Origin of the sequence: Blautia sp. AF19-1, assembly GCF_003479155.1 — a bacterium.
Lineage (GTDB): Bacteria > Bacillota > Clostridia > Lachnospirales > Lachnospiraceae > Fusicatenibacter > Fusicatenibacter saccharivorans.
Map to the genome: position 1 here is coordinate 113503 of NZ_QUGQ01000004.1, position 98558 is coordinate 212060.

The 98558-nt window shown below is 47.5% G+C and carries 82 protein-coding genes, 6 tRNA genes and 2 pseudogenes; 9 read left to right on the forward strand and 81 right to left on the reverse strand.

Annotation, left to right across the window (positions count from 1 at the left end; genetic code table 11):
• Positions 1 to 40 precede the first annotated feature (40 nt).
• Positions 41 to 880 (reverse strand): MerR family transcriptional regulator, encoded by an 840-nt coding sequence (locus DWX26_RS03730; protein ID WP_118600881.1) that lies wholly within the window; start codon positions 878 to 880, stop codon positions 41 to 43.
• A gap of 184 nt (positions 881 to 1064) precedes the next feature.
• Here DWX26_RS03730 and DWX26_RS03735 point away from each other — a divergent pair, with 184 nt between their 5' ends.
• Positions 1065 to 2417, forward strand: a complete 1353-nt coding sequence (locus tag DWX26_RS03735; protein ID WP_118600882.1) for an MATE family efflux transporter — start codon at positions 1065 to 1067, stop codon at positions 2415 to 2417.
• Between the two features lie 83 nt (positions 2418 to 2500).
• On the opposite strand, the gene DWX26_RS03740 is transcribed toward DWX26_RS03735, so the two are convergent.
• From DWX26_RS03740 to DWX26_RS03755, 4 genes are all read right to left on the reverse strand, one after another.
• Positions 2501 to 2755, reverse strand: coding sequence for a DUF6171 family protein (locus tag DWX26_RS03740; protein ID WP_118600883.1), 255 nt, complete (start codon positions 2753 to 2755; stop codon positions 2501 to 2503).
• A 61-nt stretch (positions 2756 to 2816) separates the two neighbouring features.
• Positions 2817 to 4319: an alpha-N-arabinofuranosidase gene (locus DWX26_RS03745; RefSeq protein WP_117760633.1), complete on the reverse strand. Its 1503-nt coding sequence runs from the start codon at positions 4317 to 4319 to the stop codon at positions 2817 to 2819.
• A gap of 200 nt (positions 4320 to 4519) precedes the next feature.
• Positions 4520 to 4593, reverse strand: a tRNA-Arg gene (locus DWX26_RS03750).
• A 153-nt stretch (positions 4594 to 4746) separates the two neighbouring features.
• Positions 4747 to 5262, reverse strand: coding sequence for a transcription repressor NadR (locus DWX26_RS03755; protein WP_055220692.1), 516 nt, complete (start codon positions 5260 to 5262; stop codon positions 4747 to 4749).
• 220 nt (positions 5263 to 5482) lie between these two features.
• Here DWX26_RS03755 and sigG point away from each other — a divergent pair, with 220 nt between their 5' ends.
• Entirely contained in the window at positions 5483 to 6268 is a 786-nt protein-coding gene (sigG, locus tag DWX26_RS03760; protein WP_055220491.1) for an RNA polymerase sporulation sigma factor SigG, read from the forward strand.
• Positions 6269 to 6278: 10 nt separating this feature from the next.
• On the opposite strand, the gene DWX26_RS03765 is transcribed toward sigG, so the two are convergent.
• Positions 6279 to 7082: an AraC family transcriptional regulator gene (locus tag DWX26_RS03765; protein WP_118600884.1), complete on the reverse strand. Its 804-nt coding sequence runs from the start codon at positions 7080 to 7082 to the stop codon at positions 6279 to 6281.
• 130 nt (positions 7083 to 7212) lie between these two features.
• Here DWX26_RS03765 and DWX26_RS03770 point away from each other — a divergent pair, with 130 nt between their 5' ends.
• Both DWX26_RS03770 and DWX26_RS03775 read left to right on the forward strand, forming a co-directional pair.
• Complete coding sequence (locus tag DWX26_RS03770) at positions 7213 to 8343, forward strand: glycoside hydrolase family 27 protein (RefSeq protein WP_118600885.1); 1131 nt, start codon at positions 7213 to 7215, stop codon at positions 8341 to 8343.
• Complete coding sequence (locus DWX26_RS03775) at positions 8343 to 8534, forward strand: hypothetical protein (protein WP_022461561.1); 192 nt, start codon at positions 8343 to 8345, stop codon at positions 8532 to 8534. Before DWX26_RS03770 ends, DWX26_RS03775 begins: the two co-directional genes overlap by 1 nt.
• Before the next feature lie 64 nt (positions 8535 to 8598).
• Here DWX26_RS03775 and DWX26_RS03780 read toward each other — a convergent pair whose 3' ends face one another.
• The 24 genes and pseudogenes from DWX26_RS03780 to DWX26_RS03895 form a co-directional block, all read right to left on the reverse strand.
• A complete protein-coding gene (locus DWX26_RS03780; RefSeq protein WP_118600886.1) occupies positions 8599 to 9516 on the reverse strand; it encodes a metallophosphoesterase in 918 nt (305 codons plus the stop codon).
• 1 nt (position 9517) lies between these two features.
• A complete protein-coding gene (locus DWX26_RS03785; protein WP_118600887.1) occupies positions 9518 to 10528 on the reverse strand; it encodes a glycosyltransferase family 2 protein in 1011 nt (336 codons plus the stop codon).
• On the reverse strand, positions 10515 to 11303 hold the full coding sequence (locus tag DWX26_RS03790) for a glycosyltransferase family 32 protein (protein WP_070103219.1): 789 nt from the start codon (positions 11301 to 11303) through the stop codon (positions 10515 to 10517). Before DWX26_RS03790 ends, DWX26_RS03785 begins: the two co-directional genes overlap by 14 nt.
• Positions 11293 to 12588 (reverse strand): ABC transporter ATP-binding protein, encoded by a 1296-nt coding sequence (locus DWX26_RS03795; RefSeq protein ID WP_117804738.1) that lies wholly within the window; start codon positions 12586 to 12588, stop codon positions 11293 to 11295. Before DWX26_RS03795 ends, DWX26_RS03790 begins: the two co-directional genes overlap by 11 nt.
• A gap of 10 nt (positions 12589 to 12598) precedes the next feature.
• Positions 12599 to 13468: an ABC transporter permease gene (locus tag DWX26_RS03800; RefSeq protein WP_118600888.1), complete on the reverse strand. Its 870-nt coding sequence runs from the start codon at positions 13466 to 13468 to the stop codon at positions 12599 to 12601.
• 16 nt (positions 13469 to 13484) lie between these two features.
• Positions 13485 to 14696 carry a Coenzyme F420 hydrogenase/dehydrogenase, beta subunit C-terminal domain gene (locus DWX26_RS03805; protein ID WP_118600889.1) on the reverse strand — a complete coding sequence of 404 codons (1212 nt, stop codon included), beginning with the start codon at positions 14694 to 14696 and terminating at the stop codon, positions 13485 to 13487.
• Between the two features lie 12 nt (positions 14697 to 14708).
• Entirely contained in the window at positions 14709 to 15860 is a 1152-nt protein-coding gene (locus DWX26_RS03810) for a glycosyltransferase WbsX family protein (protein ID WP_118600890.1), read from the reverse strand.
• The gene (locus DWX26_RS03815; RefSeq protein WP_118600891.1) at positions 15847 to 16839 is read right to left on the reverse strand and encodes a glycosyltransferase family 2 protein; all 993 of its coding nucleotides are present in this window, start codon (positions 16837 to 16839) and stop codon (positions 15847 to 15849) included. The genes DWX26_RS03810 and DWX26_RS03815 overlap by 14 nt, the downstream gene beginning before the upstream one ends.
• Positions 16840 to 16842: 3 nt before the next feature.
• On the reverse strand, positions 16843 to 17622 hold the full coding sequence (locus tag DWX26_RS03820; protein WP_118600892.1) for a glycosyltransferase family 32 protein: 780 nt from the start codon (positions 17620 to 17622) through the stop codon (positions 16843 to 16845).
• Positions 17619 to 18689, reverse strand: a complete 1071-nt coding sequence (locus DWX26_RS03825; RefSeq protein WP_118600893.1) for a glycosyltransferase family 2 protein — start codon at positions 18687 to 18689, stop codon at positions 17619 to 17621. The genes DWX26_RS03820 and DWX26_RS03825 overlap by 4 nt, the downstream gene beginning before the upstream one ends.
• A 13-nt stretch (positions 18690 to 18702) precedes the next feature.
• A complete protein-coding gene (locus DWX26_RS03830) occupies positions 18703 to 19719 on the reverse strand; it encodes a glycosyltransferase family 2 protein (RefSeq protein ID WP_055220466.1) in 1017 nt (338 codons plus the stop codon).
• On the reverse strand, positions 19712 to 20818 hold the full coding sequence (locus DWX26_RS03835; protein WP_118600894.1) for a polysaccharide pyruvyl transferase family protein: 1107 nt from the start codon (positions 20816 to 20818) through the stop codon (positions 19712 to 19714). Before DWX26_RS03835 ends, DWX26_RS03830 begins: the two co-directional genes overlap by 8 nt.
• Before the next feature lie 2 nt (positions 20819 to 20820).
• Positions 20821 to 22020: a glycosyltransferase gene (locus DWX26_RS03840; protein WP_118600895.1), complete on the reverse strand. Its 1200-nt coding sequence runs from the start codon at positions 22018 to 22020 to the stop codon at positions 20821 to 20823.
• Positions 22017 to 22715, reverse strand: coding sequence for a glycosyltransferase family 32 protein (locus DWX26_RS03845; RefSeq protein ID WP_199671268.1), 699 nt, complete (start codon positions 22713 to 22715; stop codon positions 22017 to 22019). The genes DWX26_RS03840 and DWX26_RS03845 overlap by 4 nt, the downstream gene beginning before the upstream one ends.
• A 26-nt stretch (positions 22716 to 22741) precedes the next feature.
• A complete protein-coding gene (locus tag DWX26_RS03850; protein ID WP_330422979.1) occupies positions 22742 to 23584 on the reverse strand; it encodes a glycosyltransferase family 2 protein in 843 nt (280 codons plus the stop codon).
• Positions 23569 to 24585 carry an EpsG family protein gene (locus tag DWX26_RS03855; RefSeq protein ID WP_158579550.1) on the reverse strand — a complete coding sequence of 339 codons (1017 nt, stop codon included), beginning with the start codon at positions 24583 to 24585 and terminating at the stop codon, positions 23569 to 23571. Before DWX26_RS03855 ends, DWX26_RS03850 begins: the two co-directional genes overlap by 16 nt.
• Positions 24586 to 24703: 118 nt before the next feature.
• Positions 24704 to 25804 (reverse strand): glycosyltransferase family 4 protein, encoded by a 1101-nt coding sequence (locus DWX26_RS03860; protein ID WP_117804750.1) that lies wholly within the window; start codon positions 25802 to 25804, stop codon positions 24704 to 24706.
• Between the two features lie 180 nt (positions 25805 to 25984).
• Positions 25985 to 26608: a sugar transferase gene (locus DWX26_RS03865; protein ID WP_118600899.1), complete on the reverse strand. Its 624-nt coding sequence runs from the start codon at positions 26606 to 26608 to the stop codon at positions 25985 to 25987.
• Positions 26605 to 28107, reverse strand: a complete 1503-nt coding sequence (locus DWX26_RS03870; protein WP_158580582.1) for a polysaccharide biosynthesis tyrosine autokinase — start codon at positions 28105 to 28107, stop codon at positions 26605 to 26607. The genes DWX26_RS03865 and DWX26_RS03870 overlap by 4 nt, the downstream gene beginning before the upstream one ends.
• A gap of 16 nt (positions 28108 to 28123) precedes the next feature.
• Positions 28124 to 29527 (reverse strand): polysaccharide biosynthesis tyrosine autokinase, encoded by a 1404-nt coding sequence (locus DWX26_RS03875; RefSeq protein WP_158580583.1) that lies wholly within the window; start codon positions 29525 to 29527, stop codon positions 28124 to 28126.
• A gap of 11 nt (positions 29528 to 29538) precedes the next feature.
• On the reverse strand, positions 29539 to 30414 hold the full coding sequence (locus tag DWX26_RS03880) for an immunoglobulin-like domain-containing protein (protein WP_118600902.1): 876 nt from the start codon (positions 30412 to 30414) through the stop codon (positions 29539 to 29541).
• A 26-nt stretch (positions 30415 to 30440) separates the two neighbouring features.
• On the reverse strand, positions 30441 to 31229 hold the full coding sequence (locus DWX26_RS03885) for a tyrosine-protein phosphatase (protein WP_118600903.1): 789 nt from the start codon (positions 31227 to 31229) through the stop codon (positions 30441 to 30443).
• Positions 31192 to 32304, reverse strand: a pseudogene (locus DWX26_RS03890) (UDP-N-acetylglucosamine 4,6-dehydratase family protein); the annotation flags it as partial. The gene DWX26_RS03885 and the pseudogene DWX26_RS03890, both read right to left, overlap by 38 nt.
• 63 nt (positions 32305 to 32367) lie before the next feature.
• Entirely contained in the window at positions 32368 to 32829 is a 462-nt protein-coding gene (locus DWX26_RS03895) for a hypothetical protein (RefSeq protein ID WP_147398104.1), read from the reverse strand.
• Between the two features lie 410 nt (positions 32830 to 33239).
• Here DWX26_RS03895 and DWX26_RS03900 point away from each other — a divergent pair, with 410 nt between their 5' ends.
• The gene (locus tag DWX26_RS03900; protein ID WP_158579744.1) at positions 33240 to 33638 is read left to right on the forward strand and encodes a LytTR family DNA-binding domain-containing protein; all 399 of its coding nucleotides are present in this window, start codon (positions 33240 to 33242) and stop codon (positions 33636 to 33638) included.
• Positions 33639 to 33748: 110 nt separating this feature from the next.
• Here DWX26_RS03900 and DWX26_RS03905 read toward each other — a convergent pair whose 3' ends face one another.
• From DWX26_RS03905 to DWX26_RS03925, 5 genes and pseudogenes are all read right to left on the reverse strand, one after another.
• A complete protein-coding gene (locus DWX26_RS03905) occupies positions 33749 to 34408 on the reverse strand; it encodes a YkgJ family cysteine cluster protein (protein ID WP_055220439.1) in 660 nt (219 codons plus the stop codon).
• Positions 34409 to 34428: 20 nt separating this feature from the next.
• Positions 34429 to 34569: pseudogene (locus DWX26_RS03910) on the reverse strand (glycoside hydrolase family 2 TIM barrel-domain containing protein); the annotation flags it as partial.
• Between the two features lie 115 nt (positions 34570 to 34684).
• The gene (gene tsaA / locus DWX26_RS03915; protein ID WP_118600906.1) at positions 34685 to 35380 is read right to left on the reverse strand and encodes a tRNA (N6-threonylcarbamoyladenosine(37)-N6)-methyltransferase TrmO; all 696 of its coding nucleotides are present in this window, start codon (positions 35378 to 35380) and stop codon (positions 34685 to 34687) included.
• 207 nt (positions 35381 to 35587) lie between these two features.
• A complete protein-coding gene (locus DWX26_RS03920) occupies positions 35588 to 36007 on the reverse strand; it encodes a hypothetical protein (RefSeq protein ID WP_055227913.1) in 420 nt (139 codons plus the stop codon).
• Between the two features lie 319 nt (positions 36008 to 36326).
• Positions 36327 to 36938 (reverse strand): DedA family protein, encoded by a 612-nt coding sequence (locus DWX26_RS03925; RefSeq protein WP_118600907.1) that lies wholly within the window; start codon positions 36936 to 36938, stop codon positions 36327 to 36329.
• A gap of 576 nt (positions 36939 to 37514) precedes the next feature.
• Here DWX26_RS03925 and DWX26_RS03930 point away from each other — a divergent pair.
• On the forward strand, positions 37515 to 38975 hold the full coding sequence (locus tag DWX26_RS03930) for a DUF1846 domain-containing protein (protein WP_118600908.1): 1461 nt from the start codon (positions 37515 to 37517) through the stop codon (positions 38973 to 38975).
• 89 nt (positions 38976 to 39064) lie between these two features.
• Here DWX26_RS03930 and DWX26_RS03935 read toward each other — a convergent pair whose 3' ends face one another.
• Together DWX26_RS03935 and udp are read right to left on the reverse strand one after the other, a co-directional pair.
• On the reverse strand, positions 39065 to 39496 hold the full coding sequence (locus DWX26_RS03935; RefSeq protein WP_118600924.1) for a cytidine deaminase: 432 nt from the start codon (positions 39494 to 39496) through the stop codon (positions 39065 to 39067).
• A gap of 41 nt (positions 39497 to 39537) precedes the next feature.
• Complete coding sequence (gene udp, locus DWX26_RS03940; protein ID WP_055220432.1) at positions 39538 to 40314, reverse strand: uridine phosphorylase; 777 nt, start codon at positions 40312 to 40314, stop codon at positions 39538 to 39540.
• A gap of 206 nt (positions 40315 to 40520) precedes the next feature.
• Between udp and DWX26_RS03945 the strand changes: the two genes are divergently transcribed.
• Positions 40521 to 41408 (forward strand): DegV family protein, encoded by an 888-nt coding sequence (locus DWX26_RS03945; RefSeq protein ID WP_118600909.1) that lies wholly within the window; start codon positions 40521 to 40523, stop codon positions 41406 to 41408.
• Between the two features lie 233 nt (positions 41409 to 41641).
• Here DWX26_RS03945 and DWX26_RS03950 read toward each other — a convergent pair whose 3' ends face one another.
• The 38 genes from DWX26_RS03950 to DWX26_RS04140 form a co-directional block, all read right to left on the reverse strand.
• Positions 41642 to 42214, reverse strand: coding sequence for a VanZ family protein (locus DWX26_RS03950; protein WP_118600910.1), 573 nt, complete (start codon positions 42212 to 42214; stop codon positions 41642 to 41644).
• A gap of 5 nt (positions 42215 to 42219) precedes the next feature.
• Positions 42220 to 42474, reverse strand: coding sequence for a helix-turn-helix domain-containing protein (locus DWX26_RS03955; protein WP_243030511.1), 255 nt, complete (start codon positions 42472 to 42474; stop codon positions 42220 to 42222).
• Positions 42474 to 43673 (reverse strand): ATP-binding protein, encoded by a 1200-nt coding sequence (locus DWX26_RS03960; RefSeq protein WP_117760621.1) that lies wholly within the window; start codon positions 43671 to 43673, stop codon positions 42474 to 42476. The genes DWX26_RS03955 and DWX26_RS03960 overlap by 1 nt, the downstream gene beginning before the upstream one ends.
• A 137-nt stretch (positions 43674 to 43810) precedes the next feature.
• Complete coding sequence (locus tag DWX26_RS03965) at positions 43811 to 45247, reverse strand: lipopolysaccharide biosynthesis protein (RefSeq protein WP_158580584.1); 1437 nt, start codon at positions 45245 to 45247, stop codon at positions 43811 to 43813.
• A 128-nt stretch (positions 45248 to 45375) separates the two neighbouring features.
• Entirely contained in the window at positions 45376 to 45723 is a 348-nt protein-coding gene (locus DWX26_RS03970) for a hypothetical protein (RefSeq protein ID WP_055227906.1), read from the reverse strand.
• Complete coding sequence (locus DWX26_RS03975; protein WP_055220419.1) at positions 45695 to 47263, reverse strand: BCCT family transporter; 1569 nt, start codon at positions 47261 to 47263, stop codon at positions 45695 to 45697. The genes DWX26_RS03970 and DWX26_RS03975 overlap by 29 nt, the downstream gene beginning before the upstream one ends.
• Complete coding sequence (locus tag DWX26_RS03980) at positions 47253 to 47984, reverse strand: NTP transferase domain-containing protein (protein WP_055227904.1); 732 nt, start codon at positions 47982 to 47984, stop codon at positions 47253 to 47255. The genes DWX26_RS03975 and DWX26_RS03980 overlap by 11 nt, the downstream gene beginning before the upstream one ends.
• Positions 47972 to 49750 carry a phosphotransferase gene (locus DWX26_RS03985; RefSeq protein WP_118600912.1) on the reverse strand — a complete coding sequence of 593 codons (1779 nt, stop codon included), beginning with the start codon at positions 49748 to 49750 and terminating at the stop codon, positions 47972 to 47974. The genes DWX26_RS03980 and DWX26_RS03985 overlap by 13 nt, the downstream gene beginning before the upstream one ends.
• A gap of 409 nt (positions 49751 to 50159) precedes the next feature.
• The gene (locus DWX26_RS03990) at positions 50160 to 51602 is read right to left on the reverse strand and encodes a sugar transferase (RefSeq protein ID WP_117509402.1); all 1443 of its coding nucleotides are present in this window, start codon (positions 51600 to 51602) and stop codon (positions 50160 to 50162) included.
• Between the two features lie 264 nt (positions 51603 to 51866).
• Positions 51867 to 52610 (reverse strand): DNA repair protein RecO, encoded by a 744-nt coding sequence (gene recO / locus DWX26_RS03995; protein WP_118595043.1) that lies wholly within the window; start codon positions 52608 to 52610, stop codon positions 51867 to 51869.
• A gap of 25 nt (positions 52611 to 52635) precedes the next feature.
• On the reverse strand, positions 52636 to 53553 hold the full coding sequence (gene era / locus DWX26_RS04000; protein ID WP_055227900.1) for a GTPase Era: 918 nt from the start codon (positions 53551 to 53553) through the stop codon (positions 52636 to 52638).
• A gap of 19 nt (positions 53554 to 53572) precedes the next feature.
• Positions 53573 to 56488, reverse strand: a complete 2916-nt coding sequence (locus DWX26_RS04005) for an insulinase family protein (protein WP_118600913.1) — start codon at positions 56486 to 56488, stop codon at positions 53573 to 53575.
• 108 nt (positions 56489 to 56596) lie between these two features.
• The gene (locus DWX26_RS04010) at positions 56597 to 57562 is read right to left on the reverse strand and encodes an SseB family protein (protein WP_158554973.1); all 966 of its coding nucleotides are present in this window, start codon (positions 57560 to 57562) and stop codon (positions 56597 to 56599) included.
• 226 nt (positions 57563 to 57788) lie between these two features.
• On the reverse strand, positions 57789 to 59096 hold the full coding sequence (locus DWX26_RS04015) for a putative ABC transporter permease (protein ID WP_118600914.1): 1308 nt from the start codon (positions 59094 to 59096) through the stop codon (positions 57789 to 57791).
• A 30-nt stretch (positions 59097 to 59126) separates the two neighbouring features.
• Positions 59127 to 60104 carry a hypothetical protein gene (locus DWX26_RS04020; protein ID WP_055227896.1) on the reverse strand — a complete coding sequence of 326 codons (978 nt, stop codon included), beginning with the start codon at positions 60102 to 60104 and terminating at the stop codon, positions 59127 to 59129.
• Between the two features lie 8 nt (positions 60105 to 60112).
• Entirely contained in the window at positions 60113 to 60553 is a 441-nt protein-coding gene (locus tag DWX26_RS04025) for a DUF4869 domain-containing protein (RefSeq protein WP_055227895.1), read from the reverse strand.
• Between the two features lie 238 nt (positions 60554 to 60791).
• Positions 60792 to 64343 carry a pyruvate:ferredoxin (flavodoxin) oxidoreductase gene (gene nifJ / locus DWX26_RS04030; protein ID WP_118595046.1) on the reverse strand — a complete coding sequence of 1184 codons (3552 nt, stop codon included), beginning with the start codon at positions 64341 to 64343 and terminating at the stop codon, positions 60792 to 60794.
• A gap of 304 nt (positions 64344 to 64647) precedes the next feature.
• On the reverse strand, positions 64648 to 66462 hold the full coding sequence (locus tag DWX26_RS04035; protein ID WP_055227893.1) for an ABC-F family ATP-binding cassette domain-containing protein: 1815 nt from the start codon (positions 66460 to 66462) through the stop codon (positions 64648 to 64650).
• A complete protein-coding gene (locus DWX26_RS04040; RefSeq protein WP_022461739.1) occupies positions 66459 to 66896 on the reverse strand; it encodes a GatB/YqeY domain-containing protein in 438 nt (145 codons plus the stop codon). The genes DWX26_RS04035 and DWX26_RS04040 overlap by 4 nt, the downstream gene beginning before the upstream one ends.
• An 89-nt stretch (positions 66897 to 66985) precedes the next feature.
• A complete protein-coding gene (locus tag DWX26_RS04045; protein WP_022461740.1) occupies positions 66986 to 68137 on the reverse strand; it encodes a DUF362 domain-containing protein in 1152 nt (383 codons plus the stop codon).
• 95 nt (positions 68138 to 68232) lie between these two features.
• Positions 68233 to 68589 carry a 50S ribosomal protein L20 gene (rplT, locus tag DWX26_RS04050; RefSeq protein WP_022461741.1) on the reverse strand — a complete coding sequence of 119 codons (357 nt, stop codon included), beginning with the start codon at positions 68587 to 68589 and terminating at the stop codon, positions 68233 to 68235.
• 49 nt (positions 68590 to 68638) lie between these two features.
• Positions 68639 to 68836 (reverse strand): 50S ribosomal protein L35, encoded by a 198-nt coding sequence (rpmI, locus tag DWX26_RS04055; RefSeq protein WP_022461742.1) that lies wholly within the window; start codon positions 68834 to 68836, stop codon positions 68639 to 68641.
• Positions 68837 to 68871: 35 nt separating this feature from the next.
• Positions 68872 to 69366, reverse strand: a complete 495-nt coding sequence (gene infC / locus DWX26_RS04060) for a translation initiation factor IF-3 (RefSeq protein ID WP_022461743.1) — start codon at positions 69364 to 69366, stop codon at positions 68872 to 68874.
• Between the two features lie 308 nt (positions 69367 to 69674).
• The gene (locus tag DWX26_RS04065) at positions 69675 to 69998 is read right to left on the reverse strand and encodes a DUF1540 domain-containing protein (RefSeq protein WP_022461744.1); all 324 of its coding nucleotides are present in this window, start codon (positions 69996 to 69998) and stop codon (positions 69675 to 69677) included.
• Between the two features lie 293 nt (positions 69999 to 70291).
• On the reverse strand, positions 70292 to 72229 hold the full coding sequence (gene thrS / locus DWX26_RS04070) for a threonine--tRNA ligase (protein WP_118600915.1): 1938 nt from the start codon (positions 72227 to 72229) through the stop codon (positions 70292 to 70294).
• 396 nt (positions 72230 to 72625) lie between these two features.
• A complete protein-coding gene (locus DWX26_RS04075; protein WP_242856702.1) occupies positions 72626 to 73039 on the reverse strand; it encodes a hypothetical protein in 414 nt (137 codons plus the stop codon).
• Between the two features lie 48 nt (positions 73040 to 73087).
• Complete coding sequence (locus DWX26_RS04080; protein ID WP_070103224.1) at positions 73088 to 73423, reverse strand: helix-turn-helix domain-containing protein; 336 nt, start codon at positions 73421 to 73423, stop codon at positions 73088 to 73090.
• A gap of 1 nt (position 73424) precedes the next feature.
• Positions 73425 to 74042, reverse strand: a complete 618-nt coding sequence (locus tag DWX26_RS04085; protein ID WP_055227890.1) for a GGDEF domain-containing protein — start codon at positions 74040 to 74042, stop codon at positions 73425 to 73427.
• A complete protein-coding gene (locus DWX26_RS04090) occupies positions 73996 to 74649 on the reverse strand; it encodes an HD domain-containing protein (RefSeq protein WP_055228005.1) in 654 nt (217 codons plus the stop codon). Before DWX26_RS04090 ends, DWX26_RS04085 begins: the two co-directional genes overlap by 47 nt.
• Positions 74650 to 74796: 147 nt before the next feature.
• A complete protein-coding gene (locus DWX26_RS04095) occupies positions 74797 to 75564 on the reverse strand; it encodes a nucleoside phosphorylase (RefSeq protein WP_055227889.1) in 768 nt (255 codons plus the stop codon).
• A gap of 684 nt (positions 75565 to 76248) precedes the next feature.
• On the reverse strand, positions 76249 to 77487 hold the full coding sequence (locus DWX26_RS17050; protein ID WP_243030513.1) for a transposase: 1239 nt from the start codon (positions 77485 to 77487) through the stop codon (positions 76249 to 76251).
• 72 nt (positions 77488 to 77559) lie between these two features.
• The gene (locus DWX26_RS04110; RefSeq protein ID WP_055226332.1) at positions 77560 to 80613 is read right to left on the reverse strand and encodes a glycoside hydrolase family 2 TIM barrel-domain containing protein; all 3054 of its coding nucleotides are present in this window, start codon (positions 80611 to 80613) and stop codon (positions 77560 to 77562) included.
• A 94-nt stretch (positions 80614 to 80707) separates the two neighbouring features.
• Positions 80708 to 82957: a glycoside hydrolase family 3 protein gene (locus tag DWX26_RS04115; RefSeq protein WP_118600918.1), complete on the reverse strand. Its 2250-nt coding sequence runs from the start codon at positions 82955 to 82957 to the stop codon at positions 80708 to 80710.
• 162 nt (positions 82958 to 83119) lie between these two features.
• Positions 83120 to 85369, reverse strand: a complete 2250-nt coding sequence (bglX, locus tag DWX26_RS04120; protein ID WP_117814450.1) for a beta-glucosidase BglX — start codon at positions 85367 to 85369, stop codon at positions 83120 to 83122.
• Positions 85370 to 85545: 176 nt separating this feature from the next.
• Positions 85546 to 87735 (reverse strand): DNA topoisomerase III, encoded by a 2190-nt coding sequence (locus DWX26_RS04125; RefSeq protein WP_022461978.1) that lies wholly within the window; start codon positions 87733 to 87735, stop codon positions 85546 to 85548.
• A 16-nt stretch (positions 87736 to 87751) separates the two neighbouring features.
• Entirely contained in the window at positions 87752 to 91087 is a 3336-nt protein-coding gene (locus tag DWX26_RS04130; RefSeq protein WP_118600919.1) for a 3'-5' exonuclease, read from the reverse strand.
• Between the two features lie 187 nt (positions 91088 to 91274).
• Entirely contained in the window at positions 91275 to 91502 is a 228-nt protein-coding gene (locus DWX26_RS04135; RefSeq protein WP_147326098.1) for an HPr family phosphocarrier protein, read from the reverse strand.
• Positions 91503 to 91834: 332 nt separating this feature from the next.
• On the reverse strand, positions 91835 to 93043 hold the full coding sequence (locus tag DWX26_RS04140) for a serine hydrolase domain-containing protein (RefSeq protein ID WP_243030515.1): 1209 nt from the start codon (positions 93041 to 93043) through the stop codon (positions 91835 to 91837).
• A gap of 221 nt (positions 93044 to 93264) precedes the next feature.
• On the opposite strand from DWX26_RS04140, the gene DWX26_RS04145 reads away from it, so the two are divergent.
• Entirely contained in the window at positions 93265 to 93639 is a 375-nt protein-coding gene (locus DWX26_RS04145; protein ID WP_055221737.1) for a metal-dependent transcriptional regulator, read from the forward strand.
• 104 nt (positions 93640 to 93743) lie between these two features.
• On the opposite strand, the gene DWX26_RS04150 is transcribed toward DWX26_RS04145, so the two are convergent.
• On the reverse strand, positions 93744 to 97076 hold the full coding sequence (locus DWX26_RS04150) for an alpha-L-rhamnosidase (RefSeq protein WP_158580585.1): 3333 nt from the start codon (positions 97074 to 97076) through the stop codon (positions 93744 to 93746).
• Positions 97077 to 97235: 159 nt separating this feature from the next.
• On the opposite strand from DWX26_RS04150, the gene DWX26_RS04155 reads away from it, so the two are divergent.
• Positions 97236 to 97853 (forward strand): flavodoxin family protein, encoded by a 618-nt coding sequence (locus DWX26_RS04155; protein WP_022461984.1) that lies wholly within the window; start codon positions 97236 to 97238, stop codon positions 97851 to 97853.
• 120 nt (positions 97854 to 97973) lie between these two features.
• Here DWX26_RS04155 and DWX26_RS04160 read toward each other — a convergent pair.
• The 5 genes from DWX26_RS04160 to DWX26_RS04180 all read right to left on the reverse strand — a co-directional run bounded on the left by DWX26_RS04160 (position 97974) and on the right by DWX26_RS04180 (position 98456).
• A tRNA-Asp gene (locus tag DWX26_RS04160) sits at positions 97974 to 98047 on the reverse strand.
• Between the two features lie 34 nt (positions 98048 to 98081).
• Positions 98082 to 98155 (reverse strand) — tRNA-Ile (locus DWX26_RS04165).
• A 4-nt stretch (positions 98156 to 98159) separates the two neighbouring features.
• Positions 98160 to 98232: transfer RNA gene (locus DWX26_RS04170), tRNA-Thr, on the reverse strand.
• 26 nt (positions 98233 to 98258) lie between these two features.
• Positions 98259 to 98330: transfer RNA gene (locus tag DWX26_RS04175), tRNA-Glu, on the reverse strand.
• 54 nt (positions 98331 to 98384) lie between these two features.
• Positions 98385 to 98456: transfer RNA gene (locus DWX26_RS04180), tRNA-Asn, on the reverse strand.
• Between the last annotated feature and the right edge of the window lie 102 nt (positions 98457 to 98558).

The window sequence follows — 98558 nt, forward strand, 5'->3', positions numbered from 1 at the left end:
AAAAGTTTGTGAAAATCTTGTTTTTTCCCCTCCTACCTGTCTATCTTAAAATTTTTACGGCGATTCTCGTAATATACTGTTCCATTTTCTGACTGGTCAGCGCGTCCACCATATATTCCTCATAAAAGCGGTCGTCCAGCAAAAGTCTCTGTTCCGTGGCATACCGGAACAGCTTCCGGTACGCCGCTTCAATTCCCTGCCACGGTCCTTTATAATAATAGCAAAGATACTCTCCCTCCGGCCGAACCGTGTATCGCACTTTCGCCGGCACACGATCAAAAATCAGATAAAAATCACGGTAATCCAGAAAATTCCCCGTTTCCAGTGTTTCCCGTTTCTGAACAAACCCAACATTATACGAACTTCGATTTCCGTATTGCCCACAGTAAGCATAGAGCTCTCCGATTTTCTGATTGACTGCCAGATTATCCGCTGACTCGCTGTGATTCGTGACAAGATACTGCAACGGCAGGGTATGAATTCCCACAGGACAGAAGGGATCTTTTTCAAACGCCTCACGGCATTCCGCCGATGCCTGTGCCAGAAACCGCTTCTTTTCCCCAATCCAGCGCTGCATCTCGCGGAGCCGCTGCATTTTTTCGCGCACCACCTTCTCCTCCTGTTCCAGCAGTACTCCGAATTTTTCAGGACTTCGCTGTTCCAGATAATTTCGAATCTCTGCCAGCGGCATGCCCAGCTCCCGCAGCATTCCGATCACATCAAATGTTTCCATCTGGTCCATCGCATAATACCGATAGCCGTTTGCCTCTCTTCTTTTTGGTACAAACAGACCAATCTCATCATAATGAAAAAGCGTTTCCTTTGTCGTGCCTACCAGCGCTGCAAATCGCCCCGCGCTTAAATACTCCTGTTTTCCCATTTCTGACTCCTTTTCCTGAACATTTGCTCTCGGAATTTTTCCTGTTTTTCACCTTTTTTGCACTTGACTATAGGGTTACCCTATCCTTTATAATAGCAAACGATTCAAATTTTCACAAGAAATCTTTCCCATCTAAAGCGTGTCTGAAAAAGGCTTTTCACACATAAAAAGGAGGTTTTCGATTATGAGTCAGTCACTCGCCAAAGATTTCAACTTCCGCTCTCTGCTGAAGTTTGCGTTTCCATCGATCATCATGATGATCTTTATGTCTCTCTACAGTATTGTGGATGGCTTTTTCATCGCACAGTACGTGGACAGCATGGCGCTTTCCGCCGCCAATATCGTCTATCCTGCCGTCAGCATTCTTCTTGCCGTCGGCATCATGTTCGGTACCGGAGGCAGCGCCGTTGTCGCCGCAAAGATCGGACAGGAAAAACAGGAGGAAGCCAACCGTAACTTTTCTGCCCTTACCCTTACCACACTGATCATCGGTATTCTGGGCGCAGTGCTCGGCAACCTGTTTTGCCGCCAGATCTGCAGTCTGCTCGGTGCAACGCCGGTGCTGATGGATTACGGTACCGCCTATCTGCGGACGATCCTTTCCTTTGCCCCTGTCTGTCTTCTCCAGGCGCTGTTCCAGTCCTTCTTTGTAACGGCAGGACGCCCGGGACTCGGACTTTCCCTTACGGTGTCCGCCGGCATTACCAACATGCTTCTGGACTATCTGTTTGTCGTTCCGCTCCATCTTGGTGTTGCTGGAGCTGCCCTTGCCACCGGCCTTGGCCAGTGCATTCCGGCCGTTGCCGGCATTTTATACTTTACCTTTGCCCGCAAAGGCCTTCGCTTCACCCGTCCGGAATTTTCCAAAGGCCTGCTCTCCACAAGCTGCTTCAACGGTTCCTCCGAGATGGTCAGCAATCTTTCTGCAGCCGTTGTCACTTACCTTTTCAACATGCTGATGCTGAAATTTGAGGGCGAAATCGGTGTTGCCGCCATCACGGCGATTCTGTACGGACAGTTTCTCTTTGTTGCGCTGTACCTCGGCTACAGTATCGGCGTTGCACCTGTGTTCAGCTTCAACTACGGCAGCCGGAACAAACAGCGGCTGATCCGGCTTTACCGCATCAGTATCCGCTTCGTTGTGGTAAGCTCTGTGATCATCGCACTTGTGGCCGCCTTCGGTTCTCCTGTTATTTCCGCCGTTTTCATGCAGAAAGGCACGTACGGCTTTGAACTGACACGCCACGGCGGATATCTGTTCTCCATCGCTTACCTGTTCTGCGGTACGAATATCGTCGCCTCCGGCATTTTTACGGCACTGTCAGACGGAAAGACCTCTGCTTTGATTTCTTTTTTGCGAACCTTCGTCTTTATCGTTCTCTCCGCGCTGCTTCTGCCGCTCGTGCTTGGCACCAACGGTGTGTGGCTGTCGATTCCGGTCGCCGAATTTCTGACGCTGTTCATCTCCGTGCCGAAGCTGTCCCGCTATTTCAAGGATCCGAAAGTCGCAACGGAGACGCAAACGAGTCCCAACTGATCTTACCGACTTCGCTGATTCTCAAAACCCCGCACAGGGATCCGTTGTTTTCACAGGATCCGCTGTGCGGGGTTTCTCTTTTGCTACCACTTTTTCCCCGGGCAGTCCCGCAGTGCAATCGCTGCCCGCATCTCCACGTAGCAGCCGCACATGCGGCACATGCCGGACAGCAGCTTTTCACACTCCTTACAGAGGGAAAGCCGCCGCTCGTATTCCTCCTCCGGCGTTTTATCGTCCGCCGGAATTCTTGCAATATAATCATACATATTCTGAAAAAAGCCTGCCTCGTCCATCTCACGAAGCAGGCATTTTTTACAGATCCTGGTATTTCCGTCCATCAAACTCCTCCGGAACCGAATCTTTTTTCATCCCAGATATCTTCTGGTTTTTATGGTTTCCCTATTTTACGGCGATATGAAGCACACTGCACGCCGGAATGGTAAAGGAAATTCCCTCTTTTGTTGCCTGCACACCGTCAAAGCCCTGAACGCCAACCGTCTCCGGCGCTTCAAAGGTGTTTTTATCCTGCATATGGCCGGTTACGATCTCGGCTTTGATCTCGCCGGCTTCTTTTCCAAGAAGTACCGCCTCTACCGGATATGCTTTCTCCAGATCCACATTCGTCATCGTGATATGAAGTACACCGTTGGCATCTACCGAAACAGATTCCGTCAGATTCGGAACCATGTATTCGTCTTCCAGACCAACCTGCTCCGTTTCCAGAGAGCTTGCCAGAAGATCATTTTCCTGATGTACCTGATACAGATCAAAAACATGATACGTCGGAGTTTTGACCATCTTCTCCCCCTCGGTCAGGATCATCGACTGCAGAACATTTACCATTTGTGCGATGTTTGCCATCTTGACGCGGTCGCTGTGTTTGTTGAAGAGATTCAGGTTGATCCCTGCGACCAGTGCGTCACGCATGGTATTCTGCTGATACAGAAATCCCGGATTTGTTCCAGGCTCTACATCATACCAGGTACCCCACTCATCCACGATCATGCCGACCTTTTTGTCCGGGTCGTACTGATCCATAATGGCGCTGTGGCGGCGGATCAGCTCTTCCATATACATCGTTTTTTTCATGGTCTTATACCAGTCTTTTTCCGCAAATTCCGTTGCACTTCCCTTGTGATCCCAGGTTTCCGGCACCGTATAGTAATGAAGCGACAGGCCATCCATCATGCCATGCTGCTGTGGGGAGGTTCTGCGGAAGCATGCTTTCATCACTTCCTGCGTCCACTCATAATCATCCGCATTGGCGCCGCAGGCAATCTTCCGGATCTTTTTGTTTCCATCGTAATCACGCACAAAGGTCTGATATCTGCGGTACATATTTCCGTAGAATTCCGGATTCATATTTCCGCCGCAGCCCCAGTTCTCATTGCCGACGCCGAAGAAATCGACGGTCCATGGCTTTTCGTGGCCATTTTCCGCACGAAGGTCTGCCATCGGAGATACACCGTCAAATGTCATATATTCAACCCACTCCGACATCTCCTGTACAGTACCGCTTCCCATATTTCCGTTGATATAGGTTTCACATCCGATCTGACGGCAGAGTTCAAAAAACTCGTGGGTACCGAAGCTGTTGTCCTCGACAACACCGCCCCAGTTGGTGTTGATCATTTTTTTGCGGCTTTCTTTCGGTCCGATACCGTCTTTCCAGTGATATTCATCTGCAAAACATCCGCCCGGCCAGCGCAGTACCGGAACTTTGATATTTTTCAGTGCTTCAACAACATCGGTACGCATTCCGTTCACGTTCGGAATATCGGAATTTTCTCCTACATAGAGTCCTTCATAAATACATCTTCCCAGATGCTCCGAAAACTGTCCCTGGATTTCCTTATTGATTTTTGAAAGCTTTCTGTTCGCATCAATTACTAACTTAGCCATAACTTGTCCCCTTTCGAGATCTTAAATTTGGCTTTATTATAGGAGATGTATCTCACTTGTGTCAATGAGCGTACAAGTTGTTTCCCCATGATTTTTTCAAAAAGTGCGGCCGTCTGGCTGCTGACCAAAAGGCCGCTTGTTTTATTTTTCATTCTGCATACGAAAAAACCGCCCTGGTTTTCACCAGGACGGTTACCGTCCGTGCGTTAGAGGATTCGAACCCCCGACCTTTTGGTCCGTAGCCAAACGCTCTATCCAGCTGAGCTAAACGCACATTTCTTTGTCGCTTTAGAACTCTTTGTTTATCACTCGTTCCCGCTGACATCATGTATATTACACTATCCTAAGAGAAAAGTCAACACCTTTTTGAAAAAAATTTAAAATTTTTTCGAATAACAGTTTTTTGTGAAAATAAGGGCTTTTTCCCCTATTTCACAGTCCGCACCAGGTAGTCTTTCTTTCGCAGTTCCTCTTCAATCAGATCCAGGGTCTGCGCAGAGTCTGCCGATACGGTATGAAAATGTTCCCCTGATGTGATATTCTTCAGCGGCCGTGATTTTCCCTGCCGGATTTCTTCCATAAACAGTGCCACCTTATTTCGTGAACTGATATTAAGTTCCGCCCGCAGTTCTCCGTAAACCTCGTGACGCACAATCACATCCAGCACAACGCCGCCGAAATCCACAATTGTATTCAGCTCGTCCTGCATCTGCTCATCCGTGTGATTCACCTCAAAGACCCGCGTCTCTCTCACCGGGCTGCTGCAGATGTAGCCGCGGTTTGTCGCAATCACATCGTATCCGGCAGCGCGGATCAGGGCAATGTCCTGGACAATCACCTGACGGCTGACTTCACAGCTCTTCGCCAGCGCTGCACCGGAGACCGGCGTCTTACTGTTTGTTATTCTTTGAAGAATCTCTTCTCTTCGTTCCTTTCCACTCATCATAAAACAAGACCTCGCATTTCGTACACTTCCCTTATCTTATCACACTTTCCGCCGTTTCTACAATAGCAGGAAATCATTTTCCAAAAGCTTTGTCAAGGACTAAAACTTTATGAAATTTTCCGGGCTCTCGTATATTCGTCCCGCCAACTGCCAATCATGAACGTATAACAGTAACGAACGGTAACCATACGTTCCATGTTTCAGGAGGATGCATACCATGGCGATCAATAAAGTTGAACTGTGCGGAGTCAATACATCACGCCTTCCCGTACTGAATGCCGAAGAAAAGGAGACTCTGCTGAAAAAGGCCCGCGAAGGAGATGCTGCCGCCCGCGAACGCTACATTCAGGGCAATCTGCGCCTTGTCTTAAGCGTGATCAAGCGCTTCTCCAACAGCAGTGAAAACGCCGACGATCTCTTTCAGATCGGCTGTATCGGCCTGATTAAGGCGATTGATAACTTCGACACGACCTTAAACGTCCGTTTTTCCACCTATGCCGTGCCGATGATCATCGGTGAAATCCGGCGGTATCTGCGTGACAACAATGCGATCCGCGTCAGCCGTTCCCTCAGGGATACTGCCTACCGCGCCATCTGCGCCCGCGAACTTTATCTCAAGCAGAACCAGAAAGAGCCTTCGATCGAGGAAATCGCCGCTGAAATCGGCATTGGAAAAGAGGATATCGTCTATGCCCTCGATGCAATCCAAAGCCCGATGAGTCTGTATGAGCCCGTCTACACGGAAGGCGGCGATACCCTGTATGTCATGGATCAGTTAAGTGATAAGAAAAATAAAGAAGAAAACTGGGTGCAGAACCTCGCCCTGCAGGACGCGGTCGCCCGTCTCAATGAGCGCGAACGCCAGATCATCCGCATGCGTTTCTATGAGGGGCAGACCCAGATGGAGGTTGCCCGGGAAATCGGCATCTCGCAGGCGCAGGTCAGCCGGCTGGAAAAGTCCGCCCTGCGCTCTATGCGGAATTATCTCTCCGACGAGCGGTAACGCCCGCCGTTCACTGAATTTCTGCAAACTGCAGCCGGTAATCCGACGGCGGCATTCCATAGTGTTTCCGGAACACACGGGAATAGTAAAAAGGATCTTCAAATCCGCACGACAGCGCCGTCTGTTTGACCGTCATCCCCATCTGCAGCAGCTTTTCTGACTGCTGCAGCCGATATTCCAGCAGATACTGTCCTGGTGACCAGCCGATTTTCTTCTGAAACAGACGGTTCAGCGTTGTGCGGCTGACCGCCATTTTCCGCGCAATTGTCTCCGCGCAGAACTCACTCCTGTGATACCCTGCGGCAATCAGAACCATCGCTTCCATGATCCGCGGATCTTCCTTCTTTCTCTCCTCCCGCTGCGGCTCCGCCAGATCCTGGTACACGCCCAGAAGCGCAAGCAGCACACCGACGGCCTCCTGGCTGTTCCGGCGATAGAGTTCCATCTGGCAGAGACGCTCAAAATACGGCAGAAGCCTTTCCTGACGGAGAGGCGGCGCCGCCGGCTGCTGTGGGTTCAGTACCGACCGTGCCAGAATCTGCCGGCATTGTTCCCCGACAAAATCAACCCACACATATTCCCACGGCTCGTTCTCATCCGGCGCGTACTGCACCACCTGCTCTGGACAGATTAAAAAGCTCTGTCCGGCGGTAAGTGTGTACGTCTTTTTCCCGCAGGTAAACGTTCCCTTTCCGCTTATAATATAATGTATAATATAGCACTGCCGTACACCCGGCCCCCAGGAATGCAGATCATGGCAGTCCTGCCACCCGGCATCGACAGGCCGGATCCCGTTCATTTCTGATACAAGCATATTCTTTCCTTTTCCCGTATTTTATTCTTTATGAAGCAAAAATCCATGCTTTTGTCTTAAAATTCCATGGTTTTGCTCTGGAAATCCATCTATACTCAAAGTACATCAAAACTTACGGGAGGTCAATACTATGATCAAACTTACACCGCCGATGGGCTGGAATTCCTGGAACACCTTCGGAGAAAATATCAATGAAAAAATGATTTTTGAAACTGCTGATGTCATGGCCGAGAGCGGCCTGCGCGATAAAGGATACGAATATCTTGTCATCGACGACTGCTGGTCCTTACGTGAACGCGATGAAAATGGCCGTCTTGTGCCGGATCCGGAAAAATTTCCGCATGGTATGAAAGCCGTTGCCGATTACGTTCATTCCAAAGGGCTGAAATTCGGTATGTATTCCTGCGCCGGAAACATGACGTGTGCCGGCTACCCTGGCAGCTATGAGCACGAATTTGTCGATGCGGAAACTTTCGCATCCTGGGATGTTGATTTCTTAAAATACGACTACTGCTACCACAGCCCGCTCCTGCACGGAAAATATCTGTACCGCCGCATGGGACTGGCACTCGAGAACTGCGGCCGCGACATTCTCTTCTCTGCCTGCTCCTGGGGTGCCGATGAAACGCATGAGTGGATCAAAGAAACCGGCGCTTCCATGTGGCGTTCCACCGGCGACATCTTTGATACCTGGGATTCTGTCAAAGATCTCGTGGCACAGCAGGAAAAACTGCATCCGTACAACGGCGTCGGCTGCTTCAACGATATGGACATGCTGATCGTCGGCATGCATGGAAAAGGAAATGTTGGACTGGCCGGCTGCAGCGATGTCCAGTATCAGACACACTATGCACTGTGGGCATTCCTTGGCTCCCCGCTGATGATCGGCTGCGACATCCGCCAGATGAGCGACGAAACCCGCCGCATTCTCATGAATGACGAAATGATCCGCATCAACCAGGATCCGCTCTGCCGTCAGCCGTATAAAGTGAAAAACCATGCATGGAATGACAAGGTTCTGATCTATGTGAAGGCACTCGCAGACGGAGATCTCGCCATCGGTATGTTCAATCTCAGTGATGAAAAATCACGTGCAGCCATGAATCTGGATGAGATCGGCCTTCCGTTCTCCACCGGCCGTACTCTGGAACTTACTGAGGTCTGGACCTGCGAGAACCTGTGTGCAAACAATGCATCCCTTGTCACAGAACTCGAGCCGTTTGCATCAAAAGTATACCGTGCAAAGGTCGTAAAACTCTGATGGCACGCTGTATGCAGTGCGGCAAAGAACTCACACATAACGAGATCGGCGCCCACCGTAAATTTATCAACCGCGGCGCAGAACAGTTTTTCTGCAAGCAGTGTCTTGCCGAGCATCTCGGTGTAACGCCGGAGCTCATTGACGAAAAGATCGAACAGTTCAAGCGACAGGGATGTACCCTGTTTGTATAAGGCCGCTGCATGTAACGCACAGAGTCAGATTTCCATGCATCAGGAATCCGGCTCTGTGTTATTTTTATGTTTTATGAAGGTTTCCGTCCGGCATCAGTTCCACGCAGGCAATCTCGGGAATGTTATTGAACCGCGGAACCAATTCCGTATTTCCAAGTCCGGACGACAGCACCAGATGCCGTTTTCCATCCTCCGAGTCAAAAATCCCCTTCAGCTGTCCCGGAAACCATCCCATGTCCGGCGCATAAACACCGCCAATGCCAGGCAGAATGACCTGGCCGCCGTGAAGATGGCCGGAAAATACGCAGTCAATGTCCCACTCCTCCAGCCCATCATTTTTCAGCCAGGCAATCGGAAGATGGCTGAGCAGGATTTTGTAACGGTCAGTGTTCTCAAAATCCCACAAGAACTTACACTCTCCTGGATCCGCTTCGCCAGTTTCCAGATATTTGTCCGGGAGACAGTAACCGTAAATGCCGCCGATACGGAGGGGCTGGCTGTTGATGGTGATGTCTTTATATTCATAGTTCAGGACGGTGGCGCCGGCAGATTCGTAGAGAGCGGTAATGTCTGTACCGTAGTTCTGCTCGTATTCCAGTTCATGGTTGCCGAGGGAGATGTATGTTGGGGCGATTGCAGATAATTCTGCCAGCAGCGTTACCGCAATATTATTATCTGGCTCATTTGCATTTAGAAGATCACCGGTGATCATAATCAAATCTGGTGACTTCATTGCTGCTTTAGAAATCAGATATTTATTATCTGAACCAAAGATGCTGTTATGGAGATCTGTTATTTGTATCAGACAAATTTCTTCCGAAATTTTCTTCGATTGCAGTATATATGTTATGCTGTTTAGATTATATTTCGATTTTATAACACTTTTTCCTGTTATGAACAGAGGCATAACAACCAATATGCCCACTACCCTGCGCAGCTTGTACCCGTTTTTACATCGTTTTCTCATTCTATTTCTAACCATCTTATATTTTAGATCGAATCATTCTCAGCAGATTCTGCCATTGTCTTCTCACTCTAAAAAAGTTGACTTTTTCAGGATATGCTAATACATAAAAATCATAATTATTTTTAAAGCGTACAATCCCCTCTTTTTCTGCCTGCTCCAGTGCTTCTCTATACTGCTGTTGAAATTTTTCTCCTCGTTCTTTATCAAAACCTTCTTTCCATTTTTGGCACTTTATCAAATCCCACTGCGCTGAATTCAGCAGTTTTAACAATGCCGCCTGATAAAGTTCTTTACACCTTTTTTTCTTAAAAAATTTTATTCTTTCTTCCTGTGCATCATATTCATCAAATCGTTTATTGAGCGTCAAATTTTTTGTTATTCCACACGGATTTGTAAAATAGAAATAAAATACAATATCTGTTACTGCTATTCTCTCACTTCTATAATACAATTGATACGTAATATATTCATCTTCAAATAACCTCCCTTGCGGAAAACGGATTCCATTAAATACTGTTTTCTTAAATAATTTTCCACAACAGGATATATATTTTTCCACGTTTTGACCACAAAAAAGTTTGCTTTCAATTTCCAATCCAGACTGGATTTCCACACAATTCTTGATTTGTAACTCAGCGCATGTATCTACTTCTTCTATCTCAGCAAAATGTTTTAATCCGCAGATAAAGATATCCGCATTTTCCTCTTTCAAAACTTTCAGCTCTGTTTCAAGCATTTTACTATGCACCACATCATCCGCATCAATAAACATTACGTATTCCCCTGATGCAATTTCTAAGCCCGCATTTCTAGCAGAAGAAAGCCCCCCGTTTTCTTTATGAATCCCCGTTATTGTCTTCTGTTTTTCAGCATATTCATCACATATCTCGGCCGAACCGTCTGTTGAACCATCATCCACTAAAATAATTTCATATTCCTGACAACTCTGTGCCAGCACACTGTCGATACACCGTTTTAAATAGCTTTTCCCTTGATAAACCGGAATTATAATACTAACCGTTATCATATCTGATCCATCCTTTTATTTTCAAGTAGATTTTTTCTCCCAAAAGCTTTTTAATCATACGATTCGGAAGATATTTCCAATCATTTTTCTTTTCCTCTAACAATGCCTGACGATGTTTTTTATGATACTCTTTTTCTGCTCTTTCCATCCAGCTTGCATGAAACCAATGAACCGAAATTGTTTTTTTTGATTTTCTTCTATATCCTGTTTCAAAATCAATGGGGCACATACAAATGGATGGTAAAATCATAATATTTCCCTCTAAAATCTGCTGCTTATCCTTTTGTTCCAGTCCGTGTTTCAAAAAGATTTCTGTATTAATAACCGGGCATGTCTTCTTATTTTCTGATCCGTCCTCTAAAATAAACGGGATCGTTTGATACATCTCCATCATTTCATACAACAAACCGCATCCCCGTTCAGCGCCAAATCCAAGTCCCGTAGAAATATATTTTTTATTTTCAAATCCAAAAAAAGCACTGTATTTTAGCAGAAAATCAATCTTTTTCACTAATTCTACATCTGTATCAAAATATATCCCTCCATATTCATACACAACCCGGAGTCTTACATAATCTGTAACAAATGCCCACTTTTTCCTATGATATGCGTCAATTACATACTGCGGGCATTCTTTTATATTAAAATTTTTTTCATTCCATTCTACAATAAGATAGTCTGGACAAAACTTCTGCCAGCTTTGCATGCATCGCCTGACCGAATCTGGAATTGGCTTTCCCCCAAACCAGCAATAATGTATTTTTTTAGGAATCATCTCTTTCACCCACGCATTTCAAATCGTCTAATCGAATTTTTCCCCAGGCATTTACGTTCCAGTTAATCTTTAAAGCATGTTTACTATCCTGAATTTCAAATGTAAATGCTGGAAACACTGCATCCAGGTCATCGTAAGTTCCCATTTCGTTTACATTATAAATCACCAGCAATACGAAATATTTTCCCGGTACAAGTCCACGCAGCAGCAATTCCATTTCCAATATTTTGCTTCTTCCTGCAAAAAAGGATGTAAATTCCTGCAAAATTCCCGCTGCAACAGATCCTCCATCTGCTGATCTTATTTCTGCCCTCACGGATAGATTTGAAATATTTGTTTTGGCCTCAACCGACAAATCAAATTTCAGCTTTTCCTCAAATTCATATACCGGTACCTGTTTGTCCACAAGATGCACATGTGTCATTTTCGCCTTAATAACTGGCGGCAGATGTGCCATTCTCTTATTTTTCAGATCAATATCTACACTTCCGTTTTTAACAGCTGTATCCATATACAAATCAATTGCTCTTTCTACCCCGCCGTCAAATATCAGTTCGCCGTGATCCAGTACAAGGCAGCGGGTGCAAAGCTGACGAATGGTATTCATATTATGACTCACATAAAGAATCGTTTTTTCTTCTGAATTTGCCGCTTTTCCCATCCGTCCAAGACACTTCTGCTGGAATTTCATATCTCCGACAGCCAAAACCTCATCCATAATCATAATTTCACTATCCAGATGAGCTGCCACAGAAAATGCAAGTTTAACATACATCCCACTGGAATATCGTTTTACAGGCGTATCGATAAACTCTCCACATTCGGAAAATGCAATAATCTGATCCAGTTTTTCTCCGATTTCTGCACGGCTCATCCCCAATATTGCCCCATTCATATAAATGTTTTCACGTCCCGTTAATTCCGGATGAAATCCCGTTCCTACTTCAAGCATAGATGCCACACGGCCATTCATTCCAATGCTTCCTTTTGTTGGTGCCGTTACTCTTGACAGCAGTTTCAGCAATGTCGATTTTCCTGCTCCGTTGTGTCCGATAATCCCTACTGCTTCTCCTTTTTCTACCTCAAATGAAATATCCTTCAGCGCCATAAAACGTTTTCCATACTCTGGTGTTTTCTGGCCTATTTTCAGTGTCGGATCTTCTTTTTTTCTTATTTTTGCATGGAATCGTTCCAGATCTTCCCGTAATGTTGTTCCCCCGATTGCACCCAGTCTATATTCTTTTGATACATGATCTATTTTGACCATAATCTGTTTTTCTGCCATCCTGTTCTCCTTAAATGGTATCCATAAATGTTCTTTCCACTTTATTGAATAACACAATTCCAAGTACAAATAAGATCATTGTGTTTCCCCACCCCACTCCATAGTATCCTGCATGAAAATATCCTGTTCCGAAAAAAATATAGCGGAATGAAGTGATGATCGGCGTCATTGGATTCAGCATATAAATCTTCATATATTTTTCAGGTACAAGCCGCAATCCATATGCAACTGGCGTTCCATACTGCCATAATTGTAATCCAAAGCCTATCAGCATCGCCAAATCACGATATTTTGTTGTAAGCGCTGAAACAATAATTCCAACTCCCATCGCCAGCATCATCATCTGAATGATCAATATTGGAAATAGAAAGAGATACCCGGACAATCGAATTTCCATTTTCCCTTTCCATATAAAATACAGCAAAAAAATCAAAAACATGGCAAATTGAATACCGAAGGAAATCAAATTAGATATGGTTGACGCTGCCGGAGATACCAGCCTTGGAAAATATACCTTTCCCATAATAGAACTGTTTGTTATAAATGTGTTTGCCGTACTGCTGACCGTCGATGAAAAATAGCTCCAGCAGATCGTACCTGCCATATAGAACAGAAATGCCGGAATTACGGTTTCTTCTGTCGCTTTCACATCCAGCGTAGTCAGGTTTGCCAGTGAACCAAAAATCACAGTGAACACTATGGTTGTTAACAGGGGCTGTATCACCGCCCACAAAGGCCCTAAAATTGTCTGTTTATATTTTGAAACAAAATCTCTTCTCACAAATAAAAAAATCAGGTCTCTATACTCATATGTTTCCTTTAAATGAAGATTGATCCATTTTGAATTTGCCGTAATAACTGTTTTAAATTGTTGTTCCATCTTTTTCTCTCTAACCTTAAACTTTGATTTTTCTTATAAATATTTTGATTCTTTTCGGTATCATGAAACGAAGTTTTCTCACAAACAGAATTCTGTTTCTTCGTTTCTGATACCACCGTTCCACACATGCATAGTTCTGTTTTTGCAGTTTCATTACTTTCTCCCGCTGCCGTTTCAGTACAGACGGCTGTACCAGCTGTGCATTATATTTTGCTGCCCGCTGATAAGATGACGGATATTTTATAATGTTACTTCCATATTTCGCAAGCATAGTCCTTCCCTGATCATTATTCACAATCAGACAGGAGACTCCTTTTTCTTTCTCTATTTCACCTCCATATTTTTTCAAATATTCCGGGTGCACCAGCTCTATCCCCCAATAATCTCCTATGGTAATATCACCCTGACGATATTCTGATGCAAACGGACAAAAATAGCAGCTTTTCCGGTATGTGTATCCATTTAAAAACATTTGATAATAGGAGCTTTCTTCCGGTTCAAAATATCTTTCTTTCTGACTTCCATCCCTGTTCTCCAATATCATTTTTCCGTATAACTTCCACCCGCTGCTTTTATCTCGAAAATAAAATCCTGCTATTTTTTTTCCTTCTTTCGATTCTATGTATCCTAAATAATTCTGGAATAATTTTGCGCTCGGTACACCATGACATATAATTTCTATTGTATATAAATTTGCATACGTTCTCTGAAGGTATCCTCTCAGTCCTGCTATCTGACAAGGCGTTCCACTAAACAACACAGTCTCGTTATGTTCCAGATGCCGCTTAATTTCAACATATACATTTTCCAAATTGCTTTGTACATATTTTGAATCCTTTAATTTACAAAGTTCCTCTATTTTATCTATCCCGATATGTTTTATTACTAAGTTTTGGTTTTCATAAAGCATAGCACATCCATAGACAATTCCTTTTCTTTTTAGCACTTCCTGCGCCAGCACGGTAAAGATTCCCCCCGAAGCATTTTCTTCCAGATCAGCGTCCTTTGCCTGTGCCGCATACGTTTCTTTTCGTGATTGCTCTTTTTTCTCAAAACTGCAGACTTTTAAACATTTTCCGCACTCCGTACACTTCGATTCATCTATTTTAGGATAATCAAAACCATTTTCATCCTCTTCCATGTAAATCGCATGTCTGGGGCAGCATTTACTGCAGGCTCCACATCCACAGCAATTTGTCTCATTCTTTTCGGAAATTATATTTCTCATTTACCCTTTTCCCTATTCTAATGCTTCTTTTATTGCTTCAAGCTTTCGATACTGATATCTTGTGTCCGGTTCCAGAAAAGCACCTTCTCCCCATTCATTCCATGCATTAATAAATATTACCGGCTTTTCCTCTTTCCGTGCTCTTTGTACCAGTATTTTCATATATTCAGCAAACTTTTCTACGGAAAATCCACTGACCATAACTCCATGTTTATTTCTTGGCGTATTATCCCAATCCACAAAACACCCCGGCCAAAAATTTTTCTTCCATTTCGCATTTAAAATCAAATCCCATATCTCATCGTAAAAATACATTCCCAGACTCTGCTCTTTCTTCCAATACATTCTTCCTTTCTTCTTTCGACATTTTCGATAAAACGACACCATTTCCTCTCCACAAAAGTTTCTGATCAAAGAAATTTTTCTGCTTGTTCCAGGCAGCTCCTGGCTTTCGATATTTCGTGAATATACAGGCTCAAATTCAATTTGATAATCAAAAATATCGTTTCTGTAATACATATCTGAATAATACGCCGGAAATTGAAATGCCAGACATAAATCCGGAAAGCCTTCTTCTTTTGCTCTTCTTCTAAAATACGATGCCATCTTATAAATATCGATCATTTGTTCCGGCTTATAAACAACGAGCAATGGGCACCCATCTACTGTTATATATCGTTCATCTTGAAAAAAATTCAGCAGATACTGAAAGTGCCGTTCCCACTCTTCTTTTCCGCCATAATCCTGCTCCATGATGATTTCCTGATCTCCACCATCCCAGTTCTTACTCCAGTTTTCATTGGCCCAGCAAAAGCAAAATGGGATCTCTATTTTTTTGTTTTTCAGCATTTGTTCCGCCGGTTTTTCCAACAACTTCTCACCATGTTTAAACCAATAATGATAATAGCAAAATCCGAAAATCCCATATTTTTTTGCCAGATTACTCTGCCAGATCTTTACCTGATCATCCATTAAATCATAATAGTTAAGGTCCAGTGGGATTTTGGGCTGATCATGCCCGGAAAATAATGCTTGTGCTTTTCGTACATTTGTCCATTCGGTAAACCCCTTGCCCCAGCATTGGTCGTTCAATGGTATTGCATGAAACTGAGGCAGGTAAAATGCAATCAGCTTAACTCCTTTCCCATCCTTAACTTCTGCCATTTTTCTTCCCCTCACCTTCTGTTTTTTCCATGATTTTTTCAAAACATTCCAAAAGACATCTCAAACGAGTTTCAAACTGAAAGCTCACACCGCTTTTCTTCTGAATCTCAGCAATTTTTTTGAGTCTCTGATATCTTAATGCACGAAATTTATAAAATTGATATATGCCTTCTCTCCCATATCGTTTCCAGAAATACGTCATCGTTCCATTTATTCGAAGGGTGAATTGTTTTTCATTAAAATCATGCTGTTTCTCTAAAGTCGCTCCCTCCAGATGAATAATCTTTGCCTGTGGTATATTATAAATTTTTTCACCTCTTTTTTTAATTCTCCAAGACAGCTCTTCCTCCTCTGCATACATAAAAAAATCCTCATCAAATCCTCCCAACTGCTCAAAGAGTTTTTTCTTCACCATCATGTCTGCCCCAAATATATAGGCAACTTCTATCTTTTGATTCGTATCGTTAAAATCTTTTCTTCGTATCTGCAATGCAAGATGTTTTCTGTATAATTTTTGTTCTGCTTTTGACAGCATCAAATACCGCCAGGATGCATATCTCTTTTCCGTTCCCAAATCATCAAACCTTAAACAAAAAGACGGACACGGCATTCTCTCCGGTGTATATAAATTTCCGCCTGTACATCCCATATCTGGATTGTTTTTCATCTCTTCCCATAAAATTTTTACTGCATTGTTCATCAAAACCGTATCGGGATTAAGAAAAAATACATAATCCCCCGCTGCGTATTTTGTTCCCAGATTGTTCGCTTTTCCAAATCCAAGATTTGTTTCTGCCTCTATCATCTTAACGCTGTTTTCAAATTCCGCCTGTAATCTTTCTGCTTCTTTGTTCTTTGATGCATTATCCACGATAATAATCTCAAATTTTACATCCGCAGTTTGTTGAAATATTGAATTGACACAATCGATTGTTAAGTCTATGGAATTGTAATTAACAATAATAATTGAAACATCCATACGCTATCCTTTCCATTTTATTTTTTCCTTTATGCTCTCATACCTCTCTTTTCCTAAAATACTTCTGCATATTCTGTTCGGCAGATGAATCATACAGTCCATATTTCTTAGATATTTTCTTTTTTTCTTTTCTTTTTCTGTAAGCCATGATGCTTTAAAATGATGAATCGAATATGTATTATCTGTCAATTCACACTTATGACTTTTCCAATTGATCGGGCAGAAATACTCTGCTGGATAAATATGAAACTTACAAATTTCCTGTTCCACATTTTCTTTCTTCATTCCCAGTTTTACCAGTGCCGCTGTGTTATAATAAGGACACGTTTTTAAATTTTCTTTTTCCTGCTCAACAAAATCAATCTCTTTATAAATATCCATCATCGCCTTCACGACCGGATGAAAAGCAGATGCGCCAAACCCCTGTCCCGTATTCACATAAACCTCATCACATTCTTCATCCACTTTCTTCTCAAATCCGATATAGCCATCTGTTTCTAACAAATCATCCAGTGATCGAATTAGTTCAACATCCGTATCAAGATAGATTCCTCCATACTGGTAAATAATATCCAGTCTGGCATAATCAGATACAAACCCCCAGCGTTTTGCCTGATACGCCTGCTCCATATATTTATTTTTATGAACATCATAATTCTTGCTGTTCCATTCCATAATTTCATAATCCGGACAATATTTCTGCCAGCTCTTAATACATTCAATTACCAGCAATGGTTTTTCGTTTTCCCCAAACCAACAATAATGAATTTTTTTCGGTATCATATAAACTCCTGGCAATAAATAGAATATTTTGCATAATCTTTATTTAAAATTGCTTTTGCAAGAAAATAATATCTGTCCTTTTTTTTCAAATACTCTTTAAAATTAGTACAGACAAATTCACATTCCCCTGCAAATACAGCCTTTTTTATTTTTTCCGGCAGCATAACAATCCTCCGGCAGGTAAATACAATCTGTCTCATTACCCTTTGATAATTCTCGTAGTCAAAAGGAATCTCCATTTTCTTTTGAATCTCAGCCATTAACAGCATAATCCAATAAGAATCTACTCTTTTTGGATTTTCATCATGCTTCTGTGTAATACTCTCTCCATGAATTCGATATGCATACACTACATCAGACAAACAATCCACTTTATTCGCCATTGGAAAAATCACAGCTCCGATAATTGCATCCTCATACCAATAGCCCTCCGGAAATTTCAATTCTTCCCACAGTTTTGCTTTCATCACCTTTAAACAGGGGCCTCCCCAATATTGATTTCTTTCTTTTGGCAAATGTTCTTTTTTTATCATTCCAAGAAAACCATTTTTATCAAAGCGATAGCCATTTCCCTCTACAATATCCGCATCTTCCAGATACGCTTTTGACAGCAAACACTCTATTGCATTCGGTAATAAAACATCATCCGAATCAACAAACATAATGTATTTGCTTTTTACTCTTTCAAGTCCTGCATTTCTTGCACCCGAATACCCTTTATTCTCCTGCCGAATAACTTCTACACATGGATTTTTTATGTATTGATTTAAAATTTGCCCGCTTCGATCCGTCGATCCATCGTCAATTGCAATTATCTGAAAGGAATATTTTGTTTTTTGCAGGACGATCGACTCCATACATTCCTTCAGCCAGTTTTCCGAGTTATATACAGGCACTATAATCGTGAGATCATATCGAATCTCTCTGCTCCTGTTTTCAGAAAATACATCCGGCGACACGGGCGGTGCAACATCCATCAGTATTCTCTTCGCATCCTGTGAAGAAAGTGTAATCTTTTCTTCCCGTATCTCATAAGCAATCCATGCCGCTATTCTTTTAAAAATCATTTTCAACCTCCCTTTAAATCAGGCTGAATATCCACCACCAGTTTTTCTTTATCATATACAACAATATTTTTTGTTTTTCGGGCACATCAAATTCCTGTATTTTTAATGGACATCTTCTCACTACAGGATCGTTCAGTAGTTTCCTACAATACACTTTTCTCTCACTCCTGTCTGTCATTTTACCTCTTTCCTTCAGTCCAACTAATATAACAAACCATGTCAGCCAGTTCAATTGCTGCTCAAAACAATACTCTTTTCTATTTTTGAATTCTATCTCTGCATGTTCTATTATTTTCTTACACGATTCCCATCTTCCCTCTCGAAATGATTTCGAAATAGAATCTGGATTATACCAGTAATGATAAATTCCGGCTTCTTCTTTATAGTAAAATTTTTGTGTACATAAAATCACTTTTGCACTGAAAAGGATGTCTTCACTAAACTTAATCTCTTCGAAAAAAAATATCTGATTTTTCTTCAAAAAATCCGTTCTATACAATGCTCCCCATGCCCCAACAACAGGTCCCAAAGTTAATTGCCTCGTAGCCAGCAGTCTTGGATATATTTCTTGTAAAATTCTCTTTCTATCATAAATTCCTCCCTGCATTTCTCTTACTGTTTCCACTCGACATGGAACATTTCTTTCCATCCCTGGCCATTCTGTCCGAAATGCTCTATATCTGACGAAATCTACCTGATATTTCTGCGCCAGCTCATAGAGCTGCTGCAGACCGTCTTTTTCCAGCCAGTCATCACTGTCCAAAAAGAAAATATATTTTCCAGTTGCCACTGTTATTCCCCTGTTTCTTGCAGACGCAAGTCCTCCATTTTTTTTATGAATCACTCGCACTCTTCTATCTTTTTCCGCATATTGATCACATAAAACCGGACTCTGATCCGGTGATCCATCATCAATCAATATGATTTCTATATTTTCTACCGTTTGATTCCGCACGCTGTTTACACAACGTTCTATGTAGGCTTCGACGTTATAAACGGGGATAACAACAGATATTATCGGCCTATTCATTTTTCTTTTCTCCTGTTATTTTCGCTAAATATTCTTCTGCTTCTTTCCTCTCTTTCTGCAGGATGAACTCGATCCTTTGCCAGTTTATCTTTTTTGCTGTCTGCAGTTTTTTCACATGATCCATCTTCCTGTCCTCCACTCCAAATACTTTCAATAAATCATTCACCCGCGTATTGATACGTTCTTTTCTTTCGATCACAAAAAATTCTTTATGGAAAATTATTGCAAACACTGTTGCATGAAATGAATTAGAAACTACAGCTTCCGCATTTAAAATTAAATTTACAAATTCCAACGGCCCAATATCTGCACATACTTTGTCACAGATTTCTGTTTTAAAAACCGACCAGATCTCTGTTTTTGTTTTTTTAGAAATTTTTTCCGCAATTTCCTCTGCCACGCAGTTTTTATCAAAATCATAAAGCAGCACATACTTTTTATTCGTCTCTGTTTCCGGCAATATTTTTTTCCACTGACACTGTTTCAGCAAAAAAACGGGATCACAATTTCTTTGAGACTGAAGTCCCATTTGCTTCACCAATGCAGCTCCTGTCTGCTCTCTGACCGAAACAGCATCAAAGGATTTAAGCCATTCCTTCATACGCTGTCGGTCTTCTTCTTTTAACGCATCAACTGCAAAACTCGCCGCATACGATGCCCTTCTTCCCTTTTCCGTAAATTGCAGAAAGAATGCAGGATCTTTTCCATTTGGAAAGATTGGATTCCATATCTGATCGCTCCCTGCCAGATACAGGTCTGCTTCTTCTATATTTTTTAGTTCTTCACACGTTCTATATGTTGTATCTGTCAGTTCTAACGCATTTTTCCGGAAAGCATCAAATCTATATTTTCTTTTACTGAATAATTTTTTTATTCTTCCTGGCATCTTCACCAGCAAATAAATCTCTCGAATTCCTGCCCTGTCATATTCTGGATTATTTACCGCTTTCAGACTATAATGCCTGCTTAGGTAGTCCGGCTTATAGTCAATAATTTTCACCTCATGACCGCAGTCTTTCAAATATTGCATTAATGCATATGCCTGTAAGCTTGCGCCTGCATTATATACATCATAGCAAGTGATAATTCGTATTCTCATTTCTATCCTCTGCAAATACACTCTATTTTGTTGATTTCCTGCCTGTTAGAATAATCCTTTTTCCTGCACTCCTGCACCAGCTTTTCAAGCCGCTTCGGTTCCCGTAATATTTCACTGATTTTTTCTCCACACGCTCTGTTTTCCAGCGGCACTATGATTCCATCTATTCCGTTTCTCAGCTGACTTTCTGCTGTTGGATATCCCGTAATAATCACCGGTTTTCCAAGCATTTGAGCTTCCCTTACAGCTACACAATTCCCCTCATATCTTGATGGCTGCACATAAACATCACACGCCCTGATATATGGATATGGATTCTCTTTTTTCCCCAGAATTTTTACATATTGTTTCATTCCTGTCTCACATATTCTTTTACGGATTTGCTTTTCATTTTTTCCAAAACCAATTAAATACCAGGTTACTTCCAATCCATTCTGCCTGATTTGCCGACAGATATCCGGCACATTATCAAAATTTTTAGCATAGCAGAACCTGCCAATTGACAATATTTTTATCCCCGATGCATTCATTTCTTTTTCCACCGAAAAACTTTCTGCCTGTCTTTTGATGAGCTGTTCCGGCAAAATATTTTTTATCAATATAATTCTATTTTTTAATGTAGGAAATTTCTTCAAAAATTCTTTTGTAACTGCCTCTGAGATAGATGCGATATAATCATATGCCTTCCACATTTTTGTTTCGGATAAAATATCAATCTGCACCTGGGAATAGTCCGTATGGATCCATGCGATCTTTTTCTTGGCATTTACTTTCTTCGTTACAATATAATGTGGTGTCAGAAAACTTACCGCCAGATCATACTCCTTTTGGGGTTGTATTCGCGGCATAAAAGGGCTGGTATATTTATAGCTATATTCTAAGTTCACATCACTGTCTCGGTAATTATGCTTATGATCATAAATCACCGCCGCTGTTTTTCCATATAGCCTTGCCATTGTTAATAAAACATGTCCCTCTTTTAAAGTTGCCTTCATTGGGTGCGCCAAAACTGTATACGCAGCTTTTTGCGGAAGCAGATGGACTTTATCCGGAATCGCATCCATTAATTCTCCTTCCTGACGAAGCAAAAAAAGATCTATTTCCCATTTGCTTTCATCCAGTGCTTCTAAAAATCCTATCAGACTTCTTTCCGCACCACCCAATTCCAATGCATGTGATACAATTAACATTGTTCTCTTCATATTCGAAACCTCTTAAATACATCTACTCCCCAAATCCTATGAATCGGTCTTGTTATCTTCCCTCGTAATTTTTGTGCTGTGTTCATCCAGGATGCCGCATACCAGTGAATAGAAACCGTATCTGCTGTTTTTTCCAGCTTTCCCGTTGCACTGTCATATGGATTCAAAACATTCACCGGATACACTGCCGCTTCCCATATTTTTTGTTTCTGCCCATTCTGTTTTAAGCCTAATGCGGTCAATGCTTTTGTATTCAGTTCCGGACACATTCTTACTCCATTCTTTCCATCCAGCAGCACATCATATTCCTTCAGCATCGCCCGAAGCACTGCTCCATGCGCAGCGGATCCAAATCCCAGTCCCGTATTTACATACCGCTTATTTTCAAATCCGAAATATGCATCTTCCTGCAATAGCTTTTCCAGTGGCCGAATCACTTCCACGTCTGTATCCAAATAGATCCCTCCATACTTTTCCACCGCCCAAAGTCTGACATAATCGCTTAAATATGCATATTTTTTTTCCGCATAGCACATTCGTGTATATCCATTCATGTCTATGTCAAAATTTTCTTCATTCCATTCGATCATTTCATAGTCCGGGCAATACTGATGCCAGCTTTCTATGCACTTTAAAGCCAATCGGGATTTCTTCCCTTTCCCAAACCAACAATAATGTATTTTCTTCGGTATCATGTATCCATCCCTTTCTATCACATCTTTTATTCACTGGCTATCATTCCTGCATTGCTTTCTAATTTTCTTTTATGAAAATAGTCATAGACTTTCTCTGGCAAAATTCCCACAAGAATTGGCCGCATCGTATATAGGTATCCGCTTATCGGCAGCCCCAGTTTTCGGACCGCTATTCCTTTTACGTAGGCCTCATTTATTCTGTATCGAAGCTTTCTTCTCTTATATGCTGCTCTGTCATCCCGCATGAGATAAAGCTGTTTTGGAATATTTTTACCTCTGTATCCCGCCTCATACATTTTTATCCATAAATGATAATCTTCTACCCGTAAAATACTTTTTTTCTCTGTGTATCCATCCACTGCATCGTATGCTTCTTTTCTTACCATACATGGTGCATGGCAAAACGGAGATCCATACAGAAAATCCTTTTTCTTTGGATATTCCGGATGACTTATCTTTCCCCATATTCCTGTTTGATCAAAATATCCCATATCTGTGCTTACGATTGAAATTGTTTTCTCTGTTTCCAATGTTTCATATTCAGCCGCAAATCGTTCCGGCAGACAGATATCATCCCCATCCATTCTTGCAATGTACTTTCCTTTGGCCGCTTTCAGACATCGGTTCAAGGTATAATTAAGTCCCCTGTTTTCTCTGTTTCTCAGTAAGATCATTTTTTCCGGATATCTTTTCCTATAAAGCTCTGCCACTTCGTACGTTGCATCGGATGATCCATCATCGCACATAATCAACTCCCATTCTTTCATTGTCTGGTTTAAAATCGATTCAATTGCTTCTGACAGCGTATCCGCACAGTTATACATTCCCATAATTACACTGATCTCTGGATTTTTCATATAAGCCCCCATATAAAATGCATCTGATAATAAAAGAATCCAATATATCCCAAAACAGCAGCACTTTTTATAATTTTCGCCGAATTCTCTGTAAAAATATTTTCCATTTCCCAGGGAAGCAAAATGGACGCAGAATACACAGATCCATAAGAAATCAGCCGTCCTATGAATATACCGGAAGTTTTCATCGATACAACTGCAATTCCACTTGTTAGGATTGAGAAGTTTGTCATAATGTTAACTACCGGGTTATCCGCTTCTTTGATCTGCCTGCGTCCAACCACAGAAAAAATCATAGGAATAGAATAGACGAATACTCTGATTGGATTGGTTCCATTATCCTCCCACTCTTTCCAGTCCGTTACCATATTAGAATACTGTGTATTTGACAGCGCATCGTTCATCCCATCTGTAAACCTGTTTACAAATATCAGTATTAAAATGCATCCTAAAATACACAGCACACTCTTTTTATTCCATGCTTTCCCCTGCACAATAAAGATAATCGGTACCATAAGAAGCGCTGACGCATGGAACGTTGCCCCTAACAGGATAATTACTGTCAGTGATACATATTTTCTTTTCAGAAGCAATGGAAATCCCGCCATAATAATTGCAATTGCCAAAAACTGGCGAATACCATTCTGACACCAGGACATGTAATCCGTTCCTGCAACAAAAATAAATATACTCATCCAATAGTTTTCACTATATTTCCGGTAGATAAATGCCATGCATAACATTTGTATTGCAGCTATGATCAGAAAAAAACAAACAGATGAATTTCCAATAAAGCTTTTTAAAACCACCATGAAAACGGAAAAACCTTTATCTTTTTTTATTCCCTGAAGATAGAATGGGAGCTCAGCTAGCCTATTCGGTGCTTCGCTGAAAACTCTCCGGTATGCATAGGTGTCTCCAAAATTATCAGATCGTAATGCTGCTGCTATTATGTACGGAATCACCAGCAGCACCGCCGGTGCCATCTGCCATCTTTCTTCGATCCTTCCCATAACGATCTCCTGCTTTTTCGGCAGAAATCTTGTCAGAATTATCCCTGCTGTCAAAATCCAAATTAATTGAAACCAATAGTTCGTTATGGACATCTTTCACATCTCTCCTTTTGTTTTACTAAAAGTCTCTTTTTTCATCCCCTCGCAGACTCTGCACTGTTTTCTCCACCACAACTTCTTTCCGAAACTCTCTCTCCATCTTCTCTCTCCCCGCCTGTCCCATCTGCTCTCGTTCTTCTCTGCTGCAATGCAGCATCTCTTTCATTGCGTCATACAGCATCTCTTTATTTTTTACCTCAACCAGCAGACCGCTTTTCCCATTTTCTACGCTCTCCCTGCACCCCGGAATATTGCTTGTGACGACTGGGCGGCCTGTGGCGGCGGCTTCTAAAAGGACATTACTCATTCCCTCATGGTAACTGGGGAGCACTACGCAGTCTGCTTCTATGTAAAACGGACGTGGATCCGACTGAAAGCCGTAGAAATGGGCGATGCTGTGTTTTTCCAGTTCTTTTACCTGCTCTTTGTATTCATCTTCAAAAAAACCAACCAGATCAAGGACAAAGTTTTCGTTTTCTTTTTTCAGATGCCGGACAGCATAAAACAGTTCGTCGATTCCTTTTTCTTTCATAATTCGTCCAAGATACAGGAAATGGATTCGTGTGTGCTTCGGATAAGGCTGCATTTTGTATCTTTCCAGATTAATTCCTGCCCCGGCCAGGACGATCTGGCGATCGGCGGATATGATTTTTCTTTTACAAAATTCACTGGCATTTTCTTTGTTTTCAAAAAAGACGTATTTCACTTTTTGGAACGCTTTTCGATATAAAATTGTAACAAGCCCAGTTAAGACTGGTTTTTGAAATGCTGTTCCCAACCCCTGTACATTGGCATAATACGGAATTTGCTTTTGACCGCTGAGCAGGCCTATGTAGATATTCGGTTTTATGGAATAGGTGAGTATAAGATCTGGTTTCACTTTTTTCAGCAGACGCTCATAATCCCATAGCAGCTTTGCTTCCGTAAATGGATTCACCCCACGGCGGTTCATGGATATTGGAATGCACTGGATTCCCATGTTCTGGAAATCTTCTTCATGCCCGACAAATGGCATCGCCAGAATCACTTCATACTCTTTCTGCAATGCTTCCGCCAGTTCTCTTCGAAACTGCCAGAACATATACGAATGGTTTGTTACAATCAGAAGTCGTTTTTTCATTGCTCTTTCCCGTTTCATGTAATATCCCGCATCATTTAATTACTTATTTCATTATTTATTTTGTAAATTATATCATCTTCCCATTAATATGCAATTACTTTTCTCATTATTTTCCAGTAATTTTCTTTCGTTTTCGACAGCATCCACTCTGCTTTTACTTTTTTCTTCTCTCTTCCCCATTTACTGCCATCTGTTTTCCATCATTCCCTCATGAATTCCATCCTGCCGCAGTACCGCGCCGGCTGTCTTACAGAGGCATTCGAGGTCCATTCCGAACGCAATGTGATGCACATAATATCCGTCCAATTCCGCTTTTTCCCGGATCGGAAGTTCATCCCGCCCATGGATCTGTGCCCAGCCGGTGAGGCCCGGACGGACACTGTTTGCGCCGTACCGCTCCCGCTCAGAGATCAGATCCTCCTGATTCCAGAGCGCCGGACGCGGACCGACGAGCGCCATGTCGCCTTTTAAAATATTGAAGAGCTGCGGCAGCTCATCGAGGGATGTTTTCCTGAGAAAGCGTCCGACTCTTGTGATAAAGAAATCGGGATGGTTCAGCAGATGTGTCGGCATATCATGCGGCGTGTCGATACGCATCGTGCGGAACTTGTATATGTAAAAATACTGCCCGTTCCGGCCCACCCGCTTCTGCCGGAACAGCACCGGTCCCGGAGAATCCAGGCGGACTGCAATGCCGACTCCCAGCAGCAGCCACGATAATGCTGCCGTTCCCACAAGCGCCAGCAGACGGTCCAACAGATTTTTCAGATACTTTTGATAAACTCCTTTTTTCTTCTCCCTCATGCTTTTTCTCCCTGCTCCCTTGCTGTCCGGTCACTGTTCCGGCGTTCCTTTTCTTTCCCATAGCCGTACTTTCCGTAACCGTAACCATATTTTCCATACCCGTAGCTGCCATAGCTGCTGTATCCGTAGCCCGTCGTGCCCTCCTGCACGCCGTTCAGCACATAGCCGCAGACCGGAATCTGCGAATCCTCGAAAAATTCCAGCGCGCGCCGGACTTCCCGGTCTTTCGTTGTTCCCTGATGTACCACGAGAACTGCTCCGTCGGCAATTCCGCCGAACAGTGCCGCATCCGAAAGCACTCCGCACGGCGGCGTGTCGATGATCAGAAGATCGGCCTCTTCTTTCAGGCTTTCGATCATGGTCTTCATCCGTACCGAGCGCAGCAGCCCTGCAGGATTCTGCGTGCTTCCCGCTCCCGGCAGGATTTTCAGCGTCAGATCCCGGCAGTCGGTAAGTGCCTCCTCCCAATCCATCTGTCCCTTCAGCACGGCAGCAATTCCACGCTCTTTCCGTCCGATCAGTCCCATACACTTCATCACCGAAGGATTCCGCAGATCTCCGTCCAGCAGTACTACGCGGTATTTCTTCTTCGCGAACGCCTCCGCCAGGTTCACGGCAACCGTTGTCTTTCCCTCCCCCGGCACGGCACTCGTCACAAGAAGGACCGGACAGTCACTTTTTCCAATTATTCTGTCCTCCGTCCTTGTCCGGATCAGCTGCACCGCCTCTTTGAAGGCATCCGGCACTTTTGGATTGCAGATGGTAATGGTCTGTTCCTTTACGCTGCTTCTTTTTTTGATCTTCGCCTGCGGCAGATTTCCAAGGAATGCCGCATTCGTCAGCTTCTTAATATCATCCGCCCAATGGATGGTTTTTCTTGTTCTCACATAGAGGAACAGCAGCAGGAAGGCCGCTGCAAGTCCTGCTGCTGCACCATACGTGCCGGCCCGCAACGCATCCTGGCTGTTAACCGGCACTGCCGGAACACCGCTTTCATCCACCACCGTCAGTGTCGTCGCACCAATGATATACTCTGCCACCTCCGGATAATTCGTGATAACGGATTTCATCACCCGATACGCCGTCTCCGGTGACGCGTCCCGCACACGGATAGTAAAAAGATTGGTATTTTCCATCACGCTCGCCTGAATTTCTGATGTCACCGCCCCGATTCCAAGATCCCGCGCTACAACATCCTTCAGTACGCCGCTTGTCACAAGATACGGAAAGGTCTTTCCAAGCTGCTCTGCCGTTACATTATCGTAATAAGAATAACCGACCGCACGGTTCGATCCGACCACGAACGATGTATATGCCTCATAAACCGGCTGATACCGCAGCTTTGCCGTCAGAAAGGAGCCGCCTCCTGCAAGGATTACAAGTGCCAGCACACCAAAGAAAAATTTCTGGAACGCCTGGAAATACTCCGCCAAAAAGGCGATCAGATCTATTTTCTCTGGTTCCGCTGCGGAATAGGTTTCATACGTTTCTCTGTTCATGCTCTTTTGCTCCCTCTCATCGTTCTGCCCTGCTATAGGCGCCGTATCCGTAACCGTAACCATAGCTGCCTCCGATCCGCTCGCCGAATCCCGGATAAACATTGCCGAACACACAGCCGATGACCTTTTCTTCTTTCTGGTTCAGCGCGTCGATGGCATCGTTGATGTCCCGTGTCAGCACGCCGTCCTGCCGAACGGCAAGAACCGCACCATCAGCCAGCTCCACAAGCTCCTCCGCATCCGCGGCCGCGCCCATCGGCGGCGTATCCAGAATAATATAATCCATGTTGGTCCGGCACGTATCCAGAATCCGCCGGAAAATTTCACCGCCGACTGCTTCCGACGGTTCCTCCAGCCGTTCCCGGCAGATGCCCATGTAAACATTCGTATCCTTGTATTTTTCAAAAACGCTGGACGCCGACTCCTTTCCGACTGCTACCTGTCCGAAATCTTTTCCGGCCTTTTGCGGAAGTTCAAAAATCTTATACAGCGCCGGCTGACGAAAATCACAGTCCAGCAGAAGGACACGGTTCTGTTCCTCTGAAAGGGCAAGCGCCAGATTGGCGGCAAGCGTCGACTTTCCTTCATTTTCCGCCACACTGGTCACCAGCAGCACTTTTCCCCCTCTCCGGTCGAGTCTTCCGCGCACACGGGAAGCAATGCGCTTCAGGGATTCCACATAGGGAAAACTCCGCGCCGGATTCGTGATCAGCATGGAGCTGTTTTTCCTCTTTTTTTCATGGTACACGGTTCCCAGCAGATCCGCATCAATCTTGCGGCCAAATTCCGTTTCATTTTTGACGGTATCCCGCAGAAAGGAAAAGAAGCCCACCAGCGCCGCCGTACCAAGCGCGGCCGCCAGAAATGCCATTGCAGCGTACTTTTCCGTCGGAATCCGGTTCGACGGATTGCCGGAAACCTGCGGCTGCTGCAGTGTCTCCAATACTACATTGGGAATAATATAATCTGAAATGGTTGTGTAATTCTTCAGCACCGACCGCAGTACCCGAAAGGCTGTTTCCGGCGAATCGGCTGTCACGGAAAGCTCCATTAAATTGGATTCCGGCACAATTGAAGCGCTCATGTCCGCCGGAAAGGATGAGCATCCCAGCTCCTCCATCACTTTTTTCTTTAAAATATTGTTTTCCAGAATCGCCTGAAATTTCTGCGTCATCTCATACGTCGAAGAAAGGCTCGATGCTGCATTTGCATTCTCGCCGCGCCCCATCACGGCAAACGTGGTTTTCACCGTGTACTGATCCCGATGGACTGCCGTCAGCACCGTGTAGGTTATCATCGCCGCCGAACAGGCAATCAGAAGGATGATCCACCAGTTTTTTGCCATGTCACACAGAATGCTCCGAAGATCCCAGTCTGCTTCGCCGTTCTGTCCGTTTCCTGTTCTGTCGTATTCTCCCATCTGGAACCTCCTCATTCATTGACGCAGACAATCAGGCGGATGGAGCTTGTCTGTCCCTCCTCCGATGTCACAGTATACGTTACTTCATAGACACCTTCCTTTCCGGTGTCAACCGGATTCTCTATGGAAAGTTTTTCTTCCCCAAGGATCTTGTCTTCCGCGGAAACCGCGTGAAGTTCATCGTCCTCTCCTTTTTCATACGTCATCTGATCCACATTCACCTGCTCCAGATAATCCTTCGGATCGAACGCCTGCTGCAGTTCCAGATGGATCAGATACTCGCTTAAGGTAATCTGCGGCTTTCCGCTCTCCTCCGCCGGGTCGTAGAGTTCCACCGTCACCGGAAGACTCGTCACATCACCGGCACGGTTGGCAGCAGAATACGTTACCTGATACAGCCCGGGCGTGCTGCTGATCTCATCCTGATACGAGAGCCGGATGCGGTCCGTAATCGTTCCATCCAGACAGTCCTCTGCGGAAAGTCCTTCCGTCAGGTCATCTGCATTCACACTGAACCGGAGCGGCCCATCCAGAGAAAAGACCGGCGATGTATAGTCGTTATAGACCATTTCCCGTTCCGCGTGGGTGACATTGTTGTCCGAATCAAAGGCAACGATGCTGATTTTCCGCCGCCCTTTTTCGATAAAGTTGGAAATATGTTCTACCGCAAGCGAATCCGTCACATCGCCGTCCTTCGCATCGTACGCCGTCACGCCGGACAGAAGCTCCGCCTCATCCGCGTGGATACTGACCGAAATTTCACTGTTATCCATCGAAATCTCTGGCCCTTTCCCGTCTTTTCCAGTTCGCTGCCGCATCAGGCACCCGCCAAACGCGAGCGATGAGGCAAGAAATAAAATCAGAACAGCCGCTCTCATTTTGTGCATATCCTTTTGATGTCTCCTTTCGTTTTTCAGACAAACCAGCGTCTTTTCCGCCTTCGTTCCGGAGACGGCTCATACAGAACCGGCCGGTTCTCCAGAATTCTCCTTGGATTTACCTTCAGCAGAAGCTCCGCATACGATTCGCCGTACCACTTCGACAGAATTTCCCGGATCGGTCTCATGTCCGGTGTCCGGTAATTGGCGCGGTGTGCATCGCTTGCCGCACAGCCTGCCAGACGGTTTTCCAGCAGATACTGTGCTGTCCGCTCTGCTTCTTTTCCAAATCTTCCAAATACGCTTCCTTTGTTCATCTGCAGAACTGCGCCCATTTCCCGGAACTCATACAGAAGCTCCGGCGAATCCTGCACGCAGAAATACCGCTCCGGATGTGCCAGCACCGGGATCTTTCCCATGGCCGGAAATTCCATCAGCCGCCTTCTGATCCCGTCCGGTGCCATGTCAAACGGCACCTCGATCAGATAATAGCGGCTTTCATGAAGCGGTATCAGCTTTCTCTCTTTGATTTTTTCGTTAAGCGGCCCGATGCTCATAATTTCCATGCCGCGCACCAGGCTGATCGGGATGTGTTCCTTCCGGATTTCCTGTTCCAGACGGTAAAACAGCTCCAAAAGCTGCTCCGAATCGTAATTGACATACCCATCCTCCACGCCCTCGATTCCCGTCTGGTTTGCATGCGGTGTCACAGCAAGGATACGCACTCCGCTCTTTGCCGCAATTTCCGCCATCTCAAGGGATGTGGACAGATTCGGGGAACCGTCGTCAACCCCCGGCAGAATATGTATATGAAGGTCCGTCATGCTTCTTTTCTCCTTCGTACTGATATTCCGGCACCATTCTCTTTACCCTCTCGCAGATGTCCGGACATTCGTTTTCCGCCGCCCGCTCGAGTTCTTTCATCTGTTTTCGGAATACCGTCTCATCAAAAGCAATCTGCCGGCCGATAAAAATGCGGGTGTTTTCTGTCGTCTGCATCCCCTCCTCATTCATCAGCAGCTCCTCATACAGCTTTTCGCCCGGCCGCAGGCCAATGTACTTGATCTCGATTTCCACTCCCGGCTCATACCCGGAAAGGCGGATCATGTTTTTCGCAAGGTCCGCAATTCGGACAGGATCTCCCATGTTCAGGACAAAAATCTGGCCGTTTTTCGCATACGCGCCCGCCTCGAGCACCAGACTGACCGCCTCCGGAATCGTCATAAAATAACGGATGATGTCCGGATGCGTCACCGTCACCGGCCCACCGTGCTCAATCTGGCGGCGGAACAGCGGAATGACGCTGCCGTTGCTGCCAAGTACATTTCCAAAGCGCACCGCCGCAAACTCCGTGGTGCTGTGTTTTCCAATCATCTGGATCACCATCTCGCAGAGCCGTTTGCTCGCTCCCATGATGTTCGTCGGATTGACCGCCTTGTCTGTCGAAATCAGAATAAATTTTTTTACGTGATACCGGCTTGCCGTGCGCGCCGTCTTTAAGGTTCCGATCACGTTATTTTTGATCGCCTCGTTCGGACTGTCCTCCATCAGGGGCACATGCTTGTGCGCCGCTGCGTGAAAGACGATATCCGGCCGGTAACGGGAAAACATCGACTGCAGCCGCCGTTCATCCCGCACCGAACCGATCAGCACCGTCATGTGAAGCCTCGGGAACTCCCATTCCAGCGATTTCTGGATCTGGTATGCATTGTTTTCATAAATATCAAAAATGATCAGATGACCGACACCGTGGCCAGCTAACTGTCGGCAGATCTCGCTGCCGATGGAGCCTCCTCCTCCCGTCACAAGAACCGCTTTCCCCTGGACATAATCGAGAATCGCATCGAGATCGACGCGGACCGGATCCCTAGGCAGCAAATCCTCAATTTTAATTTTTTTTCTGATCTTTTTTTCTTCCTTCATAGCTCCCGCTCTCATTCTATTCGACATCTTCTCCCGTTTTCAGGCATCCTGTTTTTCCTGCTCCTGCAGACAGTCTTCGAGCAGATACAAAAGCTCCAGCGCCGAACGGAAACCGGCTTTCTGCTTTCCGCAGATCAGAAATTCCTGCAGACTGCAGTGCTGGCGGAACTGAATCTGAATGCTGACCATCCGCTCGGTTCCGGCCGGAAGCGTGGTCTCCTGCCGGTTTTTCATATCCTCCGTAAATTCCCATTCGTCTTTTTCTTCTTCCCGCAGGCTTCGCATACAGCTTCCCGCATCCGGCATACCGAGCAAATCATAAATCCGATTCATCCGAAGCAGCATTTCCCCGTATCCCGCAAACGGAACATCGTAATGCAGAAGCGGCAGGTGGATCACACCTTTGGAATGGCTTCCGTTCAGCTCCTGAAAACATAAGAATAATGCTGCATCTGCTGTTGTATGTACCTTTTCTCTGATTTCTTCCATTTCTTTTCTCATAATCTTCTCCATCTGCTCTTTGTATTTCTTTTTATAGTAATGTTATATATAATATTTATTTTTGGAATATTATACCAAATCTATCTCACATCGTCAATCTGCTTATGCCTCCTTTTCTTTCGATTTTCACTTTCTTTTCTGTGTTTTTTCTACATGGAGTTTGCTTTTTTGATCTTTTTCGAGTTCTGGTGTCGCGGTGTGTCACTGTTCGTCGAACGATTTTATCAGAAGTGAGGCCTTTCGGCTTGAATGAAATCCTATGGATGTGCTAAACTACAGTTTGTAATCGTATGATCGTTCCTGTAATGATTTCATAGTTACAGTATCATGTTTTCCTGCGCCGGACAACCGCTTCGACGTGAACGGCTGCACATCGACGCAAACGGTAAGTAATTCAGGAGGTGGTAATTTTGTACTCAGAGTTGATTTTTCCATTGAATTCCAACGATCCGGTTCTTCTCGAAATTCCGGTCATCATCACACAGGGCGCCTCGGAACGAATCCGGTTTCCGCTGGATGATCTCATCTATGTGGAGGCCTGTCAGCACCGGCTGATTCTGCATACCGTTCAGGGTGACTTTTCAACCCGGTGCACATTTGCCGGCCTGACGGTATGTCTTGTCTCAACCGGCCGTTTTTTCCGCAACGGAAAAGGTCTGCTGATCAATTTCTCCCACGTTGCGCTCGTGCAGGCAACCGGCGAGGTTCTGCTGAAAAACGGACAGACCGTCTTCTGCAGCCGCAGACGGAAGCGTGAAACCCGCGAAGCCTTCCTCGCTTATGCCAGAACACTGTCCCGCCGCTTATAATATGATTTTGATTTTCTATGTCCTGCAGCCTTTGCTCCACCGATACAAAGAACAGCAGCCGCTGGTTCTGTTTTCGAACCAACGGCTGCTGTCCTGTTTCTGTTTATTTTTCAGTTTTTCCCTGCCGCTTCCATCCGCGCCGCAAACTGCGCATAGAAATCGGTCTTTGTGTCATACGGAAGCAGATAAAACAGCTTCAGAATTCCCATGCTGATCTGTTGCCGCAGCGCGTCATCCTCTGTCCTGCGCGCCTCGTTCTGTTTTTCTTTCAGATAATAATGCCATTCGTTCGTAAACGCTTCATACTTTCCGAGCTCCGGCGTGTCGAGCCAGCGGCGGACTTTGACTTTTGTCTTATTCTCCTTCGGACATTCGCTGACCTGAAGAAAATAGGAAAACGTTCCGTTCTCATACAGCCGTCCCAGCGGAAACATCCGGCAGAAGCCCGGCCGCGCATCGTGAATGCTGCACCGGCCCTCATCATTTAAGAAACTGCACTGGTCTGACTGCTCCGTCATTTTCAGATGCGGCAGAATCACACCGTCCACTACGCGGAGTGAAATATATCCCGCCGTCAGAATCTCCTCCATCGTTTTGCCGAGTTTTCTCTCGAGCCGGTAAAGATCCATCGGGTCGAGCACAATCGAGTCGCCCATCCCGCGGCAGCAGGCGGAGCATCCGCGGCAGTCGTCGCAGCCCACTTTTACCATATCATTCGCTCCATATCGTTTTCCATCTGAAATCTTGTCTATATCTACGTTCCGTTCCATACTTTCTTCCTGTCTGTTCTTTATTTTTTATACTCAAAATCCGGAATCTGATGCCATCTCTCCCGGAAATAATGTGCCGCCAGTTTCGGCTTGCGGTCGCGGGTGAAGATTCCCTTCTTGTTGCCCTGCACGCGCAGGAGACTCTGGCTCGTCGCAAAGTCCCAGATGCCCGAAAGGTCACTGACAAACCGGGACGGTGTCATACTTGGATATAACATACTTTTGTTTCCTTCTTCTCCATTTTTCTTGTATGTCCCCCCTGTTTTTCCTGCCGGTTTACGTTCCGGCGTGCTCTGCCCCCACGACATGCAGCACCTGGTCCTTTACCTGAAATTTGATTTCCATTCCAGCAAAGGAAAGCCCGTAAACACGCTCTTCGCTGTTCTGATACGACGGGCGCGGGTCCTGCTCCAGCACTTTTTTCAGTGCCTCCCGGCGGTCCGCCGGAATTTTTTCCAGCAGCTCATCCGGAATTTCAACGGGAATAAAGTATTCCTTCGTCTTTTCCGTAAAACTGCCAAGTGCCTCCGCATGGCTGTCCACATGCGGCAGATACGGTTTGATGTCCAGAATCGGCGTGCCGTCCATCAGATCTGCCCCCGACAGATGAAGCACCGGCCCGAGTGCCGGATGCTGCTCCACACGCTCCAGCTTTACCGAAGAAAGCCCGATCGGATTGGGCCGGAACGGAGAGCGCGTTGCAAATACACCGACCCGCTTGTTTCCGCCAAGCCGCGGCGGCCGCACCATCGGTGACCAGGTGTCGCGCACAGCCTCGGAAAACTCCCAGATCAGCCAGAGATGGGAATATTCCTCGATGCCGCGCAGCGCATTCGCATCGCGGAACTCCGGTTCAAAGACGATCGTACTCTTTAATTCTTCAATCAGCCCGCTCTGCCGCGGAATCCCGAACTTTTCCGGGAAATCCGTGTGGATCCGGGCAATCACTTTCACTGCAATTTCTTCTGCCAAAATGGTTTTCTCCTTTATCCTTACCAGACTCTGAATAGGTTTATTCTAACATTTTGCCGGAAAAAAGTCCACCTGCCAGCCGGCGGTTGGCGGAAAAGTGTCAGAAAAGGACGGATTTCTCATAATTTGCAAATCCGTTTTTCTATCCTATGACCGCAAAAAAAGAACAGGAACCGTTTTGCTGTTCCGATTCCTGTTCTCTCCTCTTTATGCTCCAAGTTCCCGCATGCCTTTCAGCAGTCCTTCAATCTGTTCTGCTATTTCTTTTACTTTCGCTTCCAGTCCCAGCAGTTCCTGGCGGTACATCTGATTTTTCTCTGTCGTATCAAAAGTATGTACCGTCTGAACCAGAAACGCTCCCGCCTTCGGCTGAAGTTCATCCGGCAGGTGCGTTTCCTTTAAGCGGATCCGAAAGCTTTCCAGATCATTCCCTGCAGCCCTTAAATACTGATTCATGTGGATCCCTGTGTGGCGCATCATCGCTCTGCCCTCGCCGCGTACCTTTGCGTACGTTCTCTGGCTTTTGGCTGCGTACAGTGTCATCTGTACATACATCAGACTGGTCAGTGCCTTTTCTCCGGTCATTGCTGTTTCGTATAATTCTTTTTTCACTCTCTCGCTGCTCATACATTCCTCTTTCCGCCACTTTTGTTCCGCTGGCAACGGTTTGGATTGCTCCGGCAGTTCATGTTGTCTTTGGTATTCAGGAGTATAAAAAAAGACTCCTATCATGACGACTGCCACAATAAAAGTCTTGCGTTCTCATTTGATACGGACGTCTCTCGACATCGGCTGACGATTTCAAACCCACTCGGGATGCGTTTTTGTTTCCCGCGGCGTTTCGCTACTCCCTTTTACTTGTTGATGTGTATATTAGCACACTTCCTGTCGAATTGCAAGTATATTTTTTACATTTTGTCCCTCATTTCATGCAACTTACGTTTTTTCATTTGTGTTTCTTCCTATATAAATGCACCGCCGGAAAGCATACCGCTCCGGCTGCCAGCACGAGAAAAACGATATCTGCATACATCTTCACATATCCCGCCGCCTGCTCCCACGCCACACCGACCGCAGCACCGGTTCCGACGAGAAGAATGTTCCACACCGTGCTTCCGATGATTGTAAACAGCAGAAATTTCGGCATCTCCATCCGTGCCATCCCGGCGGGGACGGAAATGAGGCTTCGGATGATGGGAATGCACCGGCCGAACAGAACGGCCCGCTGGCCTTTCTTCTGAAACCATGTAATCGTTTTCCAGGCATCCTCCGCGTGAAATCCGAGAAGCTTCATCGGGCGGCTGTCGAGCAGTTCACTAAGGCTCTCCGGGCTGACAAGCGTTCCCGCTCCATAGAGAACCAGCGCCCCGAGAAGCGATCCTGCCGTGGATGTCAGCACAACGCCCGCCGGATGCAGACGGGTGCATGTCGTCAGAAAACCGCCGAACGTCAGAATCACCTCGGAGGGAATCGGCGGAAAGACATTTTCCACGGCAATCAGAATCAGGACGCCGACATATCCAAAGCGGTTGACCATATCCAGGATTACGTTCTGCAAGCTTTCTCCGTTCCAGCAGCTCCGCACCGTTTTGAGACCTGCGGCGTTTTCCCGTCTCTGTTCCGCGTCACGGAATCGCTGCTTTTTCCTTCTTCCCCTGCATTCTATGCACCGCCGCCCCTCTGCATGACCCCTTTTTCCGCCAAAACTTTCCTCTGTTTACGATTCCGTCAGATTTTCTTTGTTTTGTTTTCATCTTCTCTTCAGAAAAGCTTTATCTCATGTACACATTCTGGTCACAATTTTTCCGTATACTAATCTCATCAACAACGAAGGAAACAAACACAAACCTCCATCGTTTTTCTATAAATTTTAACCAGGAGACAGCAAAGCACCCTTGGAAGCATGTCTCCAATGCCAACCTTTCTAATAGATAGATTTCTTTTTCATACCGCCGGGGCCCTAACAAGTCCCGGCCTCTCTCCTTTTTGGGAGATTTTTTTATTTTCAGCTCTTTTTTTCCTTAATTTTCTAAAGTTCCCACGATAATTTTTTCTTGCACGGGACTTTTCCGTATAGTAAAATGAAAACAGTTGTTTTTAACAGACACCATGGATAAAAAGGGAGAAAAATACCATGAAGATTGGATTTGACAATGAGAAGTACCTGAAAATGCAGTCTGCGCATATCCGCGACCGCATCAACCAGTTTGACAACAAGCTGTATCTGGAATTCGGCGGAAAGCTGTTCGATGATTTCCACGCATCCCGCGTTCTTCCGGGCTTTGCACCGGATGCCAAACTGCGCATGCTGATGCAGCTCTCCGACCAGGCTGAGATCGTAATGGCGATTTCCGCAGCAGATATTGAAAAAAATAAAATCCGCGGCGACCTCGGCATCACCTATGACAGCGACGTGCTCCGCCTGATTGATGAGTTCCGCGGACGCGGCCTCTATGTCGGCAGTGTTGTCATCACGCAGTATTCCGGACAGCACAGTGCAGACGCTTTCAAGAAGAGACTGCAGAAGCTCGGCATCCCGGTTTACATTCACTACACGATTCCGGGCTACCCACATAATGTGCCGCTGATCGTGAGCGATGAGGGATACGGAAAGAACGAGTACATCGAGACAACCCGCCCGCTCGTTGTCGTTACCGCACCGGGACCGGGAAGCGGAAAGATGGCAACCTGCCTTTCCCAGCTTTACCATGAGCACAAACGCGGTGTAAACGCCGGCTATGCAAAATATGAGACCTTCCCGATCTGGAATCTGCCGCTGAAGCACCCGGTCAACCTGGCTTACGAGGCTGCTACCGCCGATCTGAACGATGTCAACATGATCGACCCGTTCCACCTCGAGGCATACGGCGTGACAACCGTCAACTACAACCGTGATGTCGAGATTTTCCCGGTTCTGCGTGCGATCTTCCAGCAGATCTTCGGCGAGAGCCCGTACAAATCCCCGACTGACATGGGCGTCAACATGGCCGGAAACTGTATCATTGATGATGAGGCATGCCGTGAGGCTTCCCGTCAGGAGATCATCCGCCGCTACTACACTGCTGTGGACGGTATCGCAGACGGCTCCCGCTCCGAAACTGAGGCTTACAAAATCGAGCTTCTGATGAAACAGGAAAACATCGTTGCCGCAGACCGTACCACCGTTTCCCCGGCTCTTGTCCGTGCCGAGGCGACCGGCGCACCGGCCGCTGCCATGGAACTTCCGGACGGACGCGTCATCACCGGAAAGACCGGCGATCTGCTCGGATCGAGCGCGGCGCTTCTGCTGAATGCATTAAAAGAGCTCTCCGGCATCGACCATGACGTACATGTTCTCTCACCGGAATCCATCGCTCCGATCCAGACCCTGAAAACCAAGTACCTCGGAAGCAAGAACCCGCGTCTTCATACCGATGAGGTTCTGATCGCGCTGTCCGCTACTGCTGCACAGAGCGAGGATGCACAGAAAGCGCTGTCCTGCCTGCCGCAGTTAAAGGGCTGCCAGGTACACTCCAGCGTTATGCTCTCTGACGTGGACCGCAAAATGTTCCAGCGTCTGGGATGCGATCTGACCTGTGAGCCGAAATTTCAGTAAATAAAAATTGTTTCACCTAACCTAAAAAAGTCCAGGTGGATACGGCTTTTCCGTATCTGTCCTGGACTTTTTTAGGATTGAAACTTATGTTATAAATTTTCTTTTCCGAATCCCATCGGCAGCAGCTCCTCAAGTGTCATTTCATTCCAGGAACCGTCGCCCTTGCAGAGGAGAACGAGAAATTCGTTCGGATCGACAAATTCCCGCAGGACCTGGCGGCAGACACCGCACGGTGTGCAGAAATCCTCCGGCTCTGCCTCTCCCGGGCCGCCGCAGACGGCGATCGCGTCAAATTCCGTTATGCCCTCGGATACGGCTTTGAAGACCGCGGTGCGCTCCGCGCAGTTTGTCGGTGTATACGCCGCATTTTCAATGTTGCAACCGGTATAAATCGCTCCATTCTTTGCCAGAACCGCCGCGCCTACGCGGAATTTCGAATACGGCACATACGCAAATTTCCGCGCTGCCAGAGCCTGTTTTACCAGCTCCTGTTTTATTTCTGTACTGATTTCCTGTTTCATATCCAGCATCCCCTTTCCAGTATCCCCTTATTTTTTCTTTCTTATTTCTGATCTTCCCGGATCAGAATCCGCAGTGCCTCGATGGCTACCTGAATCGCCCCTTCCGTATCGTGCGTAATGTGGTTCTCCATGCCGCGTTTCACTCTCTCCTGATTTCCCATCACAAGAAAATCCGATCCGGCACGGACGCCGCGGGCACTTGCCACGATAAAGAGTGCCGCCGATTCCATTTCTGACGCTTTGCATCCAAGCTTCATCCATGCATCCCATTTTTTCAGCAGCTCATCGCCGACCGGCATCTGCTCCGGGTCGTGCTGGCCGTAGAAGGAATCCTTGCACTGTACCACGCCCGCATGCCATTTTTTCCCAAGATTCTTTGCCGCCTGCACCAGCGCATTCGTCACGGTAAGGTCTGCGACTGCCGGGAACTCGATCGGTGCGTATTCCTTTGACGTTCCCTCCGCACGGATCGCTCCCGTTGCCACCACGATATCGCCGCCCTCTACATCGAGTGCCATACCGCCGCATGTTCCGACGCGGATAAACGTATCGGCGCCACACTGGATCAGCTCTTCCATCGCGATGGAAGCCGACGGACCGCCGATGCCGGTAGATGTAACAGAAACCTTTACACCGTCCAAAGTACCCGTATAAGTCACAAATTCCCGGCTGTCTGCGACGAGCACCGGGTTCTCAAAGTAAGCTGCAATTTTTTTACACCGTTTGGGATCTCCCGGCAGAATCACGTACCGTCCCACATCGCCTTTTCGGATCTGCAGATGATACTGCAGCCCTTCTTCTCCTGAATAATTCTGCATATGCAAAAACCTCCTTTGTAATTTCGTATTCTCATAGTTCTATTCTACCACAGGCCGCATCGCAAATACAAGGCTTGACACCATTTCGCTTTCCCTTTCATTACGGATATAATCACGTTCCGCAGTTGCCTTTTCCCATTCGGGATGCTACAATAGGCACAGAAACCAGAGTTCTTACTTTCATTTTTACAAGGAGGGATTATTTTATGAGTTCCTATGTCATCAGCTGCTGCTCTACGGCAGACCTTACCGAAGAACATTTCTCCAAACGGGAAATCTCATACATCTGTTTCCATTACAAATTAAATGACACCGAGTACGCGGACGATCTCGGCAAGTCCATGCCGTTCGATCAGTTCTATGCCGCCATGGCCGCCGGCGCTTCCACGAAAACATCCCAGGTGAATGCCGATGAATTTGAAGCCTATTTTGAAACATTCCTGCAGGACGGCAAAGACATTCTCCACGTCTGCCTCTCCTCCGGCATTTCCGGTGTCCTGAATTCTGCGATGATCGCCAAAGCCAACCTTGAAGAGCGCTACCCGGAACGGAAAATCCTCATCGTGGATTCCCTCGGCGCTTCCTCCGGCTATGGTCTTCTGATGGACCGCCTTGCCGACCTGCGCGATGAAGGAAAACCGCTGGAAGAGGTTTACGATTTTGCGATGAAAAACCGCCTCAAAGTCCATCACTGGTTCTTCTCCACGGACCTCACCTTCTACGTGCGCGGCGGCCGCATCTCCAAAGCCTCCGGCGCAATCGGCGGCTTTCTCGGCATCTGCCCGCTGCTCAACATGGACAACGAAGGACGGCTGATTCCGCGGTTCAAAATCCGTACGAAGAAAAAAGTCATCAAAAAAATCGTCGACCAGATGGAAGAAAACGCCGAGGGCGGCCTCTCCTACTCCGGCAAATGCTACATTTCCCAGTCCGCCTGCTACGAAGATGCGCGGGCCGTTGCGGATCTTATCGAGGAACGCTTTCCCAATCTGAACGGAAAAGTCGAGATCAACAACATCGGAACCACCATCGGCAGCCACACAGGGCCGGGAACCGTGGCATTGTTTTTCTGGGGGAAAGAACGGGTGGATTAACTCTCCTGCACTTCCATCTATAGCAAGACCCGAAAATAATGCAAAAAAGGCAGTGCTGCAGAGCGCGAATTGCAAGGAACAGATTTGAAGGCGTACCGGGGTACGACGAAAATCTGTGACGCAGTAATTCACGCTCTGCGGTGCTGAATTTTTTGCATTATTTTCGGGTCTTGCTATAAAAACAGGGAAGAAAAAAGCTCTGTCCATTTGGGCAGAGCCTTCTTGTTTTCCTTCTATTCTTCTATCTTCCCTCTCCAACATTTCCGCACCAGTGCAAACACCAGATACCCGATGGCTGCTCCAAGCGTATTCGTCACAACATCATCTAACTGGCAGAAGCCGCGCTCTGTTAAAAGCTGCACAGTTTCCAACATCATGCTCGTGGCAAATGCCGCATACACACAGTACCACCATCTCCGAAGAAACGGCACCGCCGCCGGCAGTAATGCACCGAACGGCAGAAACAGCAGAATATTTTCCACAAAATACCGGTCCGGCAGACGCTGGTTTCCCCAGGTTTCAAACAGCTTCAAATCCACACCGGTTCTCGAACCCGGTTCTCTCGAAAGCAGTGTAATCGAAATCAGCATGGCAAAATAGACGGCTACCAGAAACCACGCCAGAAGCTGCCCGCCGTGCAGCGCACGGTACTGCTCCAGCCGTTTCCGTTTCTTCTGGATCTGCTGATTTTTCCACGCCGCCGCAACCGTCACAAAGCCGACACCGACTGCAACCGCATGCGGCAGATACCGGAATGTATCAAAAATATCCTGTTCAATCGTTGTCAGATAAAGAGGAATTGCCATTTACATCACCTTCCGTATTTTCGCGGCTGATCGGAAACACCCGCGAGATAATCGAGACTGCAGTCATACAGCTTTGCCAGCGTAATCAGACAGTCCAACGGAATCTCACGGATGCCTTTTTCATACCGGTTGTAGGTGTCCGGGTGACTGAAAATCTTCCGCGCCGCCTGTGTCATCGAGTAACCGCGTTCCAGACGGAGCTCTTTCAGCCGGATCAGCATTTTCTCCTGCTCCGGCGTTTCTTCTATTTTTCTGTGCATTACTTTCCTTCTTTTTCCTGCTCCGTTTCCGCCGCTGCTTTTTCTGCCTCCGGCACATACCCCGGATTGTCGTCGTATCCTTCCAGGAAATTGTGGCGGATGCCGTGCTGCTTGTAGCCGACCACGGTGTCAATGTTGACATTTTCGACACTGCGGAAAATATTGCTCTCCACGAACGGATTCACCTTTTTCAGGTTTTTGATCAGTTCCTTGATCTCCACGCGTTTTGAACGATTCTCCTCGTTATTGCAGGTCGTGCAGGTATCGGTAAACTTGCAGGCACACTGGATGAAATGCAGACCGTTATAATCTCTCCACGCCTTGATATCATCCTCGCGCACCAGATACAGCGGGCGGATCAGCTCCATGCCCTCGAAGTGGATGCTGTGAAGCTTCGGCATCATCGTCTGCACCTGCGCACCGTAGAGCATTCCCATGAGGATTGTCTCAATGACATCATCGTAATGATGGCCGAGTGCGATCTTGTTGCAGCCAAGCTGCTGTGCAAAATGGTACAGATGGCCGCGGCGCATTCTCGCGCAGAGGTAACACGGCGAATTTTCGACATGGTAAACCGAATCGAAAATATCGGTCTCGAAAATCGTGATCGGAATATGGAGGCTCTTTGCGTTATCCTCGATCACCTTGCGGTTCTCCGGGCTGTATCCCGGGTCCATGACAACGAATTTTACTTCGAAATCAAATTTATTGTGAAGCTTTAACTCCTGAAAGCATTTCGCCATCAACATCGAATCTTTTCCGCCGGAAATACAGACAGCAATTTTATCGCCCGGTTTTACCAGCTCGTATGTGTTGATCGCTTTCGTAAATTTGGACCAGATCGACTTTTTGAATTTTTTGCGGAGACTCTTCTCCACGTCTGCCGCCTTGTCCTGCTCCTCCGGCGCGCTCATCACATCCATCAGCCAGGCGATGTAACCGCCCTCCAGGCTCACAGCGTCCCAGCCTTTTTCCTGTAATTCTTCCGCCGCTGCGACACTGAACCGGCCGCGGCTGCAGCAGATAATCGTCTTTTTGCTCCGGTCAATCGCATCACTTGTCTCGATTTCTTCTGTCTTCATCACAAGCGCTCCCGGAATCGCGCCGTGGGAGATCTCTACCGCATCGCGGATATCGACGATCTGATAGCTTGACGGATCGAGCTCTTTTAGTTCTTTTATTGAAATACTGGTACTCATGTAATTTTTCCTTTTCTAATTTAAATGCCTTACTTTTCTTCATTCTTTCATTGTATCGTTTTTTCTGTGACTGTCAAGAAAAAACGCGCAAAAACGGGGAGTCTCTGAACATTCGTTTCAAATCCTCCCCCACTTTTTTATTTCTTCCGAATATCCGCCATCGTCTTCAGCAGAAGTTCTTTCTTCCAGAAGACCAGCCCTGCACTTGCGAGCAGAATCGCGTAACGCAGGATCCTGTACGGGAAAATAAGATTGCAGATGATGCTTGCTCCAATCAGAAAAGCGGAGCACGCCACAAGAAATCCTGGACTCATCAGATTTTCCTGGATTCCTTCGTTCACCAGAATCCGTTTGCTCACAATGTAATGGCCGACTGAATACAGCATATAGCATGCCAGCGTCGTGTAACCGGCCGCGATGTAACCGAACAGGCGGATAAAAATAAAGTTCAGCACCACATTCGCTCCTGCCGCCGCCATGGATGCAGCCATCAGAAACTGTGTTTTTTCATAATAAAACTGCGGCATCGAGAGAATATTATAAATGAAGATAAAGAACACACTCGCTGCCACCGGCGGAATGACGTACACCGCCTCGCGGTACTTCGGTGATCCGAAAATCAGCACCAGCTCCGGGCTGATCAGCATCAGCGCCACGGCTATACCGACCACTACAACACTAAGAAGCTGCAGCACCTTCCGCATTGAACGGATGTCGCCCTTTTTGATCTTGCTGTACATCCACGGTGTCAATGCACTGTTCATACCACTGATGAAAAGCTGCACCAGCATACCAATGCTGTACGCCAGCCCGTACAGCGCAACCTCCGTCTTTCCGACCATCTTGTCGATCATGATGCGGTCGCCCTGATTCAGGATAATACCGGACAGATAATGCGGCACAATCGGAATTCCGATCCGCAGTGCGTAGCCCCAGTATTCCTTCGAAAAGAACTCTTTTCCTTTGCAGAACTGGAACACAATAATCGGCACGCAGATACAGATCTGCACTCCGACGATACCCAGGATCCTCATCATGGCCGTACCGCCATTCATGCGGATCAGCACCAAGCTCGCAATCGGGTTCATCAGCGCCTGCAGAATCGTCACACAGACCAGAATCCGGTACCGATACTCAAACCGCTGCCGCCCCGACCAGTAAGAAAGCGCCGGACTCAGCAGCGCTTCCAAAAACATCAGCAAAATCATGGATTTCGGCAGATTTAAAATCTTCTCCCAGAAACCCGATGTAAAATAATACAATGCAAAAACCGCACCCGTAATCACAAGCGTCAGTCCCTGCATTGCAGATGTATATTCATCCCGCTGCTTCTCGTACTTTGCCATCGCATTGTCATAAACACCATTAAATAAATACAGCGATGTCATAATCGTCAAAATCTGCAGCCAGGACAGATAAACCGTATAGGTTCCGTACTCCTCGGTGCTCATCAGACGCGTGAAAATCGGAACTGTGATGAACGAAATGCCCTTCTGTAAGAAACTGCAGATCGTAAACCAAAGCGCCGCCTTCGCCTGGACGGAGAGAGAACGGTATTTTGAAGTAATGTTCATGTAAAATAGAACTCCTTGCTGTTGGTTATTTGCGTGTTTTATGTTAACACAAAATGGGGGGGACTGCAAGAGGAACATCCATTAAAATCCCCCATGGTTGAACGCTTCCATTCAACCATGGGGGATTCTCACTGCTTTATGTGTTTCGATTCCCAAATGTCATAGGTATCCCTTCTTATTTTTAAATCTTTAATGGATACCCATTCATTTCCAGCCAGCATCGCTTCTTTCACACGATTCTCCAGAACCGTATACAATTCATACTCCGTTCCGCTGAACTCATCGCCTTCATCGGCCCCGTATGTATCAATCCCGGACTCATCCTGCTGTGGTTCCATGGGTTTAATATCGCCCGTCGGCAATGTAACATCCTCATTTTCGTCCGCAAACGCCTTTTGCGGCATCACAAAAATGGATGCCGCAAGCAGAAACAAAAATGCTGTCAGTTTAACGATTCTCTTTTTTCTCCTCTCCATGCGCTTTTCCTCCCTGCAATTCTTCTAAATACAGTTTTGCATCTTTTAAGAAGCTGACCGCAATCATCACGATCACAATGCCGATCGGAAATGCCGCTACGATACTGACAGACTGCAGACTGTTCATGGAACTCTCTGCAAAAAGAAGTGCAATCGGAAGCAGGATCAGCAGGATACACCACATCAGCTGAATTCCTTTTGCCGGCTCTTCGCCGTCTTCCAGTTTCCGGTAGCTGTAGCACGATGCCGTCAATGCGATCGAGTCGAACGATGTCGCATAAAATGCAACCATCGTAACTAATACAACAACCATAATCAGCGGTGCACACGGCATGGTTTTGATCATCGACACAATCAGATGATATAAATCCCCATTTTCATTATACTGCGAAATGAAATCAATTGCACCTGAAATCTGCTTTCCCATCGAATAATTTCCAAGAATAATAAAGCTGACAAGCGTGGAACCCACACCAAAACCGTATCCGCCGAGAATTGTCTGGCGCACGGTTCTTCCGCGGGAAATGCTGCCAATGAAGAACGGTGCTGCCACACACCATACCATCCAGTATGCCCAGTAATAAATGGTCCAGTTCTGTGGGAAGTTTGTCGTACGCATCGGGTCCGTATACGTTGATAAGCTGATAAAGTTCTGAATCATTTTTCCAAGAGAAGAAAATCCAGTTTCAATAATATACCGCGTCTCTCCCCCAAACAGCAGGACGAAGGCAAGGAGTCCGAAAAACAGATAAATGCACACCTTGGCCAGAATGCTGATTCCTTTGAATCCATGCAGAAGAGAATAGGTATAAACACAGCAGGTGATCAGAAGAATGATAATATTAATCACAGTTCTGCTGACTTCCATATGGAACAGCTCGCCGATGATTTCCGCCATCAGCGGAGTTGCCACACTAAAAGTGGTAGCAGTTCCGGCCAGCAGTGCAAAGACAGCCAGAAGGTCAATCAGACGGCCGCCAATTCCATCTGTCTGTTTTCCCAGAATCGGACGGCACGCCTCGCTGTATTTCTGACGGTTTCGTTTTCTTACATGAAGCATAAAGCCAAACGCAACAGCCAGTACCAGATAGAATCCCCACGGGATAAAGCTCCAGTGAAACAGTGGAAATACGCCTGCCCAGTCCTGAATGCTGCCAAGTTCTGCGATGTGAGGATCTGTTGCGTACAAAATCCACTCAGAGAACGAATAAAACAGAATATCTGCTGCCAGACCACAGGTAAACATCATGCATCCCCATGCAAAAAAGGAATATTTTGGCTTCTCATCCGGCTTTCCAAGCACAATATTTCCGTATTTGGAGCCTGCCAGAAACAGAGACAGAAAGAAAATGCCAAGTCCGATGACCAGGTAATACGTTCCAAAGGTGTCTCCAAACAGAAATCGAATCTGGCCAAGTACCTGATTCGACTGCTCCGGTGCAAAGAAAAATACGATACATAGAGCAACGATCAGCGCCAGAGGCACCAGCGTGATCATCCAGTCGATTTCTTTTTTCTTCTGTTGGTTCTTACTGTTCATTTTCTTCCCTTTCTGCGTAATCCGCATACGATGCATCGAGTGCAACAAGCTCGCTGAAATTGTCTACTTCTATGATATCCTCTGCCTTCATTGGCCGGATGCCAAGCTGATACTCTTTCGGGTAGCAGAACATTGCCACATCGTCCCAGTAAATCTGACGGTTTTTCTTTACTTCAAACTCCTGCTCCAGATGGCCTTTTAACCGCTTTCCATCTTCTGCTGTCCATCGGGAAATGCTGTAGAGCTGCCAGCCGCCCTTTCCGCCGGTTCTGCTGCAGCCTGTTACAATGCCGTTTTCCACAGTCTGCAGCCACTCGTCGGTCTCATCATCGGTCCACACGCTGTTGTAACCGGATCGCTCAAACTCCGGAGACAGAATTTCCGGGTGATAGATGATCTGGTCGCCGTCGAGAATAATGGCATTTTCCAGATGTTCCCGCGCCACATACAGCGATGCAATGTTATTGCAAGTATCGTACCATGGATTATCAATCAGTTTCAGGCCCGGGTACTCCTCTTCCAGTGTCTGGAACTGTTCCTTGAGGTAACCGACTACCACGTAAATTTCTGTGATTCCGTTTTTGTGCAGTCCATCGATGACGGTATCGATCATCCGCACACCGTTTACCCGCACCAGCGGCTTCGGCGTTTTTAACGTTACCGGCTTCATCCGGTTTCCCAGGCCTGCCGCCATAATAATGGCGCGCTCTACTTTGTACATATTTCTTTTCCTTCCTCTCCCAGTTCCTGCTGGACAATTTTGTAATAATCTTTTGCGTAACGGTACTGCCGCAGGGAATACTCTCCGAATTCTACGCCTAATTTCCGTTTATACTCGCACCAGTTGCTCCAGAGCAGGCCGCAGACTGCGATGTAGCAGTAGATTTTTATGCGTGTTCTGTCGTCACAGTTTCCTTCAAAATAAAGATCAATCAGATGATCCACCTGCTCTTTTTTGTAGAGAGAATAGATACAGAACATTGCGATATCCACATGCGGATCCTGCATTCCGGCGTATTCCCAGTCGATCAGGCGGATCTCCTCTTTTCCGTTTTCTTCCACAAACAGAAAATTGTCCGGCACGGCATCAATATGAGTGAGCACCCACTCTCCGGCATTTGCTTCGATGTAATCCTTTAACTGAAGCACATGCGCTTTCGTCTTTTCGTAATCTTTATATGCTGACGGAGTTCCTTCCCAGAGGCTTTCATAGTATTCCATCTGTCCGAACAGGTCGAAGGAATGGTCTACTCTTAATTTCTGCCCGTGAAACTCCCGCAGTTTCTTCATGCATTTCTGAAGATCTTCTTCCTTTTCTGCATCGCAGACCCGCGCACCTTCGAGATATTCTGTGATTTTGTAGCCGTTCTCCGGGTTAATATAAGCAATCTCATCACAGATCCTGCGGCCGGCGATCGTCTGATATACAGCGGCTTCCTGCCTGCGGTTGATCAACTGATCGGTTCCCTCTCCCGGAATTCGCATAATGTATTTTTTATCTTTACATGAGAATAAAAATGATCGGTTTGTCATTCCTTTTTTCAGAACTGTAATGTTTGTTACTTCGTCCTGCTGTGCTCCAAGTGCTTCACAGATCACCTGAATGGCATCCGTCTGCAGCTGGCTGGAATCGCTGTCAATCTCACGCAGCTGCTCATAAGTATTAATTTCTACGGCATCTGCTGCATGTACAACACGGGCGGTCACAATCATTCTGTCTTTCCGGTATAAGGTTTCCTCCCAGAACGCTCCGTCGTATCGGGAATCTCTTCCCAGTTCTTCCAGACGCTCCCGCACGATCGCTGCTTCCGCTTCCAATAGATAACAGATACCAATCATGGCGTTTCCGCCAGCCTGCTCTTTCTGTACAACCAGCTCCTGCTTCCGGTTTACACGAACGGTACTGTCATCATCTACCATATCACTGACCATGTACCAGGAATATAATTCATTTCTGCTGTATGGATTCTTTTCACACCAGATATCACAGGGAATGATGTAGCTGTTTGATAAATGATCTGCCGCCGTTTTCAGGGAATGCAGATTGTTTTTCGACGTATAATCCGGAGCAACGATCAGGTCTACGCCGTATTCATCGATCAGATATTCATACTGCTCTTTCATAAATCCGACAACGATGTAAATCTCTGTAATGCCGACTTCATGAAGCTGACGGATTGTGCACTCAATCAGCCGCTCTCCTTTGATTTCCAGAAGTCCTTTCGGTGTCTCTGTATTAATCGGAACCATCCGCATACCAAATCCAGCGGCAAGAATAATGGCGTTTTTCGGCGCTTTTTCTTTTGCTTCACGCAGTGCCTTTTCTGTCGGACGGATCTCTTCATCCAGGTAACCTTCTGAAATCAGCTCCTTAAGCGAACGATTAACAATACCAAGCGAATGGCCGGTCTGTGCGGCAAGGATACGCTGATTGATGAAGGGTTCTTTTATCAGGTTGTTCAATATATCTTGTTTTGAGTTGTTCATATACTTCCTTCTTTCATTTTTCATGAACTTTTGTTTTCGATTATACCATAACTTTATGACTTTTTCAATCCCCTGTGTGTTAGGATAGTTGTCAGTGAAAGATAATTACTTTTGTGGTAGTATATATGTGAACTTCCTATAAAATTAACTCTCATAAAATTCCTTTTAAAGTATGCTACAACTGGCTTAAAGCAAGAACATGTCGAAACGAGAGTTAATATTTCAGGAAGTTCACATAAAAAGGTCCAAATAATTAACATTATTTGGACCACCTGTCAAAGGAAGCCTTTTTCCTTTTCGCCGTCATCAGGACTTCTTTGCGCTTCCATTCATAAATTTTTCTTAAAATTTACCTTTATTTTACCACACTACTCCCAAAACTACAATATATCTCCATTTTTCATTTTTTTTACATAGAACCTTTCTGGCCTAATACAATCAGTACAGTTTTAAACAAAATCTTAATATCCAGCATAAAGGACCATTCTGAAATGTACTTCGTATCCAGTTTTACAACCTCTTCAAAATCTGTAATCTCGCTTCGTCCGCTTACCTGCCACATACCAGTCAGTCCCGGCTTGATTGCCAGTCTTGCTCTGTGATGGAGCTCATATTTCTCCCACTCATCCACTGTCGGCGGACGGGTTCCTACAAGGCTCATGTCGCCTTTTAACACATTGAAGAACTGCGGGAATTCATCCAGCGAGGTTTTGCGGATAAAGTTTCCGATTCCTTTGCCTGGTCCTTTTTCGCTTCCGATGACACGCGGGTCATTCTCCATTTTGAACATCAGACCATCGCTGACGCGGTTCTGTTTCATCAGTTCTTTTTTCCGCTCTTCCGCATCCATGTACATGCTACGGAACTTGTAAATTTTGAATTTTCTTCCGTTCTTTCCGACACGGTACTGTGAGAAGAAGATCGGGCCCGGAGACTTGATATAAATCGCAGGGGCAACGAACAGGAAGATGATTCCGGTCAGAATACATCCGGCAAGACCGCCGCAGATGTCCATGATTCGTTTCAGCACAAGCTGTCCTGCGCTTGCCATATTGATGCAGGTGGTGACCACGGTATAGTTGCCCATGCGCTCTACAGTCTGATTTTTTCCCTGCATTTCGTTCACGTCCGCAATTTTTACGTGGATCGTAATGCCCATCTCGGCGAATGCGTCGAATACTTTCTGCGGGATTTCTCTGCCTTCCGGCAGAACGATCAGCACTTCGTCGAACCACTCACGGCAGACATACTCAGCTGCATCTGCAAGGTTCGATACCACCGGTACGCCGTGGATTTTGTGTCCGGTTCTGTCCTGGTCTACGAGAACAACGCCAGTCGGACGAACGCCGATGTAATCGAAATCCAGCATGCTCTTTACAACGGACTGTGACTGTTTTTCGGTCGTGATGATCAGAAGCGAACGGCCGCTGTGTTCCCCGCTGCTGCGTTTCTTTACCACAGCCTTCCATCCGATGCGCATCAGATAGGAAAGCATTCCGTACAGAGCACCGGTCAGCATAATGGTTGCTCTGGAGAACTGATCTCCCTCCTGAATCAGGAACAGGTAGAATACACCAAGAACGATGATGTATACCATATTTTTTACAGTCATTCCGATTTCCACGAGGTATCCGCGCTTCATGACGTTTTTGAAGGAATCGTCAAAAAACATGATCATCAGCTGGATCAGAGCGAATACGATAGCCTCATTTCGGTAAATTGGGCTTCCATATGGCTTAAAACTGTGATGTCTTAAGAAATAACCCATGACGAAAGCCAGCTGAAGACAGATAATATCAAGAACCATAAAATCCAGATGCTTCAGCCATCCTGTGGATGATTTTTTGTACATACCTTTCTCCCCTGTCGTATTTTTTTCGCCGTACTCGTAACATTCTCTTGTTTCGCATAGTTTTTCTAGCTTTTATATTACCATTTTCACTAAAACCTTCTCATTTTTTCTGGTACTATGCATTTGCAATATCTTCTGTGACGAATACAGAACCATTTTTTTCTTTATTCCAAATATTCTATCCCATTTCTACTTATTTGTAAAGGTGTGGACACACTTTTGGACATAATTATTTCACATTTTTGCAAATTATTACATTTTATATTATTTCATCACATCCAGAATCTGTAATGTTTTCATCTTCTTTTCGACATAGCGATGGAGATATGCACGCAGCAATCGTTCCAGTTCGTCCAGGATCTCTTCATTTACGGTAAAACCATACAGCTTCGCGAGCGGTGCCGCAATGATATAGCGGCATGCCAGCACGGTGCCCGGCTGCAGCGGCCATGGATCTCTGATGGTTTTTCCACAGTTTGGGCAGTAGATGGCGCTGTCGCGCAGGGAGAAAACGGTCAGATTCTCTTTCGTGCCGCACTCCATGCAGGAGAACATCTGCGGTGCTTCTCCGCTGATTGTGATCGTCCGCAGTTCGAAGATGCACCGGATCAGGCGGAGGTCCTGTTTTCCGCGGCGGATGGCGTTCATCGTCACGTACAGAAGGTTCAGCATCTGGGTTTCATCGTTTCCTTCCTGGCCGAAATATTCGGCCAGTTCCAGAAAATAAAAGCCGTAATAAACGCCGGGCTGCATCTGCGCCAGGTCGAGGAAGTATTCTTTAATGTTTGCGCCGGAGAGGGTGTAGCTGTCACGGCCCTCGTAAACCTGAAACTCGCCGAAGACGAACGGATTTGAGACGGCCATCAGCGGGCTTTTCATGCGGCGGGCGCCGCGCGCGAAGGCGGTGATTTTGCCGAGCTCCCGGGTCAGGATCACGACGCGCTTGTCATACTCTCCGACCGGGGAGGCGGATAATACCATTCCGCTTACATTGATTGGTTCTCGCATGTTTCTTCCTTATTATAATGCAATATTATAAATCGAGTTTCTTTTTATCATATCCGAAGTTCTTCACGAGGAAATCGCTGTCGCGCCAGTCTTTTTTGACTTTGACCCAGAGCTTCAGGTTGACTTTCTGCTCCAGCATCTGCTCCAGCTCATACCGCGCGTTGCTTCCGATCTTCTTGAGCATCGCGCCCTGTTTTCCGATGATGATGCCCTTGTGGGAATCGCGCTCGCAGATGATGGTCGCGTCGATATCAACGATTTTTCCGTTCGGGCGGTCTTTCATCTGGTCGATCACAACGGCGATACCATGCGGGATCTCTTCGTTTAAGGCGTACAGTGCTTTCTCGCGGATGATCTCAGCCACGATCTGGCGCATCGGCTGATCGGTGATGGTGTCCTCATCGTAGAACTGCGGGCCGTACGGCAGGTATTTGAAGATGCTCGGAATGATATCATCGGTGTTCTGATGGCGGAGTGCCGAGCACGGAATGATCTCGGCAAACTGGAACAGCTTGCGGTACGTATCGATGAATTCCAGGATTTTATCTTTCTCCACGGTATCGGTCTTGTTGATAATGAGGATGACCGGCGCATTGACTTTCTCCAGGATCTCTGCGATATGACGCTCTCCTGCTCCGATGAAGTTGCTCGGCTCTACCAGCCAGAGAATCACATCGACTTCTTTTAACGTTTTCTCGGCTACATCGACCATGTACTCGCCGAGCTTATTTTTCGCCTTGTGGATACCCGGTGTGTCGAGGAACACGATCTGTCCCTCGTCACACGTATAAACGGTCTGGATGCGGTTGCGGGTGGTCTGCGGTTTCTTGGATGTAATCGCAATCTTCTGTCCGATCAGGTGGTTCATCAGCGTGGATTTTCCCACGTTCGGACGGCCAATCAGGGCTACAAAGCCGGATTTATAATTTGCATTGTTTTCCATTGCTGTCTCTTCTCCTCATTTATAAGTTCTCTACGTTCTTAAACAGTTCTTTCTCTTTCTGAATGGCTGCTTCGCTTCCGACAACGCAGATGTTGTTCTGTTTTAAGGCTGCATCTACAAGGTCTGCCAGTGCATGAATGTCGTCCAGGGTTGCATCGAGGATCTGATCTCTCTCCTGCTGGAAGTCTGCTTCGGTGATGCCGTTGAACCATGCGCTCTCGGAGGTCTGGCCTTTTGCAGACGGGTTCATCGGAACGTCGAGTTCGCTGATCGTTCCGATGATGTATTTGGTCATCTGGCGTTCGTCTGCTTCGAAATTGCGCACGTAATCGCCGATACCGCGGTATACTTCAAGGGTTCTTCCGACATTCGGATCACGGTAGGAAGAAATGCACGCGTTTCCGCCTCTTCCGAAAGCTCCGCCGCAGCCGTAAGCGCCGCCTTTGACACGGATGTTGATCCACAGATAGTCATAGCTCAGCATGACACGCAGGATGCGCAGGGCTCCTGTGTAGTCGTAGCCTTCGCGCTCGAAGTTTCCACAGAGTGCCACGTACTGTACCTGGCCGGAGGTCTGGAAGGCTTCGTTTTTCTGTTCAAAGTCATACACAATGCTGCCCGGCTCCACTTCGTCGGTGTACAGATTCTCTTTGAATGCTGCGATTTTTTCTTCCAGCGGTGCGTAGCCTGTCTCGTCTGCGGTATAGGAGACGGTCAGATTCTCTTTGCGGAAGATGTATTTCATCAGGGTCTGCAGATTTTTAATCAGTTCTGCTTTTTTCTCATCGAAGTTCTCGTCCAGATCTTTTAAGAGCTGGTAGAAGCCGATGCCTGCGATGCGGTCCTGGAAATTGCTCATCGGGGAGTAATAGGAAGCTGCACGCATCACAGCCGTTGCATTTCCGGCGGAAGACAGGCGGTTCTGCAGGCCGGATTTCATGCTGGCGATGATCTCGTGAATACGTTTCTCATCATCCAGGCGGGAGGTGTTCAGGATTTCCTCGATCATTTTCATGACGAAATCCAGTTTGTCGTACAGGAATTTCGCGCGGATGCCAAACATTCTGCGGCAGTCGTCATCATTTTCCGGAATGCGGAATACCTGCAGTCCGCAGTTGATGCCGCCGGTCTGTGCATTGATCTCGTTGAACAGCTCGCCGTAGGTGTAGTGTTCGGTGTCCACATAGCCGAGAACGGATTTTAATACGCCCATGTACGGGATCAGATCGTTCGGCACATTTTTCGTATCAAACAGCAAGCTTAAGTAACCGATGCCGTTCGTGAATACGTTGTGATGAAGAACCGTCGTTCCATCGACTTCATGCTCGTCATTGTAAAGTTTGACAGACTCACGTTTGATATCGCTTCGTTTCAGGAGCGGAATCGTCTCGAGTGCTTCCTCGCTCTCCTCTTCTTCCTGATATGCTGCCAGCTCTTTGGTGTCAGCAATGATTTTCTCGATCTCTTCTTTTGACAGGCTCTCTTTGTATTTCTGCAGTTTTTCTGCGGTCTTTGCATCATTTTCTGCGGCAAGACCGGTCTTTGGAATGAGGGTCACGATGGAGGCATGGGTGTTGTCCAGCAGATACGTCTGGATCAAGTTTTCGAAATAGCCTTCTTTTGCCAGTTTTTTCAGCTCATCGTAGATTGCAAGCTGCTGCAGGTAGGCGAACGGTTTGTTCTCGTCGTACAGCCAGCTGTCGAAGACGTCAATGCCGTACATCAGGCCCTTCGGGAAGCTGGAGAAGTCCGCCTCACGGAAACGGAATTCGAAATAGTTGATGCCTGCCTCGATGGCTTTCTGATCCATGCCGTTTTTCACGATATCCTCGAGGGTGCCGCGGATGATGGACAGGAATTTTTCTTTCTCATTTTCATCGGCGTTCTTGGCTACGATGGAGAAGAATGGCTGCAGGATGCCGTCCTCGTAGGAGCCGTAAACATCTTTTCCGATGTGTGCGTCAAGGAGTGCCTGTTTGACCGGGGCTCCCGGTGCGTCAAGGAGTGCATACTCCAGAACAGAAAATGCCACGTTTAATTTTACATCCAGACCGCTGCCGATGACCATGTTGTAGGACAGGTACGCATTGTTTTCAAGCGGATCGCCGTCGAGTACCGGGTACTCGTGTACAATGTCGAGGGTCTCTGCAAATGGTTTCTGATACGGAATTTCGGATTTTACTTCTTTTGCATTAAAATGGGACAGGTATTTTTCATCCATCCATGCCAGTTTTTCTTCCATATCCATGTTTCCGTACAGGTAGATATAGCTGTTGGACGGATGGTAATAGGTCTGATGGAAATTCAGGAAGTTTTCGTAGGTCAGGTTCGGGATGCAGGACGGATCTCCGCCGGATTCTACGCCGTACGGAGTGTCCGGGAACAGGGTGTTGAAGGTTTCACGCTCCAGGACATCGTCTGCGGAGGAGAAGGCTCCTTTCATCTCGTTGTATACAACACCGTTGTAGGTCAGCGGGCCGTCTTCGCTTTCCAGATGATAGCTCCAGCCTTCCTGCCGGAAGATTTCGTCGTGTTTGTAAATGTTCGGGTAGAATACGGCGTCCATGTAGACATGCATCAGGTTCTGGAAGTCGGCATCGTTGGTGCTGGCTACCGGGTACATGGTTTTATCCGGGTAGGTCATAGCATTTAAGAAGGTGTTCAGGGATCCTTTGACGAGTTCTACGAAGGGATCCTTTAACGGGAATTCGCGGGAGCCGCAGAGGACGCTGTGCTCGAGGATGTGGGCTACGCCGGTGCTGTCGGCCGGCGGGGTACGGAAGGCAATGTTGAATACTTTGTTGTCATCCTCCGTCTCGAGAAGCAGCACGCGGGCTCCGCTTTTGTTGTGGCGAAGGAGGTAGCCATGTGCGTGGATATCATCAATCTGCTGTTCCTGCAGCAGGGTGTAGGCTTTGCAATGTTCTGCGTTCATGTTAAAAGTGTCCTTTCTTGTTGTTTTTCTCGGTTATTTCCGGTTTTATGCAGTCAAAAACGGACCGCAGTGCCCGTTTACTGGGATTTTCTGCGGCCCTGTCGGTTTTTATTCTTCGTGGTCTGTTTCTGCGTCGGTAGTTTCCGCCTCATCCACATGATCTTTTACTTCGTCATTTGCAGCATTGTTCTGCGCATTTCTCTGCGCCTGAGCTGCGGCAGCCTGTGCCATCATCGCCTCGAGATTCGGGCGGACGCTCTGCGCCTGGGCTCCCATGATTCTCTGGAGCTGTTCTCTGGTCAACAGAAGGTTGAAGCCGGACGGGTTGATGACGAAGCCTTTGGCCTGTTTCATCAGGTACGGCAGAAGGTGCTGGAACGGGATGGCTGCCAGCCGGAGTTTTGCCTGCGGATCCGGACGGAATTTCTGGAATTCACCGATATCGGAGAACAATGGCTGGAAGATTTCTTCGTTCTGGTTTTTGATGTACGGGATGCGCACATCCGGTCCCGGGTTGGCCGGATCGAATTCGCCCTGTACCTGGGAGATGTCGATGGCAAGGATGAATTTGCTTCGCATCAGGTTGACAAGCATTTCTTCTTCGAGTTCACGCAGGTGCTGCATGCGCTCGGCATCGTCTCTTCTCTGGTTTGGTTTGCGGAGCTCCTGCAGGAAATAGACTACAGTGAGCTGTACGCCAGGGTTGAGGACTGGAAGATGCTGTTTGTTCATTTTTTCCATGTCCGGTTTCGGGAAGATCTGCTCCAGCTCGATGCGGCGGGTCTGATCGCCTTCGTGGAAGATGACCATGTTGACACCTTCTGCGTAGAGGCCCATATAGAAGTTCGGCATCTGCTTGCGCAGTACTTTTACGGTAAGCAGCGGGGTATTCTTCTCTACATAGGATTTTGCAAATTCTTTAGCTGCTTCTTCTTCGGTAAACATATATACCTGATCGTCAAAGGTTTCCGGATCGCACTCTACGTATGGGAGTTTCGTGATCTGGGAAAATGTGACATAGATGATTTCCATGCTTTGAAATTTCTTCATTGTGAAGCTGTTGTCTACTGTCATTTGTGGTTGAGTCCTTTCTTCGCTCTTAGAGGATATGGTATCCCTAAAATATCTATGTGACATTATATCATACTTTTGGTGGGTTGCCAAAGGTTTTCTTTTGGGGTGACGGACCGCGCAGACCAAAGCTGTCGAAACGGGGCCTGACTTTGCATGACGGCGGGAGAGGGCTTTTTGTAGTCTGTAATTGGGGCGTGCAGACTACGGAAATGTTTTTTAACACATTCTAGTTAATCGCTTTGGCATTGGGGTAGATTTTTTCCATTCGGGCGTCCGGGAAATGGGCATCTATGGTCTGCTCGATGGCATTAGCTGCGGGCTTTTGGTGGGCGCGTTCGTCGTATCGGGCGAGAGCAAGGGTAGATACGAGCATGTTGGCCACCATGAACACGATCAGGATCCAAGTGATGATTTCTCCGAATTTCATCGGGATTTTTTCAATCCAGCGCGAAATGACAGGATAGAATTTTTTGAGCCAGACGACGGCGGCTATTCCCCAGAAGAAACAGTACAGGAGGTTGATACGGCCTCCGAGGTTGAAGGGAATGTCGCTGTAGTCCCAGAAGACTTTTCCGAATACGATTTCGGTGAACACACTGCAGATGTATTCGTAGGCTCCGCCGAGGAAGGTACCAAAGGCAAACAGGAATCCATCGGAGCGGTCGCGGTAGTTGTAGAGGAACCAGGTAGCGAGGGCGATGGCCAGGCCCCAGACGATGCTGAACGGGCCCCAGACAAGGCTGCTGCGGCTCATCCAGACACCGGCGGTGATGCGGCAGAATATGGTTTCTGTAATATCGCCCAAAAATGCGCCGATGATGAAGAGAAGAACGATTTTGTAAAAGCTGCATCCTTCGGCAAATACGCCGGTTTCTGTTTTCTCTTTTTTCTCCGGAACTGGCTGTACGGCCGGATAGGCACGTTCCACACGACGCTCCAGATAGCGGTAAACACGGACAGAAAGGCGTCTGGTGAAGGCGTCGATCTGATCGTTCATAGCGCTGATCCGCGGCATTTTTTTCGTGATGTGGTGCAGAACAGCATAGGAACCGACGGCATCTACTACCAATATACCAAAGAGAATCCAGGATGTGATATGCAGGAAACCGGCCGGAATTAAATGAAGAACTGTAAAGCAGAGGCGATTGCCGATTTTCATGGCAAGCAGTCCTAAAATTCCCCAGAGTACAGAATACTGGAGGCAGATATAGCCGTCCATGTTCCATTTTTTATTGGAATAGTCCCACCATTTGCCATGGCCAATGCGTTCCAGCGCGTGACCGGCCAGCCACTCGGCTGCGGTAGCGATAATCATACAGCCAAGGAACAAAAAGACGGGGCTTGACTGCAGTTCATACAGATAACGTGTCATAAAGACAGCTGTGATTCCATAGATGGCGCAGAGCGGACCATTTAAGAATCCTCTGTTTACCATATGTTTTTTCCGGATCGCGGCCACAGAAGTTTCCAGAAGCCATCCAAGGAAGGCGTAAAAGAAAAACAGGCCGAGATAGTCATAAATTGTATAGTTCATGTTCTTCTCTCTATTCTTTCATTATTTTTGCTATTTTAAGGATTTTATTTTCCACTGAATCCCTTGTATACTCTCCAGTATTTTGTTTTTATTTTTATCCTGCAAATAAGATGGATTTAATTTTGCTTTTTTATACTGCAAATATGTTCCTTCTGTTTTCTGAATCAGCAATTTTGTAAAATATTGTTCCCAGCTAAAAAACTCTGTGCTGTCGATATAATCTTCTGGATTTTCCAGAATTTTACGAACCTCTTTGTCCTGTAAAAGATCTGAATTTAAAATCAGCCATTCAAAAGACTCCGGTAAATATAAATGTACGTTCTGTTTTTCCTCTATTTTATTGCTGAGAAGATTCATTTCTGCTCCAATTGCAGCACCGTCCGCAATAATACAGGTTTCTTCTGTTCCTGCCTTGCCGATCATTTCCGGTATTTTTGTTTTTCCACCAGCGCTTTCACATGTAATATTCCTTTCTGCACATACATTTTCAAAAAATTGATACCCAGAATTGGAATCTTCCGTAATTATTTTTTGTACTCTAACAGGAAGCCGTGCTGTTTTGGGATAGATCTGATACATTTTCTGATATATTTTTCTGGTATCTCTGTATTTTCCGGAAACATGCAATCCATAAATCTCTTCTACACTATACGGCAAATTATATAAGTTTTCTCTCGTAATCAATACAAAATAGTTTTCTGAACCCCGTATGGCAGAAGCAAATTCTTCTGTTTTTATAAAATAATTCTCCTCGTCTATGAAAAAGATGCTTTCCCGGCTGTTTTCCAAAATAATTTTCCAATTAACACCTTCCAGCACTCTGCACGGTACTTCACAGGAAACGTTGATTCCGCTGGACTCCCCTAAATTTTCTGCCTGCCGGATCATATTTACCAGTGTTGTTTTTCCTGATGCACTATCCCCCTGGATGATTGTAATATTACGCTTTATCACAAATTCATAATGAACTCTGTTATTTTGAATAATAACTCTTTTCTTTCCCTTCATACATCCACCTATACATAAGCCTCGGCAACATCTACAAATTCGGACATATTCCGCACAATAGTCCCTGTATTTAAAATCAGGATTTCAAAAGGATCTTTGCCAAACCGCATCACATGACGCAGATTAATCGTCAGATCCTTTTGCTCTCCTAATTTTAAAATCCATTTTGCACAATTATCTCCACATACGGAGGCATTAAAGATCTTTCCGTCTGTATCGTATGCCATCAGCAGCAACGTTTTGATTCCTCCGGATAAATCTTTCGGTGGAATCGGACCAAGCACCGGGCTGTCAATCAGATGCGCACTGATTACCTCCGAGCGATCCACATCGCGGATCATTTCTTTTGCCAGTGGCGTGGTCAGCCATTCATCTTCATAACAATTATCAAAATAGGTTGGCGGATGATAGATTGCACCTTTCATTTCTCCAAGATATATTTTCAACATAATAAAATTCCTCTCGCTAACGCTCATTATATCGTGATACGCACATTATACCATATCTCAAAGCCTTCTTGCGCAAAAATGTATCGTTTGTCAACATTTTCCGGGATAAAAATGTTGACAAACGATACAAAACTATTGCCAAATGTCGCTAATTCATTTTTTCTCCCAAAAAGAAAGAAGCCATACTCTCTCAAGTATGACTTCTCTCCTTTTTCAAATTCTTTTTAAGGAAAAAGAATTACTCTTCTTCTGCGCCGTACAGTTTTACGAGTTTGTTCAGGTAAGTGTAACGGTCTTTTGCTTCCTGCTCGTTCTTGCCGAACAGTCTTTCTGCTTTCGCCGGGTTTGCACGTTTCAGAGAGTTGTAACGTACCTCGCCGTTCAGGAATTCCTGATAATCTCCTGACGGAGCCTTGGAATCCAGTGTGAATGCGCTCTTGCCTTCTGCAGCGAGTGCCGGGTTGAAGCGGAAGCAATGCCAGTATCCGGTCTGAACAGCGAGCTGCTCCTCGGTCTGTGCTTTGCTCATACCTTTCTTGATACCATGGTTGATACACGGAGCGTAAGCGATAATGAGGGACGGTCCCGGATATGCCTCTGCCTCTGCGATTGCTTTGACTGCCTGATTGTAATCAGCGCCCATAGCGATCTGTGCTACGTATACATAGCCATAGCTCATTGCGATGCTTGCCATATCTTTCTTCTTGGTTTCTTTACCGCCTGCTGCGAACTGTGCAACTGCACCGGTCGGAGTAGCTTTGGAGGACTGTCCGCCTGTGTTGGAGTAAACCTCGGTATCGAATACCATTACGTTGATATCTTTTCCGCTGGCAAGTACGTGGTCTACGCCGCCGAATCCGATATCGTAAGCCCATCCGTCACCACCGAAGATCCACTGGGATTTCTTAGCGAGGAAGTCTTTGTTCTTCACGATTTCTCTGCAGGTATCGCAGTCAGCATCTTTGATTGCTTCTACGAGTTTATCGGTTGCGGTTCCGTTGGTTGCGCCGCAGTCAAAGGTATCCAGATACTCTTTGCATGCTGCTTTTACTTCTTCCGGAGCTTTCTCAGAGTTCATAACAGCTTCAACTTTGGCTTTCAGGCCGCCGCGGATTGCTTTCTGAGCAAGAAGCATACCATAACCGAACTCTGCGTTGTCCTCGAACAGGGAGTTGGACCATGCCGGGCCCTGTCCTTTCTCGTTTACGGTGTAAGGAGTGGACGGTGAGGAGTTGCCCCAGATAGAAGAGCATCCTGTTGCGTTTGCGATGTACATTCTGTCACCAAACAGCTGGGTGATCAGTTTTGCGTAAGGAGTCTCGCCGCAGCCTGCGCATGCGCCGGAGAACTCAAGCAGCGGTTTCTTGAACTGGCTGCCCTTTACGGTATTTTCTTTGAATTTTGCTACAACGTCTGTCTTCTCTGGAAGAGCTGCTGCATAATCGAAGTATTTCTGCTCTGCTTCGTGTGCTGCAAGGCTTTCCATAGCCAGTGCTTTCACACCCTTCTTGCCCGGGCATACGTTTGCACAGGAACCACATCCGGTACAGTCAAGCTGGGAAATAGCCATTGTGAAGGTGTAGTCCGGCATACCGGTCATCGGCATGGTCTGGATGCCTTCCGGAGCTGCTGCTGCTTCTTCTGCGGTCATGGCAACCGGACGGATAACAGCGTGCGGGCAGACGAAGGAACATCTGTTACACTGGATACAGTTTTCCGGATTCCATACAGGTACGTTTACGGCGATACCACGTTTCTCGTATGCGGATGTGCCGGACGGAGTTGTTCCGTCTACGTAGTCTGCAAATGCGGATACAGGCAGGTTGTTTCCTTCCTGGGAAGTTACTTTTGCCTGGATGGTATTTACGAATTTAACAGCGTCAGCGCGGCCGCTCTCTGCATGAGTTGTGGTCAGACCTTCGTCTGCTGCATTTTTCCAGCTTTCCGGAACTGCAACTTCTTTGATCTGTTTTGCACCCTCATCGATTGCTGCCCAGTTCTTTGCTACGACATCATCACCTTTACGGCCATAGGTAGCTTTTGCTGCTGCTTTCATGAGTTCGATGGCTTTTTCTTCCGGAATGATCTTCGCAAGCTTGAAGAATGCAGACTGAAGAATGGTGTTGATACGGGTCGGTCCCATGCCGGTCTCGATACCGATCTTAACGCCGTCGATCACATAGAATTTGATGTTATGGTTTGCGATGAATGCTTTTACCTGACCTGGCAGATGCTCTTCCAGTCCTGCTTCATCCCATGGACAGTTCAGAAGGAAGGTTCCTCCGTCTACCAGCTCCTCTACCATGTGATATTTGTTCACATAGGAAGGATTATGACATGCAACAAAGTTTGCTTTGTGGATCAGGTAGGTGGATTTGATCGGTTTCTTTCCGAAACGCAGGTGAGACATCGTTACACCGCCGGACTTCTTGGAGTCATAATCGAAGTAAGCCTGAGCGTACATGTCTGTGTTGTCACCGATGATCTTGATGGAGTTCTTGTTTGCACCTACGGTACCGTCTGCGCCAAGTCCCCAGAATTTGCAGTTGATGGTTCCTTCCGGAGTTGTTACCAGAGGAGCGCCAACCGGCAGAGACAGATTGGTAACATCGTCTACGATACCAATGGTAAATCTCTGTTTCTCTGTATTTTCATATACAGCAACGATCTGAGCCGGTGTGGTGTCCTTGGAACCAAGTCCGTAACGACCTGTGAAGACCGGTGTGCTCTCGAATCTGCTGCCTTTTAATGCTGCTACTACGTCCAGGTACAGAGGCTCGCCAAGAGATCCCGGCTCTTTTGTTCTGTCCAGAACGGAAATCTGTTTTACAGTCTCCGGAATTGCATTGATGAGTGCTTCTGCGGAGAACGGACGGTACAGACGTACCTTTACAACGCCGACTTTCTTGCCTGCTGCTACGAGGTAATCGATGGTCTCCTCGATGGTATCGCAGACAGAACCCATAGCGATGATTACGTGCTCAGCGTCTGCTGCTCCATAATAGTTGAACAGTTTGTAATCGGTTCCGATTTTCTCGTTTACTTTGTCCATGTACTCCTGTACGATTGCCGGAAGAGCATCGTAGTACGGGTTACATGCTTCTCTTGCCTGGAAGAAGATATCCGGGTTCTGTGCGGATCCTCTCTGGCACGGATGGTTCGGGTTCAGGGCATGTTTACGGAATGCATCTACTGCATCCATATCTACCATGTCTTTCAGATCTTCGTAATCCCATGTCTCGATTTTCTGAATCTCGTGGGAGGTACGGAATCCGTCGAAGAAGTTGATAAATGGAACTTTGCCTTTCAGTGCTGCACAGTGTGCAACCGGTGTCAGGTCCATAACCTCCTGTACGCTGGATTCGCAGAGCATTGCGACTCCGGTCTGACGACAGGCGTAAACGTCTGAATGATCTCCGAAGATGGAAAGTGCGTGGCTTGCAAGGGCACGAGCGGATACGTTGAATACGCCCGGGAGCTGCTCGCCGGCAATTTTATAAAGGTTCGGGATCATCAGAAGAAGTCCCTGGGATGCGGTGTAGGTTGTGGTAAGAGCTCCGGCTGCCAGTGATCCGTGTACTGCACCTGCTGCTCCTGCCTCAGACTGCATCTCAGTTACCTGAACTTCCTGTCCGAAAATGTTCTTTCTTCCCTGGGTTGCCCACTCATCGGTATGCTCCGCCATAACGGATGAAGGGGTAATTGGGTAAATAGCTGCTACGTCGGTATACGCATAAGACGCATGTGCTGCAGCCTGGTTACCATCCATGGTTTTCATCTTTCTAGCCATTTGATTTTATCCTCCTTAAAAAATGATGACCAAAAATTACTTTGGCTTTTCTCAGGTTGGTGTTCTGCCGGGTTTCGGTTGCCTCCGCGCTTCGAAAAACCCGGATAAGGGCATGGCAATGCCACTATGTCCAGTATTTGAATTATAACACCGATTGGGCATTCTGTCCAGATTTTCTGTGGGTGTTCAGGGAAAAATACAAGTTTTTTACAACTTCTGGTAATTCCGCGTCGAATTTCTTGATAAAAAAAGAAGGAACGACCCGCATATTTTTTCTCTTCTGCGGACAGTTCCTTTGCTTCTTTTATTTCTGATTCTGCGCCTCAATCTGTTCTGCGAGGTCGGTTAGATAAACCCATCTCTCGGTTTTTTCTTCCAGAGCAGCTTCGGTCTTCTCTTTTTCCACCATCAGTTCGGCGAGCTTTGCAGAGTTGGTGGCGTTTTTGAGCATCTGATCGTCAAGCGATGCAATCTTTTCCTCGAGTACAGCGATATCGTCATCGATGGTCTCGTACTCGCGCTGTTCTTTGAACGTAAATTTCAGGCGGGTCGGACGGTTCTGCTTCCAGTCATTGTTCTTTGACTTTGCAGGTTCGTCCGCGGACGTTTTGGACGGCGCTGCTTTTGCCGTTTCTTCCGCACTTCCGCCGAAACGGCGTTCTTTTGCTTCGAGGTAATCGGTGTAGCCGCCCTCGTACTGCAGAAGATTTCCGTTTCCGTCGAATTCGAAGATGCGGTCCACGACGTTATCCAGGAAATAGCGGTCGTGGGAAACGGTGATGACGATGCCGACGAACGTGTTCAGGAAATCCTCAAGCACGGTCAGGGTCGGGATATCAACGTTGTTGGACGGCTCGTCGAGGATCAGAACATTGGCGCCGCTCACTAAGACGGATAAGAGATACAGTCTCCGTTTTTCGCCTCCGGAGAGTTTGGAAATCGGGGTGTACTGCATATCCGGTGTGAACAGGAAGCGTTCGAGCATCTGCGATGCGCTGATGCGGCCGTCACGGGTCTGGACATACTCAGCGATATCTTTCACGTAGTCGATCACGCGCTGATTCGTATCCATGTCCGGCTCTTCCTGTGCCAGATAGCCGATGCGGATCGTGTCGCCGATTTCGATGGTTCCCGCATCCGGCAGGACTTCTCCGGTGATCATCCGCAGCATTGTGGATTTTCCGCAGCCGTTCGGGCCAATGATGCCGACACTCTGGTTCCGCAGGAAGATGTATTCGAAATCTTTCATCAGCGTTTTATCGCCGAAGGCTTTGCTGACGTTATGGAATTCAATCGTTTTCTTTCCCATGCGGGTCTCGACAGCATCCATCTCCACGACAGCGTCTGCGGTCGGTGCCGTGCCATTTTTGAGTACTTCGAGACGTTCGAGTCTTGCGCGCTGTTTTGTGCTTCTTGCGCGGCAGCCGCGTTTCGCCCATTCGAGTTCCATGCGCAGGATGCTCTGGCGTTTCCGTTCAGAGGCGAGTTCCATCTCCTCGCGCTCAGCTTTCAGTTCCAGAAAACGGGAATAGTTGGAATCGTAGCTGTACATTTTTCCGTGGCTGATTTCGAGGATGCGGTTCGACACTTTATCCAGGAAATAACGGTCATGGGTGACCATAAAGACGGTTCCGCGGTAATTTTTCAGGTAATCCTCGAGCCAGGAGAGCATCGCATTGTCGAGATGGTTTGTCGGCTCGTCGAGGATCAGGACGTCAAAATCGGACGCAAGCACTTTTGCCAGGGCAACCTTGCGGCGCTGGCCGCCCGAGAGGGTGTCGATTTTTGCGTCGTATTCGGTGATACCGAGCTGTACAAGGTTGCTCTGCACCTGCCAGTCCTCCTCATCGCCGGAAAGGGCGTAGGACAGCACGGTGGCATCCTTTGGAAATTCCGGTGTCTGCGGAAGATAGGCCATTTTGAGGTTGTTCTGGCGGATAATCTGGCCGGAATCCGGGGTCTCATCTCCTGCTACTATGCGCAGCAGCGTGGATTTTCCGGTTCCGTTGATTCCGACGATGCCGACCTTGTCGCCCTCCTGCAGGCCGAAGGAAGCATCGTCAAAAATCAGTTTATCGCCGAACAGTTTGCTGATGTGTTCGATGTTGATGATATTCATTTGCACAGTTCTGCAACGGTCTGGTTGATGACTTTTCCGTCTGCTTTACCTTTCATATCTGCCATAACGGCCTTCATGATGGCACCTTTGCTCTTGGTTGCCAGAACGTCTGCGAATTTCTCCTTGATGTAGGCTTTGACTTCGTCTGCACTCATCTGTTTCGGTGCATACTCGCTGATGACGTCATAGCGGAACTGATACTCTGCTTTTAAGTCCTCACGGGATGCCGGGCAGGTATCGATCTGCTCTTTTACGGTCTTCAGCTCTTTTAAGATGACGCGGTCTACCAGCTCCGGTTTGATGTCATCGCGGCAGCCCTCGTCGATGGCTACTTTCTTTGCTGCGGAGATCAGGGAAGAGATGGCCTCTTTTCTCGCTTTGTCTTTGGCTTTCATTGCTGCTATCATATCACTTCTTAAAGTTTCTAATTCCATGGTGTTGTTCCTCCTGTACTAAATTTTGTCCGGTTTCAAGTATAACACTTCTCTTTTTGCTTTTCCAGTCACTTTGTAGGATAGCTCCCTTATTTTTCCCACGGCAGACGGTGTTTCTTTACCTGGATTGCCTGATGCGGGCACATTTCCTGACAGCAGAAACAGCGGATGCACTTTTTATAATCGTAGACCGGCGGATTTCTGCGGCCGTTATCAAAGCGGACGGCTTTCCCTTCCACCGGGCAGCTCTCGACGCAGACGCCGCATTTTTTACATTTTTCTTCTATGATATAGGGGCGGCTCTGGAAGACCCCGAGGATCTCGAGCAGGTCGAGGGCTCCTTTTTTGCGGGCTTTGCGGCGGTCGACGTTGAAGTTTGGATTTCCGTACTTTCTTTTCAGTTCTTTCTCGGATATGGTGCCATCCGCTGTCACGATTTCGATGCGGTCGTCGTGCCACGTTCCAAGGCCGAGCGTTTCCCCGTAGAGATTTGTCGGCACATACGACGGATCGAGGTTCACCAGATGGCAGAACACGGTATCCAGTGCAATCGGATCGGTGGACATAAGAAGAACTCCCATCGAAACCGGGTCGCCGGAAGTCGGACCATTGCCTTCCATTGCTACGATGCCGTCGCAGATATAGAGGCGCGGGGCGACTTTCTGGTTCAGCTCGATCAGCATGTGCGCGAAGCTCTCAGCGTTCGGATACTGCGTGTGGCCGAGTTTTTTGTAGACGCCGCTGATGCAGCCGTACTGGTTCTTGACAGCTCCGGTGATGCGTTCCAGCGCGTGGGTTTTCATTTTGCTGACGCTGATGAGGGCGTCGCAGTCGAGTGCATCTTTCGCAATCATCAGAAATTTACCATCGGCGGTTTCTACGCGCTCGCTCGTAAGGAAATCTTTCAGCGGAACGTTGTGTTTTTCCAGCACCTCTTTCAGCCCGGCTTCCTTTGCAATGCCCTCCGGGGTGCCAAGGCCGCAGGAATCGCCGCAGGAAATATTCTCATAGCCATTTTCCTGCAAAATCGTGATCAGGGCATCCATAACTTCCGGGTCGGTCACGACGGCGCGTTCTCGTTTTGCGGAGCGGACGAGGTTTGGTTTTAATAAGATATTCTCTTCTTTTCCGATCAGAGATTCCAGGCCGCCAATTGCTTCCAATCCCTTTTGCAGGCTTTCCTTTACGTGCGCCGGCTCATAGTCGGGACAGGCAACCACTGCCACTTTGCTTTTTTTCATATTCACCTCATGTTTTTCTATATTTCAAAAGAAGCTGCGATCCCCTTACCGGTTCTCACAGCTTCTTCGTATATTCACACAGAATATGTTTTTACTTATGCTACTTTGCTTTTTGCAAGCTCAGCCAGTGTTGCAAATCCTTCTGCATCGTTAACTGCCATGTCAGCCAGAACTTTACGGTTCAGCTCAACGCCTGCCAGTTTCAGACCATACATAAATTTGCTGTAGGACAGACCGTTCATTCTTGCTGCTGCGTTGATACGAGCGATCCACAGCTGACGGAACTGACGTTTTTTCTGTTTTCTTCCTGCGTAGGAGCTGGTCAGTGCGCGCATTACGGACTGTTTTGCTACTCTATACTGTTTGCTTCTGGCTCCTCTGTAACCTTTAGCCAGTTTTAATACTCTGTTATGTTTTTTCTTAGCGTTCATGCCGCCTTTAATTCTTGCCATTTCTTATTTTCCTCCTTGATCTGTTGGGCGTAACTCTACCTTGCAAAAATTACATGTAAGGTAAGATTTTCTTCATGTTCTTTACGTTTGTTGCATCAACAGTAGTCTGTTTTCTCAGGTTTCTTTTTCTCTTCTGAGATTTCTTGGTTAAGATATGGCTCTTGTAAGCTTTATTTCTTACTAATTTTCCTGTTCCTGTTGTTTTAAAACGCTTTGCAGCTGCTCTGCTTGTTTTTACCTTTGGCATTTTAATTTCCTCCTTGATATTGATTCAAATGTATTTTAACGTTTAGCCGTCAAAAACATGGTCATGCTTCTGCCTTCCACCTTCGGCGCTTTGTCAACCGTTGCAATATCGGACAGACTCTCTGCAAATTCATCGAGGATGTATTTGCTACTGTTCATATGTGCCATCTCACGGCCGCGGAAACGAAGTGTTACTTTTACTTTGTCTCCCTTTGTAATGAACTTGCGGGCTGCACCTACTTTGGTATTAAGATCATTGGTGTCAATGTTTGGAGAAAGGCGAACTTCCTTGATTTCAATTGTTTTCTGTTTTTTCTTTGCTTCTTTTTCCTTGCGGGCCAGTTCATATCTGTACTTTCCGTAGTCGATAATTTTGCAAACCGGCGGTTTCGCTGTCGGAGCAATTTTCACAAGATCCAGACCTGCTTCCTGTGCTTTCAGGTACGCATCTCTGGCAGACATAATTCCAAGCTGTTCTCCGTTCTGACCGATCAGACGAATTTCTCTGTCTCTGATCTGCTCATTAATCATTAATTCGCTAATTGTAGTGCACCTCCATCATTATAAAAGACTGTGTTCCCGCTTTTGCGGTGTAACGAAATCAAACTCGGCTCACCGGACCGGATTTGACTGATAACGCAAGAAAAGTGGATAGACAGACTATCCACTTAACATTGTACATAAATCTCTACACAAAGAGAACTTAAGATCAATATTGGACCGTAGTCGCGTGTTTGCGCTAGGGTGAGAGTGGATACTCTACTTTCTTTTTCTCAGACTATTGCAGTATAGCACTCTCCCATCCTGTTGTCAATACTGATTTTCGCATTTTTTCGTATTTATCTCCCGCAGCCACAGCGGAAGGAGCTGCACTCGGTTTCCTGGCAGCTGCATGCGCTGTCTCCGGCGATATGGATGTCTCCGGCTTCGCATTTACAGTTGTCGTTAAAGGTACAGTTCTGCGCCTTGCAGTCGACACCGATTTTCGTACAGCCGCAGCCGGTAGAGTTGAACATCGTGCCCTCACCGCGCTCCTTGAAGCTCTCGCAGCACGTTTCCATGGAGCTTTTGGCTTCGCTTCCGCCTACGCGGATATCTCCTTTGGAACAGAGCTCGTTCTGGTTGTAAACACAGGTCATAGCGGAACAACTTAATGCTGGCATAATAAATTACCTCCTGAAATTTAGTTTTCTGCGGTTTCGCCCGCATAGAAACCATTATTTCCAAGAGGTAATTTTTTATGCTTTATTTATTTGATAATACCAGTGTCCAAAGTTTGGAAATCCGACGCAAGCAAAGCTTGCACGAGGATTTTTAAATTTTGGACACGCCAAAACATGAGTAAGTAGCCATTTTTCGAAGAAAAATGAGCGGAGTACGAATGTTTTGAAGATTGCGGGAGTACGAAGTACGGAGCAATCTGGTATCATAGGTGTCAATTTTTTTGACACCTACCTTATTTATTTTCTTTTGTTTCAACAGTAACCGGGCGGTTAACGCGGCTTGCGATTTCTTCTTTGATATCTGCGATAAACTGCTCCAGGCTTCTCTGGCCTTCATCACCTGCAAAACGGCTTCTGACAGATACAAGACCTGCCTCTTCCTCTTTTGCTCCGGCGATCAGCATGTATGGAATCTTCTGTCCCTGTGCCTCACGGATCTTATATCCAATCTTCTCGGAACGGGTATCCATCTCTGCGCGGATGCCTGCCTCGTGAAGGGCGTCCAGAACCTTCTTACCGTAATCTGCGTATTTGTCGGAGATTGGCAGAACCTTTACCTGTACCGGTGCAAGCCAGGTTGGGAATGCACCTGCAAAATGCTCGATCAGGATACCGATGAAACGCTCAACAGAACCGTAAACAACACGGTGGATCATAATCGGACGATGCTTCTCGCCGTCTGCTCCTGTGTATTCCAGCTCGAATCTCTGCGGCAGCTGGAAGTCAAGCTGGATGGTACCGCACTGCCACGTTCTTCCGATGGAGTCTTCCAGATGGAAGTCGATCTTCGGGCCATAGAATGCGCCGTCGCCTTCGTTGACTACATAGTCAAGGCCAAGATCATCGAGTGCGCCGCGGAGACTTTCGGTTGCTACCTCCCAGTCCTCATCGCTTCCCATGCTGTCTTCCGGACGGGTGGACAGCTCTACGTGATATTTGAATCCGAACAGTTTGTAAACCTGGTCAATCAGGTTTGCAACGCCTTTGATTTCGTCTTTGATCTGCTCCGGTGTCATGAAGATATGGGCATCGTCCTGGTTGAAGCAGCGTACACGCATCAGGCCGTGCAGCTGGCCGGATTTCTCATGACGATGTACCAGACCAACCTCTGCCAGACGCAGCGGCAGATCACGGTAGGAACGAGGCTCGGATTTGTAAACGAGAACGCCGCCCGGGCAGTTCATCGGTTTGATTGCATAATCTTCATCGTCGATGACGGTGGTATACATGTTTTCTTTGTAGTGATCCCAATGACCGGAGGTCTCCCACAGGCGACGGTTCAGGATGATCGGTGTGGAGATTTCTACGTATCCTGCTTTTCTGTGGATTTCACGCCAGTAATCCATCAGTGCATTTTTCAGATCCATTCCTTTTGGAAGGAAGAACGGGAATCCCGGGCCGTCCTCACTCATCATAAACAGGCCGAGCTCTTTTCCGAGTTTTCTGTGGTCACGCTTCTTTGCTTCCTCGATCATGTGGAGGTACTCTTCAAGCTCTGCTTTCTTTGTGAATGCAGTTCCGTAGATTCTCTGCAGCATCTTGTTTTTCTCGCTGCCTCTCCAGTATGCGCCTGCAAGGCTGGTCAGTTTGAAGGCTTTGACCGGCTTTGTGCTCATCAGATGAGGGCCTGCGCACAGGTCCGTGAATTCACCCTGGCGATAGAAGCTGATGACTGCGTCTTCCGGCAGATCTTCGATCAGTTCTACTTTATATGGCTCTTCTTTTTCTTTCATGAAAGCGATGGCTTCTGCTCTCGGCAGCTCAAAACGCTCCAGTTTCAGATCCTCTTTTACAATTTTCTTCATTTCTGCTTCGATTTTTTCAAGGTCTTCGCTGGTGAGTGGAGTATCTCTGTCTACATCGTAGTAGAATCCGTCTGCGATGGACGGTCCGATTGCAAGCTTGGTATCCGGGTACAGTCTCTTGATTGCCTGTGCCATGATATGGGATGTGGTGTGACGGAATGCTGCTTTTCCGCCTTCATCGTTGAAGGTCAGAATGGAAAGATTGCAGTCCTTGTCGATGACGGTACGAAGATCTTCTACTTCACCGTTTACTTCACCTGCACAGGCCATTCTTGCAAGGCCTTCGCTGATGTCTGCTGCGATCTCAATGATGGATTTCGGTTCGGAGTACTCTTTGGTACTTCCATCTTTCAGTGTGATGATCATTTGCTTTACCTCTTTCTTTGTATATTTTTCGCAAGCGTGTTTCAGAATTTTTATACTTTTTACAGCAACAAAAAAGTCCCTTCTGACACGCTTATGCTGTCAAAAGGGACGATGTATTTTCATTCACCGCGGTTCCACCCATTTTGTTTTTTCAAACCACTTCATTTGACGATAACGGAATCACCGGGCCGGATTGGGGCCGCTCAGAGCTGGTCTTCGATCACGTTCCTGTTAAAACCCTTGCACCACAAAACGGGGTTTCTCTCTGTCACATTCGCTGTGATTTACTCGTCTCTTCTACGCTTTGCTGTTTTCCTGTTCGGTGCTTTTGGCTCCCGATAGTTTTAGATTATATCACCCAATAACTGATTGTCAAGCCCTGCATTGGGTGAAAATTTATTTTTCCTGTGATTTTTTTGCTTCTGTCTGCATCAAAAATTTTTCTTTTGCTTTCTCCGGCATTTCAAGCAGTGCAAACTCGTAAAAAATCCCATAAATGTACGTAATTCCGCGGATATCTCCCAGTGCTTTCGGGCGGGCAACGACCGGCCTTTCGCTTTCCTGCTGCAATTCCAGCACTTTCTGATACGCCGTCCGCACAGAACTCCAGACAAGGCTTTTGCTTTTCTCCCGGCGGTCGATCCAGAGTTCTTTTGTATAAGTGCCGCTTCTGCCGTATTTCATATGGTAGGAATACGGCAGGCCGGAATAGGTATGAAATTCAAAATCCTGGAATGTGAGTAAGCACTCCCACAGAGCTTCTTCTGTCCGTTCCCGATGAAGCCGCTGCAGGGCCTGCACTCTTTGCATTTGTAAGTTTTCCTGTGTTTCTTTCATCTTTTCCTTTGTTTCCTGATCCTATCTTTCCTCCTGCAATGCCGCCAGATAACCTAAGATTCTTTCTTTTTGTCTGCCCGGCAGATTGCGGAAGCCTTCCAGAATTATTTTTTCTTCTTCGTTTGCGGCACTCAGTTCAGGATCCATCGGCTTTTGTTCTGTTCCACTCTCCCCTAAAAGTTCGTATGGCGTAACCTTCAGCACTTCGCAGATCTTCAGAATTTTGTCCGCCGATGGATTGGTTCCCTTTCGTTTCCAGTCGCTGATGGTGCTCTGGGAAATTCCGGTTTTTTCTGAAAACTCCTTCTGCGTTATGCTATTTCGAAGAATCAGTTCAAAAATTTTTTCACTAATCACGTTATCCTGTGTCCTTTCGTTTTTCTGTCCCTGTATCACAGAATTTCTTCGCCTCCCGTGCCGCCTCAAGTTCATGCTTCATACGGCACATAATCTGTGCAATTTTTTCATCCGGATTTTCCATATTCCGAACGAATGCAGCAAATTCATCTCCGCCCAGCCGGAATACAACATCCTCTTTTTCAAAACTGTTTTTCAGCACCTGTGCCAGCTGCTTTAACGTTTCGTCTCCCACCATATGACCCATGGTGTCATTCACAGACTTAAAATTATCCACATCCATCAGGAACATCGCATTCCCGTTTATTTCCTCTTCTTTTTGCCCGGCCAGTATTTTCTGTATATGCTCTTTTCCGCCGCCGACATTCCACAACCCGGTCAGCGCATCCGTCTGCGCCGCTCTTCTAAGTTCTCCCATACAGCATCTCGCAAAACAGTCCTGCAGGATCTCTTCGTCTTTTTTCTTGATCAGTCCGCGTGTCAGCAAAGCTTCTCCAAGAGACTGTTCCGTGTAAACCACGTTTTCTTTTTTTCCGTTAAAATTCTGAATGATAATCTTATGTTTTTCTGCTTCAAACTGAAACGTCAGCTCCATCGTTGATTTCAGAATCCGCTGCATCTCTTCCCTGCTCCGCTTCTACTTCCCGGTTGATCTCGTCCTCGCTGTCTGCCATGGCCTGAAGTGTCATGGTCAGCAGTTTTTCCAGCGGCCAGCCGAGCTGGTCAGCTCCGCGCTCGATAACTTCTCTGGAACATCCTGCTGCAAAGCCTTTGCTCTTATATTTTTTCTTCAGAGATTTCAGTTCCATATCCTTTGTGCTTTTGGAAGGCCGCATCAGTGCAGCCGCCCAGATCAGGCCGGTAAGTTCATCCGCAGCAAACAGCACTTTTTCCATTTCATGCACCGGTTCTACATCCAGCGTCACGCCGCACTCGATGGTAATGCCGTAGCCGTGCGAAACGACACCGTGAATGATGTCTTCCGATACGCCGTCCTCCCGTAAAAGCTCCGGTGCTTTCAGGCAGTGCTCTGCCGGATAAAGTTCAAAATCAATATCATGCAGCAGACCGACAATCCCCCAGTGTTCCTCTTCCGCTCCATAGCCAAGCTCTCTTGCATACCATTTCATAACTGCTTCTACGGTAAGCGCATGCTGAATATGAAAGGGATCCTTGTTGTATTTTTTCAGTAAGGCAAATGCCTCATCTCTTGTAATTTCGCTCATGCCTTTCTCCTTCCCATTTCCAATTTTATTCATCATATTCCTGTATTCCTATCATGTCAATAGGTTTATCACGTTTTTTCTAACACACCTGGCTATCTTTTTCTGTGGACTCGATCTGTCGTTGATTGGACCTTCATTCTAAATTCATTACAGCTTTTTCACCGCGTCCATACACAGCCTGAGTGCATACGCATAAGAATCTCCGCCCCAGTTCCGCTCATCATACCGTTCTACATCCGCAAGCGTATCTGCGGTGTAAAGAATCATTCCCCATGTCACATTTCGAAAAGCGGCGCAGGCAGCAAGCGCAGAACATTCCATTTCGACAACCGAGCAGCCCTCACTCTTGCGATATTCTACTTTTTCCTTTGTTTCCCGATAAAATCCATCCGTTGACCAGGTAACCACTTCCTGGTACTTCATATGATGTTCTAATACTGTTTCTTCTATTGCTTTTCTTGCCGTCTGACTGACTTCCATAAAACGCGAAGGTGCTGCATAATGGTAGGAAGTCCCTTCATCACGCAGGGCTTTGTACGGAACAAGAAACGTGCTTTCCGGAAATGGTACAAGCGCGCCGCAGGATCCTGTGGAAATAATTTTCTTTACTCCGTAGCCAATCAGCCAGTCAAGGAGCTGTACTGCAGGTGCCGCCCCTACCGGCGCCTGACACAGAACCATTTCTTCCCCTGCATCTTCTAAAACATAGACCGGATATTCTTTTGTTGCGCTGACAAATTCGGCCACTTTTTGCGCATGATGCTCCTGCGCGTACACATCAATATATCCTCCCACAAATGCAAATACACATTTGGGCGGCAATGAAATATTCTGATTTTCATGTGTCGGATTGATGACAGCCATCGGATTGTCATCAAATTCCAGAATGGGAATTTCGTTTTTTCTGATACTCATGTAAATGGTTCCTTTCTTTGTTTTTCTTTATTTTTCTCTGTGGCTTTGTCGCAAAATGATACCTTACCCATCTATGTAAATGCAGATGTCTGAAAGCAGATGGTTACGACAAAATCTGGATGGAAAATATCTTCACTCTATCAGATCAAGAAAACAATTTCAAGACTTATTCACTTTCTTTTACGTTCTTTTTGCCATAGTCTCCTTTTTCTGAAACAGCGAAGTAACAGCAATTTTTATATTCTAATATGATGATGTTGGGGTCAAAACCATAAATAACTTTGTCCTCTATTTCTATAGCACCTTGAAAAATTCATATTTTGTAGTGTAATACCGGATTTCTTCGGATATACGCTGGTATTCCCTTCCTTGATTTTATACAAGTACCGGATTTTGAGCGTAATGTCCTAAACCCTTCACATAGTTGAAGAGTTTTCTGAAATTCAATGCTGCTATCTTGGAACCGAAAAAGAACTTGCCCCGCCGTTTCCCACGAGGTATCTTTTCCAAGTGGTAATTCTTGCGTATATTCGATGGAACAGTTTCCACTCCATTACGCAGCCTTGTATAATTTTTGAATTCTTTGCTATTCATGTTCCGTTGGATTTTCGCACGTTCATGCGCTGCTTTGGATGTTACTATTTTTGCAACCTTCTTAAAGATCTTCGGCTTGCATTGATCCTGCTACGGACAGTTGGCACACTGCTCATGCAGAGAGGAAACGGCACACTGATTGCTTGGTTTCATATAAGAACAGCTTTTCGGTGCATGGCCGGCTGGACATCGGAGGACTTTTGTTCCCTCTTCGTTGAATTCAAAATCAGCAAGGATATCCGGAGCCGGTTTCCCCGTCAGACTTGTGGTAATCAGTTCTACGTTTTTATGAGCTGCAAGTTGTGTGTTTTCTGTTCCACTATATGCTCCATCCGTGACTATAACAGTCCGTTCTTCCTGGTTATCCATCTGCGCAAGGTGCTCCTGGATAAACTGACTGTCACTATGGTTGTTTTGCTCATACTGGTACTCTGTTACAACAGAACCATTGGCTCCAACGGATTCTTCAAGATTAGCAGCATATCCTCGATGCTCTTTTCCTGCTTTATTCCGGAATGTCGCTTCAGGGTCAGAAGGATTCTGCAGCATGGTTGATTTCATGCCGCCGTCTTCTTTCGTGCGGAGTCTTCGGTTTTCATTTTCAACAATGGTCTGTTCTGACAGGCATCTGACAAACAGATCATACTCTGTTGAATCATTGTAATCAGACTCACACAGGGCAAGAAGTTTATCCGCATCCGTTAAGAGCTGCTTCATGCGCTCATCTGCATCGGTACTGCGCTGATGATACATCACTCTGTTGAAATCGTTAGGATCGATATAATGTTTTAAATTGCCAGACAGAACGGAACCATTGATTTTATTCACATACATCGCCAGCTTTGCAATGCAGGTGTATATCAGTTCCATTCGGCTGAGCCTGCGGACGTTGGATTCGATCATCATGGAATCCATACGTCTGACTTTACCGCTGATTCCCATCAGTTTTGCAATGGAAGCACTTAAATCTTTCACACAATCATGGTAAAGATCCTTGTTGTGAAGTGTTTCATAATCATAGCACCTCTTGCGGAAACGGCTTAAGTTCTTGTCACTCAAAGGCTGTTCTTCAAAACTTGTTGTGTGCAGTGCGTACTGAATTCGAAAATCCAGCATAAGATTTTCGACCATCTCGTCATCGGAATAATCAAAAAGCTCTTTGATAATGAGCGCACTAACAATCACGTTGACCGGAGTATTCGGTCTGGATGCCTTATCGCTGTATAAGACAGAAAAACGCTTTTCATCAATGGCAGGAAATATTTCATCAGCAAAGACTTTTGCCCAGGATAATTCAATAGGTTTATCAAGACTTTTTTTGTACATCATATAAAAAGGCGCCGTTCCCTCACCTTTCAGAGAGAGGGCACAGCGCTTTTCTTATTTTTCAAATTCTACACTTTACAGCAGTTCCGGTTTCAGCCGCACATCGAAGCTGATTTCGGTTTCTTTCAGCTGATATTTTTCCAGCAGCATCGGTCCGCAGCTTGCCGATCCGATCCCGGCCTGGCGGTAGTCGATGCAGAAAACAGTGCTTCCGCACGGCCGAAGCTCATAGTTGTGGGCTTTCGCGGTCAGCTCCTCCTGCGTGTAAATAGATGCCTGGAATGAGAAGGTTTTCTCGCCCACTGCCGTCAATACCGCACGATCACTGGCAAGACTTGCATAATCGCAGTCGTAGTGGCTGCCGTTCTCCTGCGGGCGGATATAGTCTTCCTGCTGTTCTGCCGGTGTGCTGTGGAAAACGCCGTGATAGCTTGCCTGGTGCTTATCCACGTAGCTCTCCACCGGACCGAGACCGCAGTAGGTCAGTTTTGCAAACGATTTCGGCAGGAACAGGCGCAGGCCAAAACGCGGCAGAACCGAGAATACCGGGTCTTTCTTTGCTTCTACATGGACATCGGTCGTTCCGTCGCTATAAATTGTCCATTTGATCACACCTGCAAGGATCCGCTGCAGAGCCGGCGACGAAATCGAATAGCTTGTCTCGATCTCCACGCAGCCGTTTTCTTCTTTTGCCGTTGTCTCATACGCCCGCGTCACGGTGCGGTCATACTGAGCACGCATCCAGGTATTCTTGATATTGCGGTCATTGTCTGTCGGCGCACGCCAGATGTTCAGCTCCATCGGGCGGTCGAGCAGATTCTGGTTGGCATAGCACATTTCCTCGAACAGGCCGGTGAACTTATTATAGGTATAGCTGAACTGTTCCGTCGATACCGTCAGATAATGATCGTCCTCTTTCCATCCAAACGAAGCCGTTCCATCCGGGCGCTTCATCATCTCTTTTGCCTTCTGGTTCTGATTATCTTTCGTTTTCACCGGAACTTCTTCAAATCCCAGTTCGAACTGCTCCGGCAGCACCTCAGTGGCCTGTTTCTGATACCAGGTAACCTTCAGCGCACATTTTCCCTGCTCCGACACGGAAATGGCAAGCGGAATCGTCTTCTCACAGCCTGCCGCAAGCTCCAGCAGTGCTTCATCTGTAATCTTGCCGCTCTCCGTCACTTCACCGTCCACAAGCACTTCATAGCCGAGCACAGCGTAATCTTTCAGATTCACAAAATTCATATAGTTTTTGATGGTCAGTGTACCCTTTTCGGCATCATATCCCGTCACGCGCACCGGACGATACACGTTTTTAAATTCCATCAGACCCGTATGCGGTGTGCGGTCCGGATAAACAAGTCCGTCCATGCAGAAGTTGCCGTCGTGCGGATACTCGTTGTGGTCGCCGCCGTACGCGTACATCTTCTTTCCCTCGATCGTTTTTCCCATATCAATCGCGTGGTCGCACCACTCCCAGATAAAGCCGCCGCACATCTTCTCCTCGCTGTGGATCAGTTCAAAGTAATCTTCAAGATCTCCCGGGCCGTTGCCCATCGCATGGCAGTATTCGCACATGATATACGGCTTATCCCCGTACTCCACCAGCTCTTTTTTGATCTCCTCGAGTGATGGATACATGCGGCTGTAGAGGTCGAGGTTGCTGTAATCGTATTTCTTCGGATCATCCACATACCGTGCCGACTCATAGTGCGTCAGACGCGTCGGATCAAATTCCTTCGTCCACTTTAAGGCCGCCTCGAAGGTACAGCCGTATGCGCACTCATTTCCCATCGACCAGATGACAACGCTCGGGCGGTTTTTATCGCGCTCTACGCAACGCTGTGTGCGGTCTACGGTTGCCTCGGTAAATACCGGATTGTTCGCAATTAGTTTATTCCAGTTCTTCGCATACTCTTCCCAGCTCGTGTAATTCGCATAAATTTCCTCTGTGCCGTGACTCTCATTGTCCGCCTCATCGATGACATAAAAACCGAGACGGTCATAAAGCTGATAACAGTACGGCGCATTCGGGTAATGGCTGGTCCGGATCGCATTGATGTTGTGCTCTTTCATTACCTTCAGATCTTTTTTGATCTGTGCAAGGCTGATTGCAAATCCCGTCACCGGATCGCTGTCGTGGCGGTTTGTTCCGTGGAATTTGATCTTCACGCCGTTCAGGTACAGCACACCGTCCTTCGCGTGGATCTCACGGATGCCGACATGATCATTGATCACCTCACCCGCCGTCTCCAGCACCAGCGTATACAGATACGGCTCCTCGGCATTCCACAGATGTGCATCTTTTACATGCATCTGAACCGTATCGCCGTCAAACGCTGCCTCTGCCACAAGATGATTTTCTGCATCAAACAGCTTTGCCGTTCCTTCCTGCGGTTCCCCGTCATTCCAGGTAATCGCAATCGAAACTTCTCCATTCTGGTACGATGCATCCGGCGCTGCCTTTACAAAGTAATCGCGGATGCCTTTTTCTGGTCTTGCAAGCAGATAGACATCGCGGAAAATGCCGCTCATGCGAAATTTGTCCTGATCCTCGAGATAGCTTCCATCGCACCATTTCAGCACCAGTACGGCGATGGTGTTGGTGCCATCTTTTAAGAAGTCTGTTACATCAAATTCACTCGTAGAATGAGACACCTGGCTGTAGCCGACGAAGCTGCCGTTCATCCACACGTAGAAACAGGAATCCACGCCCTCAAAATTCAGGAATGCCCTCGGTGCTTCCTCCTGTTTTTTCCACTCGAACGTTCTCACGTACGCACCGCACGGGTTCTCATACGGCACATACGGCGGATCCACCGGGAACGGGTAGCGGACGTTCGTATACTGATGGTGGTCATGGCCATAATTCTGCCAGACGGACGGCACCGGAATCGTCTCGAATGCAGAAGTGTCGTATCCTTCTGCGAAAAACTCCTCTTTTACATCGTAAACACTGGTAAAATAGCGAAATTTCCAGTCGCCGGAAAGCAGGAAAAAGCGGTCCGACGCCTCCCGGTTCTCCACCAGATCCTCCATGCGGCGGGATGCCGGAATGTAGTAGGCACGGTTCGGCATGGTATTCACATGCAGGTGATCGAAATCTTCGAAATATTTTGGAACAATCATCTCTTTTTAAGTCCTCCTTATTCTGTCTTTTGTTTCCAATATCGGCACCGAAACACACGCGGTCCCGGTGCCGATCAGGTTTTCTGTTATTCTTTTACTTTTTCCATGCAGGAAGAACGCCTTCGTAATTCATGCCATAACCGTAGTCATAGTTATGTCCTTCGCTGTCAATATAGGTTTCCATATCCAACGCACGGTCCTCGCTCTGCTCCTCAACCGCATCCATATCCTTCGGCATCTGGATCGGCAGACGGCCGGTCGGGTTGTAACCGCCGAAGACAACGTCGAGCACAGCGGCTCTCGAAACACCGAACTCTGCGACGATCGCATCGGCTTCGGCTTCAAATTCATGCATCACCATCGGGTTGTTGACGGTTGCGCAGACGATCACCGGCTTGTCGCCCATCGCGCGGCGGCATTCGAGAATATTGTCGAGATCAGCCTCGTTGTAGGCAGTGTTTGTCTTTCCAAGATAGCTGCGGTTCGTGAAATTCTCGCGGAAATCACCGCCGGCAATGCTCACCTCACGCGCTTTTTTCGCCGTATACGGGCGGTACTGCAGTGTAATCGGCAGATATCCGTTGCCGCCGTTCGCAAGATCTTCGGTGGAATACGGGTTGCATGCCGGGCTTTCGATAAATACCAGCGCCACATCGGCCTCCTCCGGTGATGATACGCGTGTACCGTACTTGGACGGCAGTCCATCCGGCAGCGGATCTTCGGTTTTTGCCGGCAGATCGATGCGGAAGAACGCTTTGGACGGTCCGATCTTTCTCTCCGGAATATAAACCTTCAAACCTTTCTTCAGCGGCAGCACACCCTTCTGTCCTTCCGGTGCGCGTTTCGCACTGTTTTTCAGCAGGACGATGGATTTCTGCTGTGCCTCATAGCCATGGCGGCAGAACTCTTCGCATCCTACAATCTTTGCGGATTCTTCCGGATCAAGATACGGATCCTCAAACAAGCCGCAGTGGAAAATGTTGATCAGAAGACGTTTGGCGGACAGCTCCATGCGCTCACGCATCGCTTTCTCGCCGTATTTCTCACAGCCGATCTTATACGCCTCGACAATCGGACCGGACTCGCTGTTTCCGCCGAACTGGTCAACGCCGTTTGTGATCGCCAGCAGACACCGTTCTGCCTCGGTCATATCCTGCACGCCGTAGCAGCGGCTTCCAAATCCCTCAATCGTCTTCTCCGGATCCTGGGTGATGCCCCAGTCGGTGCAGACAATGCCTTTGAATTCATATTTTCCGCGCAGCAGATCCTTGATCAGGTACTCGCTGTAGGAGTTTCCGACGTTCTTGCCGTTTTTCTTGTCCACGCCGTAGGATACGGTGTAGTACGGCATAACCGCGGATGCGCAGTCGGTCGGTCCGTCCAGGTGGAAGGCTGCCTCGGTAAACGGTTTTAAATGCTCCTCAAAATTTCCGGTCGGATAAACGGCAAACTGTCCGAATGCATAGTGTGCATCGCGTCCGGCCTCTCCGGTGCCGCCGCCCGGCCAGTGTTTGACCATCGTGTTGACGCTGTCTTTTCCCCAGCCGTCTGCTTCCCCTTCCGTTGTCTGCATACCGTCACAGTACGCTTTGGTAAGCTTTTTGGACATCTCCACTTCTTCGCCTAACGTATCGACAAAGCGCATCCATCTCGGCTCGGTGCAGAGGTCGATCTGCGGTCCGAGTGCCGTTGTGATGCCGAGTGCCCGGTACTCACGGGAGGCATCCTTTGCAAACTGTCCGGCTACTTCCGGGTCAAAGCATGCTGCAAAGCCGACACCCTCCGGCCATTTGCTGATCTCGTTTCCGCCGCTCTTGAACTCTGCGCCAGAATCCTTTGCTCCATTCCGCGGATCAGAGGAGAGGTTGATCGGAATACCATACGGCAGTGTCTCTGCCCGTTTCTGCAGCTCATTGCTCCATTTTGCGGAAATCTCCGGGCTTTCCACGTTCGTCAGCAGGATATGGCGGATATGCTCGTCCTCCAGAAATTCTTTCTGCTGATCTGAAATCGCATACGGTTCTTTGCCGGATTCCAGATACGTTTTTCCGTCAAACGTTCCCTGGAACGGACCGCCCGGCATCGGCGGTACGGCCTGGTGCGGTGAGTACAGCATAAGGCCAGCGATCTCCTCGATGGAAAGACGGCCCGCAAGGTCTGCGGCTCTCTCCTCATCGGAGAGGCGCCAGTTCTCATACGGCAGCAGTTCGCCGGTTTTTGCCAGGTCTTTAAAGTAATACCCGTCTTTTTCCAGTACCTTAACTCCGGACTCCTCTGCCCAGGCGATCGTTTTTCCGCCCTCCTGGCGGATCCGGTGGATTCCGTTTTTCGTTGTTTTCTCCATAAATTTCACCCTTCTTTTCCCAATTTATTTTGTTTCAACTCACAGTAGGTATTTTCACGGAGTCTGACATGTCGAGAATAGTTCGACTGTGATTTGCCTCATGTCAGTGGAGGATACCGATTTCTCTCCGCCTGCCACTGCCGTTATGTTTCTTTTAACAATTCATCCCACCGCTTTAGAAGCGGGGGACTTCTTGTCTACTGGTGTTAAAGTAAATACTGCACTGTTTTCCGTCGTGCTGCTGTTGCCGATCATCACCGTAAAGGTACCCGGCTCGCTGCCGAAGGTTCCGTCGAGCCGGTAGTAGCGCAGATCCTCTTCGGTAATATAGAACGTAACCTCCTGCTCCTCACCCGGGGCAAGCTCTACTTTCCGGAAACCTTTCAGCTCTTTCACCGGACGAACCACATCGGAATAATCATCGCGGATGTACAGCTGAACAACCTCGCAGCCTGCAGCATCACCGGTATTCTTCACGGTTACTTTTGCTGCAATTCTGCCATTCTTATCCATCTCGTTCTGGTCAAGCACGACATCCGAAACGGCAAATGTCGTGTAGGAAAGACCATAGCCGAACGGATACAGCGGTGCATTCGGAATGTCAAGATATTTGGAACGGAACCGCTCTTTCATGCCCGGCAGATTCGGTCTTCCGGTGGAATACTCGTTGTAGCTGACCGGTGCCTGGCCCACGCAGTATGGGAAGCTCATCGGCAGCTTGCCAGACGGATTTTTCTTTCCGGTCAGGACATCCACAACAGCGCTTCCGCCCTCGGTTCCCGGGAACCATACCTCGAGAATGGCTTTTGCTTTAGCGCTGATTTCCCGCAGATCCAGCGGGCGGCCGTTGAACAGAACGACAACCACATTCGGGTTAACGGCCAGCACTTTGTGGAACAGCTCCATCTGGATTTCCGGCACATCGATCATGGCACGGCTGGTCGCCTCGCCGCTCTGCAGATAATGCTCACCCATCGGCATTACCACGAGATCGGCCTCTTTTGCTGCCTGTAGTGCGCTCTGCTCCATGGCAGCAAGCTCTTCCTCACTGTATTTTTTCGGTGTCGTCTCGGTAAATCCGATCAGCTCCACATCGTTTCCGATAACCGGGCATCCTTCTGCATACGTGGTGCGTGATGCGTCGAAGACTTTCTCGGCTGCTTTCTGAATCGTCACGCAGTCCTTGCTGTCGCCGGTGAAGGACCAGCTGCTCTTGATTTCATGATTGTTGGTATACGGGCCGACAAATGCGATTTTTTTCGAAGTGTCAAGCGGCAGTACGCCGTCGTTTTTCAGCAGGACGAAGGATTCCTCCGCTGCTTTTTTCGCCAGTGCACGGTGCTCCGGGCAGAGGTTGTATGCTTTCTCTTTCTCGGCATCTGCATCTTTATATGGATTTTCAAACAGTCCCAGTTTGTTTTTCAGCTCCAGAATCCGCAGGCAGCACTCGTCAATCAGATGCTCGTCCACTTCACCTTCTTCTACGAGACGGCAGAGGTTTGCGGCGTAAACGGATGTCATCATATCAATATCCACGCCTGCCTCCAGCGCTTTTTTCGCTGCATCGGCGGCATCTTTCGAGCTTCTGTGGGCAACGGTTTCCAGAATGGCTGCAAAGTCAGAAATCAGCACGCCGTCAAATCCCATCTCGCCGCGCAGGATATCGCGCATCAGCCATTTGTTGGTGCTCGCCGGAACGCCGTTGATCGTGTTGAATGATGTCATCACCATCGCTGCGCCCGCATCGATGCCTGCTTTGTATGCCGGAAGATAGAATTCACGGAAGGTATGCTCTGAGAGCTCTACGGTGTTGTAATCTCTTCCTGCGACTGCTCCGCCGTAGCCTGCAAAGTGTTTGATGCAGGAGGCAACTTTTCCCGGTGTTTTTAAATCATCTCCCTGGAAGCCTTTTACGATCGCCTCGGAAAAGCGGCTGTTCAGGTACGGATCTTCGCCTGTGGATTCCACAACGCGGCCCCATCTCGCATCGCGCACAAGGTCAACCATCGGAGAAAAGGTAACGTGAAGTCCGGCCGCGGATGCTTCTTTTGCGGCTGCAGACGCGCACTCGCCGGAGAGCTCCGGATCAAAAGTGGCTCCCTGCGCCAGCGGCGCCGGGAAAATGGTCTTCATGCCGTGAATGACATCCATCATGAACAGCATCGGGATGTGATGCGGCTGTTTTGCCATGTAGTCATCCTGCAGTTTTTTCATCGTATCGGCACCGGCTGCACCGAGAATGGAACCGGCCATCTCCAGGTCCTCTTTTCCGATTCCCATGTCATTTGCCGGGCCGGTCAGGACGCTGTTTTCATCCCCGAGGTAAAATGCTCCGCTTAACTGAAGCATCTGATCTACTTTCTCTTTCAGCGACATATCCGCCAGCAGTTTTTCCAGATCCGTCTGTTTCATTGAAAAACCTCCCTGTTGTTATTTTCAGAATTTTCCTGTTTCTTATATCATTTGTTTCTATTTTACGGCATAACTCTGCATAAAACAATCACTTTTTTTGACCTTTTCCTCAACGATTTTAACAAAAGAAGCGGGTTCCGCCGTTTTTTGATTTTCGGCAGAACTCGCTCCCTTTTTTATAATTTAATTCCTTTTAATGCCGCGGCAAACGCATTGTTCACCGGCTCTTCGGCCTCTTTTTTCTGTTTCTTCATATAAGCTGCCACATCGCGCTTCGTCACGCCGCCGCCCTCTTTTTTGCGGCGCTCCTGGAATTTTGTCATGCGCTCTTTGTGGCCGCAGGCGCAGACAAACGTCGCATCCTCGCCCTTTCCGATCATCTCCATGCGCTTATGGCAGACCGGGCATCTCGCATTCGTCGTGCGGGAAACCGTCTCGCGGTAGCCGCACTCTCTGTCCTGGCAGACGAGCAGTTTTGCGTTCTTTCCATTCACCGCAAGCAGCCGTTTTCCGCAGTTCGGGCACTTCTTGTTCGTCAGGTTGTCGTGGCGGAACGTTCCCTCTTCCGTCTTGATCTCATCGATCAGTTCCACCGTGTAGCTGCGGATCTCCTCCATAAACACATCGCGCCGCTTCTTTCCCTTTGCAATGTCGTTTAACTGCATCTCCCAGCTTGCCGTCAGCTCCGGCTTTTTCAAATCCGCCGGAACCAGCTTCAGAAGCTGGCGTGCTTTCGAGGTCAGATAGATCTCATTGCCTTTTTTCTCCAGCAGAAAGCTGCGGAACAGCTTCTCGATGATATCCGCACGGGTCGCAACCGTTCCAAGGCCGCCCGCCTCACCGATCGTTTTTACCAGGCTGCTGTCGCGGTTTTCCATGTAGCGGACCGGATTTTCCATCGCGGAGAGCAGCGTGCCTTCCGTGAAGCGTGCCGGAGGTTTTGTCTTTCCTTCGCGGAGACTGATCTTCGGCTGCCCGATCTTCATGCCTGCCTCCAGAAGCGGCAGATTCTGCTCCCGCACCTCTTCTTTCGCCTCATCCTCTTCGTCGTACCGGTTATCCTCGTACGCCTCCTGCCAGCCTTTCTCGACCATGCGCTTTCCGCGCGCAGTAAAGCATTCCTTTTCGATGGAAGCCTGGATCACCGTCTCTTCATATACACACGGCGGCAGCAGTACCGCAAGAAAGCGGCGCACAACAAGATCATAAATGCGGCGCTCCTCGTTCGAGAGTGCGGATAACTGCACGTACTGCTCCGTCGGGATAATGGCATGGTGATCGGAAACCTTCGCATCATTGACAAAGAAGAGCTTTCCGTTCAGCGGACTGCGCTTCGCCTGCTGGGCCAGTGCTTTGTACGGGCCGATGCTGACCGCATCCAGCCGCTCTTTTAACGTCGGCACAATATCTTTCGTCAGATACCGTGAATCTGTCCGCGGATACGTAAGGACTTTATGGGTCTCATAGAGGCTCTGCATCAGATTCAGCGTCTGTTTTGCCGAATAGCCGAACCGTGCGCTCGCATCGCGCTGCAGCTCCGTCAGATCGTAGAGCAATGGCGCTTCTTTCTGCTTTTTCTTCTTTTCTACGTTCTGTAAGACAAGCGGATACCGTTTTGCCTTCTCTGCGATCTGCTTTGCCTTTTCCGGATCGGAGATTCTTGTGCCGCCCGATTTTTCATCTTTCCAGGTGTAGACCACACCGCCCGCCGCGGCCGTCACCGTGTAATACGGTTTCGGGACAAATTCACGGATTTCCTGCTCGCGCTGTGCGATCATGGCAAGTGTCGGCGTCTGCACACGGCCGCAGGAAAGCTGTGCATTGTATTTACAGGTCAGCGCTCGCGTCGCATTGATGCCGACGAGCCAGTCCGCCTCGGCACGGGAAACGGCAGCGCGGTAGAGATTGTCGTACTCTTTCGCATCCTTCAGATTGGCAAAACCCTCACGGATCGCCTTGTCCGTCACAGAGGAAATCCAGAGACGCTTACACGGCTTCTGGTTATGTGCTTTGTCGAGAATCCACCGCGCCACCAGCTCACCCTCGCGTCCGGCATCGGTTGCAATGACAATCTCATTCACGTCCTTCCGCGCAAGCTGTGTCGTCACCGCATGGTACTGTTTTCCCGTCTGCGGAATGACCTTGATCTGCAGTTTTTCCGGCATCATCGGCAGAACTGCCATATTCCATTCCTTATACTTTTTGTCATAGTCTTCCGGATCTTTTAACGTCACCAGATGGCCGAGCGCCCAGGTAACGATATACTTGTTTCCCTCCAGCGCTCCGTTTTCTTTTTTGCTGCACCCCAGTACGCGCGCAATGTCGCGTGCCACGGATGGTTTTTCTGCAATTACCAGAGTTTTCATAAAATGTCTGCTCCTTTTATAGCTCTTTATACTGTTTTACAATTTCCTCCCGGTCTTTTCCGAGAATGAAGTAATAATCAATCTGTCCGTCCCCTGCGGTGTGAAGATACGTTCCAAACGTCCGTACATTGCACAGCAGTGCCGTCCGGGACGCGGCGGCCGCAATGCCGTAGCCGCGGTTCGAAACAAGCAGCGGCATCCGCGCCTGCTTTCCGCCAAAAGAGACGTAGCGCGCCCTCGCGGTCAGATCCAGCCACTCGGTCGAAAGAATGCCTTTTGCTTTCAGCTTTTCGGAACCGCTCCAGTCGAAGAACGTCCATGTCATGCCGCCGTCGATCATGCGCGGCTCGTCACGCTTCTCGGAAAGGATTGGTTTGTTGTCCGGCGTCAGGAACTGCACCGCGCCGTCCTTTTTTTCTACCATGACGCGCAGCTTTTCCGTCTCGACCAGAACCGCCGTCTTCGATTCTTTCGCACTCCACGAAAACGCGGTGTCTGCCTTCGGCTTCCAGTACGTGTCCTGCACTTTTGCGGTCACACTCTTTACGAAACTGATGCGGATCACCTCCGGCGCGATCGGGGTGATGCGTAAGATGCCGTACATGCTGGCAATCTCAACCGCCGATTTTCCTTTCTTCGCCCATTTCACCGCACACTTGATCTTCGAATGGCCCTTGATGCGCAGCAGCTCGTTTTCCGGGATTGCACCGAAAGCGTAAGGTGAGGTATTCAGGCGCTCCGTCTTCTCGGCTTCTCCTGGTACCATACCTGCTCCGCCCGGTCTTTTTGCACTCTGCACTCCGGCCGTGCCCATTCCATATTGCATTCCTGCCTGTGTTCCTGCACTCCGTCTGCTTCCCGGCGCTTTGCCGCCTGCCTTTCCATGATAAGCCGCACCAGCAAAAATAGATGACACCCCTTCCGGTGCACGCTGCTGCATTGTCTTTGCGGCAATTTCTTCTCCCGTTTCTACCGCAGCCCTCCGCGTTGCCGTACTGCCTTTTGCCATCACCGCTGTTCCGGTCGTGCTTGTATTTCCAAGCGCCATTCCCGGCCTCTGCTCCGGCTTGATCACAATCCGTTTCGGTCCATGGCTGTTCCGCTCGTCCATCTCCTGAATGCCGATCGCGCGGTTCTCCTCACGCACCTCCTTCTGCGTCAGCGAAACCTTCTCATACTCTTTCGCCTTCGTCAGCGTCTCCATGGCAAATTCCTGATTGTGACGGCCCTTCGGCGCTTCTTTGGCAAGGATTCCCGTCAGTTCTCCTGTATACAGCACCGCCAGCTCATGCAGTGCCCGCGTCGCCGCCACGTAAAGCAGCTTCACCTGCCCGTCATTTTCAGGATATTTTTCTTCCGTCGGATCAAGAAGCAGCACCGCATCGAACTCAAGACCTTTCGTATATGCCACCGGGAGCACCATCACGCCCTCGCCGAACTCTGCCGTCTCGAGATCCTCCTCCACAACCGGCACGTATTGTTTCAGCTTCCGCGCCGTATCCGCCGCTTCTGCCTCATCCCGGCATACAACGGCAATCGTCTCATATCCCTGCGCCTGCCATGTCTTGATTGTCTGAACACCCGCGGCGAGCAGCGCCTCTTCATCGTCAAATGCTTCTTTCCGCACCGCCGTTCCGTGCCGCAGCACCGGCTCCACCGGATAGATCGCAAAGTCCCCATGCCGCAGAATCTCGTTTGCAAAATCGGAGATCTCCACCGTATTCCGGTAACTCTTCCGCAGAACGCCGAACGCATCGTACGTGCCGGTCAGAATCAGCTTTTTCAGCTCCTCCCAGTCGTTCAGGCCGTAGGAAAAATGGATATTCTGCGACGTATCTCCCATAATGGTATACGTACAGTCACGCAGACAGTAATGAAGCACCTGGTACGCCATCATCCCGAAATCCTGCGCCTCGTCGATGACCACATGGCTCGCCTCGCGCACGGGATCGTTTTCCTTGATCCGCTTATAGAGGTATGCCAGCGCCGCCAGATCATAGACATCAAAGGAGTTTTCCGGCACTTCCACCGCTTTTCCTTTCTCCTCCTGCTGCTCCAGAAACTGTAAATAGAGATCAAAAATGGATCCCCGCCATTTTCCATCTCCAAAATATTTCTCGTATTTCCGCTTCAGCGCCTTTTTTTCGCGCGCCGGAAACGTCACTTCTTTTCCCGAAACCTCGTTCTCAAATTTTGCCAGCAGGATCTCGTTCAGCATGCACATCTTTCCTTCCATGGAAAGTGTGGACTGCTCCCTGCAATAGTTATCAATATACTCGGCGTCCAGAAGCAATGTTCCCGTTTTTTCCAGCCGCACCGGCTCCCGCGGAATCTGCTCTGCCTCGTACGTACGGCAGAAATTTTCCAGATCGAAAAACCAGCCGCTTCCGCCCTTTATGCTGTTTTTCTCATCCGCGCGGTCGATGGTGTGTACCGTGTACTTTTCTTCGTCCCAGTCCTCGTACAGAAGCCGGATAAAAAGCTGCTCCATCGTCATCTGACGGATGCCGTACACATCGAGTTCCGGCAGAACGCTGGTAATGTAGTTCAGCAGAATGCGGTTGCTTCCAATGATATAGAAATCCTCCGGCCGGAAGTCCTCCTCGTAATTATAGAGGATGTACGAAATCCGGTGCATCGCCACCGTCGTCTTTCCGGAACCAGCCACGCCCTGTACGATCAGATTCGTCTTCGGGGATCTGCGGATAATGAGGTTCTGCTCCTGCTGGATCGTCGCAATGATCTCACCGAGCACCGCTTTTTTGTTCTTCGCCAGATACTTTGTCAGCAGCTCATCGTTCGCTACCACATCGGAATCAAAAAAGTCTTTCAGATGGTCATTTTCAATCTCATACGTCCGCTTTCTTTTCAGATCAATCGAAAAAGTACCCTCTGAACTCACCGTATAGCTGCACGGCCCGGTGCTGTTCTCATAATAGACGGAGGAAATCGGCGCCCGCCAGTCCAGCACAACCGGTTCCGCCTTCTCATCGGAAATGCCGACGCGCCCGATGTAATAGGACTCTAAAAACGAAAGCCGCGGATCCTGAAAATCAATCCGCCCGAAATACGGCTTCTTTCTCGCTTTTTCCAGCCGCGCCATGCCGTGCTGGTACGCATTCAGCTTCGCCGTCGCGTTGTTCCAGAGCGCCAGGCCTTCCGCCTCTTTTGCGTCATACGTCTCCATCAGATCCGCCAGATCCTCATTCGCCGACCGGATATCCGCCTTCGCCTGTTCCAGATTCTGCTCGGCAATCCCGATCACCTTCGCAAGCTGTGCTTCCTCCTCTTCCCTCGTAAGTCCGGGAATCTCTGATTTTCTGATGCTTCTTTCCAGTTTCTCTTCTTCCACTTTGTGCCTCCTTTTTTACGAAAAACTTCTTCTACATCAGCCCGTTCTTTTGATTCTCTTATTTCCATCCCAATAGACTTTATTTTACCATGCACACGTCTCCCCGGCAAGATACTTCACCCGCTTTTTCGTGCATCAAAAAAGACACCATGCATCTTACACACAGTGCCTTTCCGACTTTTTTTTCTTACTGAAGGTAATCCTTAAATTTCTTTTTAAATGCTTCGATATCGTTCGTATGGGCTTCTACAACCGCATCCGGATTTCCGGCGATCATCAGGACACTCATCAGGGATTTCGCATCAAAGACGCATCGTCCTATTTTTACGTCAACGTCGTAATCCAGGCGTTTCACCATATTTACAAATTCTTCTACACTCTCTACTTCATCAAACTTTAACGGTAACGAAATCATATTTTCTGCATCCTCTCTGCTTTTTGGTCTTCTTTTCATAATTTTGAATTTTTTCTTTTATTTCCTTCAAAATTGATCAAAAACTTACACGATATCCCTTTTTTGCTGTTTTTTCTGAAAGTAGTAATGAAATCGCCTTCATTTTCGACTGACACTAAAATAGCATACATCTGTCTCACTGCAAATATCCGTTTTAGACAAAATTCGACGTAGTTTTACAGCAATTTGCTCATATGTTCCGTCTGATTCGTTAAGTTGTTTCTTTTCCGGCACTTTTTTCGTCTGATCTGACGGGCCGGAAGGCCTTACTTGAGAATCACTCTCATGAAAAGCTATTCGCTGAAAATAATATTTCGGATCTTCCGGGACAGGGTGTACGTTCCGGCATCTTTTTTCTGGGTCATCATCAGAAATGTCATATTCTGCTCCGGCACGACTTCCATGTAGCATCCAAGCCAGCCGTCCCAGCCGAACTCACCCTTGCTTCCCAGCGTTACCGCACGCGTCGGATCTACCAGAACACGCATCAGATTTCCGTAGGAAAATCCTTCCAGACCGATCCAGTTATCAAAGCCTGCCTGCTGTGCCGCGCTTAATGTGTGGCCTCCCAGAAATTTTACCGTCGTCGGACGGAGAATCTGTACACCGTTGTAGGTGCCGCCGTTCAGCAGCATCTGCGTAAATTTCGCATAATCGTCGATGGTAGATGCAAGGCCTGCTCCGCCTGCCTCATATGCCGGGCGGTACGCCATATCGTTCTGAATGCCAAGGTTATTGTCCAGATAACGGACGGACGGCTGTCCCTCCCTGCAGTCATACACCTTCGCCAGACGATCCTGCTTTTCTGCCGGAACCCAGAAATCGGTATCGTTCATGCCGAGCGGCTCGAAAATTTCTTTTTTCAGAAAATCCCCAAAGCGCATGCCGCTTGCCACCTCAATCACCGCACCTACGACATCCGCCGACGTTCCATAACTCCAGGACTGGCCCGGCTGATACAGAAGCGGGACTTTTCCAAGACGGTTTGCAAATTCTACTGTACTGATCGTTCCGCCGTTTTCTTCCTTAAGTCCGTGGATCACCTCCTGAAAAAGTGCATCGGTCTGCCGTCCCGTCTCATCCGTTCCGCCGTACGTCAGCCCGGATGTCATATTCATAATATCCTCCAGAAGGATCTCCCGCTCCGCTTTTTCTATCTTCCCATCCGCTGTACATACAACCGGGTTCCGGAAGCCCGGCAGATACTTGCTGACCGGATCCGCCAGATCGACGATTCCGCGCTCTACCAGAATCATCATGGCCGTCGCGGTAATCGGCTTGCTCATGGAGTAGAGGCGGAAAATATTATCGCGGGAAACCGGCTTTTTTGCTTCGATATCCGCATATCCGCTCTCCAGATAAACCTGCTCCTCTCCGTCTTTGATCACCATCAGAAGACAGCCCGGTGTCTCTCCTTTTGCAACGGACGCATCCATCACCTGCTGCAGTCTTTTCTTTATCACCTGTTCCATGGTATGTCCTAACCTCCATCTAAATTTCATTGTTTTTTCCTATTTTACCTCTCTTTTTGCCCCCTGTCATCTTTTATCTTGCTTTTCTTCTTCTATCCTCATTGTCTTTTTTTTCTGAAATCTTACAACTTTTCTGAAATTAAGAAAAACCATCAAAAACCATCATTGCCCTATTCCGAAAAATATGCTATTCTATATGTATATATATTTATGAATCTTCAGCTATTTAGAAAAACGAGGTGAACATCTTGCTGAAAACGAACGAATCCGCAGAAAATTATTTGGAAACCATTTTAGTCTTAAGTCAGAAAAAACCCGTTGTACGCGGTGTTGATATTGCAGAAGAACTTGGCTTTAAAAAATCAAGTGTCAGCGTTGCCATGAAAAACTTAAGAGAAAAAGAGCAGATCCGCGTAACGCCGGAAGGCTACATCTACCTGACCGACAGCGGACGCGCGATCGCAGAGATGATCTATGAGCGCCACCAGCTCCTCTCCCGCGGCCTGATGAGCCTTGGTGTTGATGAGCAGACCGCCACGGAAGATGCCTGCCGCATCGAGCATGTCATCAGCCAGGAAAGCTTTGAAGCGATCAAACGTCATCTGCACATGACTGCCGAAAAATAAGCATGACAAAGAAAACGCTGCCGGAGTTCTCTTCTCTCCGGCAGCGTTTCACTTTCCGCCCGAAAGTCTCCCATTTCTTTGCCGGAGCCTTTCGGGTTTTCTTTTTACAGCATAAAAGTATACGTTCCGCTTCCCAGTTCCACGGTATCCGCCGGATCCTGCGTGTTTTTAAACAGGGTTGCCGTTGTATTGACCGGAATCGTAACCTGATACTCTATTTTGTCACCTTTCCGCTCCCATCCGGCAGAAATCACGCCGTACGGGCTGTCTACGGAACCTTTCATAAACTCGAGCGTGCCCGGCTGCGGCTTCAGCAGAATGTGCTGATAACCCGGTTTTGTCTCGTCTCTCTGGATACCAAGTCCCGTGTGATACAGCCAGGAAAGAACGCTTCCGAGAGAATAATGATTGAACGAGTTCATCGCATTCTGTCCGCCGAAGCCTTTTTCCTTCGTGTAGGAATCCCAGTGCTCCCAGATCGTCGTCGCTCCCTGGGTCACCGGATACAGCCACGACGGGAATGCCGTCTGCAGCATCATCTTCCAGGCATCCTCCACAGCGCCCTGCTCGGTCAGCATCTGGTTCAGAATACCCGTTCCAAAGAATCCCGTTCCGACCGTATGGCCGATCGCTCTCGTCTTTCGGATCAGATGCTCTCCTATTCTCTTTCTGTCTTCTGCCACATCATAAGACAGTGCAATTGCATACGAGCACTGCGTATCACACAGCGTTCCGTCCGCATTGCAGGTCTTTCCGGAATCCGGAAGTACAAATGTCTCATTCCAGAATTTCTTCACCTTCGCAGCAAGCGCCTTATACTGATGCTGCTCCTCTGTTCTTCCGAGCGCACCGGCAATCCGGCTCATCAGATCGGCTTCTTTATAATAGAATGCATTCCATAAAAGCAGCAGATCCGTCTCTTCCGGTGCCAGCCAGTCGCCAAGCGGTCCGATCGCCGGATTTACCTTCGTTCCCGGCAGACCCTTATCCTTCATATAGTCCATATATTTCTGCATGCCAGGATAAAATTTCTCCAGTGTGCGGATATCCCCATACTGCTCATACAGTTCCCACGCCATAAAAATACTCGCACACTCATACGTAATGCCGCCGAATCCGCCGCCCACCGGTGCAATCTCCGGGTACTGGCCTTCCGGTGTCTGCAGATCACGCATCGCCTGCAGGTTCCGCTCATAGAATTTCTTCAGGCTGCTGTTGTTGAGCGCCGTATGGCAGAAAATATGCGTATCGCCCGCCCAGCCCATGCGCTCATTTCTCTGCGGGCAGTCGGTCGGAATGTTGATAAAGTTGCATTTCTGTGACCAGGAAACATTCTCGGCAAACCGGTTCAGCAGTCTATGGCTACTCGTAAGGCTTCCATGGAATTCCGTCACAGAAGAATACTGAAGACTCTCTACTTCTTCCAGCTCCGGCGCATGCTCCACACCGCTGATCTCAATATAGCGGTAGCCGTGGAAGGTAAACTTCGGCTGGAACACCTCTTCCCCGCCGCGGCAGATATAAACATCCGTACTCGTCGCATCCCGGTAATTTTCCAGCATCATCGTGCCTTCTTTTCCAGCATACTCCGGCAGATCCGGATAAAGCACCTCCGCATAGCGGATGATGATCTTTGTGCCCGCCTTCTCATGCAGTGTAATCCGCGGTACACCGGCCATCTCCTGTTCCAGATCGTAGAGATACACACCCGGGAACAGCTCTTTTCTCGTCTTTGCCGTTCTCCGGTCTACAATCCGCACCGGCGCATCGTACTCACCGATATATTCCGGCTTCTGCTCATGAACCGCCGGCCAGGACCGTCCAAAGCCCGGCATCGTGCAGAACTCTTCGATCATGACGGTATCCACAACAACTGGCTTTTCCCAGGTGCTGTCATCAAACTCCGGCAGAGAATAAGTTTCGTAAACCTCTGCCCGGCGCGCATCGTACTGCTCTCCGGCAAAGTAGCTGGAAAACAGGTAAGGACCTTCTCCGAAATACTTCCAATCCTCGGTATTTGTTCCAAAGACCTCGCGGCTGCCGTCCTCGTACTTCATGACAACCTTGGCAAGCAGACTCTCCTTGTCTCCAAAGTAATTGAAGTTCTTCACCACAAAGGTCTGTGCCTCGCTCCACCAGCCCGATGCCAGCGTCACGCCGATTCCGTTTCGGCCCGGTTTCATCAGCCCTGTGATATCGTATGTCTGATAGTTCATTCTGTGGTCATACTGTGTCAGACCCGGACGCAGCAGATCTTCCGTGATCTCCTGTCCGTTGATCCGGCAGTCGTAGATACCGCGCGCAGTAATATAAAGGCGTGCCGATGCCAGTTTTTTCTCTTTCTGGCAGGAAATACACGACCGCAGCATTGGAATTGAATGATGGGACGGATCTGCCGTAATCTGGCTGTCTTCTACTTTAAAGTATCCGTTTTCCACCGGAATCTGATCCGCAAAGATACTTTTTCCCCCATCCAGCCGTCCTTCCGGCGTCTCACGAACAATTTCCGCGGATGGTTTTCTTACGTTTCTTACAGTCAGATTCTTAAAATATCCTGTCGTCCCTTTTCCTGCATAAAATCCGATCTCATTCAGTCTCGGATACGGCAGCACATCGTTATTTCCTCTCGGATTCAGCTGGCGGCCTGATACTCTCGTTCCAAAAAATCCATGCTCTTCAATGGCATCCACGAGAATGCCGTCGACATAGGCGTATGCCACATTGCCGTCAACCTCTACGGTCAGCTTATGAAAGGCATCGGCATTCTCTGGTGTCAGGATTTCCTGTGTTTTCTCTTTCCAGTTGACCAGTTTCGTAACGGCAAACGGTTTTTCCGCTGTATCCTCCGGCGCATAGCCCACGCGGTAAATTTCGAGGCGTGCATCTCCATCCTCAAGGCACACAGCATAACGGATATAGTTCTCCCCTTCCATGCCAAGCTCATTTTTCGTATGATCGTTCAGACGGAAGTCATTGGCTCCAAAGACGATACCCGCTTCTCCCTTCCCGCCTTCCATCCGAAATTCACTCTCGATCGTAAAGACACCGCGGTTTTCCGCGCATACCGTCGCATGCGGTGCGCCGATCCACTCAGCTCCCTCCCATGCTGCATACAAAGAATCCATAAGGCCTGTCTCGAAGGAACTTTCTGCTTCTGCTTTTCCGCCGTGGTTATCCCACACCTCTGCTTTTACCTCATATTTGGTACAGGGCTGCAGTGCTTCTCCTTCATAACCAATCCCTGTTGATACGCCGGTTTCCATTTTTCCGCTGTCCCACACAGTATCTTCTCCGGTGCGCACAACGATCCGGCATGCGCTCTGCATCAGATTCTGTTCTCCTTCTTCTGCCGTCAGCAGCCAGGAAAATGCCGGTTTTTTCTCATCCAGCCCGATCGGTGCCATCTGATCTTCAATCAGAATTCTCTCTATCTTCATTTGGTAACCTCCCATTGCAAGTTTTGCCTTCTTTGCTGATTGTATTATACCGTCCAGCAGCTATTTCTGTTAAGATCAGTTTTTGCCCAAAAAAGCGTCTTTATTTGCATCTTTTCCGGTGTTATAATAAAGAAAATTACGAAAGAGAGGTACCATCAAATGAAAGTATTATTAATCAACGGAAGTCCTCACGCAAAAGGCAGCACTTATACTGCCCTGCACGAAATGGAAAAAGTCTTTACAGAAAATGGTATTGAGGCGGAAATCGTACATATCGGAAATAAAGATATCCGCGGCTGTGTTGCCTGCGGTGCCTGTTCCAAGCTCGGAAAATGTGCTTTTTCCGATATGGTAAATGAGGTTGCTCCGAAATTTGAAGAGGCTGACGGCCTTGTTGTCGGAAGTCCGGTTTATTATGCATCTGCAAATGCAACACTTATTGCTTTTCTTGACCGGCTGTTCTACAGCACACACTTTGACAAGACCATGAAAGTCGGCGCTTCGGTTGTCTCTGCACGCCGCGGCGGTCTTTCCGCTACCTTTGATGAGCTGAACAAATACTTCACCATCTCCGGCATGCCGGTTGCTTCCGGCCAGTATTGGAACAGTATCCATGGAAATAATGCGGACGAGGCACAGCAAGATCTCGAAGGCCTGCAGATCATGCGTACCCTTGCACGGAATATGAGTTTTCTGATGAAGAGCATCCAGCTCGGAAAAGAATCCTTTGGTCTTCCGGAAAAGGAACCGCGCGTCGGCACAAACTTTATCCGTTAATTTATCTGTTAAGCAAGATGCCGTATTTCAGACTTTTTTCTATGTCTGGAATACGGCATCTTTTATAGCTGGAAGAAATTTTATACACGAAAAAAGCCTGCTTCCGCAGACTTTTTAAAGCGACCCGGATCGGGATCGAACCGACGACCTCCGCCGTGACAGGGCGGCGCTCTAACCAGCTGAGCCACCGGGCCAGACATATACAGAATATAAAATATAGAACTAAAGTGGACCTTCAGGGACTCGAACCCGGGACCGACCGGTTATGAGCCGGTTGCTCTAACCAACTGAGCTAAAGGTCCAAAGAGCCGATGATCGGACTCGAACCGATAACCTGCTGATTACAAATCAGCTGCTCTGCCAATTGAGCCACATCGGCATACATAACAAATATTTTATATTCAGTGACTCCGACGGGAATCGAACCCGTGTTACCGCCGTGAAAGGGCGATGTCTTAACCGCTTGACCACGGAGCCATATTTACTTTTTGAAAGAACTGACCTGTAAGAAACTCTTACAGGTCGCATTCACTCCCCGAGTTGGGCTCGAACCAACAACCCTTCGGTTAACAGCCGAATGCTCTACCATTGAGCTATCGAGGATTATTTAATTGAAGATATTTGATATACCTTCAAAACCGCATACACTACACATCTATCATTCCATTTTGTGAACACAACCATTCAGGTCAAGCCCTCGACCGA

Bases quoted from the DNA above. Each gene is read 5' to 3' on its own strand.
- DWX26_RS03945 (WP_118600909.1), top strand. From the start codon at position 40,521: ATGAGTTCCTATGTCATCAGCTGCTGCTCTACGGCAGACCTTACCGAA.
- DWX26_RS04150 (WP_158580585.1), bottom strand. From the start codon at position 97,076: ATGAAGATAGAGAGAATTCTGATTGAAGATCAGATGGCACCGATCGGG.
- DWX26_RS03885 (WP_118600903.1), bottom strand. From the start codon at position 31,229: ATGACGGACCTTCATATACATATTCTGCCGGGGGTTGACGACGGTTCC.
- DWX26_RS03745 (WP_117760633.1), bottom strand. From the start codon at position 4,319: ATGGCTAAGTTAGTAATTGATGCGAACAGAAAGCTTTCAAAAATCAAT.
- sigG (WP_055220491.1), top strand. From the start codon at position 5,483: ATGGCGATCAATAAAGTTGAACTGTGCGGAGTCAATACATCACGCCTT.
- DWX26_RS03950 (WP_118600910.1), bottom strand. From the start codon at position 42,214: ATGGCAATTCCTCTTTATCTGACAACGATTGAACAGGATATTTTTGAT.
- DWX26_RS03905 (WP_055220439.1), bottom strand. From the start codon at position 34,408: ATGGAACGGAACGTAGATATAGACAAGATTTCAGATGGAAAACGATAT.
- DWX26_RS04135 (WP_147326098.1), bottom strand. From the start codon at position 91,502: ATGATTTCGTTACCGTTAAAGTTTGATGAAGTAGAGAGTGTAGAAGAA.
- DWX26_RS04155 (WP_022461984.1), top strand. From the start codon at position 97,236: ATGAAAGTATTATTAATCAACGGAAGTCCTCACGCAAAAGGCAGCACT.
- DWX26_RS04140 (WP_243030515.1), bottom strand. From the start codon at position 93,043: ATGAAATTTAGATGGAGGTTAGGACATACCATGGAACAGGTGATAAAG.
- DWX26_RS03770 (WP_118600885.1), top strand. From the start codon at position 7,213: ATGATCAAACTTACACCGCCGATGGGCTGGAATTCCTGGAACACCTTC.
- DWX26_RS03765 (WP_118600884.1), bottom strand. From the start codon at position 7,082: ATGCTTGTATCAGAAATGAACGGGATCCGGCCTGTCGATGCCGGGTGG.
- DWX26_RS03845 (WP_199671268.1), bottom strand. From the start codon at position 22,715: ATGATACCGAAGAAAATACATTATTGTTGGTTTGGGAAAGGGAAGAAA.
- infC (WP_022461743.1), bottom strand. From the start codon at position 69,366: ATGATTAATGAGCAGATCAGAGACAGAGAAATTCGTCTGATCGGTCAG.
- DWX26_RS03880 (WP_118600902.1), bottom strand. From the start codon at position 30,414: ATGCACAAAATGAGAGCGGCTGTTCTGATTTTATTTCTTGCCTCATCG.
- DWX26_RS03780 (WP_118600886.1), bottom strand. From the start codon at position 9,516: ATGGTTAGAAATAGAATGAGAAAACGATGTAAAAACGGGTACAAGCTG.
- DWX26_RS04035 (WP_055227893.1), bottom strand. From the start codon at position 66,462: ATGAATATCATCAACATCGAACACATCAGCAAACTGTTCGGCGATAAA.
- DWX26_RS03870 (WP_158580582.1), bottom strand. From the start codon at position 28,107: ATGAACAGAGAAACGTATGAAACCTATTCCGCAGCGGAACCAGAGAAA.
- DWX26_RS03785 (WP_118600887.1), bottom strand. From the start codon at position 10,528: ATGATAACGGTTAGTATTATAATTCCGGTTTATCAAGGGAAAAGCTAT.
- DWX26_RS04020 (WP_055227896.1), bottom strand. From the start codon at position 60,104: ATGAAGGGAAAGAAAAGAGTTATTATTCAAAATAACAGAGTTCATTAT.
- DWX26_RS03815 (WP_118600891.1), bottom strand. From the start codon at position 16,839: ATGGATGTTTCAATTATTATTGTTAATTACAATTCCATAGACTTAACA.
- rpmI (WP_022461742.1), bottom strand. From the start codon at position 68,836: ATGCCAAAGGTAAAAACAAGCAGAGCAGCTGCAAAGCGTTTTAAAACA.
- DWX26_RS03920 (WP_055227913.1), bottom strand. From the start codon at position 36,007: ATGAGCAGCGAGAGAGTGAAAAAAGAATTATACGAAACAGCAATGACC.
- DWX26_RS03840 (WP_118600895.1), bottom strand. From the start codon at position 22,020: ATGAAGAGAACAATGTTAATTGTATCACATGCATTGGAATTGGGTGGT.
- era (WP_055227900.1), bottom strand. From the start codon at position 53,553: ATGGAAAACAATGCAAATTATAAATCCGGCTTTGTAGCCCTGATTGGC.
- recO (WP_118595043.1), bottom strand. From the start codon at position 52,610: ATGCGAGAACCAATCAATGTAAGCGGAATGGTATTATCCGCCTCCCCG.
- DWX26_RS03935 (WP_118600924.1), bottom strand. From the start codon at position 39,496: ATGAAACAGGAAATCAGTACAGAAATAAAACAGGAGCTGGTAAAACAG.
- DWX26_RS03735 (WP_118600882.1), top strand. From the start codon at position 1,065: ATGAGTCAGTCACTCGCCAAAGATTTCAACTTCCGCTCTCTGCTGAAG.
- DWX26_RS03730 (WP_118600881.1), bottom strand. From the start codon at position 880: ATGGGAAAACAGGAGTATTTAAGCGCGGGGCGATTTGCAGCGCTGGTA.
- DWX26_RS03980 (WP_055227904.1), bottom strand. From the start codon at position 47,984: ATGTACAAAGTAGAGCGCGCCATTATTATGGCGGCAGGCCTGGGAAAC.
- DWX26_RS04090 (WP_055228005.1), bottom strand. From the start codon at position 74,649: ATGAGCGAAATTACAAGAGATGAGGCATTTGCCTTACTGAAAAAATAC.
- DWX26_RS03825 (WP_118600893.1), bottom strand. From the start codon at position 18,689: ATGATTTTTAAAAGAATAGCGGCATGGATTGCTTATGAGATACGGGAA.
- DWX26_RS04085 (WP_055227890.1), bottom strand. From the start codon at position 74,042: ATGCAGCGGATTCTGAAATCAACGATGGAGCTGACGTTTCAGTTTGAA.
- DWX26_RS04075 (WP_242856702.1), bottom strand. From the start codon at position 73,039: ATGCAAAGAGTGCAGGCCCTGCAGCGGCTTCATCGGGAACGGACAGAA.
- DWX26_RS04065 (WP_022461744.1), bottom strand. From the start codon at position 69,998: ATGCCAGCATTAAGTTGTTCCGCTATGACCTGTGTTTACAACCAGAAC.
- bglX (WP_117814450.1), bottom strand. From the start codon at position 85,369: ATGAAACAGACGGATCTGGAAAAACTGCTGGCGGATATGTCGCTGAAA.
- DWX26_RS03835 (WP_118600894.1), bottom strand. From the start codon at position 20,818: ATGAGAATACGAATTATCACTTGCTATGATGTATATAATGCAGGCGCA.
- udp (WP_055220432.1), bottom strand. From the start codon at position 40,314: ATGCAGAATTATTCAGGAGAAGAAGGGCTGCAGTATCATCTGCAGATC.
- DWX26_RS04045 (WP_022461740.1), bottom strand. From the start codon at position 68,137: ATGAAAAAAAGCAAAGTGGCAGTGGTTGCCTGTCCCGACTATGAGCCG.
- DWX26_RS04110 (WP_055226332.1), bottom strand. From the start codon at position 80,613: ATGATTGTTCCAAAATATTTCGAAGATTTCGATCACCTGCATGTGAAT.
- rplT (WP_022461741.1), bottom strand. From the start codon at position 68,589: ATGGCAAGAATTAAAGGCGGCATGAACGCTAAGAAAAAACATAACAGA.
- DWX26_RS03860 (WP_117804750.1), bottom strand. From the start codon at position 25,804: ATGAAAAAACGACTTCTGATTGTAACAAACCATTCGTATATGTTCTGG.
- DWX26_RS04095 (WP_055227889.1), bottom strand. From the start codon at position 75,564: ATGAGTATCAGAAAAAACGAAATTCCCATTCTGGAATTTGATGACAAT.
- DWX26_RS04125 (WP_022461978.1), bottom strand. From the start codon at position 87,735: ATGAAAACTCTGGTAATTGCAGAAAAACCATCCGTGGCACGCGACATT.
- DWX26_RS03775 (WP_022461561.1), top strand. From the start codon at position 8,343: ATGGCACGCTGTATGCAGTGCGGCAAAGAACTCACACATAACGAGATC.
- DWX26_RS03985 (WP_118600912.1), bottom strand. From the start codon at position 49,750: ATGAACAACTCAAAACAAGATATATTGAACAACCTGATAAAAGAACCC.
- DWX26_RS03895 (WP_147398104.1), bottom strand. From the start codon at position 32,829: ATGAGAAAAGAAATGGAAGAAATCAGAGAAAAGGTACATACAACAGCA.
- DWX26_RS03800 (WP_118600888.1), bottom strand. From the start codon at position 13,468: ATGGAACAACAATTTAAAACAGTTATTACGGCAAATTCAAAATGGATC.
- DWX26_RS04010 (WP_158554973.1), bottom strand. From the start codon at position 57,562: ATGACAGTAGACAACAGCTTCACAATGAAGAAATTTCAAAGCATGGAA.
- DWX26_RS03990 (WP_117509402.1), bottom strand. From the start codon at position 51,602: ATGTACAAAAAATCATCCACAGGATGGCTGAAGCATCTGGATTTTATG.
- DWX26_RS17050 (WP_243030513.1), bottom strand. From the start codon at position 77,487: ATGATGTACAAAAAAAGTCTTGATAAACCTATTGAATTATCCTGGGCA.
- DWX26_RS03930 (WP_118600908.1), top strand. From the start codon at position 37,515: ATGAAGATTGGATTTGACAATGAGAAGTACCTGAAAATGCAGTCTGCG.
- DWX26_RS03795 (WP_117804738.1), bottom strand. From the start codon at position 12,588: ATGGCAGAAAAACAGATTATGGTCAAAATAGATCATGTATCAAAAGAA.
- DWX26_RS04040 (WP_022461739.1), bottom strand. From the start codon at position 66,896: ATGGAATTAGAAACTTTAAGAAGTGATATGATAGCAGCAATGAAAGCC.
- DWX26_RS03805 (WP_118600889.1), bottom strand. From the start codon at position 14,696: ATGAGAAATATAATTTCCGAAAAGAATGAGACAAATTGCTGTGGATGT.
- DWX26_RS03850 (WP_330422979.1), bottom strand. From the start codon at position 23,584: ATGGGGGCTTATATGAAAAATCCAGAGATCAGTGTAATTATGGGAATG.
- nifJ (WP_118595046.1), bottom strand. From the start codon at position 64,343: ATGGCTAGAAAGATGAAAACCATGGATGGTAACCAGGCTGCAGCACAT.
- DWX26_RS03975 (WP_055220419.1), bottom strand. From the start codon at position 47,263: ATGAACAGTAAGAACCAACAGAAGAAAAAAGAAATCGACTGGATGATC.
- DWX26_RS03755 (WP_055220692.1), bottom strand. From the start codon at position 5,262: ATGAGTGGAAAGGAACGAAGAGAAGAGATTCTTCAAAGAATAACAAAC.
- thrS (WP_118600915.1), bottom strand. From the start codon at position 72,229: ATGATCATCACACTGAAAGATGGAAGTACCAAAGAGTACTCCGAACCG.
- DWX26_RS04005 (WP_118600913.1), bottom strand. From the start codon at position 56,488: ATGAACGCAGAACATTGCAAAGCCTACACCCTGCTGCAGGAACAGCAG.
- DWX26_RS03970 (WP_055227906.1), bottom strand. From the start codon at position 45,723: ATGGAGAGGAGAAAAAAGAGAATCGTTAAACTGACAGCATTTTTGTTT.
- DWX26_RS03865 (WP_118600899.1), bottom strand. From the start codon at position 26,608: ATGAGGGAGAAGAAAAAAGGAGTTTATCAAAAGTATCTGAAAAATCTG.
- DWX26_RS03955 (WP_243030511.1), bottom strand. From the start codon at position 42,474: ATGCACAGAAAAATAGAAGAAACGCCGGAGCAGGAGAAAATGCTGATC.
- DWX26_RS03855 (WP_158579550.1), bottom strand. From the start codon at position 24,585: ATGGGAAGGATCGAAGAAAGATGGCAGATGGCACCGGCGGTGCTGCTG.
- DWX26_RS03820 (WP_118600892.1), bottom strand. From the start codon at position 17,622: ATGATACCGAAAAAAATTCATTATTGTTGGTTTGGGGAAAACGAAAAA.
- DWX26_RS03740 (WP_118600883.1), bottom strand. From the start codon at position 2,755: ATGGACGGAAATACCAGGATCTGTAAAAAATGCCTGCTTCGTGAGATG.
- DWX26_RS04015 (WP_118600914.1), bottom strand. From the start codon at position 59,096: ATGAACTATACAATTTATGACTATCTCGGCCTGTTTTTCTTTTACGCC.
- DWX26_RS04025 (WP_055227895.1), bottom strand. From the start codon at position 60,553: ATGTTGAAAATATATCTTGGAGAAATGAAAGGTGCAATCTATCATCCG.
- DWX26_RS03810 (WP_118600890.1), bottom strand. From the start codon at position 15,860: ATGGCAGAAGTTAAGGATGGGAAAGGAGTTAAGCTGATTGCATTTTAC.
- DWX26_RS03875 (WP_158580583.1), bottom strand. From the start codon at position 29,527: ATGGGAGAATACGACAGAACAGGAAACGGACAGAACGGCGAAGCAGAC.
- DWX26_RS04115 (WP_118600918.1), bottom strand. From the start codon at position 82,957: ATGGAGAAAACAACGAAAAACGGAATCCACCGGATCCGCCAGGAGGGC.
- DWX26_RS03965 (WP_158580584.1), bottom strand. From the start codon at position 45,247: ATGAACATTACTTCAAAATACCGTTCTCTCTCCGTCCAGGCGAAGGCG.
- DWX26_RS03830 (WP_055220466.1), bottom strand. From the start codon at position 19,719: ATGAATAGGCCGATAATATCTGTTGTTATCCCCGTTTATAACGTCGAA.
- DWX26_RS03790 (WP_070103219.1), bottom strand. From the start codon at position 11,303: ATGATTCCTAAAAAAATACATTATTGCTGGTTTGGGGGAAAGCCAATT.
- DWX26_RS03960 (WP_117760621.1), bottom strand. From the start codon at position 43,673: ATGAGTACCAGTATTTCAATAAAAGAACTAAAAGAGCTCGATCCGTCA.